Raw genomic sequence first — 105,094 nt, 5'->3', positions numbered from 1 at the left:
GGTTTTCACGAGGAGGCTCGGGCGTTCGTCCGCGGAAAGGGAATGGTCTGTGCTCCTGGAGGCAAGAAAAAAAGCTTGTAGAAAAACACGAGGTTTCTCTACAAGCTGAGAAGGGCAATACATCAGTATTGCCCTTCTTTTTAATCCATTAAGGAAGCATAACGCCCCCCTTCAAAATTGCTGATCTGTTGCCCTTTGGCAGAATAAATTTCCTGCCAAAAAACCAGCAATCCAAGTAACCGCTCCTTGAACTGCTGGTTGGTGTGTTCCGAACGTAAACCAATACTTCTTATAATGGCGACTACTCGTTTTCCGGTTTCGCAATATTCACTCCGAGAATCCCTCCAAATAGGGCTGCTAGCAAATAGCCACCGTGATGGAGAGTCTGCTCCATGGTGAAGCCTTGGCTGAATCCTAAATATTGTACGAGAAACGTGAAAAGCGTGAAGCCTGCCCCTGTAATACCTCCGATGATCCATCCTTTTTCCTTTCCTTTCACACCAGCGGCCAACCCCCCTAAAAATAGAGATAAAAGTCCGATGATCAAGGTTACCCATGTCAGTGATGGTTCATTAAAAGTGGTGAATCTTAATAGCAGTGCAATCAGAACACTTGCAACAAGGATTAGACCGAAAATAACAATCCATCCATACAGCAAAGCGGTAAATTGTTTACCCAAGCAAATCCCTCCTTTGTCCACCTGTTCTGATTTTATTCCACGGATGTGGAAAATAGACGAAAATAATGTTTGTCCCTTTCGCATATATATTATTGGTATGTATTTTCAAGGATGGAAGGGATGAGGGAATGGACATTGTTTTTGCAGCGGTTATCTTCCTTGTCAGTTATGTTTTCATTATGAGTGATAAGGTGAATCGCGCAGTAGTAGCACTTGCTGGAGGAGTCCTTCTGCTTCTGACTGGGATATATACGGCCGAAGAAATGTTTATCAGCCATATCGATTGGAATACGGTTGCCCTGTTATTTTCCATGATGGTATTGATTTCCATTACAGATAAAACGGGCTTGTTCAGTTATATCGCCATCCGTTTTGCACAGCATGTCAGAGGCTCACCTGTGCCGCTGCTGGTAGGTGCAAGTATACTGACAGCAGTCGGATCAGCGCTGCTGGATAATGTAACTACCGTATTGATTTTTGTGCCTATTATGCTGAGAGTCACAAGGATGCTGAAGCTTCCGGCCTTCCCGTATCTGCTCGCAATTATATTCAGCTCAAATATCGGTGGATCTGCTACTTTAATCGGTGATCCACCTAATATAATGATTGGACAGGCGGTAGAACACCTCACATTTCTATCATTCATCCAGCATTTGGCTCCCTTGGCTCTTGTCTTATTCTTTGTCATGTTGATCTTTCTCCAGCTTCACTTCCGTGACCTGCTAAAAAATGGAGGAGGAGACACCAGTGAATTGATGAAAATCAATGCGGAAGCGTATTTGATTAAATCGCCCATGCTGTATCAGTCAATCGCCGTATTGATCATGACCTTGTCGGGGTTTCTATTGCACAGTTTCCTCCACATCGAACTGACAGTCGTTGCGATAAGTGGAGCCGTCCTTCTGCTTTTGTTGACAGAAAAAGAACTGGAAGCTGAGCACGTGTTTGAGAAAGTAGAGTGGGTAACCCTTTTCTTTTTCATTGGATTATTCATGTTAGTGGGGGGATTGGAGGAGGTAGGTTTGATTGATAAGATGGCGGAGACTATCGTCGGCTCGACAGAAGGGAATTATTCCATGACTGCACTGCTGATATTATGGGTATCCGGCTTATTGTCAGGAATTGTGGACAATATTCCTTTCGTAGCAGCGATGATTCCAGTCGTCCAGGAATTTGAACATTATGGAATGACGAATCTTGATCCCATTTGGTGGTCACTTGCACTCGGCGCTTGTCTCGGAGGGAATGCTACTCTGATCGGGGCTTCTGCTAATGTGGTGGTCGCAGGATTAGCAGAGGGCGCCAGGCAAAGGATACCCTTCCTGCAGTTCATGCGCTATGGGGTTCCCTTTGTACTATTATCTTTAGTGATCACAACCGCTTATATTTATATCCGTTATTTGCTTCCTTTAACAGGACAATAAAATGCCGCTATCCTAGGATAGCGGCATTTTTGAGTTGATTTCAACGATAAAGCAGGGATGGTTGGTGGAAAATCATGCCCACTTTTGCAAGAAGGGGATTTGCTTCAGCTCTTCTCTGGTTATGAACCGGAGAAGAATGAGAAATAGGATATAACAGCCGGATAAGGCCGTTAATAAGAGAAGAAATAATGGAATGCCAGGAATTGTCTGCGCATACATGGATTTAAGCAGGCTTCCAGTACTCCAGGTTAAAAGTACCAGTGTGGCCATCTTTCCGACATCGACCATGGGGATGGAGAATTGAACCGCTTTCCGCAAGGTAGCCAAGTGCAGGAAAGTGATAAGGATTACCCCTACCGACATGGCAATAGCCACACCCTTAATCCCGAATTCTGGATTTGAAGCCAGAAGGAATAAGATGATGAATTTAAAAACTGCACCAATTAAACTGTTCCACATGGCAGGTCTGGCTAGGTCCAGGGCTTGTAGTGCAGCCTGTAAAGGAGCTTGGACATACAGCAACAGATAAAAGGGCGCCATCAATACCAGCAGGTATCCGGCATTGCTGGTATCATACATGAAAGTGAGGATGGTGTCACTGAATAACGTAAGTACGATGGTAGCGATTGCGCCTGATGCAAAGGAGATTCTTATAGACTGATGAATCCGATAGTGAATCAACTTTGTATTTTTCTTTGCAGATGCTTCCGAAATGGATGGTACCAAAGCAATGGCCAATGAATGTGTGATGAATGTCGGCAGGAAGAGAAGCGGTAGTATATAGCCTGTCAGTTCGCCGTATTGCTTTGTTACCATCGTATTGGATATGCCTGCTATTGCCATACTCTGTGCCACAATAATCGGTTCAAGAAAGTTGGAAAAGGAACCGATCATTCGGCTGCCCGTGCTAGGAAGAGAAATGGAGAACAGTTCACGGACTGTGTCTCTGCTAGATTTCAAATAAGAGAGAAAGTTTGTCCGCAGCTTGATCAATTTCCTCCTTTTGAAGGTATGGATCATATACATCAAGGATACAAATTCTCCCAGGATGACGCTGAACATGGCCCCTGCAGCTGCAAACTCAACGCCATAAGGAAGGAGCATCTTGATAAAGAAAGCCACACAAATGATTCTGACGATTTGCTCAATGACTTGTGAATAGCTCTGAGGCTTCATATTCTGCTTTCCTTGAAAGTATCCTCTAAGAACAGAAGAAATGGCCACGATGGGAACGATTGGACTGATAGCGAGCAGGGGGTACATTGTCCGCTGGTCTGTCAGAAGATTAGACGCTACAAAAGGGGCTGCCAAAATCAAACTGACTGTAAAAAATATACTGGATATAGAGGTAATCATTAAGGAAACGAGCAGAATTTTTTTTACCTTAATCCGGTCATTCACAGCCTCTGCTTCTGCAACTCTCTTAGAAATGGCGACCGGTAGCCCGAACTGGGTCAAGGTAATGACAAGAAACAGTGTTGGCAGCGCCATCATATACAAACCTATTCCTTCTTCTCCCATCAGCCTCGCCACCACGATCCGGTTAATGAAGCCTAGAAATCTAGTGATCATGCCAGCGGCAATCAAGATTAACGCACCTTGCAAAAATGTTTGTTTGGTCATTGCATGAAGACCTGCCTTCTCAAATAATGGAATTTCAGATACAATGATATATATGCGTGAAAGTAGGCCAAGCATGACAACAAGGAGTCGATTATCCGTCATCGGGAGGAGGTAGTCTGTTTGGAAATCTTGCAAAAGGCAAGTGAATGGAAAGAGATGGTTGACCCAGCATTGGAAAGCAAGGCTGGTGAATTTCATTTGATGGGTTATGAGAAGGCTACATCAGAAGATATTTGGAATTGTCTTGTACAGAAGGTGTGGAAGGGAGATCCCGAGTTGAGATTATATGAAGTGGTGGGAGACATCTTTCATTTGGGCACCAATACATATTTAAGCTATCTGACGGTGAATGCATATAAAGACGACGATGGCTTGATGGCTTCCATCGCTGCAGTAACCGGTTCAGAATCTGATAATATTTAGTTGAATACATAGTTGTTTGTCCGAACAATCAGAGGGAGGAAATAGTCAGATGAAAAGCAGAGGCAGAATAGTTGCCTTTTTTCTAATTGTTCTTGTATTTGCAGGGACAATTGGGACGACGGTTTCAGGAATCACCAAAGATATAAATTTAGGTCTTGATCTTCAGGGCGGTTTTGAGGTTCTATATGAAATAGAGCCAATAGAAGAGGATCAGGAAGTTACGAGGAGTCTGATGGAAGGGACGGTGTCTACCCTCAATGATCGGGTCAACCGCCTGGGTATCAGTGAAGCGGTTATAAACATTGAAGGGGAGGACCGGATACGTGTCCAACTAGCCGGGGTCGACAATCAGGCCGAAGCAAGGGAAATGCTGTCGACATCTGCAAGGCTCTCCTTCCGGGATGTGAATGATAATAAATTGCTGGATGGTTCGGATATCCGCGAAGGAAGTGCGAGTCAGGATTTTGATCCTCAGACGAATGCACCGATTGTGACGTTGCAGTTGAATGATGCTTCCAAGTTTGCGGATGTGACGGAACAAATCAGCCAGATGCCTTTTCCTGATAACAGGCTGGTCATATGGATGGATTACCAAGAAGGGGATTCCTATGAAGAAGAAGTAACCAAGGAAGATCCAAAATATGTATCAGCTCCCACCGTCAATGAAGTGATCAATTCCACCAGTGTGCAGATCAACGGCGATTTTACGGTAGAATCGGCGCAACAGATGGCTGATATCATCAATTCTGGCTCACTGCCAGTCAATATGAATGAAATATATTCCACATCTGTTGGTGCGCAGTTCGGGGAACAGGCATTAAATAAGACGGTATTCGCAGCGTTTGTGGGTATTGGCCTGATCTTCCTATTTATCATTGGCGTATACCGTTTCCCGGGGTTGATGGCAGCAATCAACCTAAGCATCTATATCTATCTGGTGCTTCTGTTGTTCAACCTCTTGAATGGCGTGCTTACCTTGCCGGGGATTGCCGCGCTTATCCTTGGTGTTGGTATGGCCGTGGACGCGAATGTCATTACCTTTGAACGTATAAAGGAAGAATTGAGAGCAGGCAAGTCGGTAATGGCATCCTTTAAAGCAGGGACCAAAAATTCGCTATCAACAATAGTTGATGCCAACATCACCACATTATTGGCTGCAGCTATTTTGTTCATCTTCGGTACCAGTTCGGTCAAGGGTTTTGCCACGATGCTGATTATCAGTATTGTCCTGAGTTTCCTCACATCCGTCTTCGGTACAAGACTCTTATTAGGGTTGTGGGTAAAAACCCGCTTCTTGAAAAATAAGAAGACCTGGTTCGGAGTAAAAGAAAAAGACATCAAGGATCTTGCAGATGTCAACGAACAAGAGCCAGTTTTCCTCGGCAGGGAAAGGAATGTCGTACAGCATCGGAAGAAATTCTTCCTGGTTTCCATAGGCATGATTGTTCTCGGAACCCTATCATTCCTGATGTTCCAATTGAACCCGGGAGTTGACTTCACCAGTGGATCCCGGGTGGAAGTAGTAGCGGAAGAAAGATTGACGACAGAAGAAGTAGAGGAAGGTCTCCAAGAGCTAGGCATGGAAGCACAGTCGATTGTCTTGTCAGGAGAAAATAATGAAATTGCTGTCACCCGTTTCGATACGGTACTGAGCGAGCAAGAGGTGGCAGAAGTTCAACAGTACTTTGAAGGGGAATATGGTGTACAGCCAAGTGTCAGTGTTGTCTCTCCGATTGTAGGACAGGAACTTGTGAAAAATGCCATTTATGCAGTAGCGATTGCTTCTGTAGGCATGATCATCTATGTTGCCATCCGATTTGAGCTGATTTTTGCCATTACGGCCATTTTGACTTTGCTCCACAATGTATTTTTCATGCTTGCGGTGTTCAGTTTTACACGGCTGGAATTCGATGTGACCATTGTTGCTGCCGTATTGACCATCGTCGGTTATTCGATCAATGACACGATTGTCATCTTTGACCGAATAAGAGAGAATCTGCGTAACGAGCAGAAAGTTACATCGTTTAAGAAACTTGCAACTCTAGTGAATAGGAGTTTGGTTCAGTCGTTTACTCGTAGCATCAACACGACTATTACAACCATGATAGCGATTCTGGCATTCTTGTTCCTAGGGGCTCAGCCGATTACCGGGTTTGCAATTGCTCTGGCAGTCGGATTATTTGCAGGTTCTTATTCTTCTCTGTTTATTGCCGCCCAGTTATGGCTTGTGTGGCGGGGAAGAAATATTAAAAATAAGCCAGTGGATTTTTCCAAGAAGAAGCGTGTGGAAGGCCCGCAGGTTTAACCCATCTAATTCAAGAACCCCAGCTTTTAAATAAGGCTGGGGTTTTCAAGTGTTTTTTTGGGAATATAAGGGTAGGTTAGTTTATATAGAATAATAAAAGGAGGGTGTGGATTTGAAAAGTCAAACATACGTCATTTTAGCCATTATTCTATTGATTCTGGTTGCAATATTTGCCGTCGTCAATGTTGACCCAGTAGAAGTGAATTATATTTTTTGGAGTGGGGAATCGCCACTTGTACTGGTCATTCTCTTTTCAGTACTCATGGGAGGGGTTATTACGGCTGGTGTAGGAGCCAAGAAAATTATCCAGTTGCAAAGAGAAGTAAAAAGCCTCCGCAAACAGAATGAGAAGCAGCAGGCCCCGACAGAGACTAAGCAAGTATCCGGAGACACTGAAGTGTCCAAGGATGAAAAAAGTCAGGATGAATCGGTAAAAACTAAAAATACGCTCTAATCAAATCCGGATTGCTACCCCTGGCCGACTATGTGTATAATAGATTAGTCAGGGGTGAAATCATGTTACAGAGCAAGGCTAATTGGAAATTAATGGAGATTCAGGGCGATATGGATATGTGGATGGATGATTCAATGAAAATATCACCCGTTGTCAGAGAGCTTCTGCTGCAAAGAGGAATCACTACAGCAGAAGAAGCGGTGGATTTTCTGTCACCCAACCTTGAAAATTTACATAACCCTTTAAATTTTGATTCGATCACAGAGGCTTGCGCCAGAGTTTATAGGGCCGTGGAGAACCAGGAAAAAATACTTGTGTACGGTGATTATGATGCAGATGGAGTATGCTCGACCACGGTCATGCTTAAAGCGCTGAGAGAGTTGGGGGCCGACTGTGATTTTTATATACCAAACCGGTTTACAGAAGGTTATGGGCCGAATGAAGATGCCTTTAAAGAAGCATACAAAAATGGATTCAAACTAATTATAACGGTTGATAATGGAATTGCAGGAGTCAATGAAGCAGAAGTCTTGAAACAGCTTGGAGTAGATCTCATCATCACCGACCACCACGAAGTTCAAGCTGAATTGCCTGAAACCTATGCTATCTTGCATCCAAAGTGCTCACCCAACTATCCTTTTCAGGAATTGGCAGGAGTAGGTGTTGCCTTCAAATTTGCACAACAGCTGCTCGGTTATTTCCCCGAACATCTTCTCCCATTTACGGCCATTGGAACGATAGCAGATCTGGTTCCGTTGGTGGATGAGAATAGGATACTTGCTTACTATGGTCTCCGGCAGCTTTCAGAAACAGCTAATCCCGGGTTGAAGGCGCTCAAGAGTGTGTCAAATATTGAGGGGAACGTCACAGAGGAAGATGTCGGTTTCTTGATAGGACCGCGGATTAATGCGGTCGGAAGACTTCAAGATGCAGACCTTGCAGTTCAATTGTTGATGACGGAGGACCATGTGGAAGCCGCTGAGATTGCAGCAGAAATCGACCGGATAAATCAGGAGAGACAAAAAATAGTCAACCAAATTGCTAAAGAAGCAGAAAATATGACGAATAGGGATCATGGTGTACTCATTGTGGCAAAAGAAGGGTGGAATGAAGGGGTACTCGGAATTGTAGCCTCAAAACTTGTCAGGAAATTCGACCGCCCGGCCATTGTGCTGGCAGTAAAGCCGGAAACCGGTGAAGTCAAGGGGTCAGCTCGAAGTATCCCCTCTTTTGATTTGTTCCGTAATTGTATGAAAATCAGAGAGTATTTCACACATTTTGGTGGCCATTCCCAGGCAGCTGGGATGACCTTTCCACTGGAGAACCTTCCTATTGTCCAGGAAGAGTTGGACCGGTTGATAGCTGAACAGCTGTCGGAAGAAGATTTCAAGCAGGAAATAGAGATTAGCAGAGAACTTGCACTGGCGGAGATCGATGAAGAGCTGGTGCAAGAGATATCCAGGTTGGCTCCGTTCGGCATGAAAAACCCAAAACCGGTTTTCCAACTGAAAGAAATGCCTGCCGATGCCAGACAAATCGGGAGTGCAAAGAATCATCTGAAACTTCAGTTCGAAAGAGAAATGCATCAAGTGGAAGCAATCGGTTTCGGTATGGGAGACCGCTTCGCCCGATTATCACCGGGTTCGCCAGTAACTGTTGCAGGGGAATTGGGGATCAATGAGTGGAACGGAAAAAGAAAAGTCCAGTTGGTTATGAGAGATATGAAGGTAGACGAATGGCAATTATTCGATTATCGTGGAAAGCGCCGAAGGGAAATGGTGCCCTGTATGGATGGTAAAAATCCTCTCGTGATCGGGAACAGCGGTGGTCTTTTGTCCTCGGACATAAAAGAGATTGGGTATGAGCAGGATGTGAGTGGATTACCTAAAGCAGATGTTCTTTATATTTTTGAGCTCCCAGAGAGTCTGGGGCAGCTGGAAGACGTCATCCGGAAAGTACAACCAGAAAATATATGTGTCTGCTATCATATAGAACAGAGTTTATACCTGTCATCCTTTCCAACCCGTGAAGAATTCAAATGGTTATATGGCTTGATTCTGAAAAGGAAGATTCTGAATCAGGATCAAGATATGACGGCGATTACTCGGGCGAAAGGGTGGGACTTAAAACGCATACGATTCATGTTACAAGTGTTTTCTGAGCTTGATTTTGTTAAAATGGATAACGGGTCAATTAAAGTGAATGAAAACCCAGAGAAGAAGGACTTGAAAAACTCACCTTCATATAGATACAGAATGGAGCGCAGCAATATAGAGAAAAAATTGTACTACTCAAATTTTGATGAATTGAAAAGATGGTTCGACCAATGTATGGATGATGTGGGAAGACCTAAGGAGGAAAAGACCTATGGATTATAAAAAGTACGTCAAGATTGTAGAAGACTGGCCGAAAGAGGGAATTAAATTTAAAGATATCACTCCCTTGATGGCTGATGGAGAAGCGTTTAAATCAGCTGTAGATGAGATCGTGGAGTACTCCCGGGAAAAGGACATAGACATTGTAGTGGGACCCGAGGCACGTGGGTTTATCATCGGCTGCCCCGTATCCTATTCATTAGGGGTAGGGTTTGCACCGGTAAGGAAAGAAGGCAAGCTTCCGCGTGAAGTAATCAAAACCGATTACGGCTTGGAATATGGAAATAATGTGCTTACGATTCATAAAGATTCCATAAAGCCGGGACAAAGGGTGCTGATAACCGACGATTTGCTTGCTACTGGCGGGACCATTGAAGCAACCATTAAGCTGGTAGAGGAGCTTGGCGGTGTTGTCGCAGGTTGTGCGTTTATCATTGAACTCAGCTATTTGAACGGTATGGAAAAATTGGAAGGTTACGATGTGTTGAAGCTGATGAGCTATTAACAAAAGAATTGGAGGTCTGGCGATGCTCTCTGCATTTCCAGGCCTTTTGTCGATTCACTGTATAAATTGTAAACTTTCAGTGCTTTTTTGCCTATTTTTTGATAGTATTAGAAAGTATATACCTGATTACATTCAGACAGCGGATAAGGTGATTATATGGCAAAAGATAATATTTTGACAATAGAAGAAGTGATAAGCCGGGCTGGGGAATTCCTTGGCAAGGAGGACACTCGTCTTATTCAGCATGCCTATGATTATGCATCAGAAGCACATAAAGAACAGTACCGGAAATCAGGGGAGCCCTACATCATCCACCCTGTACAGGTTGCAGGAATTCTAGTCGACTTGGAGATGGATGCAGAGACAATTGCAGGTGGGCTTTTACATGATGTTCTGGAAGATACCAACGTCACCTTTGATATGCTGGAGAAAGAGTTTAACGAGGAAGTTGCCATGCTGGTGGACGGAGTGACCAAGCTCGGAAAGATCAAATATAAATCCCGTGAGGCCATTCAGGCGGAGAATCATCGTAAAATGTTCGTAGCGATGGCCAAGGATATCCGAGTAATATTGATCAAACTTGCGGATCGCCTCCATAATATGCGGACATTGAAACATTTGAAACCGGAAAAGCAGAGAAGGATCTCCAATGAAACACTGGAAATTTTTGCTCCGCTAGCCCATCGGTTAGGTATATCCACGATCAAATGGGAACTGGAAGACACCGCACTTAGGTATCTGAATCCACAGCAGTATTACCGGATTGTCCAATTGATGAAACAAAAAAGGGAACAGCGGGAATCTTACATCGAAGGGGTTATGAATGAAGTCGACTCCCAGCTTAAAGAACTCAACATTGAGGCGGACATGTCCGGCCGGCCGAAACATCTTTACAGTATCTATCAGAAGATGGTGAAACAAAATAAGCAGTTCAACGAGATATATGATCTTCTAGCAGTAAGAATCATTGTAGATAGTATCAAGGATTGCTATGCAGTCCTTGGAATCATCCATACATGCTGGAAACCGATGCCGGGAAGGTTCAAGGACTATATAGCTATGCCGAAGCAGAACCTCTACCAATCCCTCCATACCACGGTCATCGGACCTAAAGGGGACCCGCTGGAAGTGCAGATTCGCACCAAGGAAATGCATGAGATAGCCGAATATGGTATTGCTGCACATTGGGCATATAAGGAAGGCAGGCAGCTTGCTAACGGCAAGAAATCGTTTGAGGAAAAGCTGACTTGGTTCAGGGAAATACTCGAGTGGCAATCTGAAACAAATGATGCAGAGGAGTTCATGGAGTCGCTGAAGGTGGACCTCTTTTCCGATATGGTGTATGTATTTACACCGAAAGGAGACGTCATTGAACTTCCATCGGGCTCCATACCTCTTGATTTTGCATATAAAATTCACACGGAAATCGGCAATAAAACTATAGGGGCAAAAGTCAATGGAAAGATGGAACCTCTGGATTATAAACTTAGAAATGGGGATATAGTCGAGGTAATGACGTCCAAGCATTCTTATGGGCCTTCACAGGATTGGTTGAAAATAACGCAGACTTCCCAGGCGAAAAGCAAAATCAAGCAGTTTTTCAAAAAACAGAAGCGGGAAGAAAACATTCTCAAAGGCAAAGAAGCGGTGGAACAGGAGATTCATGAGCTATCTTTCGATCCGAAGGAAGTGTTGACTCAGGAAAATATTCATCGTGTTTGCGAGAAATTCAATTTTTCCAATGAAGATGACATGTATGCTGCTGTCGGTTATCAAGGCATCACCGCCGCAGTGATTGCCACACGTTTGACGGATAAAATCAGAGAAGCGCGTCAGAAGAAGCAGGACCTTGCTCAGACTATCGAGGAAGTCAATACGGATTTCAAGAAGAAGAAGGCTCCTAAAGGAGAGTCGGGGGTTCATGTCGAAGGTGTGGACAACCTGCTCGTGCGTTTGGCAAAATGCTGCAACCCTGTCCCAGGGGACGAAATCATCGGTTATATAACAAAAGGCAGAGGTGTATCTGTCCATCGTGCCGACTGTCCCAATGTCCAGACGGAAGAAGCCAAGCAAAGATATATGCATGTTCAGTGGGAAGGGACCCATACGGACAAGAAACAATATCATGTTGACTTGGAAATATCCGGTTATGACCGGCGTGGTTTATTGAACGAGGTGTTGCAGGGAGTAAATGAAACGAAGACGAATATAACCCATGTAAACGGAAGGTCCGATCGTAATAAGATGGCCATCATTCAGATAACCCTCTTGATCCACAATACCGGTCATCTGAGAAAAATTGTAGAACGCATTAAGCAGATTAAAGATGTATATACCGTAACTAGAACTATTCATTAAACGCATGATGAGGCAAAGGAGCAGCAATATGAAAGCAGTTATACAACGAACAGCCAATGCTAATGTTACCGTCGACAATCAGAAGGTGGGAGAGATTGAAGAAGGGCTGGTGGTCCTCCTTGGTGTCACTCATGAGGATGGCTTGGAGGATGCTGAATATCTGGCCAAAAAAATCACCAATTTAAGGATTTTCGAAGACGACTCAGGGAAGATGAATCGGAGCTTAAAAGATGTCGATGGCAGCTTGTTGTCCATCTCCCAGTTCACTCTCTATGGTGACACAAGAAAAGGGAGGCGGCCTAATTTCATGCAGGCTGCCGGGCCAGAAGCTGCAGAGGAACTGTATGAACAGTTCAATGATTTTGTCCGTAAAGAGAACGTTCCAGTCGAAACAGGAAAATTTGGAGCAATGATGGATGTTCAACTGACAAATAACGGACCGGTGACACTGATCTTGGAGAGTAGGGAGTAGAAGGCTCTTTGATCAAGCGGGACATGCATCCTGGCCATATACCCTAGCTCTTGGGATGTCCTCCATCATTCAATTATTTCTTATTTACCATTTGTCGGATTAAATATTGGGTGTAAGGCAAAGATAATAGAAATGATAATGGAGGGATTCCTATGAGGATGAATGAAAAACATGGGATAACCATCAATGCCACGGATGTAACGGGAATCAACTTTCATCGGTTTATGGAATTGGAAAGCCATGCAACTCATATGGAAATCGCTGAGGAGCTTGGCATATCGCTGGGTGAGGTTCAGCGCCTTAAGAAAAAAGTAAATCGTGCTTGACATTCAAATGTCTACAGATTAACATAATAATCATTCGAAGATTCGTTCAAACTTACCAAAAATGAAGCCGATGATGGAAAGAGTAATCAATCACCCCTGTCAAAGAGAGGAAATGCCAAAGGCTGGAAGCATTTCTGCAACGGGCTTGATGAAAGACATTCCGGAGGACCCATATTGAATCACGAGTAAATATGGGCGTCTTGCAGGCGTTAACTGTGAACGAGCGGATGCTGTTAACAAGGCATCAACTAGGGTGGCAACGCGGGCAAACTCCCGTCCCTTTTATTGAAGGGACGGGAGTTTTTTATATTTACAAGAGGAAGCAGGAGGTAGGAATCATGGCAATGAAAGCACCACGAGGTACCGTGGATATATTACCGGAAAACGCTAAAAAATGGCAGTTTGTTGAGTCGAAAATAAAAGAAGTCTGTGACAGGTACCATTTCAAAGAAATTCGAACACCACTTTTTGAACATACAGAGGTATTCCAACGGGGCGTTGGAGATACTACTGATATTGTCCAAAAGGAAATGTACACGTTTGAAGACAGAGGCGGCAGGAGTCTAACGTTAAGGCCGGAAGGAACAGCTTCGGTTGTCCGTGCTTTTGTTGAAAATAAAATGTTCGGGAACCCGAATCAACCCGTCAAGCTTTATTACTTTGCACAAATGTTTCGGTATGAACGGCCGCAAAAAGGCCGGATGCGCCAACTTAATCAATTCGGGGTAGAGGTGCTGGGAAGTGATAACCCTGCAACGGATGCCGAGGTCATCGATTTGGCGATGACTTGCTATCGAAGCCTTGGTCTGAAATCTCTTAAGCTGGTGATCAATTCACTAGGTGATCAGGAGAGTCGAGAAAATCATCGGAAGGCACTTGTAGATCATTTCAAACCCCATGAACATGAACTTTGCAGGGATTGCCAAAGCAGGCTGGAGAAGAATCCATTGAGAGTACTCGACTGTAAAAAGGACCGTGATCACCCAGCAATGGGAACGGCGCCTTCCATCCTTGAGTATCTGAATGAGGAATCGGAAAACTATTTCAACCAGGTCAAATCGTACTTGACAGCAATGGGGATTGATTATGAAGTAGATAAAAACCTTGTACGCGGCTTGGATTATTATAACCATACAGCATTCGAGATTATGAGCGAAGCAGACGGTTTCGGCGCAATTACCACCCTAGCTGGAGGCGGAAGGTATAATGGACTGGTTGAAGAATTGGATGGACCGGCCACCCCGGGAATCGGATTTGGAATGGGGCTGGAACGTTTACTGATGGCATTGGATGCTGAAAATATCGAAGTTCCTCTCGATGATCAATTGGACTGCTTCTTAATCGCGGTTGGTGAGGAAGCAGAATATGAATCAGTACGTATCCTGCATGATCTGCGAAATAACGGTATTCAAGTAGATAAAGATTACCAGGGAAGAAAAATGAAGGCACAATTTAAAGCAGCAGACCGAAATCAAGCAAAATTCGTTCTGGTGCTCGGAGAAGATGAGCTTCAGAAGCAAATGATCAACATCAAATCGATGGAGACTGGTGACCAAGCGGAAATACCATTAACTGATTTGACGGAGCGTCTTCAACAGATACTTAAAGGGGGAAATATCAGTGAATAATCGTGTTATGGCCGGAACACTCCGGCAGTCACATATTGATCAACATGTTCTACTGAAAGGATGGGTTCAGACACGCAGAGATTTAGGCGGTTTGATTTTCATCGATTTGAGGGACAGGTCGGGGATTGTGCAGGTAGTTTTTAATCCGGACAGCTCCCTGGAGGCTCTTGAAGTTGCCGAGACAGTAAGGACCGAGTATGTCCTGGAAATTGAAGGGAAGGTGGTGCAGCGGGATGAAGCTACTGTCAATCCTGCGATCGAAACGGGAAATATTGAAGTAGTCGTAACAGGTATCGAAGTATTGAACACCTCTAAAACACCACCATTTCCTATCAAAGATGATACGGATGTTGCGGAAGACCTGCGTTTGAAGTACCGCTATATCGATTTGCGACGCAAAGAGTTACAGGAAACATTCAAGCTTCGTCACCGAACAACCCAAGCTATCAGGGATTATCTCAACCAGGACGGTTTTCTGGAGATGGAGACACCCATCCTCACGAAAAGCACACCAGAGGGTGCTCGGGACTATCTAGTTCCGAGCAGAGTCCACCAAGGGGAATTTTATGCACTTCCTCAATCTCCTCAGCTGTTCAAACAGTTGATCATGATGGGCGGATTTGAGAAATATTACCAGATTGCGCGCTGTTTCCGGGACGAAGATTTACGTGCAGACCGCCAGCCTGAGTTTACACAAGTTGATATAGAAACCTCCTTCTTGACGAGCGATGAAATTATGGAAATGACAGAGAAAATGATGAAATATGTCATGAAAGAAGTCAAAGGCATCGATATATCCCTTCCGTTGAAAAGGATGCCATATGATGAAGCAATGGAGCGTTTCGGTTCCGATAAACCGGATACCAGGTTTGGAATGGAATTGATCCATGTGTCTGATATTGTTGCTTCTTCCGATTTCAAAGTATTCAAAGGAGCAGTTGAGTCTGGAGGGAAAGTAGCGTTGCTTAATGTACAAGGACAGGCAGATCACTATTCCCGTAAAGATGTCGATAAGTTGGAAGAGTTTGCTGCTGTATATGGAGCCAAAGGCCTTGCTTGGCTGAAGGTTGATGGGGAGGATGTTAAAGGGCCTATTGCCAAGTTTCTTTCTGATGAGGAAAAATCAAGCATACTATCCAGAGCAGAAGCCCATAGCGGCGATCTACTGTTGTTTGTGGCCGATAAATCCCAAGTAGTCTATGACAGCCTTGGTGCTCTCCGCCTTAAGCTTGGCAAGGAAATGGAACTCATTGATGAAGAAGCCTTTCATTTCCTTTGGGTAACAGATTGGCCATTGCTGGAATATGACGAAGAAGTTGGAAGATATTTTGCCGCCCACCATCCATTCACTTCACCAATGGAAGAGGATATGGAAAAGTTGGCTGACAATCCTGCTGATGTAAGGGCTAATGCCTATGATCTTGTTCTGAACGGGTATGAATTAGGCGGTGGTTCCGTCCGTATCCATCACAAAGAATTGCAGGAACAAATGTTTGAAGCGTTAGGATTCGAGGAAGAAGAAGCAAAGGAACAATTCGGTTTTCTGATGGAGGCTCTCGAACATGGAGCACCCCCTCATGGTGGAGTGGCATTAGGATTGGATCGTATCATCATGCTGTTGGCTGGGCGGAACAATCTTCGAGATACCATTCTCTTCCCGAAAACAGCATCAGCGTCCGACCCGCTTACCGATGCGCCTGGGGAAGTATCTGAGGCTCAATTGGACGAGTTGAATATTCAGCTGAAACAAAAGGCGGAAAAGCAATAAGATCATGCCTGAAAATTCTTTCTATTTTTCGTACCTTCCTTGTTGAACTTCGAAAAATGATGTGTTAATATATATTTACAATCTTAATAATACCAATCAATCCTGATGTGTTCGTCTATGAAAAGTATTTTGACCGAACAACCTTTAACTAGGGAGCTCAATTGGTTTTTGTGTTGCGTGCATGCCTCATACTTACATTTGAGGAAGCACAATATGCACAAAACAGAGCACCCACCTGCCTGGAGCGGGATCAAAACTTCAGATAGACGGCACGATCGGGATTGATGGTGTACATAATGAAAAAATGCCCTGGCCACTCTAAGAGAGTGGCCAGGGCATTTTTCTATACGGCTGGCTAGCTGGAAGTTCCATTGGCCAGTTGCTCAAGATTTCCATTTTTATCCATTCGGAATGCAGGGGAGGAGATCGAACCCTGATCATCCAAAACGGCCATCTTTCTAGCTCTATCCATAATTTGAATAAAGGCCTGATAGTCCTCTTGGATTGTAGTCAACTGCTTTTCTGTCTGTATCAATTGTTTTTCCAGAACAGCAATTTTATCCTTTAACTCTGTATTTTCACTTTCAAGATGTGCTACCGCCGATTTTGATTGATTGGAAGCATCATAGTCTTTTTTTAAGTCTTTCAAAAAATTGATGACCTTATCCATTGTAATTGTCTGTTCTTCAATACTTGGCGTGCTTTCTCCACTCTGGATGTCGGCGCTGGCCGCAATAGCCACTGCCTTTTTGTCTGGTGTGGTCTTCCTGGCAGCCATCGCCCGTTTCTTCTCTTTTCGCTGTCTTTTAGCAAGATCTATAGCATTCTCATATTTCATCCGCACTTCCGCATTCCACCGGAAGCCGCACGCGGCTGAAGTACGGTTCAGTTTATCTCCTACTTCATCGAATGCGTTCAGTTGAGTGCTGCCTTCCCTTATATGCCGCAACACCGTTTCTGCCAATAAAAGGTCGTCTTCATGCGACCAAGCATCCTGTCTCACTTTCACCATCATCTTTCACTCCTTCTCCGTTATAGGCAAATAGATAGATTTCCATGTTTGATTCTATTGTTGCCTCGGTAGGAGGGAATTATACATTTTATTGTTTTTCATTCTGGATCTTATCATAAACTTGTTTCATAGCTTTCTCGAACTTGCCCGTTTCTTTCGGTTGATAATAGTGTCTGTTTTTTATAGAATCAGGCAAGTACTGCTGTGCCGTCCATGCTCCTTCATAATTATGAGGATACTTATATTCCAAACCTCTGCCTAAGGAAGAAGCACCTTTGTAATGGGTATCTTTCAAATGGGCTGGAATTTCGCCGCTTTTGCCGTTGCGAATATCTGCAAGCGCGGCATCCAGTGCTTTGTAGGCTGTATTGGATTTGGGTGATAAGGCAAGTTCCACAATCGCTGTCGCTAACGGTATTCTCGCTTCGGGAAAGCCGAGCCTCTCAGCAGCTTCCACTGCAGCTAGCACACGCGGGCCTGCCTGTGGGTTTGCCAGACCGATATCTTCATAGGCTGTCACTACCAGACGCCGTGCGATACTGTCCAGGTCTCCTGCTTCTATCAAACGTCCCAAGTAATGGAGGGAAGCATCGACATCACTTCCTCGTATGGATTTCTGAAAGGCAGAGAGGACGTCATAATGGGCATCTCCATCTTTATCATGGCTGAAGCTTTTCTTCTGCATACATTCTTCAGCTATTTCGAGCGTCACAACGATTTGGCCTTTCTCATCTTTCGGTGTCGAAGCAGCTGCCAATTCCAAACCGTTCAATGCTCCACGCAGGTCACCGTTGGAGCTTTCTGCAAAATGCTGTAGTGCTTCATCTGTTATTACCAAGTCTTGTTTCCCGTATCCCTTTGTCTCATCGGCAATTGCACGCGTCAGTGCCAGTTTCACATCTTCATGTGTGAGGGGGTGCAATTCAAATAGATGGCATCTGCTCCTTATCGCCGGGTTGATGGAATGATAGGGATTACTGGTTGTACAACCAATCAATGTAATTAGATTACTTTCCAGATGGGGAAGCAAAAAATCCTGTTTTCCTTTGTCAAGCCTATGGACCTCGTCTAGGACAAGCACCATCTGTCCCTGCATCTTTGCTTCTTCCACAGCAATCTCCATATCTTTTTTCTTGTCTGTGACGGCATTTAAATTTTTCACAGGAAGCTGCAGGGTTTTTCCAAGAGCCGTTGCCATGGATGTTTTTCCTGTGCCAGGCGGGCCAAACAGAATCATGGAGGCAAGCCGCCCGGCGCGTACCATCCGATGGAGGATCTTCCCTTTTCCAACGAGATGTTCTTGTCCGATTATTTCATCCATATGCGAAGGTCTCATTCGAAAAGCGAGGGGTTTTTGGTTCATTTTTATCTTCCTTTATAATATAATGTTTATTTGTTCATTTTAACGTTAAAAGTTATATCGATAAAATGCAAGAACCTTGCCATTCATGCTATAATATCATGGATTGCAGTAGATAGTTAAAAAATTAACCATAATATAAGTAAGACTGATGAATAATAGAGGTGTATAGGATGAAAATTTCAACAAAAGGAAGATATGGTTTGACGATTATGATCGTGCTTGCCAAAAACTTCGGGAAAGGCCCGACTTCTCTCAAATCGATTGCCCGGGATAATGATCTGTCAGAACATTATTTGGAGCAGCTGGCTTCTCCTTTGAGAAATGCAGGACTTATCAAAAGTATCCGTGGCGCTTATGGCGGTTATGTATTAGCGAAAGAACCGAAAGAGATAACTGCCGGTGATATCATACGAGTGCTTGAGGGCCCAATCACTCCAGTGGAAGGCATCGAAGAGGAAGAACCTGCAAAACAGGCACTGTGGATGCGTGTTCGAGACGCTGTAAAGGATGTATTGGATACTACCACCTTGGAAGACCTGGCAACCCATAATAATGATGAGCCGCAGGAATCTTACATGTTTTACATTTAACCAACAGAAAGCGGGAAGGAAAGATTTTGATGGAACATATATACTTGGATCATGCTGCAACTGCACCCATGCACAAAGACGTACTGAAGGCTATGTACCCTGTGTATGAGGAAGTTTTCGGCAATCCGTCCAGTGTCCATGCTTTCGGCAGGAAAGCGAGGCAGATGCTGGATCAATCTAGACGGGTACTGGCGGAAAGCGTCCATGCGAATGAGAAGGAGATCATCTTTACAAGTGGTGGAACGGAATCCGATAATATGGCTTTGATTGGTGCTGCCGCCGAAAGAAAGCCTCTAGGCAATCATATTATCACTACGGCCCAGGAACATCACGCGGTTCTTCATGCTGCAGAACATTTAGAAAAGCAGGGGTTCGAGGTTACGTATCTTCCTGTATATGAAGATGGCCGTATCTCGATGGAGGATTTAAAACAATCTCTCACAGAAGATACAATCCTTGTATCGGTAATGTTTGCAAATAATGAGACAGGGGTCATACAGCCGGTGGAGGAAATAGGTAATCTTCTAGCGGGACATCAAGCTTATTTCCATACAGATGCCGTACAAGCATACGGGCTAATCGATATTTCGGTGAAGGATTTGGGTATAGATATGCTGACGGTTTCGTCCCATAAAATAAATGGGCCGAAAGGGATAGGGTTTCTCTATGTCAAAGAAGGAGTGAAGCTGGAAGCACTTCAGTTCGGAGGCGAGCAAGAGCGGAAACGCCGGCCGGGGACTGAAAATGTGCCTGGTGCTGTGGGTTTCAGCAAAGCCGCACAAATTGGGATGGAGCAGAGGGATGATAGAAACCAGCTCTATAAAGGGTATAAAGAATTCTTTTTAAGTGTGCTGGAAGAACACGGCATAGCCTTTGAAGTGAACGGCGATGTTCAGGGGTCTATCGCTTCCATTGTCAATGTGAGCTTCCCTGGTATGAATGTGGAAACCTTGCTGACCAATTTTGACTTGGAAGGTATTGCTGCTTCCAGTGGAAGCGCCTGTACAGCAGGGTCTGTAGAGCCTTCCCATGTTCTTTCCGCGATGTATGGAAAGAACAATGAATGTACGACAAACTCTATCCGATTCAGTTTCGGGTTATTCAATACAGAAAAAAATGTTAAGGAAGCAGCTGCAAGAGTGGCGAAGATCATCAAACGTCTAACTTGACCATAAAGGAAAGTGATATAAATGAAAAATAAAGAAGACACACGTGTGGTTGTCGGTATGAGTGGTGGTGTCGATTCTTCTGTAGCCGCTCTCCTGCTTAAAGAGCAGGGGTATGATGTCGTCGGCATTTTTATGAAGAACTGGGATGATACCGATGAATTTGGTGTATGTACAGCCACAGAGGATTTTGACGATGTTGTACGTGTATGCAATCAATTGGATATTCCCTACTATGCAGTGAATTTTGAGAAACAGTACTGGGATAAAGTGTTTACTTACTTTCTGGATGAATACAAGGCCGGGAGGACACCTAACCCCGATGTCATGTGTAATAAAGAAATAAAGTTCAAAGCATTTCTTGAACATGCACTTTCTCTGGGTGCCGACTACCTGGCTACAGGGCATTATGCGCAGGTGAGGGAAGTGGATGGTCGTGTGGAAATGCTCAGGGGTGTTGATGACAATAAAGACCAAACTTATTTCCTTAATCAACTGTCGGAAGAAGTTCTTTCCAAGGTCATGTTCCCACTAGGGCATCTTCCTAAGTCAGAGGTCAGGGAGATTGCTAAGAAACATGGACTTGCAACTGCTACTAAGAAAGATAGCACTGGAATTTGCTTCATCGGAGAAAGAAACTTCAAAGAATTTCTGAGTGAATATCTTCCAGCACAGCCTGGAGAGATGCAGACCTTGGATGGTGCAGTGAAAGGGCGGCATGATGGGCTCATGTACTACACCCTGGGCCAACGGCAGGGGTTGGGAATTGGTGGTGCAGGCGACCCGTGGTTTGTAGTAGGGAAAAATCTAAAAGATAATATTCTCTATGTGGAACAGGGATTCAGCAATGATAAATTATATTCAGAAGGTTTGATTGCCACTGATATCAACTGGATCAACCCAGATAAAATCACCAACAATTTCAACTGTACAGCAAAATTCCGTTACCGTCAGCACGACAGTGATGTAACTGTTGAACTAATGGTTGATAATAAAGTCCATGTCAGGTTTGCTGAGGACCAACGTGCCATTACACCAGGCCAAGCGGTGGTTTTTTATGATGGAGAGGTATGTTTGGGCGGTGGTACCATCGACCAAGTCATCAAAAACGACCAGGCTATGAATTATGTAGGGTAAGGGGTATTTCAATGGATAAAAATGCACAAGCGATCCAATATATGAAAGAAAATGAATATGAGAAAGCAGCGGAACTGTTTAACGAATTGATTGAAGAGAATCCAGGAGATCCCATCGGCTTTGTGAACTTCGGCAATCTCCTGCTTCATATGAATGATTATCACAGGGCGGAACGGTTCTTTGATAAAGCGCTGGAGCTTGATAATACTACCGCTACCGCCTATTACGGCCTGGGAAACCTTTATTATGAACAGGAAGTGTTTGATCAGGCAGAAAAAAACTATCAAAGGGCAATTGAACTGGGACTTGAGGAAAGTGATGCCTATTTTATGTTGGGGATGATTTTTCAGCAGAATGAACAATTCAAACTAGCAATCCCATACTTTTTGAGAGCAGTCGAACTGTCCCCTGAAGATCATGAAGTTCTGTTCCAATACGGACTCTCCCTTGCGCAGGCAGATTATATCGAAGAAGCAGAAAAAGCCTTCCATAATGTATTGACGCTCGAACAAGAACATAGTGATGCCCATTATAACCTCGGAGTGATATCTCTATACCATGAAGACGCTGAAACTGCTCTCCATCATTTTAAGGAGTCGCTCCGGATTCAGCCTGACCACGTACTTGCTGCAAACGGTAAAAACAGTGTAGAAGAATTGTTGAAGCAGGAATAGAAGAGCAGGGGTTGTTCTTGATGGAAAAAGATAGACAATCAGTTGAAGAGAAAGGCTATATAAAAGGAGAGCTCCTGACTACCATTTTCCATAATGATCAGGAGCGTTTCTCCATTGTAAAAATCCGTGTACAGGAGACCAATGAAGATTTTAAAGAAACTGAGATAGTGGCCAAAGGTTATTTTTCCGGTTTGCAAGAACAGACCGCCTATATTTTTTATGGCCAATTAGAGCGGCACCCTAAGTTCGGAGTGCAGTACCAAGTGAATACTTATCAGACCTTCATTCCCGAGACGAAAGACGGCGTTATAGCCTATCTTTGCAGTGATCTTTTTTATGGAGTCGGCCGGAAGACAGCTGAAAGAATTGTCGAGCACCTTGGGGAACGTGCAATTTCCCGAATATTGGACAACCCTGAGATTCTGGAAGAAGTACCTCAAATGAAAAAAGAAACAAGGGAACAATTGGCCAAGAGCCTTCAAGAAAATCAAGGGTTCGAACATATCGTCGTATATCTTTCCAAATATGGCATAGGGTTGAAGATGGCTCAGAAAATCTATCAGCAATATAAGGAAGATGCTATAGAAGTCCTCAATGAGGACCCCTATAGATATGTATTTGATATAGAAGGTTTCGGTTTCCAGACAGCTGATGATATTGCTAGACAAAATGGACTATCCTTGACACACCCAAACCGGATTGGTGCTGGGTGTATTTATGTTCTGCAGAAAAATGTTCAAAACGGCCATGTATATCTGCCGCTTGATAAATGTATGGAAGAGATGCTGTCCCTGTTGTCCCATGAGTCACTATCTGTCTCGACGATCACCGATCGTCTCGATGAACTGAATACCGACAAAACAATTATCTTGCGGGAGGGGAAGGTATATCTCCCTTCCTTGTATTACGCAGAAGATGGTTTTGCCTCCAATTTAAAACGGTTGATGGACAGTCCTGTGGAACACGAGACGACCGAGGCAGAATTGATGAAAATCATTGGGGATATAGAAGAGGAAGAAACTTTAAGTTACGGCAAGGAGCAGTTTGAAGCCATCAACCAAGCTCTTCATTCCAAGCTGATGATATTGACAGGTGGGCCGGGAACAGGAAAAACGACGGTAGTGAAGGGAATCATCAAGTCCTATGGAGCTGTTCACCAATTATCACTGGATCCGGATGACTATGATAGCCAAGATGAATATCCGTTTATTCTTACAGCCCCGACAGGCAGGGCTGCCAAGCGCCTCAATGAATCGACAGGTCTTCCTGCTCTTACGATTCACCGGTTGCTGGGCTGGGATGGAAACAAAGGCTTCAATAAAGACCAACATGAACAGCTGTCAGGAAAGTTTCTGATTGTCGATGAATTCTCCATGGTCGATACTTGGCTGGCCAACCATCTCTTTAAAGCAATTCCGGATGATATGCAGGTTCTGCTAGTAGGGGATGAGGATCAACTTCCATCTGTAGGACCGGGACAGGTGCTTGCCGACTTACTGGCCAGTGGGCATCTTCCGTCGGTCAGCCTGCATGAGGTCTACCGCCAGAAAGAAGGCTCCAAAATCATACAATTAGCCCATGAGATCAAGAATGGTACGGTTCCATCATTGGATAATGATAAGGATTTCAGCTTTATTCGCTGTCATGAGCCACAAATGCTGGAAGCCGTCACAAAAATATTCGACAGTGCCAAGAACAAAGGGTTGGATCTCCGCGACATCCAAGTGCTTGCTCCAATGTACCGTTCGCAAGCAGGGATAACTGCAATCAACAAGGAATTACAGCGGTTGATTAATCCTAAAACTCCCCGAAAGCGGGAGGTGAAAACCAAGGAAGCAGTTTTCCGTGTGGGCGACAAAGTGCTCCAGCTCGTGAATCAACCAGAAAATGGTGTGTATAATGGTGATATTGGCGAAGTGGTGGCCATCTTCAGAGAAGAAGAGAACACAGAAAATGTGGAACAGCTGGTTATTGAATTTGAGGACAAAGAAGTGGTATATGAACGAAAGGACTATGTGAATATCATGCATGCATATTGTATATCCATTCATAAGTCACAGGGCAGTGAATTTCCAATTGTCATACTTCCCGTCGTATCCGCATACCATCGTATGCTTCGTAAAAATCTGCTTTATACAGCAATAACCAGAAGCAAGGAGTCTTTGATCATTTGTGGGGAGGATGAAGCATTTCTCCGTGGTATCCGGACCGAAGACACCAATCAACGGTATACAACATTGAAGGAGCAGCTGGAATCAAGGATGAACGGGCAAGCCGTTCCTGATCCAGAAGAAATGGATGAGGATGAAGAACTGTCTCCGTATGATTTTATGTAGGAATGTATAAATTTTTCTGTTTCGGGCAAGAATGCCATTATAACTAATCTTCCAGAGGTGAGATTGTGATGCGATGCCCGAATTGTAATGGAAAGGATTTAGGTAGAATCGGCACCCAGCAGTACTACTGTTGGACGTGTTTTATTGAAATGGCAGTAGAAAAAAATAGATTGAGTGTTCATCAAGTCGAATCAGATGGCTCATTAAGCTCTCTTGACGACCTCTTTTCCGAAGAGCAAAGGAAAATATAATATTTTGCCCGGCAGCAATGTATATACGTACTGGCGCGAAAGGCAATGTTTCTTTATGCAGGGGGAGAGAGATAGATATGTTTCGTAATAGAAAGGCCTTGAGCTTTCTGTACTGGCTGATCATCGGCATACTTGTCTTTTTATTTATTTTTCTGCTCTTTCAGCTGTTCCCTTTTTATGCGGCTGTTTTTTCTTTTGTCATCAAACTGCTGGCTCCTTTCCTCGTTTCTTGCTTATTGGCGTACCTGCTCTATCCAATTGTACAAAAACTGCATCAATGGGAGATCCCCAGGAGTGCAGCAATCCTGCTCATTTATATTTTATTCTTTGGCGGGACTTCCTATGCTATTTACCAGGTCTACCCGGCTGTCGTTCATCAACTGCAAGATTTGAATAGACAGCTTCCTGTCTTTATTGATATGTATCAGGAACTTGTTTATCAGTTGTATGAATATACGTCTTTTTTGCCTGAGACTGTCCATGATAAAATGGATCAATGGGTTGCTAGGGTGGAAACAGGAGTGGAAAACCTGCTGGACAAGCTGGTTGGCGGGTTTGCCAAGATTTTTGAGATGGTTGTTTTTTTGACGGTCATCCCCGTCCTGGTCTTTTATTTTTTGAAAGATTACCGGACAATTTCGGGTTTTTTCATCAAGTTGCTTCCTAAGAAATATCGACCTCAAATCAGTCGTATGGCACATGCAATTGATGAGAGTTTAGGCAATTATATACGCGGACAGCTGCTGGTCTGCCTGTTTGTTGGTCTGGCATCATGGATTGCCTTTCAATTCCTTGGGCTGAAATATGCTCTGCTGTTGGCAATCTTCATGGGCATTACCAATATCATCCCTTATTTTGGCCCGATTATTGGTGCGGTTCCGGCAGTGGCTATTGCTTTGACCATGTCGAGCCATCTGGTTATCTTTGTTTTGCTCGCTGTTTTCATTGTACAGGTGATAGAAGGAAATCTCCTTTCCCCTTATATAGTCGGCAAGAGTATTGATATCCACCCGGTGGCCATCATTTTCATCCTGCTGCTTGGTGGACAGTTATTCGGAATTGCCGGGATGATTATTGCGGTGCCTGCACTGACAATCGGAAAGGTTGTCATTCGGCATTTGATAGCACTTCGGGCTTATGATTGACATCGGCTGCAAAGTTTTCTATAATATCGCTTAGATTAGCACTTTCATATGATCAACACGCTGAAGGTTATGAGTACATGGTTAACGATTGATAAGAGAGGGATTTTCGAGGCTGAAAAAAATCCTGGATGCTGGGCCATGGAAAGCTGGACCGGAGTACGGTTAATACCCGTCGGTTTCATACCGTTAACATGTTACAAGTGATGAACAGATTTGTATTCTGTTCATAATTAGGGTGGTACCGCGATAGAATCTCGTCCCTGCAACAGTATGCAGAGAGGAGATTTTTTTATTTACATAAAAGAAGGAGGATTTTACATGAAGACATTATCATCTGCCGAAGTCAGGCAAATGTTCATCGATTTTTTTAAAGAGAAAGGCCATCGGGTGGAGCCGAGCGCGTCCCTTGTCCCGAAAGATGATCCGACACTGCTCTGGATCAATAGCGGAGTTGCCACACTGAAAAAGTATTTTGACGGGCGTGTCATCCCGGACAACCCAAGATTGGTTAACGCCCAAAAATCTATCCGTACCAATGATATCGAAAACGTCGGGTTCACAGCGAGACACCATACGTTTTTCGAGATGCTCGGAAACTTTTCCATTGGTGACTATTTTAAAAAAGAGGCAATTGCTTGGGCATGGGAGTTTCTTACAAGTGAAAAATGGATAGGATTTGATGAGGAACTGCTTTCTGTCACTGTCCATCCCGAGGATGATGAAGCGTATGAATTCTGGCTCCATGATATAGGACTTCCGAAAGAACGTATTATTCGTCTGGAAGAAAATTTCTGGGATATCGGAGAGGGACCAAGTGGCCCCAATACAGAGATATTCTATGACCGTGGGGAAAAATACGGTAATGATCCAAACGACCCCGAGTTGTATCCTGGTGGTGAAAATGAACGCTATCTGGAAATCTGGAATTTAGTATTTTCCCAGTTCAACCACAATCCAGATGATACCTATACACCACTGCCAAAGAAAAATATTGATACTGGTATGGGTCTTGAACGGATGGTTTCCGTTATCCAGGATGTACCAACCAACTTTGAGACAGACCTATTTATGCCCATCATACGGAAAACAGAGGAACTAGCCACCACTTCTTATGGCAATAGCAAAGAGGGCGATACAGCGTTCAAAGTAATTGCCGATCATATCAGAACAGTAAGTTTTGCAGTCGGTGATGGAGCGGTACCATCCAATGAAGGCAGAGGCTATGTATTAAGGAGACTTCTCCGGCGTGCCGTACGTTTTGCTAAGGAAGTCGGAATTGAAAAGCCGTTCATGTATGAATTGGTCGAAACAGTAGGGGACATTATGAAGGACTTCTACCCGCAAGTCCTAGATAAGCAGGAATTCATTGAAAATATTGTGAAGGTAGAGGAAGAGAGGTTCCATGAGACCTTGAACGATGGCCTTCAGATCCTTACGACTATCATGGAAGAAGAAAAAGCGAAGGAAAGCACGCTTTTCCCTGGTGAGGAAGTATTTCGTCTTTATGACACCTATGGATTTCCAAAGGAATTGACAGAAGAGTATGTACAGGATCAGGGATTCACGATCGATGAAGAGGGTTTCCGTCGGGAAATGGAGAAACAGCGGGAACGTGCCAGAAACGCGCGTCAGAAAGTGGATTCCATGCAGGTACAAGACGGAGCTCTGAGTGACATAGATGTCGCAAGTGACTTTGTAGGTTACGGCAGTTTGGAGACACATACAGAAATTTCCGCCATCGTCGAGGGTAAAGAGACTGCTGAACAGGCAGCTGCAGGAGCGGAGGTATATCTGTTCTTAAAAGAGACGCCTTTTTACGCTGAAAGCGGCGGCCAGATAGCTGATAATGGCTGGATATATACTGATAATGCTTCAGCCTACGTTAAGGATGTTCAAAAGTCGCCGAAAGGACAGCATGTGCACAGGGTAGAGATCAAAGAAGGTACATTCCAGACGGGAGACAAAGTAAGAGCGATGGTGGATAGTAAGTTCCGATCTTCCATCATTAAAAATCATACAGCTACCCACCTGCTGCACCAGGCTCTTAAGGACGTGTTGGGTACTCATGTAAATCAAGCAGGTTCTCTGGTGACACCAGACCGTCTACGCTTTGATTTTTCCCATTTCAGCAGTGTTTCCAACGAGGAGCTCCAACAGATAGAGCAGATGGTAAATGAGAAAGTTTGGAATTCCTTGCCACTCCATATTGACAACAAGCGTCTGGAAGAAGCGAAAGAAATGGGGGCTATGGCACTGTTCGGCGAAAAGTATGGAGATGTTGTAAGGGTCGTTCAAATTGGGGATTACAGCATTGAATTATGCGGTGGCTGCCACGTCAGGAATACATCCGAAATCGGGATCTTCAAAATTGTGGCCGAAAGCGGGATAGGTGCAGGAACAAGAAGGATTGAAGCTGTCACTAGCAGACAGGCTTACGAGTTTCTGAATGATAAGCTTGCACTCTTGCAGAGCTCCGCCAATCTAGTCAAATCTTCGGAGGACCATCTGCCGGAACGAATTGAAGGGCTATTTACAGAAATCCAGTCCTTGAAGAAAGAAAATGAGTCGTTAAATGCGAAAATGTCGAATCTGGAAGCGGCATCCATACTCGATCAGGTAGAAACAATTGAGGGCGTGCCTCTATTGGCAAAGAAGGTCAATGTAAAGGATATGAACCAACTTAGGAACATGGTGGATGATTTGAAACAGAAATTGGAATCGGGAATCATCCTGCTGGCAGCCGAAAATAACGAAAAGGTGCAGCTTGCTGCCGGTGTGTCCAAAGATCTTGTTGGGAAAGGATTCCATGCCGGCAACCTGATCAAGCAGGCAGCAACGATTTGCGGCGGTGGCGGCGGCGGCCGTCCCGATATGGCCCAAGCGGGAGGAAAAGATCCCGAAAAAATCGAGGATGCTCTTCATGCTGCCAAAGATCATATTAAAGGTAATAGCATGTAAGCTGAATGATAAGATCTATGGAAAAACATATAATAAATATTCGAAACATGTTAAACTAGGGGAAGGAAAATTCTGCCTGGCCTCCCAAGGACCGGTTGGAACCGGAAAGACATTTTATTGTTGCAGATGTCAAGTTATACCAAAAAGAGGTGTCGATATGAGTTCCATGGATAGGACAATGAAGTTTAATTTTTCCGATGAACCATTTGAACGGGATATCAAAGAAATCCTGTTTACAGTTCATGAGTCATTGCAGGAAAAAGGTTACAACCCGATCAATCAGATTGTCGGTTATTTGTTATCGGGGGACCCAGCGTATATCCCAAGGCATAATGATGCCCGTAACTTGATCCGGAAAATTGAACGGGACGAAGTAATTGAAGAACTTGTTAAGTATTATCTCGAGCATCAGAAGGAGCATCGATGAAAATAATAGGACTTGATGTGGGTTCCAAAACAATCGGAGTCGCTGTGAGTGATGCATTTGGATGGACTGCGCAGGGACTTACCACCATTAAATGGGATGAGGACCATTTGGAATCTGCAGATGAAGAATTGAAAAACATCATAGAAGAGCACGGTATCGGGAAGGCTATTATTGGACTCCCCAAAAATATGAATGGTACGATCGGTGAAAGAGGAGAAGCATCCCAAAGGTATGCAGAACATGTAGAGAAAGTACATGGTATCCCTGCAGTGCTTTGGGATGAGCGTCTCACCACAGTAGCTGCAGAACGCGTGCTTTTAGAAGCGGATATGAGCAGGAAAAAGAGGAAAAAAGTTATTGATAAAATGGCGGCTGTCATGATTCTTCAGGGATATCTTGACCAAAAATAAAAGGAGGTATGGACATGGCGTTGGAAGAAAGGGAAAGAATAGTCATTCCGGATGAAAACGGGGAAGAACATTTATTTGAGGTGCTGTTTACTTTCGATGTGGACAAGACGGGACACTCATACATCGCAGTAGCACCTGCTGAACAAGCAGAAGAGGAAGAAGTAGAAGTATATGCCTTCCGTTACGAAGAGAAAAATGAAAATGAGGATGATCTTTCCCTTTTCCCTATAGAGTCTGATGATGAATGGGAAATGGTCGAGGAAATGCTGAATACGTTGGCAGACGAAGAAAACGACGCATAACAAAATTTCCAAGGGCTGATGCTGGATCGTGGCATCAGCCTTTTCCTTTGTCTTCGAATTTGCGGATAATCTCAAGTTCTGTTTCCTAATGGAATATCATGGCGATTTTTAGTATAATATACCGGATAGGAGGGAGCAGGTGAATGTACAGGAATAAACGGAAAAAGAAATACCGGGAAAACCTCAAAGAACAGACGGAAGAGGCAAAACGGGTGCGTAAAATCGTGTTTATCATTGCAATGACAGTTGCTGTCTTCCTGATAATAGGTGCTGTCTCTCTGTTTCTATATGTCCATTCGGCTATGAAGCCTGTTGATCCGGACAGTGAGGAAGAGGTGACGATTGAGGTGCCGATTGGTTCTTCTTCATCCACAATAGCTTCAATACTGGAAGAGAATGGCCTTATCCGAAATGAGCTGGTTTTTCGGATGTATGTAAAATTCAATAATGAAACTGATTTCCAGGCGGGGGAATATACATTTTCACCTTCTATGGAAATCCAAGAATTGGTAGAATCATTGAAAAATGGAATAGTTATGGCTGAGCCAGTACATACGATCACGATACCAGAAGGACTTACAATTGATCAGATTGCTGAAATATATGGCGAGAACCTTCACTTCAGCAAAGAGGATTTTCTTGAAAAAGTCAACGATCGAGCATATATAGAAGAATTGATGCAGCATTTTCCTGGGGTATTGTCAGATGATATTTTGGATGAGGAGATACGAACTCCTTTGGAAGGTTATCTATTTGCCTCTACCTATGACTTTTATGAAGAGAAGCCAAAAATAGAAAATATTGTCGAGAAGATGTTGACGGAAACAGAAAAGCTTGTCAATCAATATAAAGCGGAGATTGACGAGATGGGCTGGAATGTGCATGAGGCAGTCACCTTTGCTTCCTTGGTGGAAAAGGAAGCAGGGAAGATAGAACAACGAAACAAGATCGCCGGGGTATTTTATAACCGGATGGAAGAGGAAATGCCTCTCCAGACAGATCCGACAGTGTTGTATGCTTTAGGAGAACACAAGGACCAGGTTCTCTATGAAGATCTGGAAATCGAATCACCATACAATACGTATGTGGTAGAGGCGTTGCCGATTGGTCCGATTTCAAATTTCGCAGAGAATTCTCTTGAGGCGGTTGCGAATCCGGACCAGTCTGACTATCTATACTTTCTGCATGATTCAGATGGGCAAATACATTATGCAGAAACTTACGAAGAACACCTTCAAAACAGAGAAGAGCATATGGAAGAATAAAAAGGAAATGTGGTTCCCTTCACAGCTCCCTTTTATAATGAACGTGAAAATGGGGTATTTTTAATGGAACATTCAAAATCTGATTATTTATTGGGTATACTACCGGAAAAAGAAGAATGGGTTCAGCAGATGGAAACGTATGCTAAAGAGCATCGGGTTCCTATCATGGATTCTGTGAGCATGAATTTCGTCATGCAGTTGATACGCTTGAAGAAGCCGGCAAGGATTCTGGAGATAGGAACAGCTATTGGTTATTCGGCATTGATGATGGCCGAGGCAGCTCCCTTAGCAGAAATTGTATCCATCGAAAGAGATGAAGAGAGATACCGTCAAGCAGAAAATCATATTACTGGTCAGGGTAGACAGGATCAGATTCGTGTCATCCTTGGAGATGCACTCGATGAATTGGACACACTCAGGGAATCTGGAGAGCTGTTCGATTGGGTGTTCATTGATGCAGCGAAAGGCCAGTACAGAAAATTTTTTGAACTGGCTGAACCAATTTTGTCGGACAGCGGAGTCATCATTTCAGATAATGTTCTGTTCAGAGGCTTAGTGGCTAATCCAGAAAAAGCACACCAAAGACACAGGAAAATGGTAGAGAAAATCAGCAGTTATAACCGCTGGATATGCTCGCATTCCGGTTTTGACACCTCCATCGTACCGATTGGTGATGGAGTAGCCATAAGTGTGAAGAAAGGAAGAGGTTAAGATGAGTGAAAAACCGGTCGTCATCGGGGTTGCGGGAGGAAGCGGAAGTGGTAAAACATCTGTCACCCGATCCATCTCCCAGCGTTTTTCCAATCAAACAATCCAGGTGATTGAACAAGATTATTATTATAAGGATCAAAGTCATCTCCCATTGGAAGAGAGACTGAATACAAACTATGATCATCCTTTTGCGTTTGACAACGATTTATTGATTGAACATATCCATGAGCTGATCAGGAGGAATCCGATCGAGAAGCCAGTTTATGATTATAAAATCCACACACGTTCTGAGGAAGTCATCAAGGTGGAACCGAGGGATGTTATTATACTGGAGGGTATTCTCATCTTGGATGATCCACGTTTAGTCGATTTGATGGACATCAAGGTATTCGTCGATACAGATGCTGATCTACGGATCATCCGAAGACTGTTGAGGGATATAAAAGAACGTGGCAGAACATTGGACTCTGTCATCGACCAGTATATCAATAATGTGCGGCCGTCACACCTTCAATTCATCGAGCCGACGAAACGCTATGCGGATATTATCATCCCTGAAGGTGGTCAGAATGAGGTGGCTATTGATATAATGGCTTCTAAAATAGAATCCATTTTGTCTAAAAAACACGAAAGATAATCAGTTGAAAAGTATTGAAAACTAGAATGGATTCTGCCATAGTATTGATTAGTATATTTCCGGTCATGCGGAAAAGGGGATGGAACGCCCCTCACATGTGGTGATTAAAAAAGGAGTGTAAATTGTCATGGCAACAGAGAAAAGTTATTATATGACTCAAGAGGGGAAAGAGAAGTTAGAAGAGGAATTGCGTTATTTGAAAACGGATCGTCGACAGGAAGTTGTCGAGCGAATCAAAATAGCCAGGGATTTCGGTGACCTTTCCGAGAATTCGGAGTATGATGCTGCAAAAGATGAACAGGCATTTGTAGAATCAAGAATATCCCAGGTGGAGACAATGATCCGTAATGCAGTCATCATTGAAAATGACAACGAGGATCCAAATGTTGTGGCACTTGGCAAATCTGTAACGTTTCAGGAAACGCCAGATGGGGAGGAAGAAACATACACTATAGTGGGTAGTGCAGAAGCTGATCCCTTCGAAGGTAAAATTTCAAACGATTCTCCGATGGCTAAAAGCCTGCTGGGTAAGGAAGTCGGCAGTGAGGTCACCGTTGCTACCCCTGGCGGAGATATGCATGTGAAAATCCTGAAAGTTGACTAATAATCTGAATAGAACTACTTAAAAAGCGGAGTTGCTCCGCTTTTTTTTGCACGTAATGATGTATAGTTTGCGCCAAACTTGAATTAACAATATAATTCAGATATACGTGAAATTCGATTATTTTACAGATAACACAATGAAAACAGGGAGGATACGGAGGGACAAGCTAATGAGTAGCACAGAAACAGAAAGTGGTACACGTGTGAACAAATTCGAGAAGCGGAGGAAAAATACGAAAGCAATTTCCATTTTATTAATTCTCGGTGGCATTCTTCTGCTTGTATTACTGAGTATATGGATTTTCGGAGGAAATGGTGATCAAGCCGCTCAGGATACAAATGAACAGCAATCCTCTGACTCTGGCTTCATTATCAATGACGATGAGGCTGATAAAGAAACAGCTGATGATGGCGAGGGCAGCAGTGAAAGCCAACAAGAAGATGAAGACCAGCAATCACAGGACAATGCTTCAGAAAATGAATCGGCAGAAGATAATGAAGATGAAAAAGAAAGCGATGAACTGGAAAAAGAACCGGCAGACGCTTCTGATGGTAATGTGAAGGAAGCATATACAGCTGATTGGGAACCAATTGGTACGGAACAGGAAGGCGAGCATACAACTGTCTATGAGGAAGGTTCACAGGACCGGAAAGAGATTGCCCAAGCAGCTGCCATGGCTACAGGGTTGAATGCACAAGAAATGAAAACGGTATGGGTTGGGAATAACAATCATCCACAAAAAGTCCGTACCACTGTGGCAACTAGTGATTACTCGGAAATATACCGGGTTTTCCTCACGTGGGTCGATGGCGAAGGATGGAAGCCAACGAAAGTGGAGGAGCTTTATGAGCCAGCCAAATAAACGAAAGAGTACAGGAGGATCAAAGTGACGATAGGTATAATCGGAGCAATGGATGAAGAAATTGCAAAGTTGATGGAAAACATGACAGACATTAAAGAAACGACCGTCGCAAATTGCCTATTTGCAGAGGGGGAATTGCATGGCAAAGATATAGTACTGCTTAAATCTGGCATAGGGAAGGTGAATGCTGCCATGGCAGCAACCATCATGCATGAGCGTTATCGTCCTTCACATGTCATCAATACAGGTTCCGCCGGTGGATTTGCATCCGATATGGAGGTGGGTGACATTGTCATCTCCAGCAGGGTTGTCCATCACGATGTGGATGTGACAGCTTTTGGCTATGCCTTTGGACAGGTTCCTGGTATGCCAAGTATGTTTGATGCCGACACGGAACTGATCTCCGAAGCCATCAAAGCTGCAGAGGGAATGGATATCCGATATACAGAGGGGTTAATAGCCACAGGAGATACATTTATGGAAGATCCTGCCAAGGTTCAAGAAGTATATAAAAAGTTCCCGACAATGCTAGCAATGGAAATGGAAGCCGCGTCCATCGCTCAAGTCTGTGCCCAATATCAAGTGCCGTTTGTCATTATTCGTGCTCTATCGGACATTGCCGGGAAAGAGTCCTCGGTTTCTTTTGATGCTTTTCTGGAGAAGGCGGCGGATAATGCAGCTGGATTGATTATGGGAATTGTACAAGAAATGTAGCAGCAGCAACCACCACATGAGCGCAAAGTCAAAATTGATGCGCTCATGTTTTTTAATGCTCTTTTTCCTGACGATAATACTCATGGAAAACTTTCATCAATGCTCTTTTTTCTATGCGTGAGACATAACTTCTGGAAATCGTCAGTTTTTCTGCTATTTCCCTTTGGGTCAACTCTTTATGTCCATTCAAACCATAACGGTAGACAATCACTTCTCTTTCACGGTCATCCAATACAGAAAAGTAATCTTGCAGTTTGGCGATCTCCATATTCAATTGAATGTATTCAATGATATTCTCGTTTTCAGCCTCAAGGATATCGATCAGGCTTATTTCATTCCCCTCTTTATCCTGGCCGATCGGATCATGCAGTGATACATCTTTCTTTACTTTCTTCAGAGCCCGAAGATGCATGAGAATTTCGTTTTCAATACATCTGGCTGCATACGTAGCAAGTTTGGTACCTTTATCAGCAGAAAAACTTTCTACACCCTTTATCAGGCCAATGGTACCAATGGAAATCAGGTCTTCCAAATCCTCTCCAGTGTTCTCAAACTTCTTGACGATGTGGGCGACTAGGCGTAAGTTATGCTCAATCAGTTTATTTCTGGCTTCTTCGTTCCCATCCTCCATTTCCCTTATATATTTTGCTTCTTGTTCCGGCGGCAGTGGCTGTGGGAATGCATGGTTTTTAACATACGATACAAAGAATAGGGCTTCCTTGATTAAAAGCGCCATCATGCTCAATATTCCGGAAATCTGAACCACCTCCCATTGGGCTGAAGCCTATACTACAACTGTATGTTGCGATGGCATGTTTCGTGTCTGTCCAAACAAAAAAACAACCGGCAGAAATGCCAGCTGTTTTTTGTTTGATTCCTTCATGCTAATGGTTATTCAATTTTTTCCGTTCGATTGCCTCCTGGTAGGCATCGCTCCGTTTTCTCAGTATTGGTTTGATACCCGCTGCATGAGCTGCTCTACCAAGCATATGGGCACCGACTGGCGCAGTCAGCAGGATGAATACAATTCCAACAAGCAGTTTGCCGCTGACAATAGACTCGTGAAAGTAGAGGAAAAGGAATGCACCAATCAGGATAGAAGCAACACCTAAGGTAGCAGCCTTGGTGGCAGCATGAAGTCTTGTATATAAATCTGGGAAGCGGACAACCCCTATTGCTGCAGAGACGGTGAAAAACGTCCCAAGCAGCAGAGAAATGATGGTAATGATGTTGATGATAATGTTACTCCATGTCTCGATCAATAATAACACCCTTTTCCATATATTTTGCGATCGCCAGCGTTCCCAGGAAAGCAAGTACACCGATTAAGAGGACGACATCATTCAATCTGGAGGTTACTAGATGGATTGCCGTCAGGCCTGCCAGGCCCATCAGATTGATTCCCATGGCATCCAGGGCAGCCGCACGGTCTGCCTGGGTGGGGCCAGCTACAATCCGATACAAGAGTAGGGCAAGTGCAACAGCTATTCCGGCGAAACTGAGGAAAACTGTTATATCAAGCAGTACATTGGTGACTTCCAAAAATTCATTCATCTTGTCACCTCCATGATCGCTTTTTCAAAGGAACTTTTAATTGATTGGACTTCATCTTCTACATTGTCAATATTCATCGCATGAATATACAATTTGGTATTGTCGTTGGAGACAGCTACTGTCAATGTACCAGGTGTGAGGGAAATGAAGTTTGCTAGCATGTTTATTTCCCAATCAGTAGTTACATCGAGCGGAAGCTCAAAGATTCCTGGCTCATTGTCTAATTTGGGTGAGTAAATGTACTTGATCATTTCGATGTTGGAAAGGACCAGCTCTTTCAAGAAGAGCAACAGCAACTTGAAGATGCTGACCACCCGCCTAAGATAGAACCTCCCAGGCAGATATCTCCTCAACAGCCATAGCAGCAGTGCGCCGAACAGGTAACCGGCGATGAAACTAGGGCCTGTATATGATTCACTGAGAAACATCCATAAGGTGGCGACAATAAGATTGATTACAATTTGAAAGGCCATATTTCCACTACTCCTTTAATACTGAATCGATATAAATTTGCGGATCAACCAATTCTGCTGCAATCCCTTCTACTAATGGGTAGAAGAGTTCAGCCCCCACACCGAGGAGAACGGATAGAGCAAGGAGGAAGGCGACAGGAACAAGCAGTCCTTTTGTCGATTTCCCTGCTGTATGAGCCATCGGTTCTTTATCTCCCCAGAATCCGCGAATAAATATCTTCACAATAGAGTACAAAATCAGCAGACTGGTCAGTAATCCGACAAGCAAGATAACTATTTCATTTGCTTCTACCGCTCCTTGAAGAAGGAGAAGCTTGCCTATGAATCCGCTGAAGGGCGGGATTCCTGCCAACACAAGACCTGAGAGAAACAGAAGCCATCCGAGCAGGGGATAGTGATGGATCAAACCGCCCATTTTTTTCAAGTCAGAAGTTCCGGCAACATATGCGATGATACCCACCAGTAGAAATAGAGCAGTTTTAATGATCATATCGTGTACAAGGTAATAAACAGAACCACTTATACCATCTTGGTTTAATACGGCAATTCCCAACAAGACGAAGCCGATAGCCGGGATGATGTTATACGCAATGATCAATTTAATATTGTTGGTGGAGAGAGCGCCAATCACACCAAAAACCATGGATAAACCTGCAATCCAGATGAAAAGCTCATGGGTCAGTTCTACCTGGTGAACGAATATCAACGTGAATACCCGAAGAATTGAATAGATTCCTACTTTTGTCAAAAGGGCACCAAATAGTGCGGAAACTACAACATTAGGCTGAATATAGGAATGTGGCAGCCAGTAGTACAACGGGAATACTGCTGCCTTGGTGGCAAACACGAAGAACAGCAGTATCGCGATGGTTGTCAGAATTCCCTGTTGTTCCACTTCCTGCACACGCTGTGCGATATGGGCCATGTTCAGTGTTCCTACTACTCCATAGAGCATTGCCACGGCTGTTACAAATAACATAGACGAAAACAAGTTGATCAAAAGGTACTTTAAGGATTCTCTTAGCTGGGTCTTTCCGCCTCCGAGCGTGATCAGCGCGTAGGAAGCCATCAGCAATACTTCAAAGAATACGAACAGGTTGAACAAATCACCCGTGATGAATGCACCAGAGACACCAGTAATCAGGAAAAAGAAGAATGAGTAGAAGTAGAATCTTTCTTTTTCCCCAAGTCCAGCGTGTGGTGCATAGAAAGCACATGCGACTGCCACGATATTTGTGGTGAAAACAAGAAGAGCTGCCAATCCATCCATGACTAGGATGATGCCATATGGGGCAGCCCAATCCCCTGTTTCTAATACAACTGTTCCATTTTCAGCTACATACCATAGTATGTAACCGGATATCCCCAGGCTGATGATGGAAAACAGCCTGGTCAACCCGCGTGATATTTGGACATTTGAATTGGAAAATATCAGAATCACAGCGGAAATCAACGGTATGATGATCGGTAATACAGCTAAATTACTCATTTGATTTTCCCCTTAGTTGTTCCATATTGTCGGTATTGTTCTCTTGCGCAGTCCTATAGGAAAGAACCAGCAACAGGCTGGTGACACCGAAACTGATAACGATGGAAGTCAAAATCAACGCCTGTGGCAGTGGGTCTGTATACTCCGTTACCCCTTCTGTCAGAACAGGAGGCTGGCCAGTCTTCAATTTTCCCATCGTGAAAATGAATATATGTGCCCCGTGTGTCAGCAGCACTGTTCCTATAATGATCCTAAGCAACTGCTTCTGTAATAGGTTATAGACGGCAGTGGCGAATAATATTCCTGCCAGGACGGAAGTTAGAATCTCCATTATTCGGCCTCCTTCCCTTTGTTTAGTTTAATGAGGCTGTAGATCGCAAGTGCTGCAATACCTAAGACGGCAACTTCGAATAAGGTATCGAGTCCCCTCATATCCACCAAAATCACGTTCACGACATTGTCACCGCCACCTAGCTTATAAGAGGTTTCCAAGAAGTAATCGGAAATCACATCGAAAGCGTTGCTGCTAGTTGCTGAGATGGCAATCAATGTCATCATCAATCCGAAACCTATGGAAATAATGGACTTGATGACCTTGCCGCTGACAGATTCCGACCTTTTTCGCATCTTTGGCAAATGGTAGAAGCAGAGGAGGAACAGCGCAACAGTCACGGTCTCAACCAAGAACTGCGTAAGTGCAATATCAGGAGCTCCGTAAAGGACAAACAGCATGGCCACACCATAACCGACGACACCAACAACAATGATTGCAGCTAAATTGTTTTTCGTAAAAATGGTGGAGATTGCTGCAATGCTCATGATGACAACGACGGCAGTCTCAATAACGGTGATCTCCGCCAAACCATCGGTGCTCATGGTGAAACCATCAGTTATAAACATGAAAGCCATGGTAACTACCAATGTTGCCGCTAATATTATAGCCATATATGTTTTCAATGAGCCGGTCATATAGGCTGTTGTAACTTTAGTAGAAAAAATGTCGATTTTCTCCATGATATAATCATAAACTCTGTTGAAACTGAGTGTGCCGGGCAGTACTTGATATACTGATGACCATTTACTCTTGGTCAGGTATAAAGCAGCCCCCGCTCCGACCACGACTAATGACATGATCATCGGTGGGTAGTTCAAACCATGCCAGAAATAGACTTTATGAAACTCCACATCACTGTTGACTGCCTGTGCCGCGTGTACAAGGAATGGCGCATTCACCATGTTGGGAAACAGGCCGATCAATATGACACCCAGGACGAGCACAGCAGGGGAAATCAGCATGCCTATCGGAGCTTCATGCGGTTTTTTTGGCAGCTGATCCAGTTTCTTCGGTCCAGTAAAAACCCCAAAGAAGAAATACATAGAATATACAAATGTGAAGATACTTCCCAACACTGCCAAGTAAGGTATGGCCTGACTCAATATATTGGCGTTTTCCAGACCCAACGTGGAATCGAAGAACAATTCTTTACTGTAGAAACCATTAAGGAATGGTAACGGTAGTCCTGCCATTGAAAAGGCGGCAAAGACGGCCAATGTGGCTGATATGGGCATTAAAGTCATGAACCCGCCTAGCTTCCGGATATCCCTGGTTCCGGACTCATGGTCAATAATCCCTGCAATCATGAACAAGCTCCCTTTAAAAGTTGCATGGTTGAGGATGTGGAACACAGCTGCAAACACTGCTGCCTCTGTTCCAAAACCTAACATGGCCATAATCATACCAAGTTGGCTGATGGTTGAGAATGCCAATATAGCCTTCAAATCTGTTTGTCTGACGGCCATATAAGAACCCCAGCATAGAGTAACGATTCCAATCAGACTGACAGTTATAAAGAACCATTCATACAGGCTGAGAATCGGGGAAAAACGGGCAATCAAATAGATTCCAGCTTTAACCATGGTAGCGGAGTGCAGGTAAGCACTGACAGGTGTCGGAGCCTCCATAGCATCGGGCAGCCAGATATGGAATGGGAACTGTGCAGACTTGGTGAACGCACCAAGGAGCAGCAGAACAAGAACGAGCGGAAGGTAATTGCTTGCAAGGATTGTATCTGCCTGTGCGATCATTCCTTGGATACTAGCGGTGCCGCTGATAACGTAGAGAATAATGAAGGCCCCCAGCATGCTTAACCCGCCGAAGATGGTGATCATCATGGATTTAAGTGCTCCGTACCTGGATCGTTCTTTGAAATGCCAGTATCCAATCAGCAGAAACGAGGAAATGGAGGTCAGTTCCCAGAAAGTATAAAGAACAAATACATTATCAGAGAGCACAACACCAAGCATTGCTGTCATGAACATTAAGAGATAAACATAGAAATGCCCCAAATTCTCTGCTTTGTCTAGGTAGAAGATGGAATAAAGCACAACCAGCGAACCTATACCACTGATCAGCAGGACAAACAATAAGCTTAAACCATCAAGAGTAAAATCAAGATTTACACCAAGTGAGGGCATCCAGTTGGTTGATTGAGTGAGGGATGTAAAGTCACTCCCTACAAACTGGACGAAGTAAAGGAATATAAGAAAGGGAACAAAAAATACAAAGTATCCTGTATGCAGCTTATGCTTCATTTTACTTAGAAAAGGAATGAAGCAAGCCACAAGAAGCGGAGCTAATACTGCAAATATCATCGGGTGGAATTCCTCCTTATTGTCATTAACTATTTGGCTCAAGACTGATACTCACTATCCGCAAATTCCTGCTGCGGTCTGGCCGTTATTGATTATAGCCATTGTCATTCCCATTTAACGGCAGATGTATGTATACAGGCATCTATCCAAGGGATAGTTTACCACAAGTATAGGTGGAGAAAAATAAAAAACCTCTATGATAAAGGCTATCATAGAGGGTGGTTTCCGTTCCTTCCTATTAACTAGGTCGAATAAAAAAATTAATTTGTTGTTGAAACACATTCTTCCAGTTTGTACCATAAATCACGCTTTTGAATTTCTTCTTCCATCAATAACAGAAAATCAGGGCTTAGATTTAATTCATTTGCTTTATAGTAAGATTCAAGTAATAGTTCGTCCGACAAATGTTTCATAATTGGCGCCCTCCCAAATTTCTTCAGTTCGTTCAGAAGTATTTATAACTTACCATGATTCCCAAGACCGGACAAGGCACAGGTTATCTACACATAATTGTAGATAACCTGTGCACAAAAGGAGTGAGCTGCATCTCTAGTCGGAATCATAGCCTGTGATTTTGTGTATAAAGTTATCCACAGGAAGGTTTATGTGGGAATTTGTCGAACGATTTATGCATAAATCAACCTTGTGTTCCATATGCCACATTGTGTCCTACCATACAAAAATGGAAGTTTTTCACCTAGAAGAGGGGATGCCTAAGGTAGTTTCGCTTTATTAATAAGAAAAGTTATTATAGGATTGGATTAGGATTTATAAGTAAAATATGGATATGGATGTTATTGGGGTGTTAATGAAGTGTTAAGTCTATTTCTGCCAAACGAACATGTAAAAAGTATATTTGATATTCATCCTGCAACGCTTAAGGAAAAAGGGATAAGGGGAGTCATAACAGACCTGGACAACACGTTGGTTGCCTGGGATGTCAAAGATGCAACTCCTGAGGTGATCCAGTGGTTCAAATTGATGAAAGAACATGATATAAAAGTGACCATCATCTCCAATAATAAGCAGGAGAGGGTGAAGATCTTTTCAGAACCACTGGAAACCCCCTTCGTGTTCAGTGCCAGAAAGCCATTAAGCCGTGCGTTCAAGACAGTTGCGAAACGCATGGAGCTAAAAGAAGACGAAGTCGTCGTGATCGGCGACCAAGTGCTGACAGATGTGTTAGGGGGAAACTATGCAGGTTTTTATACAATACTGGTCGTCCCTATTGTACAGACAGATGGGAAATTGACTAGGATCAATCGCAAAATAGAGCGCCGAATTTTAAGTTACATGCGCAAAAAAGGTAAGATCAGCTGGGAGGAATAGAAATGGAGGAAATTTTTTGTCAGGGCTGTGGAGCGAAAATCCAGACCACTGACCCAGAGGAGGCCGGCTATACCCCGGCATCTTCTTTGGAAAGAGAAGAAGTTTTATGCAAACGGTGTTTTCGGTTGAAGCACTATAATGAAATTCAAGACGTCTCCATAACAGATGATGATTTTCTTAAAATGGTCAGCAGCATAAGGGAGACGGAAGGGTTGGTCGTGCATCTGATTGATATCTTTGATGTGGAAGGAAGTCTTCTCAAGAGCCTGCCTCGTCTTGTGGGAAACAATCCAATTATATTGGTAGGGAATAAAGTCGATCTGCTGCCAAAATCAGCGAATAAGCGCAGACTGTCACAGTGGTTGAGGAGACAGGCTAAAGAGGCTGGACTGAGGGTGAAAGATGTGTATCTGATTTCATCAACAAAAGGCCACGGTTTGGATTCCCTGGCTGAGGGATTGGAGCACTACAGAGGTGGAGAAGATATCTATATTGTCGGCGCCACCAACGTCGGAAAATCGACTTTCATCAACCGTTTGATCAGACAGACGAGCGGGCTGGATGACGTGATCACCACTTCCTACTTTCCCGGTACGACACTCGGTTTCATTGAGATTCCGCTGGATGACGAAAGCGCCTTGATTGATACACCCGGAATCGTAAACAAACAGCAGATGGCTCATTATGTATCTGCAGGCGATTTGAAACTGATTACCCCTAATAAAGAGGTGAAACCTCGTGTTTATCAGCTTAATGAACAGCAGACACTGTTCTTTGGAGGGTTGGCAAGGCTCGACTTTATCAAGGGGGAGAGAGAGTCATTTGTCTGTTATTTCTCCAATAGACTGCCAATTCACCGGACGAAGCTAGAAAATGCAGATGAACTGTATGCTAACCATCTTGGTGAGCTCCTTGCGCCTCCAGATGAAGAGACGATGGAGCGCCTCCCAGCTTTAAAGCAGCATACGTTCCGGATTACAGAAGAAAAGATGGATATCGTCTTTCCCGGATTGGGATGGGTCAGCATTACGGGCAAGGATCTGTCCGTAGCCGCTTACATTCCGGAAGGGTCGGCTGTTTCCATCAGGAAATCATGGGTCTAGGAGGTTTATGAATGGATTTGAAGCTTGCTTTGATTGGCACACCGATCCAGCATTCCCTTTCCCCCTGGATTCATCAGCAATTTCTCGAAAAAGCTGGGATGAATGGAGAATACCAGTTGTTTGAAATCCTACCAGAGGAATCATTCGAGGACAGAGTCATGGAATTGAAAGGGATGGGAGTTGATGGCTTTAATGTCACGGTGCCATATAAACAAAAGATCTTCCCGTTTCTCGATGAAGTAGACAAAAATGCGGTGAAAGCAGGGGCTGTAAACACGGTTGTACGACGCAATGGAAAATGGATCGGATATAATACAGACGGTACCGGGTTTCTGCGTTCATTGAAAACATACTATCCCTCGGTCAACCCCTCGATGCAGATTCTGCTCATTGGTGGGGGCGGTGCCACAAGAGGGATATATTATGCGATGGCGGCTGCAGGCTATGAGAATATTGATATTGCCAACCGCACAACAAAAAAAGCGGAGGAAATAGCAGAACTGAGTGAGGGTGCCGTTCATACAACTGTCCTTGACTTGGATAATGCACAGGAACAACTAAAAAAGTATGATGTCATCATTCAAACTACGTCCGTTGGCATGAAGCCGTATACCGACCATTCGATCATGCCGTTGGACGGACTCAAGCAGGGCGCGATTGTAAGTGACATAGTCTATCAACCGCTGAAAACGGCATTTCTCCTTCAGGCTGATGAACTGGGGGCCGACACCCATCTTGGCCATACGATGCTTCTGTATCAAGCTCAACATGCATTTGAAATCTGGACAGGGAAGAATGTAGATGTCGAAGAAATGGATAATAAACTAATGAAGATTTTGGAAGGATGATACGATGCTGACAGGCAAACAAAAAAGATACTTAAGGGCACAGGCAAATCCGCTTAAGCCAATATTTCAAGTTGGCAAGACAGGTGTGAATGAAAATATGGTAGAACAAATTGGAGAAGCATTGGAAAAGAGGGAATTACTCAAGGTCAGTATACTGCAAAACTGTATGGAGGATAAGGATGTAGTTGCCGAACAACTTGCTGAAGGGACCGGGGCGCAGATTGTCCAGATTATCGGCAACAATATCGTATTATACCGGGAATCGGAAGAAAATAAGCAGATTGAATTACCGTAAGGAGAGATGTATGAAACGTGTAGGTATTTTAGGAGGCACCTTTGATCCTCCTCATATAGGACACCTGATTATTGCCGAAGAGGTACGTATCTCGCTGGGGCTTGAAGAGGTTTGGTTCATTCCCTCCTATACTCCGCCACATAAAAATGAGGCTAAATCAAGTCCGGAACATCGGAAAAATATGCTTTCAAGGGCTATCTCGGGCAATAATTCATTTAAAATGGAGACATTGGAAATTGAAAGATCCGGCAAGTCATACACTATCGATACGATGCAGGAACTGGGCAGGAGATACCCACAAACTGAATTCTTTTTCATCATTGGAGCGGATATGGTGGAATATCTGCCGAATTGGCACCGTATCGATGAGTTGATTCATATGGTCACCTTTGCTGGAACAAAGAGAAAAGGGTATAGGTTGGACAGCCCTTATCCGGTCAAGGAAGTGGAAGTGCCAATCATCGATGTCTCTTCCACCTTTATAAGGGAACGGATTAAGGAAGGAAAAACAGTCAACTATTTCATTCCTGAATCAGTCTATGCTTATATTAAGGAGAAGGAACTCTATGAGAATAAGTGAAGCTAAAGAACAAGTCAGACCACTTCTGACGAAGGATAGATATGATCATTCCTTGCGAGTTGCAGAGACGGCTGTGGTCCTTGCAGAACGCTATGGGGTACCTGCGGATAAAGCAGAGTTGGCTGCAGTATGGCATGACCATGCGAAATACCGTCCGAAAGAAGAACTGAAACATTTTATTGCCAACAGCAGCCTGCCACAGGATCTGCTGGAATACCATCATGAATTATGGCATGGACCCGTAGGAGCTCTGCTGCTGGAAGATGAGTATGGATTAAAGGACCGCGATATACAAAATGCGGTTCATTATCATACCACTGGCAGAGCAAACATGACCAAGATGGAGATGGTTATTTTCCTTGCTGATTATATCGAGCCGGGGAGAGCTTTTCCGGGTGTCCAAGAAGTAAGGGAAGCAGCTGGTACAGATTTGGTCAGGGCTTGCTGGATGGCAGCAAAAAATACCATCCATTTTCTTACAAACAAGCAAGCGCTTGTTTACCCTGACACATTCCATGCATATAATGACTTAACTAGAAAATTAACTGGAGGGCTTTAATTAATGAAAAATGAAGAAATTATCCAACTGATTGCTGAGGCCTGTGACGATAAAAGGGCAGAGGATATTGTTGCTCTGGATATGAACGAGGTCTCACTGGTTGCAGATTACTTCATGATTTGTCATGGAAGCAATGAACGACAAGTTCAGGCAATTGCTAGAGCAATTAAAGAAACAATGGATGAACATGATATAAGCGTGACAAGGGTCGAGGGGCTGGAACAGGCTCGCTGGGTACTCGTCGACATTGGAGACATCGTATGTCATGTTTTTCATAAAGATGAACGCCATTATTACAATCTGGAACGCTTGTGGGGAGATGCAGCACCTGTACCCCTGCATGTCAGTCAGGAAGGGTAATTATGGCTTATCAGCAAATGGCCTATCTGTATGATCGGCTGATGGAGCATGCTCCCTATGATCAATGGCTGGATTTTACAGAAAAAGTGTTCAGGCTGTCGGAGAAAGAGATAAATAAGGTTGCCGACCTAGGTTGCGGAACCGGCGAAATCACCATGCGTCTTGCTGGAAAAGGCTATGACATGACCGGTGTGGATTACTCGGAAGATATGCTCACCTATGCTGAACATAAAACGTCTCGGAGCAATCCGATACACTGGGTATGCCAAGACCTAAGGGATCTGGAAGGCCATGGGGACTATGATGCAGCAGTCAGTTATTGCGATGTGATCAATTATATTACAGATCCACAAGATCTCAGAGAAGCATTCGGTAACATTGCTGCCATGCTTGCTGATGGTGGCCTCTTTCTATTTGATGTTCATTCGTTATCTTATGTTGAGAACGTGTTGGTCGATAACACATTCGCTGATGTAATGGAGGATGCTTCTTATATTTGGTTTTGCTCAGAGGGCGACCATCCCGGAGAGATGCATCATGACCTTACATTCTTTGCTGCCGCTGACGGAAGCAACTATGAACGGTTCGATGAATATCATCATCAACGTACCTTTTCCATTGAATTTTTTAAAAAACTTTTGGCAGACAGTGGATTTGAAAATATAAAAGTTCAAGGGGATTTTCTAGAAAAATACGGGAATGACTTGGAAGAAGCAGATAGAATTTTCTTTATAGCAGAAAAAAGGCCGGGATAATGTGAAAATCCCGGCTCTTTTACTGTAGCAGGATTCCTTGGGAGGAGTGTCGAAAAAGATAGCAATAAACACTACAGTTTTCCCATACTCATTCAAAGGAAGTGTACCCCGTATGTTAAGCCACTTGAAAAAAGGTTCCCTCTTTCTGATTTTCCCCATTTTTCTATTAGTTTTCTTCCTAATCATGAATCAACCTTCTGATGAGCCGATTGCAGAGGAAGTTCAAACGGCGGAACACATAGCACTGGAACAGGACGAGGACGTGAGGGAAGGGTCTGGCATTGTCATCGTGGATGTGAAAGGGGAGGTCGCTGATCCAGGAGTCTATGAAATATCCACTGATGCAAGGCTGAATGATGTTATCCAAATGGCGGGAGGTTTTACGGAGGGGGCCGACCAGTCACAAGTGAATCTGGCACAGAAAGTAACAGATGAAATGATGGTCCTGATTCCTGAAAAAATGGATCCTCTGCAGAATGATGGGGCGTCTGAGGGAGCACCGGAAAAGCTGAGGATCAATTATGCTACCACAGAGGAAATCCAAGGACTCAGCGGCATTGGCCCGTCCAAGGCGGAGGCTATTGTGCAATACAGGGAGGAGCAAGGTTTGTTTCAGTCTGCTGAGGACCTTCTTCAAATTTCCGGGATAGGAGAGAAGACACTGGAGGGGTTGCTTGATCATATCCAAGTCCCTTGAAGCCCCGATTGACCTTTAATTAAAACACCGTGTAAACTATGAGTATGTATTCGCATATAGCGGTGTCCGTCCATAGTTAAACTCCCTGGAGATGTCGCCTGTGGTATACACGAATGGTAAACAGCAACGGATTGTAAGAAAGTCTAGAAAAGAAGGAGACTACATATGGAACGTATTTCATGGAATCAATACTTCATGGCACAAAGCCACCTTTTATCTTTAAGGAGTACATGTACGAGGCTGATGGTAGGTGCTACGATTGTCCGAGACAAACGGATCATTGCTGGAGGTTATAACGGCAGCGTCACCGGCAGTGTACATTGTGTGGATGAAGGGTGTTATGTGATAGACGGCCACTGTGTCCGAACTGTACATGCCGAAGCTAATGCCCTTCTACAATGTGCTAAATTCGGTGTGCCTACAGATGATGCTGACATCTATGTTACGCACTTTCCTTGTCTTCAATGCTGCAAGCAGCTGATACAAAGCGGAATCAAAACAGTATATTACGCAGAGGATTACCACAACCATCCATATGCAATTGAGTTGTTTGAAGAGGCAGGCATAGAAACAGTTAAAGTAGAGCTGAACTATTTGGCAGTGGATACCAATTATACAGAGAAGAAGGAATTGGTAAGCTCGTTATTAAATAAGTTGTCTGATAGGGGGGACGCCGAGTCAGCGGCATTAATTCGAGAAGCAGAAGAGATGTTTCAGTTAAAATGATGAACCTGACAGGACAGTCCGAGAAATGAGAGGTTACTGGTATATTGCTGCTGGCGCTGGGCTGGCTGCAATTCTTGCGACTGTACAGGGAAATTACTGGATGCCTGCTGTATATATCCTATGGATGGGTTATTTATATCTTACAGGACGTGTGCATAGGCTTCCCATTGTCCTTGCACTGATTTCTCTGGCTTTTTTCCTCATTTTTTTGCCATCTGGCAATCCATCTCCATCGCTTTCTTCTCCTCTGAACCCCCCCTATACTGGCAATATAGTCAGTAGTGTATCTGTCACAGATGTCAAAAGTGAATTCCTGTTCAGACATCAGGAAACGTCTTCTCTTATCAATGTCGTTATGTTTACGGAGTCTGAACCGGCAGGTCTTATAAAGGAGGCTAAATATGGTGCGAATTGCACAATAGAAGGAGTGGTGGAGGCCCCCTCAGGTTCTTCCAATCCTGGCCAGTTTGATTTTGCCGATTACTTGTATGGTCAAGGCATCTCCTATCAGATCATTCTCGATTCAAAAGAAGCTATAGATTGTGGTGGTTCCCATCCAATTTCTATCCTCTTCAGCGTCCGCCCTGCCTTATTGAAGGTGGTGAATGACAAGCTTGGAAGTGAAATGGCTGTGTGGACAAGTGCTTTGGTGTTTGGAGATGATTCACTGATACCAGATGCGACCATTGAACTGTTCCAGAGATGGAGTCTTTCCCATGTGCTTGCCATTTCAGGCTTGCATGTCGGTCTTCTTGCGGGTTTCATTTACATGTTTCTTGTAAAATTCACTGTCACGACCAAAGAAAAAGCAGAGTGGTTTCTCCTGATATTTTTCCCCTTATATGCTCTCATCGCAGGAGCAGAGCCATCGGTATTAAGAGCATGTATGATGATTTGTATACTTGTCATCTTAAAAAAGCTCAAATGGAAACTCTATACAGCAGATATACTGAGTATTGCTTTTCTCTTTTTGATGTTATGGGATAGGTTTGTCATTTATCATATTGGCTTCCAGTTGTCTTTTACCGTCACGTTTGCCCTGATTCTCTCTGCAAGTTGGTTATCCAATTCCTCTTCCCGTTATTTCCAACTTCTGAAAATCGGACTTGTTGCCCAACTGATGATATTACCTTTACTGTATAATTCTTTCAATTATTTCCAACCTTTATCCATCCTCTTGAATTCCCTCATCGTCCCATATTTTTCCCTGATCGTCATTCCTCTTTGCTTTTTTTCATTACTCCTTATTCTTTTACCTGGTGCTGTTATAGAAAAATTGGATCTATGTTTCAATTGGTTGCATACGAATGTCATCCACCTAATTGAATGGATGGACACTTATTTCTCCTTCCCCTTGGTGTCAGGGCCTTGGCCGTTGTGGGTTACCGGGGCATATTACATTTGCTTTCTTCTATTCATGACCAGGTTGGAGCAAGAAAAGAAAGAAGCGGTGGTATATAGCTGCTGCCTTGTTGCCATCGTTTTATACCAGCCGCTCCAGCCATATTTCTCACCTGAAGGTAGAGTAACGATGCTTGATGTCGGCCAGGCAGAAGCTATTGTAATCGAGCTTCCGTACAGGCGGGGGGTATTCATGGTAGATGCAGGCTCCCATTTTTCTTATACCGACCATAAACCGGATGGACGCATATTCAAGCAGGTTATAAAGCCCTATCTTTATTCCCGTGGAATCAGCAAACTTGATGCATTGATCTTAACCCATGAAGATACCGATCATAATGGCTCCCTGGAATTCATAATGGAGGAGATAAAATTGGACTCGGTCATCACTAGTCCTTTTTATGAAGAAGATAGCAGAATGCTCACTTCTTGGCTGCATCAAGGCATCACCCATATAAACGTGCAGGCTGGCGACGTCGTCCAGATTGGTGACCAATCGCTTTATTTTTGGGGGCCAGAAGATAATAGTGAGAGCGCTAATCAAAACTCACTTGTTTTTTATACAGAATTAGGAGGAAAATCTTGGCTATTTACTGGGGATATTACAGCAAAAGAAGAAAGGGAGCTTGTTGAAAAATACCCTCTTTTTGAAGTGGAGGTCCTAAAAGTGGCTCATCATGGCAGCAGTACATCAACCAGTCATGAGTTTGTAGATGCGCTGGCACTGGAATATGCTTTGATATCTGTGGGCAAAGAAAATCGCTATGGACACCCAACACAGGATGTAATCGACACTCTTTCAGAAGCGACTGTACTAAGGACTGATGAGGATGGGGCGGTACAGTTTCGTTTTACTGAAACCCAGGGAACTTTTTTTCACTATTTACCATAGTCTAAAGTAGCCCGGGTATAGAAAAAGAGACTGCTGCCAGTCTCTTTCGGATAAAACAATTAGATAATTACTGTTGATGCATTGATTGCGAGCGCTTAGCGTCCTACCACACTGATGACTACACCGATTGTAAAAATCAGGGAAAAGAAAATAAATGAGGTAGCAAAGCCCATTATGGAATCAGATACATCATGATTTTGCGATTGCGGATTTTTTTCGAATTCGTTCACTTTAACCCCTCCTATGTCACCCCTAGTATAAAATAAATCGGTAAAAAAATCTACTGCACACGTTTATTTGTGTCTGGAATCATGGGTAAGTGCACTTCTCCCAGTTGTTCCATTTCTAGAAAGAGTTGTCAACTATACTTTCGCATGGAGGGGGAAATATATAAGTAAGAAAACATCGTTTTCGGTGATGTTTCTAGAGCTTCACGGAAAGCGTTCATATAGATTGCATAGGGGGAACAGGTGCACCTTCCCCCTTCCTTTAACGCTTGCCAATCCACTTCCGACCATTTACCATTAATACTATATCTAAATGAGGTGAAGCGGATGTCATACATGGAAACAGTAACCAAAGTAAAAAAAGGGCAGCTCTCACCTGTATATTTACTATACGGTACAGAGAATTATTTTATACATAATTTGGAGAAGTTGATCAGCAGTAAGGTGCTGGGGGAAGAAAAGGAAAATCTTGCAGTATATGACTTAGAAGAAATCCCAATCCAAGAAGTACTTGGAGATGTGGAGACTTATCCTTTCTTTGGTGAAAAGAAACTGGTCTTTGCCCATAATCCTGCTTTTTTAAAGGCAAAACCAGAACGGATGGCGGTTGAGCACGATTTACACGCACTAGAACGTTACCTGGAAAATCCGGTTGATTACAGTGTTCTAGTGTTGATTGCGCCATATGAAAAGTTTGATGAACGGAAAAAGATCTCCAAACTTCTGAAAAAGAGTGCGGAGGTGGCTGTGTGCAATCCCGTCAAAGAATATGAGGTCCCTAAGTGGATCAATGAGTTATCAAAGCAGTTCAACATTACGATTGCTGAAGACGCTTATGAGATTTTTGAGACCGAACTCTCTTCCAATTTACAATTGCTGGAAAGTGAATTGAGTAAACTTGCACTTTACGTAGGGGAGAATGGGAAGGTGACAAGAGATATAGCAGAGAACCTTGTGTCACATACGACGGATGCGTCTTCCTTACGGTTGGTTGATGCAGTGATTGAGAAGGATTTGGCTAAAGCCATCAGCATTTATAAAGATCTGGAGAAAATGAAAGAAGAGCCAATTGCATTGATTGGGTTGCTGTCTTTTCAGTTCCGCACCATTTTTCGAGTCAAACTGTTGAAGATGAAAGGGTACAGCCAAGCTCAAATGCAAAAACAACTTAGTGTCCATCCCTATGTCGTCAAAATAGCAGCAAACAGGGAGAAGCAATTCAGCATCGAAAGGCTGAAATTGATTATGGACGAGTTGGCAATTGCAGATGAACGGATGAAGCAGGGAGGAATGGAAAAAGGACTTGCATTTGAAATGTTGCTATACCAGCTTATTTCTCCGATAAAAAAGGCATAATAAAAAAACGATCCAGTAGTGGATCGTTTTTTTATTATGCAGTGATACTGTTGACCTTTTGAGCCAGACGGGATTTCTGACGATTACCGTTGTTTTGATGGACAAGCCCTTTTTGAACTGCCTTGTCAATTTGTTTGACTGCTGTGTTCAGTTGAGCTTTTGCGTTTTCAACATCCTTAGCCTCTACTAATTTTTCGAGACGTTTAATTTGAGAGCGCATTTCTGACTTGATTTTTTGGTTATGAGCACGCTTCTTGTTATTAACATCAACACGTTTAATTGCAGATTTGATATTTGCCATGGTTTCACCTCCCAAAGAGCTGATTATAAAGCTAACATTTTATTCTCCAACGAGCAATAAAAAAGCATATCACAGCTTGTCTGTGGACAAAAGATATTTTACCAGAGGAAGGCAGGCTTTTCAATAACTTTATGATCCTGCTGTTCAATTTGTATGTTTTTCCTCTCTTTGCAGACTCTAACTATATACTCAAATATCATTTAAAGGGTGATTTGGTTATGGAAGAGAAGGATCAAGTATATCAAGTGAGAACCGACCTTGCTGTAGAAGCAAAGGATATGTACGTTGAATCGGAGAGCAGCCAACAGGATAGTCAGTTAAAAGGGGTAACCATCAAGGAACGTGAAGTGAATGATATCAAAATTTCCTATGTCGATATCGATAAGGAAGGGGAGAAGCTTTTAGGCAAAAAAGCGGGTTCCTATGTCACTATCTATGCAGATGGGGTGAAAAAGCAGGATACGAAACGACAGGAGGATGCTGCTAAAGTACTCGCAAAAGAATTGGAGGAGTTGATTTCCAAAAACGGTATCCCCATGGATGGGACCGGCTTGATCGTAGGGTTGGGAAATTGGAATGTGACTCCAGACGCACTGGGACCAATGGCCGTTGAAAAAGTTCTGGTGACTAGTCATTTGTTCAAAATGGAACATGAGACCGTATCTGAAGGATACCGCCCTGTTGCAGCTGTTACACCAGGGGTGATGGGGGTAACGGGAATGGAAACGAGTGATATCATATTTGGCATTGTAGAAAAATTCAAGCCGGATTTCATAATTGCTATCGATGCCCTGGCTTCCCGTTCAATTGAACGAGTCAACGAGACTATCCAGCTCTCTGATTCTGGAATACATCCTGGTTCGGGAGTGGGGAACAAGAGGAAAGAGCTGAGTGAAGAAACCCTTGGAATTCCTACCCTGGCCATTGGTGTTCCAACTGTTGTAGATGCTGTCACCATCACCAGTGACACTATTGATTTCTTGCTGAAACACTTTGGGCGTGAGTGGGCAGAAAAAGACAAGCCTTCAAAATCATTGACCCCGGCAGGGATGACTTTTGGTGAAAAAAAGTATACGGAAGAAGATCTTCCCGATGAGGAAAAAAGGAAGACCTTCCTTGGAATAGTAGGAGGGCTGTCTGAGGAAGAAAAGAGGAAACTGATATCTGAGGTATTGACGCCAATCGGGCATAATCTAATGGTAACACCCAAGGAAGTGGATGGATTCATGGTGGACATGGCAACTGTCATTGCCAATGGTCTTAATGCTGCTCTGCATGAACAGGTGGATGTCGATAATTTCGCCAACTATACAAGGTGACTCTCTTATGTGCTCTATCAAAAAGAGGAAAATGAAAGATTCGGTTCTAGTTCCTGCATTCACCTCATAGAGTTTACTAAAAGGGTGAACAAAAGGAGGGACGTTGCATGCTGATGAGAAATAGAAATTATCATGGTGGCAGGGGTTTTCTGAAAAAGAGTGCGGTATACCTTGCCTGTGTTTTTTTCTTGTTTATTACTATAGGGATACTGACAACCATTCAGCCCGCCTATCGTTTTTCCTCCAATATGGTTACGGAGTGGACGAGTGATATAGATGGATCCGTATTCTTATATTTGCTGGGAATGGAAAATAGAAGTTTCCATCAGGTGTTCCCTGAGGAACGTGTATTGCCGGAACTCCCTTCTTCCTTGCTGCAGATCGCTACGAGTATTCGTCCTAATGATCCGAGGAGTCTGCTCGGAAACGAACTCCCGGGGTTTTCCATCTTTCATAATCATATCCTTATAGCAGGGGAAGGGACAGATTATACGAACCTTCCATATGAGTCGTCTCCTCCACTGGAAGAGGTCCTTAAGGAGCGGGAAGCTGTTGTCGTTGGAGAAGAAGGGCAACAAAAAAAGGAGACAACAAATAAATCAGAAGCAACCCCGACAACTGGAGATAAGGATGTTGTATTTCTCTATAACTCGCACAACAGGGAATCATTTCTTCCGCATTTGCCGGATATTTCTGATCCAAATCTGGCGCACCATCCAGAAGTGAATATAACAAAGGTCAGTGAGCGATTTGCCGATCAGCTCGAAGCACAGGGGATTGGTACACAAGTGGATGATACCGATATCATGAGTGTTCTACAGCAAAAAGATTTGGACTATGGTTCTTCTTATACAGCGTCAAGGGAAGTAGTTCGAGAAGCGTTCTCAAACAATAAGCAAATTCAATATGTATTTGATTTGCACCGGGATTCCATATCCAGAGAAGATACGACGAAAGAAATCAACGGTGAATCCTATGCACGAATCATGATTGTCGTCGGGGCGGAATTTGAGACATATGAACAGAATCTGGAATTTGCCACGGAACTTCATTATTTAATAGAAGAAAAGTATCCAGGCCTCAGTAGAGGAGTGCTTCCGAAAAAGGGTGCCGGAACCAATGGCGTGTTCAATCAGGACTTGTCAGAGAATGCCCTCTTGCTTGAATTCGGAGGCGTGGAAAATAATATGGATGAACTGTACCGTTCTGCCGATGCGCTTGCAGAAGTTTTCAGTGAATTTTACTGGGATGCTGAAGCAGTGGACGGCAATTAATGGGGAGGAATGACGGGGAATGCGGACAATCATTGTAATCTTATTACTTGCTGTTTTTTTTATGGGCGGAATGGTTTATGGCATGGATAGATCCGGATATCCAAAGCATATATACGGAGAAGTTGCAAGCACTGTGGTGGAAAAGGAAACAATCGAGAAAGAGGAGGTTCCTGTAGAGGCCCCGAAGAGGAATACGATGGATCTGGAAGAACCCGAGCACTTCACTCATAAAGCAGCTACAATACTCGATGTAGTGGTCAGGGGATTCTATGAAGCACTGGTGGCTATTCTTTACGGGATCTCTGAACTGTTTGTATGAACGGATGATCTGTTGGCAGTTCTTACACCCGAACATCTCTTTTCATTGAATAAAGCCAGTACTATTGCTATAATCAATCCTAGTACTTATCCTTGATAAAATTGAGGCTTCCCCCTTTATGGATAGGGAGAAGAAAGGCAGGAGTGAACAGCACGGATGGTGAAGAAAAAGCGGAATGTACGCAATTTTTCAATTATAGCACATATCGATCATGGCAAATCGACCCTAGCTGATCGAATACTGGAGAACACCAAGTCATTGACCCAGCGTGAAATGAAAGAACAATTTCTTGATTCCATGGACCTGGAAAGGGAAAGAGGAATTACGATTAAGCTGAACGCCGTACAGCTTAAATATATAAATAAAGATAAGGAAGAGTTCATCTTTCATCTGATCGACACACCAGGTCACGTGGATTTTACATATGAAGTATCAAGAAGTCTTGCCGCATGCGAAGGCGCTATTCTCGTTGTGGATGCGGCTCAGGGAATCGAAGCCCAGACCTTGGCCAATTTATATCTTGCATTGGATAATGAACTGGAGATTATCCCTGTCATCAACAAGATCGACCTTCCGAGCGCAGACCCGGAGAGGGTGACGGAAGAGCTGGTTGATGTGATTGGTATCGATCCGGAAGATGTCATTCTAGCATCGGCCAAATCCAATATTGGTATTGAAGAAATACTGGAACGGGTCACTGAAACTATCCCCGCACCTGCGGGAGACCCCGAGGAACCATTGAAAGCATTGATCTTTGACTCTCTCTATGATTCCTACCGGGGGGTTATTGCCTATATCTGTGTCAAAGAGGGGTCAATTAAAGTTGGGGATAAGATCAGGATGATGGCTACCGGAAAAGAGTTTGAGGTGAACGATATAGGTGTCTTCACTCCTCAGCGAGTGAACAAGGATGAACTGACGGTTGGTGATGTCGGGTACCTGACAGCCTCCATCAAAAATGTAGGAGATTCCCGGGTGGGTGATACCATCACTCATGTAGAGAATCCTGCACCAGAACCATTGCCGGGATACCGCAGATTGAATCCAATGGTGTTCTGTGGCTTATATCCAGTCGACTCAAATGATTATAATTCTTTAAGAGATGCCTTGGAGAGGCTGGAACTTAATGATTCATCCCTTCAATATGAAGCGGAAACTTCCCAGGCCCTAGGTTTTGGATTCCGTTGTGGATTTCTGGGTCTGCTCCATATGGAAATCATCCAGGAAAGGATCGAGCGGGAGTTCGATATCTCTTTGATCACTACAGCTCCAAGTGTGATATATGAAGTGGAAAAAACAGACGGAGAAGTGGTCCATGTAGACAATCCGTCAGAAATGCCAGATCCACAGGTGATCAATGAAGTGCGCGAACCATTTGTGAAGGCGACTATTATGGTGCCGAATGATTATGTCGGCTCCGTCATGGAGCTGTCCCAAAAAAAACGCGGGCAGTTTGTAGATATGGAGTATTTAGATGATATACGAGTAAACGTCATCTATCATATACCTTTGGGAGAAATCGTTTATGATTTCTTTGATCAGCTGAAATCGCATACCAAGGGATATGCCTCCTTTGATTATGAAATGATCGGTCACCAGCCATCAAATCTGGTGAAAATGGATATCCTCCTCAATGGTGATACGATTGACGCTCTGTCCTTTATCGTTCATCGCGATTTTGCTTATGAACGGGGGAAACAAATTGCTGAAAAATTAAAGAGTCTCATACCTAGACAGCAGTTTGAAGTACCGGTCCAGGCCGCAATCGGCAATAAAATTGTTGCCAGGTCCACCATTAAAGCAATGCGGAAGGATGTTACCGCAAAACTGTATGGTGGCGACGTTTCGCGTAAGCGCAAATTGCTCGAGAAACAGAAAGAAGGTAAGAAAAGAATGAAGATGGTGGGCTCCGTAGAAGTTCCCCAGGAAGCATTTATGGCTGTGCTGCAAATGGATGATGAAGATTAATATAAAAGGGAAGGGGAGAACCTGGATGCTTGTATTGCCGCCAGGTTTTCCTTTTTGCTTTGCCCAGAAAATAAATGTTTGTAAAGATACCACCATATTCGGTGACAGGGGGGAGCAAGTATTGGACCAAGTAAAATCCGCGTATATTCATATACCATTTTGTTCACAGATATGTTACTACTGTGATTTTGTGAAGTTCATGTACAAAGAAAACCGTGCTACTGAATACTTGGAAGCTCTGGAAAAGGAAATGGACCATTACCTTCCAGGAGATCAGCATGAACTGGAAACGATATTCATCGGAGGAGGAACTCCTACAGCTCTCAATCGTGAGCAGCTTGGGGCATTGTTTCGTTTGATCCACCGAAAGTTCAATGTACCCAATCTCAAAGAGTTTTCTATTGAAGTCAATCCCGGAGACTTGGATGACGAGAAGGCCAGAATTCTGAGAGAGAATGGAGTTGACAGAATTTCCTTCGGAGTACAAGTAATGGATGATGATTTTCTGAAGCAATTGGGCAGACTGCATAGGGTAAAGGATGTCTATGACACCGTTGACATACTGACGAGGAATAGGCTTACCAATATAAGTCTCGATTTGATATACGGCTTGCCCAATCAGTCGGTTGATCACTTCAGACGGTCATTGAATGAAGCCTTGGCATTCGATCTTCCGCATTATTCCACCTATGCCTTGCAGGTGGAGCCTAAAACGGTCTTTTATCAGCGGCGTAAAAAAGGACAGCTCACTTTACCGGCAGAGGAAGAAGAAGTGAGAATGTATCAGCTGCTGAGGAAGACTATGCAAAAACATGGTAAACAGCAATATGAGATCAGCAATTTTGCCCAACCGGGATATGAAAGCAAGCATAATCTGACTTATTGGAAGAATGAACATTATTTTGGTTTCGGTGCAGGAGCACATGGATACCTTCCTGGCGAGAGAACCGCCAATCTCGGCGCCCTTCCCGCCTATATCAAACAATCCAAGCAGGACGGAAACCCGGTAGTTCAGAGGGAAGAGATTGGGTTGAGAGAGAGAATAGAAGAGGAAATGTTTTTAGGGTTGCGCAAGGCAGATGGGATTGACAAAGCCGACTTTGCGCGTAAATTCGGTTTTCCTTTGGAAGAATTATATGGGCAAGCCATCAAGAGAATGGCAAATAAAGGACTCATGGCAGAAACACAAAATGGGTTGCAGTTGACAGATGATGGTCTTCTGCTTGCAAACCGAGTTTTTGAAGAATTCATGCTCAGCCCGACTGATTTGGAGCTTGTTAATTGACAATAAAAAAAGGATTTGATAATTTATTATTAGATTTAGCACTCAATCAATTCGAGTGCTAACAGAGGTGATTATCATGCTAACAGAAAGGCAGTTGTTAATCCTACAGGTTATTATTGATGATTTTATTGAATCGGCGCATCCCGTCGGGTCTCGTGCAATTTCAAAAAAAGAGGATATACCATACAGTGCAGCGACCATCCGGAACGAAATGGCGGATTTAGAAGATATGGGCTATTTGGAAAAGACCCACTCCTCTTCTGGCAGGGTTCCGTCTGAAAAAGGGTACCGCTATTATGTGGATCATTTAGTCAAACCCGCTTCCGTGGACGAAGGTATCAAAGTTATTCGGAATTTCATAGAAGATGGTTTCTTCGAACTTGAGCAGCTGGTACAGATGTCTGCGGAAGTTCTGTCTGATTTGACGAATTATACATCCATCATACTGGGGCCGGAACTGGTGGAAACCAAATTGAAGCAATTGCAGATTGTCACCTTGACGAATCATTCGGCGGTTGCTATTTTGATCACGAATACCGGCCATGTGGAACACCGCGCGTTTTCCGTTCCAGCTGAAATAAATCCGGCTGATTTGGAAAAGATGGTTAATATTCTAAATGATCGGCTGCACGGAGTACCACTGATTCATTTGCCTGAGCTCTTTCATACAGAGATCCATCAGCTGATGAAGAAATATTTACAGGAGTATGAAAGGTCCCATGAATATTTACGGGCTATATTCCTTCACGACCAGCCGGTCAAACTGTATATTGGCGGGAAATCAAACATATTGATGCAGCCCGAGTTCAATGATGTCGAGAAAATCAGGGCTTTCTATTCCCTCATGGAACAGGAAGAAGAAATTGCCACCCTTCTTAAGAACAAGACAGACGGATTACATGTATCCATTGGCAGGGAAAATCCAGTGGATGCAATCAAAGATCTCAGTCTGATCACCTCGGCCTATCATTTGGGAGAGGGGCAGATGGGCACAATAGCTTTGCTCGGTCCCACTCGTATGGAGTACAGAAAGGTCATAACTTTAATGAACGTGCTCTCTAATGAAATGACCGATGCACTATACCATTGGCATCGGAAAAATGACTGACACAGGACTCAGGGGGCGGGGCGACTGGGGTGTCCCGTTTCACGACATCATATTAATTGAAAACCATGAGTGATTTATTCTATGATGGTCACTGTAAATTGGAGGTGGAACGTTTGGCAGAACAAGAGAAGAGTGAACAACTGGAAGAGGAACAAAATCAGGAAGAACAACAGACCGGCCAGGCATCTGAGGACGTTGAAGTAATCGACAGCGATGAATCCTCAGAGAAGTCGGAAGACAGCGAAACTGATGCGTTACAAGAGCAAATCGACCAGCTGAAGAAAGAAAAACAAGAGGCCGAGGACCGTGTGCTCCGTATTCAAGCTGAGTTCGACAATTATAAAAAACGTACACAGAAGGAAAAAGAAGCAGCTCGTAAATATAAATCGGAAGACTTGGTGACTGAACTGCTTCCTGCCCTTGATAATTTTGAACGAGCGCTTCAAGTAGAAGTTAACGAGGCTACTTCCAGCCTGGTGGATGGGATCACCATGGTATATAACCAGCTGAAGGCTGCCCTTGCATCACAAGGAGTCGAAGAGATCGAGACAGAGGGCAAGGAATTCGATCCCACTCTTCATCATGCTGTTATGCAGGCGGAGGATGAAAACTTCGATTCGAACATAATAGTGGAAGAGCTTCAAAAAGGATACATCCTGAAAGACAAAGTTATCAGACCGTCAATGGTGAAAGTGAATAAATAATCTGTTGAGTTGCTAAGGAGGAAATAAGCTATGAGTAAAATTATCGGAATTGACCTAGGTACCACAAATTCATGTGTAGCTGTTATGGAAGGCGGGGAATCCACCGTAATCCCTAACCCTGAAGGTAATCGTACCACTCCTTCAGTTGTAGCATTTAAAAATGGCGAAAGACAGGTAGGGGAAGTGGCGAAGCGCCAGGCCATCACTAACCCAAATACCATTCAGTCCGTGAAACGTCATATGGGTACTGACTATAAAGTCAAAGTTGAGGACAAGGAATATACACCACAGGAAATTTCTGCGATCATTCTGCAGCATATCAAATCCTACGCGGAAGATTATTTGGGCGAAAAAGTCGAAAAAGCTGTTATCACTGTTCCAGCTTATTTCAATGATGCAGAACGACAAGCAACAAAAGATGCAGGGAAGATTGCAGGTCTAGAAGTAGAGCGTATCATCAATGAACCTACAGCAGCTGCCCTTGCATATGGTATTGATAAAGAAGATCAGGATCAGACAATCCTCGTATATGACTTGGGCGGAGGTACCTTCGACGTCTCTATTCTTGATATCGGGGATGGAACGTTTGAAGTAGTTTCCACTGCAGGTGACAACCGTCTCGGTGGGGATGACTTTGATGAAGTTATCATTGATCATATGGTAGCCGAATTCAAAAAAGAAAATGGTATCGACCTTTCTCAGGATAAAATGGCAGCCCAGCGCTTGAAAGATGCAGCAGAAAAAGCGAAGAAGGACCTATCCGGTGTGGCACAGACTCAGATCTCCTTGCCATTCATTACAGCTGGCGAAGCTGGACCGCTTCACTTAGAGATGAATCTGACCCGTGCAAAATTTGAAGAACTTTCCTCCCACTTGGTTGAACGGACCATGGTACCGACTAGAAAGGCTCTATCCGATGCAGATCTTTCTGCAAATGAGATCGACAAGGTCATCCTGGTAGGTGGTTCTACTCGAATTCCAGCCGTACAGGAAGCCATCAAGAAAGAAACAGGACAGGATCCTTCCAAAGGGGTGAACCCTGATGAAGTAGTTGCACTTGGTGCTGCTATCCAGGGCGGTGTACTGCAAGGAGATGTAAAAGATGTAGTGCTTCTTGACGTCACCCCACTTTCATTAGGAATCGAAACAATGGGTGGAGTTACTACCAAATTAATTGAGCGTAATACTACCATTCCTACGAGTCATTCCCAGGTATTTTCAACTGCTGCTGATAATCAGACCGCTGTTGATATCCATGTACTCCAGGGAGAACGTGAAATGGCTGCAGACAACAAAACATTGGGCCGCTTCCAACTGACTGATATTCCGCCAGCACCACGTGGGGTGCCTCAGATCGAAGTTTCTTTCGATATTGACGCAAATGGCATTGTGAATGTTCGTGCGAAAGACATGGGTACAAATAAAGAGCAATCTATTACCATCAAGTCTTCTTCCGGCCTATCTGATGAAGAAGTAGAAAAAATGGTTCAGGAAGCCGAAGAAAATGCCGAAGCGGATAAAAAGCGCCGCGAAGAAATAGAGCTCCGTAATGAAGCAGATCAACTAGTATTCACAACGGACAAAACGATTAAAGATCTTGGCGACAAGGTATCCGATGAGGAGAAACAGCAAGCTGAAAATGCAAAAGAAGAGCTGAAGAAAGCCATCGAATCCGACGACGTCGACCAAATTAAAGAGAAAAAGGAAGCGCTGGAAGAACAAGTACAACAGCTTTCCGTCAAACTCTATGAACAAATGCAGCAGCAACAGGCGCAAGAGCAAGGCCAAGGTACAGGCGAAAATGAAGATGACGTGGTCGACGCTGATTATAAAGAAGTAGATGATGAAGATAAAAAATAAAGATTAATCTGATGAAAAAGTCAAAGTCAGGATTTCCTTGGCTTTGGCTTTTTTACTAAACACATTTGCTATCCATAAAGGAATGATGATAAGATAAAATTTATGCATAAGTGTAGTGGGAGAGTGATTCACAAGTGAGCAAACGCGATTACTACGAAGTGCTTGGTGTTGAAAAAGGCGCTTCTAAAGATGAAATTAAAAAAGCTTACCGTAAGCTTGCAAGAAAATATCACCCGGACGTTAATAATGAAGCAGATGCTGCAGATAAATTCAAAGAGGCTAAAGAGGCCTATGAGGTATTGAGTAATGAACAAAAACGTGCCCAGTATGACCAATTCGGCCATGCAGGTGCCCAGGGACAAGGGTTCGGAGGCTTCGGCGGGGGTGCTGAAGACTTTGGCGGATTCGGCGATATATTCGATATGTTCTTTGGTGGCGGCGGCCGCAGAAGGGACCCGAATGCCCCGAGACAAGGTGCAGACCTGCAATACACTATGACTCTTGATTTCGAAGAAGCCATCTTTGGTAAAGAGACGGATATCAACATTCCAAAAGAAGAGAATTGTGATACATGTCACGGTTCTGGTGCGAAACCAGGCACCAAACCAAAAACTTGTTCACACTGCAACGGCTCTGGTCAGATGAATATGGAGCAGAATACTCCATTTGGTAAAGTGGTCAACCGTCGGGTATGCCAGCATTGTAATGGTTCCGGTAAAATCGTGGAAGATAAGTGTACGACTTGCCGTGGTGCTGGAAAAGTGAAGACCCAGAAGACTATCCACATAAACATCCCTGCTGGAATTGATGAAGGTCAACAAATCAGAGTAGCCGGCAAGGGGGATTCCGGGGTGAATGGAGGCCCACCAGGGGATCTTTTTGTCGTTATCCAGGTAAAACCCCATGATTTCTTTGAAAGAGACGGCGATCACATCTACTGTGAACTGCCTTTGAATTACGCTCAAGCTGCGTTAGGTGATGAGGTGGAAGTACCTACTGTACATGGTAAAGTGCAGTTGAAAATCCCAGCAGGCACGCAGACAGGCAAAACTTTCCGTTTGAAAGGAAAAGGAGCTCCGAATGTAAGAGGGTATGGCCATGGTGACCAACATATCATCGTCAAAGTAGTAACTCCTACAAAATTAACGGACCGTCAGAAAGAACTGCTTCGTGAATTCAACGAGATAGGCGGAAATGATTCAACCAACGAGCAGGACAGCTCTCTGTTCCAAAAATTCAAGAATGCTTTCAAATAAAAAGAGACGATGCTGGACTGCCAGCATCGTCCTACATATAAGTTCCCAAAAAGGATGGATGCCGGAATGAAGTGGTCGGAAATCTGTATTCATACCACAAATGAAGCGATTGAACCAATTTCCAACATATTACATGAAACTGGTGCCAGCGGTCTTGTAATCGAAGATCCGCTTGACCTGGAGAAAGAGAGGGACACTTTTTTCGGAGAAGTATATGAATTGGACCCGGAGGAGTATCCGGAAGAAGGCGTGTATGTGAAAGCATATTTGCCGGTCAACAGTTTCCTGGGGGAAACCGTTGAAGAGATCAAGCAGGCCATCAATAATCTGATCATTTATGACATAGATATCGGCAAAAATGATATAACACTGAGTGAGATAAACGAGGAAGAGTGGGCAACAGCATGGAAGAAGTATTATAAGCCTGTGAAGATTTCCGAGAAAATCACCATCATCCCGACGTGGGAAGAATATACACCCGCAGACAGCGATGAGGTCATTATAGAAATGGATCCCGGGATGGCGTTCGGTACTGGAACACACCCGACGACTGTTCTCAGTATCCAGGCGCTGGAGAATTATCTCCAAGAAGGAGATAAAGTCATTGATGTCGGTTCTGGTTCAGGGGTGCTGAGTATTGCATCGGTATTGCTGGGGGCTACAGAAGCACATGCGTTTGACTTGGATGATGTGGCCGTAAAGAGTACAAAACTAAATGCTAAGCTCAATAAATTGGAACATAAAATCACCGCCAGACAGAACAACCTGCTGAATCATGTCGATATCAAAGCGGATGTCATTGTTTCCAACATACTGGCGGAGATAATCGTTCGCTTCATCGGGGATGCGTGGAATAATCTTGCCGAAGAAGGTTTATTCATAACCTCTGGTATTATACAAAATAAGAAACAGATGGTGCTCGATCAGATGCAGGAACACGGTTTCGAAATCATTGAAGTGAATGAAATGGAAGAATGGGTTTCTCTCATCGCAAAAAAAGCAGGTAATTAATCTGCTGCCAAAGTAGGTGTCTGTTATGCAACGTTATTTCGTTCCTCAGGAAAACTGGAAAAGTGAACAAGTTTTTATCACCAATGATGATTTTCATCATATAACCAGGGTCATGAGGTTTAAAGAAGATGACAGTCTGATATGCAATCATCCGGATGGACGGGCTTACATCTGTGAGATCAGCGGGATCGAAAAAAACCAAGTGGTTGCTGTGATACGGGAAAAGTTGGAAGGATCTGCAGAACTGCCAGTGGGAGTGACCATTGCCCAAGGACTGCCCAAAGGCGATAAAATGGAGCTGATCATACAAAAAGGGACCGAATTGGGAGCTGCTTCCTTCATTCCATTTCAAGCTGACAGATCTATCGTTGTTTGGAATGGAAAGAAAATGGAGAAAAAGTTGGAACGCTATTCCAAAATCACTAAAGAAGCCAGTGAGCAGAGTCATCGTAACAAAATACCTAACATACATCAGACCATGTCCCTTTCAGAGCTTCTCGAGGAAAGTGCTCCATACGATGTGAAAATCTTTCCATATGAAGAAGAAGCCAAAGGAAGTCAGCGTCCCTCCTTTGGGAAAGTTTTAAAGGATATCCATCCTGGTCAGCATATTTTCGCATGTATCGGGCCAGAGGGAGGTTTCTCTCCCAAGGAGGCTGAACAGCTGATAAGTCATGGCTTTCATCCAGTGAGGCTGGGTCCAAGAATACTGAGGACGGAAACGGCTGCGCTATACGTACTTGCCAGCATTTCCTATCATTTTGAAGAATTGAGGTGTCAATAATGCCTACCGTAGCATTTCATACATTGGGGTGTAAGGTTAACCATTATGAAACAGAGGGTATCTGGAGAATGTTCAAAGACCATGGATATGAGCGGGTGGAGTTTGACCATGATTCCGATGTCTATGTCATCAATACATGTACTGTAACGAACACGGGCGATAAGAAAAGCCGCCAGACCATTCGACGGGCAGTACGGAAGAATCCTGATGCCGTAGTTTGTGTAACCGGCTGTTATGCCCAGACTTCTCCAGGTGAGATTATGGAAATTCCTGGGGTGGACATTGTTGTTGGTACACAAGACCGCAAACAGATGATTCAATACATCGAAGAACATAAACATACGAAGGAGCCGATCAACGGAGTCTCCAATATCATGAAAAACCGGGTATTTGAGGAAATGGACGTTCCTGAATTCACCGACCGCACCCGTGCGTCCCTGAAGATCCAGGAAGGATGTAATAACTTCTGTACGTTCTGTATTATTCCTTGGTCAAGAGGTTTACTCCGTTCCAGAGATCCGGAAAACGTAGTATCCCAGGCGAGAAAACTGGTCGAGGCCGGATACAAAGAGATTGTGCTTACGGGCATTCATACAGCCGGATATGGTGAAGATATGGCTGATTACAATTTCGCAATGCTGCTGAATGACCTGGAGACCAAAGTGGATGGTCTGAAAAGAATCCGCATATCATCGATTGAAGCCAGCCAGATTACGGACGAAGTCATTGAAGCATTGAATAAGTCGGAAAAAATTGTAAGGCACTTGCATATCCCTCTGCAATCTGGGTCAGATACCGTACTTGCTAGAATGCGGAGAAAATATTCAACAGAGTATTACAAGGAGAAGGTAGAAAAGATCCGCCAGGCATTGCCTGATTTAGCCATCACCTCAGATGTCATTGTCGGTTTCCCTGGAGAAACGGAAGAGGAGTTCATGGAGACATATCAATTCATAGAGGAGATCGGTTATTCCGAATTGCATGTGTTTCCATTTTCCAGACGTACAGGGACACCTGCAGCCATGATGAAAGACCAGGTAGATGAGGAAGTTAAGAATGAACGTGTTCAGCGCACAATTGAGCTGTCGAACCGGCTTGCGAAGAATTACGCATCCAGGTATAAAAACGAGGTGCTTGAAGTCATTCCAGAAGAAAAAGTGGAAGGCAGCGATTCCCAGCTCGTAGGCTACACGGACAATTATTTGAAGGTGCGCTTTGATGGATCACCGGACATGATAGGTAAAATTGTACGGGTTAAAATCACCGATTCCGGCTATCCATATAATGAAGGCACTTTTGTGCGGGTAATGGACAATACCACTGACGTGAAAGTTACTGCCAATTAAACTGAAAAACAGTCACCGGCCGGTGATTTCAGGCTGTCGATAAAGTGCTCGACAGCCTGATTTTTTATTTTCATATGCATAGGGTTCTGTTTGTTGGTAACATATGAATACAAAAGCTGATAGTACATAATCTAGCTGCCATCATAGCATTTTCTCGCTTATCATGCTATTATTGGTAGAGGTACGTACATCTAAAATTGGAGGTATTACAATGAACAATGAACTAGCTAAATATATCGACCATACACAATTGAAGCCTGATACAACACAAGAAAAAATAGAACAAGTGGTAAAGGAAGCCAAGGAGTACAGTTTTGCATCAGTCTGTGTGAATCCTTATTGGGTCTCTTACTGCTCCGAGCAACTGAAGGATACTTCTGTAGAAGTTTGTACGGTGGTAGGTTTCCCTCTTGGAGCCACTTCTACAGCAACTAAAAAATTTGAAACAGAACAAGCCATAAGGGATGGAGCAACTGAAATTGATATGGTTATCAACGTTGGAGAGTTGAAGTCACGCAACGACAACGCTGTAAAAGCCGATATCGAAGCAGTTGTCGGGGCTGCCAAAGACCAAGCCCTGACAAAAGTCATCATTGAAACCTCCTTATTGTCTGAAGAGGAAAAAGTCCGTGCATGCAGGTTAGCAAAGGATGCTGGAGCTGACTTTGTGAAAACTTCCACTGGTTTTTCCGGTGGAGGAGCAACGGTGGAGGACATTAAACTGATGCGTGAAACGGTCGGAAAAGAAATGGGAGTGAAAGCTTCCGGTGGTGTCAGGGATTACCAGGCAACAAGGGCAATGATTGATGCCGGAGCTACTAGAATCGGTGCCAGTGCAGGGATCGATATCATTAACGGTGGTCAAGGTTCTTCGGACTACTAGAGAACAGGAATGAATTTCCACAAAAATAAATAGTATGGAATCTTTGGTTGACCAGGTGTGCTTTTTATATTATAATTTACGAAGGCATATGATAGTTTACATATGCTTTCATAATTCTGTTTTGTGCTTCGGAGGGAGGGAAATTAGCATGTCAAATACAACTCGCGTTCGTAAAAACGAGTCTCTTGAAGATGCTCTTCGTCGCTTTAAGCGTAGTGTGTCCAAAAGTGGTACACTATCTGAATATCGTAAGCGTGAATATTACGAAAAACCTAGCGTTCGTCGTAAAAAGAAATCTGAAGCTGCTAGAAAGCGTAAATAGTGAAGAAGGGGCAGGAGCATGACGTTACTTGATCAGCTGAATCAGGATATGAAGCAGGCGATGAAGAACAAAGAGAAAGATAAACTCAAAGTAATTCGCATGGTCAAAGCTTCAATACAAAATGAATCAATAAAACTTGGTAATGATACTCTCTCCAAGGATGAGGAACTAACCGTTCTGTCCAGAGAGTTGAAACAACGGAAAGATTCCCTCCAAGAATTTAAAGAAGCTGGACGCGATGATCTTGTTCAAGATCTTGAGACTGAAGTAGATATTTTACAAAAATATATGCCTGATCAGCTCACAGATGAAGAGCTGGAAGAGATTGTTCAGCAGGTGATTCAGGAAGTAAATGCCACTTCCAAAAAAGATATGGGTAAAGTCATGAGTGCAGTAATGCCTAGAATCAAAGGTAGAGCAGACGGCTCTCAAGTGAACAAACTCGTACTGAAAAACTTAGGTTGATATTAAAAAAGGGTCCTTGTCATATACTGTGGCATGGGCCTTTTATAATGGAACCTCCCCAAAGTTTGGAGCGTAAATACAATGAATGTCCTTCCTTGAGGAAACATTGTTTATTGTTTATTAAAGTATCATTGTATAAGCACTTTGTGATAAGATTTAGAAGAACTTCACAAAAAAAGGAACCATTTATCCGTCTGACCGTATAGATATTATAGTCGCTAAGGAGGTGGATCCATTTGCCGGTGAGCGGATTTAAAAAATACATATTCTTTCTATGTGCCCTCACCATCATGTGGATTGGTACTAGTGGGGGAGCCGATCCCGTGAAAGGGGAAAATGGTGCTGGTAACCTGGTATACATTGTACCTATTGAAAACGAGGTGGAGCGCGGCCTGCAGGCATTCTTGGAGCGGGCTACGGAAGAAGCAGTTGATGCAAATGCCGATCATATCATCTTTGAGATAGATACACCGGGGGGCCGTGTAGATGCTGCCGGGCAGATTGCCAGCATGATGCAAAATCTTGAAATCCCGACAACTTCCTTCATCATCAACCAAGCATTGTCTGCAGGGTCTTATCTGGCCTTGAATACGGATCATATCTACATGCGCCCACAAGCGACAATGGGCGCAAGCGGTGTGATCACACAGGATGGAAATGCGGCGGATGAAAAAGCACAATCTGCTTGGTTGGCAGCAATGAGGAGTGCAGCTGAATCGAAAGGAAGAGATCCCCAGTATGCCGCAGCGATGGCGGATCCGGCTATTGATATGCCTGAATATGGGGCAGCGGAGGGCGAATACCTTACGCTCGGACCCACCGAAGCTGTCGAGGTCGGGTATGCAGAAGGAATAGTGAATCATCGGGAAGCATTATTGAAGGAACTGGGGTTGTCCAATGCGACCATCGTAGAGACGGAGACCAGCCTGGCTGAAGAGGCGGCAAGGTTTCTGACCAATCCGGTGGTCATACCGATCCTACTCTCTGTTGCCAGCCTGGGCTTAGTGGTGGAGTTGTATTCCCCAGGGTTCGGGATTGCCGGGACGATGGGCGTTATAGCCTTAATATTGTTTTTCTACGGGCATATCATTGCAGGACTTGCGGGCATGGAAGCGATTATCCTGCTCTTAATAGGGATCGCTTTGATTGTTACGGAATTCTTTGTAGCCGGCGGAATTCTCGGTTTGCTTGGAGTTGGAGCGGTAATTGGTTCCTTGTTCATGTCAGGGTATGATTTAGGACATATGTCCATGAGTATTGGGATTGCCTTTCTGATCGCTTTAATTGCGGCGGTCATTCTGTTCCGCAGGATTGGAGCCGATAAAGGTGTCTTCCGCCACGTTATTCTAAAGGATAGTACGGCTACAGAGCAGGGATATGTTTCCTCTGCAAATCGATTGGAACTTGTCGGTCTTGCAGGAGTAGCAGAAACCCCATTGAGGCCTGCTGGAACCGGGGTCTTTGAAGGAGAACGTCTTGATATTGTTTCAGAGGGAAATTTCATCGAAGAAGGATCGAATATCAAGATAGTAAAAGTCGAAGGTTCCAGAATTGTAGTAAGAAAACTTTGACAGCAAAATTAAAAATTAGGAGGAAATTACATGGGATTATCTGAACTGATGCCGTTGATCATCATCGCGGTCATTTTGATTGCCTTGGCAATTCTATTCACCTTTATACCGGTAGCCCTATGGATCAGCGCGCTTGCTGCAGGTGTAAAGGTAAGCATTTTCACCCTCATCGGTATGCGTCTGCGCCGGGTAGTACCAAACAGAGTCATCAATCCACTGATTAAGGCACATAAGGCCGGTCTAGGAGTTCGTATCAACCAGCTGGAGAGCCATTACCTTGCAGGTGGTAACGTAGACAGGGTGGTAAATGCCCTGATAGCTGCCCACCGAGCAAATATTGACCTTCCTTTTGAGCGGGGAGCCGCCATCGATCTGGCAGGAAGGGACGTTCTTGAAGCTGTCCAGATGAGTGTCAATCCTGAAGTGATCGAGACTCCGTTTATCGCGGGTATTGCAATGGATGGAATTGAAGTGAAGGCGAAAGCAAGGATTACCGTAAGAGCCAATATTGACCGCCTCGTCGGTGGTGCCGGGGAAGAAACGATCATTGCCCGTGTAGGGGAAGGGGTTGTGAGTACGATTGGTAGTTCCACTGCCCATACACAAGTACTGGAGAACCCTGATTCAATTTCACAAACTGTATTGAGCAAAGGGTTGGATTCCGGCACAGCATTTGAGATTCTCTCCATTGATATTGCTGATGTGGATATCGGCAAAAACATTGGAGCAATTCTGCAGACAGATCAGGCAGAAGCAGACAAAAACATTGCACAAGCGAAAGCAGAAGAACGTCGTGCTATGGCAGTTGCCCAAGAACAGGAAATGGTAGCACGTACACAGGAAATGCGCGCCAAAGTTGTGGAAGCAGAGGCAGATGTCCCGCTTGCATTGGCTGAAGCATTGCGCTCCGGAAATTTGGGTGTTATGGACTATATGAATTACCGCAACATTGACGCAGATACTGATATGCGCGACTCCATCGGAAAGCTCTCCGACGAAAATGATGATGAAAATAATGAGAAGTAATTTCACAGACCCGGCGAAGAAGGAGAGATTTGATGGGAAACCTGATAGAATTCATTTTCAGTAACTTCTTCATCGTGATTATGATGATCGCCGGTTTGATGGGATTCTTCCGCAATAGCAAGCAGGAAGAACAACATCCGGAACGTCCCATCCCCCGGCCGGCTCCTGCCTCTCCGCCCCAGCAGACGCAATCCGGGCGGCAAAGGAAGGAGGAGACTATCGTCTCCTCAGAGTCCATAAAGGAGCAGCAGAATAAACAAATTGACCGTTTGGCAAAACACCTGCATACGGCAAAGACAACAGGAGATACAGATTCTCGCTTGACTGATACGTTGGAGAGTCCGCTCCGTGAACCTGGCAAAGGATTAACCAAGCAGCAGGAAGAGACGAGAAGCAGCATAAAGAGAAACTTAAATAGAAAAGGCCTGGTGAACGGTATTGTCATGTCGGAAGTATTAGGTCCCCCTCGTGCCAAAAGACCTTACCGGTCTGTGTTGAGCCAACGGAAATACTGAACCTTCACTGCCATCGGCACAAGCTATCGCTTGTTGTCGGTGGTTTTTTATTGTTCTTATACCCCCTTTCCCTTCATACATATTATAGGAGAGAGAGGGGGCTGCATGAATGAGTTCAATACATCAGCGAATGAGGCCGTGGCTGACCAAATACCTTTCCCTGCCATCTGATGTCGTTCTGGAGTTGCCTCGCATTACAATGATTGGACAGTTGCATGTGTATATAGAAAATCACCAAGGATTGGACACTTACTCTGATACAGAACTGCGCCTGAAAACCAATAATGGATTTATTGTAATAACCGGATCATCCTTTGTCATCAAAATGATGGTACAGGAAGAAATGCTGCTTGAGGGAAAAATCAATGACGTCACTTTCATTTCTGAATAAAGACTGAGGGGAGGGGGAACCAATGAAGCATAACCAAGGCAAATCGATGTCAGGGTTTATTACTATTGAAGTGCAAGGGGAGAGGCCGGAGGCATTCTTCCAATTATGCAGTCAATCGGGTGTTCAAGCATGGGATATTCGTAAACCACAAGCAGATATATGTGAAGGGTCCATCAAGTTAAAGGATGTACAGAGAATCAAACCGATCAAAAGAGGGACAGGATATAAAGTAAGGTTCAAGGAGAGGAAGGGGCTTCCCTTCCTGTTTAAACACTTTCTTGGCAGAAAAACCCTTGTTACAGGGTTATTGGCTGGGCTGCTTTTCCTCCTCTTCCTTTCTAATATATTATGGGATGTCGAGATAAGCGGGCTTCCCAAAGATGTAGAAGAAAAGGTCAACAAACAACTGGATGAATATGGTATTCAGCAGGGAGCTTGGATTTTCAAGCTTGAATCTCCTAACCAGATTCAGCAACAGCTGATCAAGGATGTTCCTGAATTGCTTTGGGTCGGTGTGGATCAGCGGGGGACAACCTTTCACTTGGAAGGTGTTGAAAAAATAGTTGTCAAGGAAGAGGAAAAGCCTGGCCCACAAAATCTTGTAGCCGCCAAAAAAGGTGTCATCACAGATATGTATGTTGCTAAGGGAAGACCCCTTGTGCATGTGAGTGATTATGTGGATGCTGGAGATGTTCTAGTTTCGGGAAGAATTGACAGCAGTGCAGAAGAAGAAGAGGAGCAAGAAAAGGAAAGAAAGGCCGAACTGGTTGCCGCGCAAGGAGAGGTGACAGCAGCAACTTGGTATGAGGTGTCTGTCACCGTTCCACTGGAACTGTTATCAGAACAATTGACGGGAAACCGGAAAAAAAAGTATCATCTTAAAGCTGGACAGACTATGTTGCCTGTCTGGGGATTTGGCAGTCATGAATTTGACGAAGTATATCGGGAAGTGGAAGAAAGAAGCTTATATTTTCTGAAGTGGGAGCTGCCTGTGAAATTTGTCGAAACAACCCTAAGTGAGAAGCAGTCCATACAAGAAGAACGAACAAAAGACGAAGCAGTAGAAGCAGGTGTCCTGCAGGCCAAGAAAGACCTGCAGTTGCATTTGGGGCCGGATGCCACCATTGTTTCTGAAAAAATTTTGCAAGAAACCATGGACAATGGTAAAGTAAAAATAAACTTATTTTTGAGTGTTGAAGAAAATATAGCAGAAGCAGAGCCAATCAAAACAACCGGTCAGACGGAGTGATTGGAAGCCAGTGATTACACTAACCAAGGAGATTGATTATGTCCGAAAATCTTAAAACAATTGAATTGGAATTAACCAATCCTAATGAAGCCTTGAATTTATTTGGCACAAACGATAAATTCTTGAAGCAGATTGAATCGAAAATGAACGTTTCCATCGTCACAAGGGGGGAGCAGGTCGGCGTATCTGGGTCAGATGAAGATATTTCCCTTGTCCAAGAAATATTGCTGGCCATGCTTTCTGTTATCAGACGGGGGCTGACTATATCCGAACGGGACGTCGTGTACGCTGTCGATCTAGCAAAAGCTGGGAAAATTAGCCAGTTTGAAACTTTATTTGAAGATGAAATCACCAAAAATGTAAAAGGGAAATCGATTCGTGTTAAAACACTAGGCCAAAAAGTCTATGTCAATGCAATGAAAAAAAATGACCTTGTATTCGGCATTGGGCCTGCAGGGACTGGAAAAACATATCTTGCTGTAGTAATGGCGGTCAATGCTCTGAAGAACGGGGAGGTAAAGCGAATTATCTTGACCCGGCCTGCTGTAGAAGCTGGAGAGAGCCTTGGCTTTTTGCCGGGAGATTTGAAGGAGAAGGTGGATCCATATCTCCGCCCCCTGTATGATGCACTTCATGATGTGTTGGGGGCTGAACATACCTTGAGATTGATTGAGAGAGAAACCATTGAAATTGCTCCCCTGGCATATATGAGGGGGCGCACCTTGGATGACGCATTCGTCATCTTGGATGAGGCGCAAAATACTACGCCTGAACAGATGAAAATGTTCCTAACCAGATTAGGTTTTGGTTCAAAAATGGTGATTACAGGCGATGTCACACAAATCGATTTGCCGAAGGGTATGAAGTCTGGTCTGCAGGTTGCCAAGCAGCTTCTCCAGTCCGTCAAAGGCATTTCGTTCATAGATTTGGATCCGAGTGATGTCGTCCGGCACCCATTGGTTCAGCGAATCATAGAAGCCTATGATATCCATAAATGAACAGGTTGATGCAAAGGCCCGGTTGACGGGTCTTATTTCTGTTTTAGGAGATGATAAATATGGGGAGCCCCTCATATTTTAAAGGACGGAAATTGTTTTGGTTTAAGATCGGCTGAAAAGGGAATCAACTATAAACAATAGTTAACATCAGAATGTAGTCACATACAGGTTTTCCATGGAATAGTTATATTTGCAGGGTACGGATAACCATGGTATAAGGAGGCAAACAGATGCATATTGACTTTCATGATACAACCAATACAGTAGAACCTGATCATATCGACCTACTGCAAAAATTACTTGATTATACAGCAAAGACGGAAAACATCCCACAGGAAGCGGAGATATCTGTCAATTTCACTGATAATGATGAGATTCAAGAATTGAACCGTAATTACCGGCAGAAAGATAAACCTACAGACGTCATATCATTCGCACTTCAGGAAACAGTCGAAGGTGAGCCTGAAATCTCCGGTGACGATGGACCGTTGATTCTAGGAGATATTGTCATCTCTATTGACAAAGCAAAAGAACAGGCAGAAGAGTATGGTCATTCCATTGAAAGAGAATTGGGATTTTTGGCTGTCCATGGTTTGTTGCATCTTCTGGGTTATGATCATATGGAGAAAGAAGACGAAAAAAAGATGTTCTCCAGACAGGAAGATATTCTGGGTGAGTTCGGTGTGGAACGCTAATAAAAAGGGAATCGGCTTTTCTCATGCATGGGCAGGGATTCGGCACACGGTGAAAACGGAAATGAATTTCCGGTTTCACTTAGTTGCAACGGCATCTGTCATAGCTGCCGGCTTTTTCCTTCAAATCTCCCGGCTGGAATGGGCAGTGATTGTATTAGCGGTTGGTTTTGTGCTGGCCGCTGAAGTAGCCAATACTGCCGTGGAAAAACTGGTGGATTATCTAAAACCTGATATACACCCATCAGCCAAAGCTATCAAGGATATGGCCGCCGGCATGGTTTTGCTCTCGGCCATCAGCGCATTGGTCATCGGCTTGCTGATCTTCCTTCCCAAGCTTTATGTACTGTTCCGATGAGCCCTGTTGACATGTTGACAGGGTTTTATTCATATGTCCATAAGCATAAGATGTTGTGATTTCTACCTGAAATAGAGCATTTTTTTAAAGGTTTTGTCGTATTTGTGAAATAAGGAATTATTTGTAGTAAGATTGAGATAAAAGAGGACGTCATGGAGGAAATAATATGGAAACCAACTTCAAATCAGGATTCATTTCAATTATCGGCAGACCGAATGTCGGAAAGTCCACCTTCATGAACAAGGTGATCGGACAAAAAATAGCCATTATGAGTGATAAACCACAGACAACGAGAAATAAGATACAAGGCGTCCTGACTGAAAAAGACGCCCAAATGGTTTTTATCGATACGCCGGGCATCCATAAACCAAAACATCGGCTCGGGGATTTCATGGTGAAAGTGGCAGAAGATACGTTGAATGAAGTGGATGCAATTCTGTTTATGATCAATGCACAAGAGGGTTACGGTCGTGGAGATCAGTACATCATCGACCGCCTCCAACAGGTCAACCGTCCTGTTTTCCTTGTGATTAATAAGATTGATCTCATTCATCCAGATGATTTATTTGCCATGATTGCTGAGTATAAAGAAAGATATGACTTTAAGGAAATCATCCCAATCTCCGCACTCGAAGGAAATAATGTTGATCGCCTGCTTGAAGTGGTCAAGGGTTATTTACCAGAAGGGCCACAATATTATCCAGAAGATCAGGTTACAGACCATCCTGAGAGATTTGTCATTTCCGAGCTTATCAGAGAAAAAGTCCTTCATTTGACAAAAGAAGAAATACCTCATTCGATAGCGGTAGTTATCGAAAACATCGAGGAGAGAGAGTCTGAGAAAGTGCTGATTCAGGCAACAGTGGTAACTGAAAGAAAATCACAGAAAGGCATCCTGATAGGAAAGCAGGGTAGTATGCTGAAGAAAATCGGCCAGGATGCAAGAAAAGATATTGAGGCATTGCTCGGATCCAAAGTCTACTTAGAGCTATGGGTAAAGGTGAAGAAAGATTGGAGGAACAGGCAAAACCAGCTGCATGAGTATGGTTTTAGAAGTGATGAATATTAACCCTGGTAAATTTTAATATTCATTGTTTCAAGCTCTGGGGGAAATCTATAGGTGCGTAACATTTTCAAACAAAATTGAAAGGTGGGGTTTCTTGTGATTGATACATGGAAATTTTTCAGTCAAACGGGAAACATTGAAACCTATTTGCTGATGAAGGAACTGGAGAACACCTCTTCATCCGATGATTGGCAGCAAAGTGAAAATGAAGAAGCGACCACAGAGGAAACAAACGTATAACCATGCGCTGGCCTCTTTCGGGGAAGGTTCAGCCAACCGAAATGGCTGGAAAGGAAGGGAACCATAGTGCTTGAAAAAATCGACGGGATCATCATTAAAACTGCAGATTATGGGGAGACACATAAAATAGTCACCATAATGAGTAAGAAACTAGGCAAGTTCTCGGCCATTGCGAAGGGGGCAAAAAAGCCCAAAAGCAGAATGGCGGCAGTGACACAGCCATTCATCCTTGGTCAATTTTTCGTGTACCTCAGCAAGGGGCTGAGCACTCTTCAACAGGGGGAAGTCATTCATTCTTTCCGTCCCATCCGAGAAGATATTATAAAAACTGCGTATGCAGCATATATTTCAGAAATGACGGAGAAGCTGGTTGATTCGCAAACACCGGATCCATCTTTGTTCGATCAACTCCATCAAACTTTGGAATGGATTGAGCAACAAGAGGATGCAGAAGTTCCCGTCATGATGTATGAATTAAAACTTTTTGCAAGAGGGGGATTCGCCCCGTCCGTCGACAGATGTGCGCTGTGCGGAGGGAACGAGCCTCCTTTTTCCTTTTCTGTTGCAGAGGGGGGGCTTCTATGCAGGAAGTGCAGAAGTCTGGATCCAGAAGCGATTTCATTAACAGACCCGGCTGCCAAACTGCTTTACATCTTTGCACATGTTGGCCTGGAACGTGTTGGCAGGATTTCAGTCAAACCAGAGAATAAACGGCTGATCCGACAACTTCTGGATGTCTATTATGAACAGTATGGCGGGTATTATCTGAAAACGAAAAAGTTCCTTGCACAACTGGACAAGTTGAAATAGTATACTGTTGACATCTTTTCAGCAGATAGAGTAAGATAATGTACATATGAGAAATGAAAGTGTTGCTATGAAAGAGATTAGTACCTGTTGTAACCCATTCAGAGCGAGTCCGGGATAGTGTAAGCCGGGTGGTGGGACGGCTGGGAAGGCACTCTTGAGCAATTTAGATGAAAGTGGTTCTTCCACGGGAAGGGCAAATAGGGTGGAACCGCGGGTAGAACCCGTCCCTATGTCTGTAAAGATACAGACATAGGGACGGGTTTTATTATTACCAAAATAATGGAGGTTGGAACATATGAACATTCAGAACATGATCTTAACATTGCAGAATCATTGGTCGGAACAAAATTGCATTCTTATGCAAGCCTATGATGTAGAAAAAGGGGCAGGCACCATGTCTCCGATGACTCTTTTGAGGAGCCTTGGTCCTGAACCATGGAATGTAGCATATGTGGAACCGTCCCGTAGGCCTGCGGACGGTCGCTATGGGGATAACCCTAACCGACTTTATCAGCATCACCAGTTCCAGGTGATCATGAAGCCATCTCCCGAGAATATCCAGGAACTCTATTTGAAATCCTTGGAAAAGCTGGGAATTGACCCATTGAAGCATGATATTCGGTTTGTGGAGGATAATTGGGAAAATCCTACCCTGGGAGCTGCTGGACTTGGATGGGAAGTATGGCTTGATGGAATGGAAATAACTCAATTCACCTATTTTCAACAGATCGGCGGTTTGGAAGCGGACCCTGTTTCTGTTGAAATCACATATGGGATCGAACGTCTTGCTTCTTATATTCAAGACGAAGAAAATGTCTTTGATCTTGAATGGACAGACGGTGTCACTGTCAGCGATATTTTCTATCAGCCGGAATATGAGCATTCCAAGTATACGTTTGAAGAATCTGATACAGACATGCTATTCCAGCTCTTTTCCATGTATGAAAACGAGGCACGGAGAACCATGGAAAAAGGTCTTGTTTTCCCCGGGTATGATTACGTATTAAAATGCTCCCATACCTTTAATCTACTGGATGCAAAAGGTGTTATATCGGTGACAGAACGTACCGGCTATATATCCAGAATTCGAAACCTGGCCAGAAATATTGCCAAAGCATATGTTGCTGAAAGAGAAAGACTAGGGTTTCCTATGCTGAAAGATAAAAAGGAGGAGATGTAGATGGGAAAAGATGTCTTATTGGAAATCGGTCTGGAGGAACTGCCGGCTCGGTTTGTAGATGACGCGGAAGAGCAGCTAGCCGTAAAAACAGAAAAATGGCTGGACGAATTGCGAATCGAGCATGGTTCGGTCACCTCTTTTTCTACTCCAAGGCGTCTGGCAGTTTTAGTAAAGGACGTGGCTGAAGAGCAAACATCCATAAGGGAAGAAGCAAGAGGCCCAGCCAAAAAAATTGCCATAGATGAAGATGGCAATTGGACAAAGGCAGCTATAGGGTTTACGAAAGGTCAAGGGAAGACAGTAGAGGATATATATACGAAGGAAATTAAAGGGACAACCTATATATTCGTGGAAAAACATATTGAAGGTTCCGAAACAAGGGAGCTTCTACCGGAATTGCGAGACATTATCACTTCTATACAGTTTGGCAAAAATATGCGTTGGGCAGATGAAACATTAAAATATGCCAGGCCGATCCGGTGGATTGCAGCATTATATGGGCAAGAGGTTATTCCCTTTGCATTGACAGGTGTCCAAACAGGGAACAAGACATTCGGCCATCGATTCCTAGGGCAAGAGATAACGATTGAAAAACCAGACAGCTATGTCGATGCTCTAAGAGAACAGTACGTTATCGTTGATTCTGAAGAAAGAGAGCGCCTGATACGCGATGGGATCAGCGACATAGAAGAACAGAAAAGTTTCCAAATCCCTATAGATGAAGATCTGATGAAAGAAGTTCGGAATCTGGTAGAATACCCGACCGTGTTCACCGGGGCTTTCGAAAGCCAGTTTTTGGAACTGCCACCGGAAGTGTTGATAACTTCCATGAAGGAACACCAGCGCTATTTCCCTGTGAAAACGGAGGAAGGACAGCTACTTCCTTATTTTATCGGAGTCAGGAATGGCGATGACCGCTATTTGGACACCGTTGCCAAAGGGAATGAAAAAGTGCTTCGTGCCAGATTATCCGACGCCCGGTTCTTTTTCGAAGAAGACCAGAAAAATTCCATTAACTTTTATCTTAAGAAGCTTCAACGAGTGGTTTTCCAAGAGAAATTAGGAACCTATCATGACAAAGTCGAGCGGATAACCAAAATCACTAGGAAGCTGACAGAATTACTTGGGTTGGGTAAGGCTGATGCTCAAACCGCTGTAAGGGCGGCTGAAATATGTAAATTTGACCTGATGACGAACATGGTTAATGAATTCACCGAATTACAAGGAACCATAGGAGAAAAGTATGCTCGGAGCAAGGGCGAGGAAGAGGCAGTTGCGCAGGCGGTCGGTGAACACTACATGCCAAAGCAAGCGCACGGTGACCTTCCGACTACGGTTCCTGGTTCAGTGGTCAGTCTTGCAGATAAATTGGATACCATTGTCGGATGTATCTATGTAGGCCTTGTACCGAGCGGGAGTCAAGACCCATATGGGCTGAGGCGCCAGGCAGCAGGAATATTGCGTATTCTGCAACAAAACCAGTGGGATATTTCTGTGGAGAGTTTATTGGGACTGACTCAGGAGCTGTATCAAACACTGGATCTCGACCTGGAAAATGCTGATAATGGGGCAGATGAGCTGCAGGAGTTTTTCAAATTGCGTGCATCCTTCCTGATGAAGGAAATGGGTGTCGAGCAGGACATTGTGCAATCTGTCATTCATAAGGAAATCGGTGTGATTGATTATACCTTTGCGAAGGCTGCAATACTTTCCGAAAAACGCACGGATGAATCATTTAAAGTAGTCCAGGAAGCATTGACACGTGTTTTGAATCTCGCTGGCAAAACAGCAGAGACACATGTGAATCCAGATTACTTTGCTAGCAATTCTGAACATGCATTGTATAAAAAGTTGCAGGAGATCGTTGATCCTTTTTGGAGAGCAAACGAGGGGAAAGATGGGGAAAAAGCAATAGATCTTCTGGCTGAACTGGCAGAACCCATTCACTCCTTCTTTGACCACAATATGGTCATGGCGGAGGATCAACAGGTTAAGAACAACCGTCTAGCTTTAGTAAATTCCATTGCTGTATTGGTGAATGAGTATGCAGATCTTAGGACCATCGAATGGAAACAGAGCTTTTAACAATGATTCCTTTCCTTTTCACTATTATATAAGATATAATAATGGTCAATAAGTATGTCATATTTGATCGTTGGGTGGTGAAAAGGTGGAACTATCGAACAGGCAGGAACAGATAATCGAGATAGTAAAAGAAAATGGACCCATAACTGGTGAAAAGATAGCTGACCAACTCAGTCTAACCAGAGCGACATTGAGACCTGACCTGGCTATTCTTACGATGGCCGGTTTCCTTGATGCCAGGCCCCGCGTGGGTTACTTCTATACGGGGAAAACAGGATCCGAACTGCTGACGGAAAAGATAAAGAAATATAAGGTTCATGAGTTTCAGCATGTACCAGTCGTAGTTAAGGAAGATGTATCGGTCTATGATGCAATTTCCACCATGTTCCTGGAAGACGTGGGCACTATTTTTGTCGTGGATGAGCATTCCTGTATTACGGGTGTTCTGTCGCGAAAAGATTTATTAAGGGCGAGTATAGGGCAACAAGATTTAAGTGCGATTCCTGTCCATATCATTATGACCAGGATGCCGAATATAACTGTATGCAGGAAAGGAGACCTTCTGATTGATGTCGCCAATCAGCTGATAAATAAGCAGATTGATGGTATACCAGTGGTTAAAGATACAGAAAATGGCATGGAGGTTGTAGGGCGTATTACAAAGACGACAATCACAAAAGTTTTTGTCGAGTTGGTGATGGATGATCAGGTTTAAAGGGGGAGATGATATGGTGACAGAAAAACCGGTAGTTTATGTACTTTCAGACTCGGTTGGAGAAACGGCAGAGCTGGTGATAAAAGCTGGTTTAAGCCAATTTAACAGTGGTGACTTCAAAATCAACCGTATTCCTTATGTCGAGGATAAAGGGACAATAGATGAGGCCGTTCAATTGGCAGCGGAGCAAAATGGTGTGATAGGGTTCACACTTGTAGACCCCGAGCTGCGGAACTATTTGAATGAACAAGCTCGAGCCAAAGACATAGAAGTAATCGATATTATGGGACCGACATTGGATGCAATGGAAAGAGTGTTCCAAAAGCAGCCAAGACTGGAAGCAGGTTTAGTTCATAAGCTGGATGAAGATTATTTCAAACGCGTGGAAGCTATCGAGTTTGCTGTAAAATATGATGATGGAAGAGATTCCCGGGGAATTGCACGGGCTGATATCGTTCTGATTGGTGTTTCACGGACCTCGAAGACACCCTTGTCTCAATACCTGGCCCATAAGCGGCTGAAGGTGGCGAATGTGCCAATCGTTCCGGAAGTGGATCCTCCAGAGGAACTGTTTGATGTAAATCCTGAAAAGTGTATCGGCCTCCGTATCAGTCCTGAAAAGTTGAATGAGATCCGTAAAGAGAGACTGAAGGCATTGGGACTTGGAGACCAAGCGACCTATGCCAATATTAAAAGGATTGAACAAGAGATAAATTATTTTAATGAAGTAGTAAAAAGAATTGGTTGTGAAGTCATCGATGTATCCAACAAGGCAGTAGAAGAGACTGCAAATATCATAATGCAGACGATCCATAAGTAATTTGCTTTTTTCAACAACAGCCACAATACTTTATAAGAGGGTAAAGTTGTAGCTGGCGTACTCATTGGAAGATATGTCAAACACTTTCTTAATTATTTCGTGAAAAGACGCAGAAAATATCCCGGAAACGGTGGAATATTTTCTGCGTTTATTATTTTTTTATTTTAATGGCATTTTTACCTCTGTTGTATTATAATATGAATTTGTGCAAAGATATTAAGGGCAATCATAAGGTCTGATTTCAGGCTGGTATTCTGAAAAGTAAAACATTCTGCAGTAAGAAGGGATTTCATCGTTTCATGTAGAATTAAGGTGTGTCAGGATTTTTGCAGGTCCTTAAACCTTTCTCTTTTGAAATGAGATAAATTGGGCAAGACTGCAAATTGATAGGAACTTTTTATGTAGAGGGGTCACTAAAAGTTTTGTGCACCAAAGAAGAAAATTGTCGAATAAAGAAGGATTTTCTTCAATTATCTTGAATAATAGTATAGTGGTGGTTAATATGGCCAATCAAGTACCTGAGGAAGTTATTGAAGAGGTTCGAAAGGCGAACGACATTGTCGATGTCATTGGTGAGTATGTTCAATTGAAGAAGCAGGGAAGGAATTACTTTGGTTTATGCCCTTTCCACGGAGAAAAGACTCCCTCTTTCTCAGTAACCCAGGAGAAGCAGATTTTCCACTGTTTTGGCTGCGGAAAAGGCGGCAATGCAGTCACCTTTCTGATGGAAATGGAAAGTTACTCTTTTTATGAAGCCATAAAATTTCTGGCAGATCGAAGCGGTGTGCAGTTGCCTGAGTCGGGGATCCGGAAGGAAACGTCCCTATCCAAGGAGAATCAGAGCATCCTTTCAGCCTATGAATGGCTGACAAAGCTTTATCATCATCTGCTCCGTCATACGAAAGACGGCAAAGAAGGCTATACTTATCTGAAAGAAAGGGGCCTCGATGATGATACCATTGACACCTTTCAGTTGGGGTTCGCTCCGAATATAAAGGACTTCACCACGGAATTTCTTGAAAAAAAGGGCTTCCATCAGCAATTAATGGTGAAAGCAGGTTTACTATCCCAGAAAGATGATAATAGTGTAAGTGACCGTTTCAGTGGGCGGGTCATTTTTCCTATACGCAATCATTTGGGAAAGACCATTGCTTTTAATGGGCGGGCCATCAATGAGCAGGGTCCCAAGTATCTGCACAGCGCAGAAAGTGAACTCTTCCAAAAAGGAAGAATCCTGTTTAATTTTGACTTGGCCAAAAAACATATCCGGAAAGAAAGCGAAGCAGTTTTATTCGAAGGATCCATGGATGTCATCACTGCATATCAGGCTGGAGTGAAAAATGGAATCGCCACATTGGGTACATCACTTACAGAAAGCCAGGCCAAACTCCTGAAACGTTATGTCGATACGGTCATACTGTGTTATGACGGGGACAGGGCCGGTATGGATGCCACATACAAAGCTGCAGTGCTCTTGCAGAAGGTCGGGTGCTATGTAAAAGTTGCCCCGATGTCCGATGATATGGATCCCGATAGTTTCGTCCGGAAGTATGGCGGGGAAACCTTTAAAGAACAGGTGATCAAACCGAGCACTACCTTCATGGGTTTTTATATGCGCTATATGAAAAGGAATTTCAACCTAAGCCTGGAAGGTGACCGGATCAAATATATTGAAACAGTGCTTAAACAGGCAGCGTTGATTGAGAGTCCTGTCGAACGGGAATATTATTTAAAAGAACTCAGCAACGAATATAATATCTCTATGGACACATTGACGGAGGAAATCCGCCAATTTCGGCAGAAAAGCGGTACACCGGAGGATAAGAGAGAGCAGGATCGTCATACTAATAGAAAAGCTGACGCCTTCCGCAAAAGGAAACGATTACTTCCGGCTTACCAAAATGCTGAAAGGCAGCTTATTTCGCATATGCTCCAGAACCCTTATATTGCAGATAAGGTGCGCGAGGAAATAGGTGCCGCTTTTAATCTGGACGTCCATAAGATTATTGCAACACATCTTTATGCTTTTTATGAAGAGGGGAACACTGCAGACCCCGGATTGTTCATGGAAAGGTTGGATGATGACGATGCAAGGAAAATTGTTGCTGAAATGGTAATGTTGCCTCTCAAAGAGGATATCAGTGACAAGGAAGTCAATGATTATATACGTACAATCCTCTCCGAATCCGGTGACAGGGTGAGCATCAAAGCACTGAAGGAACAGCAAAAACTGGCAGAGCAGCAGAACGATCCGCTGAAAGCGGCTCAAATAGCTATGCAAATCATTGAAATCCAAAAACAGTTGAAGAATACCAACTGATTTATAAAGTAGTCTGGAAGGAGGGGAACTCATGGCCGAGAATAAATCTTCGCAAGTAAAACAAAATGAAACCGAGTTGACACTCGACCAAGCAAAGGAACAATTGCTTGAAATGGGTAAGAAACGCGGTGTTTTGGCGTATGAAGAAGTGGCAGACCGCTTATCCAGTTTTGAATTGGAACCCGATCAGATGGATGAGTTTTATGAGTACCTGGGAGAGCAAGGTGTTGAAATTATAGGTGAATCGGAAGAAGATCCGAATATGCAGCAGATTGCAAAGGAAGAGGAATTCAACCTCAATGATCTAAGTGTTCCACTGGGAATAAAAATCAATGATCCGGTTAGGATGTACCTCAAAGAAATCGGCCGTGTCGATTTGCTGTCGGCTGCAGAAGAAATCGATTTGGCTACCAGGATTGAAAAGGGAGATGAAGAGGCGAAACGACGGTTGGCAGAGGCAAACCTTCGTTTGGTGGTAAGCATCGCCAAACGGTATGTCGGCCGTGGAATGCTCTTCCTTGATTTGATCCAAGAAGGGAATATGGGTTTAATCAAAGCGGTAGAGAAGTTTGATTACAGAAAAGGATTCAAATTCAGTACGTATGCTACATGGTGGATCCGCCAGGCAATAACCCGGGCAATCGCTGATCAGGCTAGAACCATACGTATTCCTGTCCACATGGTGGAAACGATCAACAAACTAATCCGAGTGCAGAGGCAGCTGCTACAGGACTTAGGTCGAGAACCGACTCCGGAAGAGATCGGGGAAGAGATGGAACTTTCTCCGGATAAAGTCAGGGATATCCTGAAAATTGCCCAGGAACCTGTTTCCTTGGAAACCCCTATAGGTGAGGAAGACGACTCCCATTTGGGTGACTTCATTGAGGATCAAGAAGCCGTATCTCCTTCTGATCATGCTTCCTATGAACTTCTTAAAGAACAGCTTGAAGATGTACTGGATACTTTAACTGACCGAGAGGAAAATGTACTCCGTCTTCGTTTCGGTCTTGATGATGGCCGCACACGCACGCTGGAAGAAGTTGGGAAAGTGTTTGGAGTTACCAGGGAACGGATCCGGCAGATAGAAGCCAAAGCCTTGCGTAAACTTCGTCACCCGAGCCGCAGTAAGCGACTAAAAGATTTTCTTGACTAATCGGAGAGTCATTGCACACCTGTGGGGTGTTCAATGGCTCTTTTTATCTGTATGCTGCCGAAATTGGCGTTTCAGTTCACTCAACATTAAACTCATTCTGTTACCGTTTTCATCTTTCTGTCTTTATTTTACTTAATCTCTTCGCATTTTGCAAACTCCCTATGAAGATGTTGTTGAACTTGTATTAAGTGTCGGGCGGATCACCAAAGTAACAGAATGGCAATCCAACAGGATTTGACAGGATTTGAGAGTTTTTCCTGTCTTTTTTCTTTAAACTCTTGAGGTTTTCGAGTAAAATATATATAGTCTTATATTGAAATACAAAATTGGGGAAGTACATAAGGAGGAATTATTATGAAAAATCCAGTGATCCCTTATGCAATCATTGCCATTGCTGGGATTCTCACCGTCATCGTTTTTTCCTTGGTGGGTGTGAACCAGCGTGAAGCAATTCAGGAAGAGCAAAACGGGGAACAGACAGAAGAATCAGGCGAGAGTTCTGAAGAGTCAGGTGAAGGGGAAACCACGGCTGATCCTGCGCAAATCTTTGAGTCAAACTGTGCAAGCTGCCATGGTGCAGACTTGTCCGGTGGAGCAGGCCCTGATTTGACCACAGTAGGCAGCCGGTTATCCCAGGAAGAGATTCAGGATATCATCATTAATGGTCAGGGGAGCATGCCTGCTGGAATGGCCACTGAACCAGAAGCTGAAGTACTCTCCCAGTGGCTGGCGGAAGAGCATCAATAAAATAGTTCATATACTGGAACCGGTATAACCGGAATGCAGTGGAGTATTTTAGTCTCGCTCGTTTGACGGAGTTGAGGGTGAATTTCTAATCAGCCATCTGCAAAAGAAAAGCTTTCTGCATAAACAGAAAGCTTTTCTTTTTCTGCTGTACCCACCTGTAATGACCTCATAGTTGTCACCGATGCGAGAACACATATACTTGAAAATGGAGATTAATTATGACTAATACAATACGATTATCAGACAGATTAAAAGTAACAGCATCCTATTTACCTGAAGAAGCACTTTTTGCAGATATAGGCTCCGACCATGCATACTTGCCCTGCTATGTCTGCCAGAACGATGGGCATGCCAAGGCCATTGCAGGTGAAGTTAGAAAAGGGCCTTATGAAAGTGCCCTCTCTACGGTAAGACAGTATGGACTTTCGCATGCTGTGGAGGTCCGCTTGGGGGATGGCCTGCAGGTTCTGGAACCGGCAGAAGTAAATCAGGTAGTCATTGCTGGTATGGGAGGGTCTCTGATTCAGTCGATCCTACAGGAAGGAAAAGATAAGTTAAGCTCTGTCGAGAGGATTATTGCTCAGCCGAATATCGATGCCAGAAACGTACGTAGATGGTTCAGTGAAAATGGTTATACGATTATCGATGAACAAATTCTCAAGGAGAATGGACACATTTATGAAGTTATCGTAGCTGACAAGAGTGCTGATAGCTTATATGGGGAAAATGATGCAGAGAAGCAGCTTTTATTCGGTCCGGTTCTCCTGGAGAATAAAACACCTGCCTTTTACCAAAAATGGGAACAGGAACTGAGCAATATAGAACGGATTATCAGACAGATGAAACAAGCCCGTGAACAAGACCTGGATAAAATAAAACGGTTTGAAATGGAAGCGGATTGGATAAAGGAGGTACTTGGACAATGACGAAAGAATGCCGTGAAATTTTTCAGCTGATTGAGGAGTGGAGTCCCAAAGATCTTGCTTATGATTGGGACAATGTCGGTTTACAATTGGGCTCTCCTCGAAAAAAAGTGAAAAAGGTCATGGTCACTTTGGATGTACTGGAATCGGTAGTGGATGAAGCAGTAGATAAAGGGGCTGACTTGATCATCGCTCATCACCCCATCCTGTTTAAACCATTGAGTGAAATTGATATGGAAACCCCTAAAGGAAAAGCAATCAAGAAACTGATCCAACATGACATTTCTGTCTATGCTGCCCACACAAACTTGGATGTTGCAAGTGGCGGGGTTAATGATTTGCTATGTGAAGCCCTCCATATCCATCCTGAGGAAGTATTGGTTGAAACTGGAAAAGAGAGACTCATGAAGGTTGCAGTTTATGTGCCGAAAGCTCAGTTGGAGGACATTCGTAAAGCTTTCCATCAAGCAGGCGCGGGGCATATTGGTGATTATAGCCATTGCTCTTTCCAGACGGATGGCGAGGGAACGTTCAAGCCATTGGAAGGAACGAATCCCTATATTGGTTCAGAGAATAAGCTTGAAGTCGTCCATGAAGTAAGGGTGGATACAATTGTTCCTGAAGGAAAAGTGAAGGAAGTTATTCACAACGTTATAGAAGCTCATCCATATGAAGAACCGGCCTATGATATTTATCCGCTTGAAAACCCAGGGAAAAGTATCGGTATTGGCAGGGTTGGCCACTTTGAAAGAGAAATGAGCCTTCGGGAACTTAGTGAAAAAGTAAAACATGCTTTCGGGTTGGAGAAACTTCGAGTAACAGGTGATCTGGATGCAAAAGTGAAAAAAGCGGCTGTTCTAGGAGGCAGCGGAGAGAAATATATCCATGCTGCAAAAGTGAAAGGTGCAGATGTTTATATAACCGGAGATATGTCATTCCACATGGCCCAAGATGCTATGGAAATGGGGCTTTCGGTTATTGACCCCGGTCACTATATAGAGAGTGTAATGAAAGAAGCAATGAAACATTATCTGGATAAAGGACTGAACAAAGAGAATATAGACATCTTTGTTTCCCAAGTGGATACAGATCCGTTTCAATTCATCTGATTGACTAATCATTCATCAGCATTAAAAAGGAGCATAATCAATGTCAGAGAAAAATTTCAAAGACTTCTCATTCCAGCCCATCATGAATGAGGTCGTTAAAGGCCTTCAATTTAAAAAACCTACGGAGATCCAGAAAGAAATCATTCCAGCTATTTTAGATGGAGAAAGCGTGATTGGGCACTCGAGAACAGGATCTGGAAAAACCCATGCATACTTGCTTCCGCTTTTTAACCAATTGAATGAGGAAGAAAGCGAAGTCCAATTTGTCATTACGGCACCAACACGTGAATTGGCCACACAGATATATGAAGAGGCAAGGAAAATCATTCGTATATCAGGGAAAGAACAGACCTGGACGGCTAAACTCTTGGTGGGAGGGACAGATAAACAGAAAATGGCTGAGAAATTAAAAAAGCCTCCACATATTATTGTGGGAACTCCTGGAAGGATATTAGACCTGGTAAAAGAAGGAGCGGTTTCGATTTATACAGCCCGTTCGTTTGTTATAGATGAAGCGGACCTGATGCTCGATCTCGGTTTTATTCAAGATGTGGATCAGCTGTTGGTTCGCTCCCGCCCTGATGTTCAACTGCTTGTTTTCTCTGCAACCATCCCACAGAGATTGGAACATTTCTTCAGAAAATACTTGGAAAACCCGTATTATGTGAAAGTGGACGACCATTTTTCCCCTGAGACCATGGAACATCGCTTAATTGATGTCAGGCATCGTGATGCCGCCGATATAATAGTGGAACTCTCCAAGGTGATCCACCCATACTTGGCTATCATCTTTACGAATGGTAAGGAAGCTGCCAATCAACTGGCCGATTCTCTTTTGCAAAGAGGACTCCAGCCTGGTCTCATTCACGGAGGTTTGTCGCCACGAGAGCGAAAGCGTGTCCTGAAAGATATACAGAATCTTAAATTCCAATACGTGGTAGCAACTGATTTAGCAGCAAGAGGTATTGACATTAAAGGTGTCAGCCATGTGATCAATGCGCAGCTGCCAAAAGAAGAAGACTTCTATATCCACCGGGTGGGCCGTACTGCTCGAGCGGGAATGGAAGGAACTGCAGTCAGTCTGTACGAGGAAAAAGATGTGAAGCTAATTGAAAAGCTTGAGGATAAAGGGCTAAACTTTATTTATACGGATGTCAAAGATGGAGAATGGCGTGAAGCTAAACCATGGAATGAACGAAATCTTCGAACCAAGACAGCTACTGATATAGATAAAGAGGCTTGGAAACACGTGAAGAAAAAGAAGCAGGTCAAGCCTGGATATAAGAAGAAAATGAAGAGGCAGAAAGAGTCGATCAAGAAACAGTTGGTTAAAAAGAATAGGCGTCGTAAATAGATTAAGGAGAGGTGTACGGTTTGTTAAAGATAGGATCACATGTGTCAATGAATGGAAAGAAAATGCTGCTCGGCTCCAGTGAGCTAGCTGCATCCTATGGGGCAAATACCTTTATGATTTATACAGGCGCTCCTCAGAATACTAGAAGGAAGCCGATTGAAGAACTGAACATCATGGAAGGCCGACAGCATATGGAAGCAAATGGGATTGACGATATAGTGGTGCATGCCCCCTATATCATCAATATAGGCAATACAGTCAAACCGGAGACATTCCAGTTGGGTATAGACTTTCTGCGCAGTGAGATGGATCGTACAGTTGCGTTGGGTTCCAAACAGATTGTCCTCCATCCAGGTTCACATGTTGGCGCGGGAACAGACGCCGGCATTCAGAAAATAACGGAGGGATTAAATGAAGTCCTCGAAAAGGACCGGGATGTACAGATAGCTCTGGAAACAATGGCTGGCAAGGGTTCTGAAGTAGGACGCACCTTTGACGAGTTGGCTAAAATTATCGATGGCGTAACTGAAAATGATAAGTTGTCCATTTGTCTTGATACTTGCCATATTCATGATGCTGGGTATGATGTGGCTCATGACTTCGATGGGGTATTGAACGAATTTGATAAAATAATCGGGTTGGATCGGCTGAAGGTCATCCATGTCAATGATAGTAAGAACGAACGCGGTGCACATAAAGATCGGCATGAAAACATCGGTTTCGGCCATATTGGTTTTGAGGCACTGCATTATGTCGTTCATCACCCACAATTGGCAAGCCTTCCGAAAATTTTGGAGACCCCTTTTGTAGGTGAAGACAAAAAGAATAAAAAAGCTCCATATAAGTTTGAAATCGATATGCTCCGTGAAGGATCATTCGATAGCGATTTGAAAGAAAAAATTACTCAGGCATAAATTAGTCCACTCATGAAGATATTGTGTCGACCCTAAAGACATCACAAAAATATGATAAAGGGTATATGAGTTCCTGTGGGAATTCGCATACCCTTTTTTCCTGCTTGAATGTTGTTGTATTATCGATCACCGATCGAACAAATGCTCCACCCCATAAGAACGAATCAATTCCTGAAACAGTCGTTGTGCTTTTTGGGCGGTAGCATCATCCGTAATCCTTGCCAGTTCCTTCCACATCCTTTGGCGGTCCTTTGACTGGAGAGGATCATACGTCTGATTTCTTAAATAATCCGCAATCTGTTGGGCTTGAACGGTGTCTACAGGAAATCCATATTGCCTTCCATAATGTTCTATTTCTCGAGCGGTAAGCTGTCTTAATTTGCTTCGGATCAGCTGAGCAAGGAATTGGGACATATATACATACTCCTTTTATAATAAATTCCCTTCCACTATATGCAGACATCTGCAAAAGTTTCCCTTCCGGTGGATTCCAAAAAGTACCACCATTAGAATGCTGCAAAAGTCCATAAGCTAAAGACGCACCTCAATAAGTAAGAAAAGGAGGTACAATCGATGGATCCAAGAGATACAAGGAATGGAGTAGAGACTCCTCCCGAGCATGGCGAAAATCATGGGGAAACTCGAAAGAACCAAGATTTTATTGGTATTGAGCCGGATAGTTCCCGCAACGAGGAATATGCTCAAGAGTTTACTGCAGATAATATGTTGGATGATAACCGCGATCAGGCAGAAGATGAGGTCAACAGTACCTATGGATGGATAGGGATTGCACTTTCAGTCATTTCCTTTTTTATCTGGCCGGTCATACTGGGCGGTGCAGGAATTGTGTTGGGTTTTGTTTCCAGAAGCCGTGGAGCAGATTCACTGGGGAACATCGCAATCGCTGCTGGTGCGATCTCCATTTTAATCACTCTTTTCATTTTGCCGTTCGTATAGAAGAAGGAGGCTGATCAAGAATCAGCCTCCTTTTCCATTTTACTTGTATCGTGGAAAATAATAATAATTAGAGGGAACCAATTCATGTGGGTTGCTCGTTGGATTGATGGTCCTCCAATCCTTTATAATCTGATCTATATCCAAAGAATCGGCTTGTGAGCTATTGAGCTTCTCAACAACTGACAATACGGTATCACCTGGTTGAGCTTTTATCTGAATGGCTTCATATTCTTTCCATTCATCCGTATAAGGAGCTTTTTCGACTAGAGGACGATAAGATTTACCTGAAAACAAATCCTGATATATACTTAGACAAAGAAGCATAGCAATGATATATAGGAAGCTCTTTTTAAGAAAGCTCATACATTTTGCTCCTTTTTGAAACTTATTTTTTATAAAATCGTATGTATTTGCGGGGAGGAGAAATGCAATGGAATTATTTGATGTCTCTTGGATAGGGATGGTGATAACTGCCCTGGGAACTTTGTTCTTGATCGGAGAAGTTCTTGTGAACGCCCGTGGCCTTTTTGCTCTATTGGGGCTGGGTTTTATTACCGTCTATTTTTCAGCATATGTGGAAACAAGTTCATTTATCCTTATGCTTGTCATTTATTTTGTAGGATTGTTGCTCATCGTCGTTGACGGTAAAGTAGTCAATGATGGGACATTGGCCACACTGGGGCTTGCAGCGATGGTGTTATCGGTAGCCTTGGCTGCACCTGATTTTATTACAGGCCTTTATGCTGTACTGGGAGTCCTACTTGGAGCCGGTGGATCCCTCTTATTTTTGAAGGTTTTTAAAACAAGAGAAATGTGGACGAAGATAGCTCTGACAGATCAATTAACAGATGAGGCGGGCTATAGTTCCATGAATAAACAGTACAAGAGTCTGGTGGGCATGACAGGCGTCACCTTGAATAGTTTGCGCCCTTCTGGAACGATCCGCATCGAAAATAAAGACTATAGTGCTGTATCCAATGGCCAGTGGATAGAGAAGGGCGTGCCGGTGAAAGTAATTCATGTCGATGGCACGAAAATCATGGTGGAAATGATAAACGAATAGTTGGTTTGACCCCTGCTTCCATGAAATTCAGGCAGGGGTCTTTTTATGGATATATCACCGAGAACAGAGGAACTATAAAGTATTGGAGCAATAGGAAAAGACAGCTATTGAAGAAAGAATGTAAATTTAATGTGAAGTTTCTACGTATACCTTTACAAAACCTTAACGTTCATTTAATAATAGTAGGGGTATATGACAAACTTCGACATTGAAGGGCAGGTTTAAATTTTGGATATTGATGTGCAAACGCTGATTTTCGAATTCATTGGAGGACTGGGTATTTTCCTTCTGGGAATCAAGTATATGGGAGACGGACTGCAGAAAACAGCAGGTGACCGGCTGCGGGACCTCCTTGACAAGTTCACCAGCAATCCTTTCATGGGAGTCCTTGCCGGTATTGTCGTCACCATTTTGATTCAGTCCAGTACTGGTACGACAGTCCTGACAATCGGGCTGGTGAATGCCGGGTTCATGTCCTTTAGACAGGCAATCGGCGTGATTATGGGGGCAAACATAGGTACAACGGTTACAGCATTCATTATCGGTATTGATATTGGTGAATATGCTCTGCCAATTGCAGCAGTGGGTTCATTTCTTCTTTTCTTCTTTAAAAATCCTAAAGTCAATCATATCGGACAAACCATCTTCGGCTTTGGTGCTTTATTCTTAGGACTGGAATTTATGAGCAGTGGCATGTCTCCATTACGTGAATTGCAGGCTTTCCAAGACTTGACGGTCAGTATGAGTTCTAACCCAATCCTTGGTGTGGTAATAGGTACGGTGTTCACTGTAATAGTTCAAAGTTCTTCTGCAACCATTGGTGTGCTCCAGGGTCTGTTCTCACAAGGGGCAATCTCATTGGATGCCGCATTGCCGGTATTGTTCGGAGATAATATTGGGACAACAATCACAGCTGTACTAGCCTCATTAGGAGCTTCTGTAGCTGCTAAGAGAGCAGCATTGACCCATGTCACTTTCAACTTGGTCGGTACAGTTATAGTTCTGCTCTTGCTTGGTTTCTACACACAGTTCATCGGCTTTCTGCAGGCCCAGTTGGAACTCACTCCTGAGATGACGATCGCTTTTGCGCATGGTAGCTTCAATCTTGCCAATGTGATTGTGCAATTTCCATTCATCGGAGCATTGGCGTGGATGGCTACTAAACTGGTGCCAGGTGAAGATGTCATGGTTGAATATAAGCCGAAGCATTTGGATCCTATTTTTATCCAGCAGTCTTCCACACTTGCGTTGGATCAGGCGAAGGAAGAAGTTGTCCACATGGGTGACTATGCTGCCAAAGGCCTTGAAGAAACGAATCTTTATTTGACAACAAGCTTGCAGAAGCATTCGGAAATGGCCATGCAGATAGAAGGGGCTTTGAATAACCTGGATAAAGAAATCACGGACTACTTGGTTAACATTTCTGCTGAATCCCTGTCAGAAGCGGATAGTGCCAAGCATACAGCGCTCATGGACTCTGTCCGGGATATTGAACGGATTGGCGACCACTTTGAGAATATCATCGAGCTGGTCGACTATAAGCGGGCGCATAAAGTCCATCTGACCGAACAGGCCATGCAGGATCTCAACAATATGTTTGATCTGACCATTTTGACCGTCAAACAGGCTGTAAAAGCTCTCGAAGGGATGAACAGAGAAGAGGCGCTTGCCGTGGTGCAAAAAGAGGATCAGATTGATGATATGGAAAGAGATTACCGCAAAAAACATATCATCCGTATGAATGAAGGATTGTGTACAGGAACAGCTGGGATTGTCTTTGTTGATATGATCAGCAACCTGGAACGAATTGGCGATCATGCGGTGAATATCGCAGAAGATGTCCTAGGCGGATAAAAGGTCTGAGGGAGGGGACGAAAAAATGTTCCTTTCCTCGGTTTTTTTGAAATATACCTTGCAAATATATCCATCAGATGGTATATTAAATATTGTCGTTTTCGACGAGTGCATACATATTTTTTAAAAAGATTTAAATTAGATATTGACATATTTTGTCGAATGTGATAAATTAATTCTTGTGCTGTTAATCACACATTTTAATTTCTTATTGATCCACAGTAGCTCAGTGGTAGAGCTATCGGCTGTTAACCGATCGGTCGCAGGTTCGAATCCTGCCTGTGGAGCCATGTGGCGGTGTAGCTCAGCTGGCGAGAGCGTACGGTTCATACCCGTGAGGTCGGGGGTTCGATCCCCTCCGCCGCTACCAATTATCATTTGTATGTAATATGGCGGTCGTGGCGAAGTGGTTAACGCACCGGATTGTGGCTCCGGCATTCGTGGGTTCGATTCCCACCGGTCGCCCCATTACTTGAAGGACCCTTAGCTCAGTTGGTCAGAGCTATCGGCTCATAACCGATCGGTCGCAGGTTCGAGTCCTGCAGGGTCCACCATATTGTTTCGGAGGAATACCCAAGTCTGGCTGAAGGGATCGGTCTTGAAAACCGACAGGGGTGTCAAAGCCCGCGGGGGTTCGAATCCCTCTTCCTCCTCCACTACATAATCGGCTCGGTAGCTCAGTCGGTAGAGCAACGGACTGAAAATCCGTGTGTCGGCGGTTCGATTCCGTCCCGAGCCATCATTTTAAAAGAAAGCAGATGCTTTCTTTTTTTGTGCTTTGCTGACAGGTTTAGATAAAACATGCATATGATTTGCATCCGTCATGCACCTCTGATAATCTTTAAATTAAAGGGTGAATTTTCAATCCTTTATAAATCGATTAGAGGAGGAACTTATTATGGCACAATTCGAATTACCGGAACTACCGTATGCATATGATGCATTGGAACCAACAATTGACAAAGAAACCATGAATATTCACCACACAAAGCATCATAATACTTATGTGACTAAGTTAAATGCTGCTTTGGAAGGACATTCCGACCTGCAGGAAAAATCTCTGGAAGATCTGCTGAGCAACTTGGATGCAGTGCCTGAGAGTGCTCGTACAGCTGTCCGCAATAACGGCGGCGGACATGCTAACCACAGCCTGTTCTGGAAAGTTCTATCCCCGAACGGCGGCGGCGAGCCATCCGGTGAGCTAGCTGAGAAAATAAACTCCAAATTTGGCAGCTTCGACAAATTCAAAGAAGAATTCGGTAATGCAGCAGCAGGCCGCTTCGGTTCCGGCTGGGCATGGCTGGTCGTAAATAACGGGGAGTTGGAAGTTACAAGTACTCCAAACCAAGATACCCCGGTAATGGAAGGAAAAACTCCAATCCTAGGTTTGGATGTATGGGAGCATGCATACTACCTCAAATACCAAAACAAGCGTCCTGAATACATTTCAGCTTTCTGGAATGTTGTAAACTGGGAACAAGTGGAAAAGAATTATAACGAAGCAAAATAATGATAAACACGGGCATATGCCCGTGTTTTTGTTTGTCTAAATAGCTTTTGCATATCTGATACTCATTTGCCAACACTATTAGTAACAAAAAGGAGTATTCAGCCATGCAAAAGAAACTTAATTTCCTTCACGAAAAAATGGATATCACTAGAGATCTGCTGCTTCTCCTATTAATTGGCGGTCTTTACTCGCTCGGGATTTTTCTGTCGAACACTTTTGTCAATATTTATCTTTGGAAGCAATCTGGTGATTATATCACCATCGCTATGTATAATCTCGGTATTGTTTTGTTCCAGCCTGCTACGTTCATCCTTGCAGGAAAAATGGCGAAGAAGGTGGACAGAGTAATTGTCCTCCGGCTGGGAGTTATATTTTTATCTCTGTTTTTCTTAAGTGTTCTTATTATAGGAGAGAATGCTTCCACATTTAATTTTATGCTGGGTAGTTTGCTTGGAATCGGCTATGGCTTCTACTGGCTTGCATTTAATGTGCTCACCTTCGAGATTACCGAGCCTGAAACAAGAGATTTCTTCAATGGATTCCTTGGCGTCCTGCAATCTTTTGGAGGGATGATCGGTCCGATTTTGGCTGGGACCATCATAGCTAAACTGCCCGAGAATCTGGGCTATACGACCATTTTCGCAATTTCATTCGCCTTGTTCATCCTTGCTGTTGCGTCCAGTTTCTTTTTGGCCCGCAGAAGAGCAGAGGGCAGCTTCCACTTCCGCCGGATCCTTGAAGAAAGGAAGCATAATAAGAATTGGAAGCGAATTTTGCATGCACATATTGCCCAAGGACTCAGGGAAGGGATCTTTCTCTTTGTGATTTCCATTTGGGTGTATGTGGTCACACAGAGTGAATTTGCATTAGGTACCTTCAATCTCTTTTTATCCGGGCTGTCATTGGTTTTTTATTTTGTAGCCACCAAATTCATCAAACCCCATCTGAGAAAGAAAGCAATATTGACTGGGGCTGTCATTCTGTACTTTTCCATCTTCATCATTCTGTTCCATATCAACTATCTCCTTCTCCTGCTATACGCCGTGTTTATCGGGATTGCCTACCCCATCATCAATGTTCCTTATGCTTCCATGACGTATGATGTCATTGGAAAGGGATGGAAGGCCAAGGAGCTTCGAGTGGAATATATTGTTGTCCGCGAATTATTCATGAATTTGGGGAGGGTAATTTCCATCGTTGTTTTTCTGATCAGTGTCTCTCTTTTTACTGCGGATCAAGTAATCCCTGTCTTATTGATCATTTTCGGTACAGGACATCTCTTTGTTTATCTGTTCGTAAAAGATATTTATTTGACCACTCCTAATAAAAAAGAGGTCCCGGTCAAAGACCAGATGACAGATGAAAAAAATCGCTGACCATATTAAAAATGATGCTGTACATGGTATAATGTTAGATGGAGCATCATGAATTTTCGTATGGGGGAGGAATTATGGTCAGAGAGAAAAAGAGGAAAAAATCACAGCTTCCCGTCCGATTGAATATACTGTTTTTTATTGTGTTTTTGTTGTTCTCGGTACTGATACTTCAGCTCGGTGTTGTACAGATATTGAATGGGGAAGAGTTCCAGGAGGAGATTGACCGGACCATCCAGGATACAACGAAGATACCCGTTCCCCGGGGGAAAATTTTTGACCGTAATCAGAATGTGGTGGTCGACAATGAACCCGTCTATTCAATCACTTATACACCTCCCAAAGGTACACAGGCGGATGAACGCCTCGAGGTTGCGGAATCACTTGCAGAGTTGATCAGTATGGACACCGGATTATTGACGGAGCGAAATAAAAAAGAGTATTGGTATTTGAAACATAAGGAAGAAGCAGAAAGCCGAGTATCGGATGAAGAAGCAGTAGACATGAGCAATGCAGAGTACTACAATGCGGTTTTAGAAGAAATCACAGAAGAAGAGATCAGCAATTTCTCCAAACAGGAGAAAGAAGTAATAGCCATAAAGAAAGAGCTGGATAAAGCCTATTCTCTGACACCGCAGATTGTAAAAAATAAAGATGTTACTGCAGAAGAATATGCGAAGGTAGCCGAGAATCTGGACAAGCTTCCAGGAATCAATGCTACGACTGATTGGGACAGAGAATATCCATATGGAGATACTTTTCAGTCACTGCTTGGGTCGATCACCACCCAACAGCAGGGTATCCCGGCAGAAGATGAAGAATATTATATGACACGGGGCTACAGCAGAAACGACCGGGTTGGCAGAAGCGGTTTGGAGGAGCAGTATGAAGATGTGCTCCGTGGCCGCAAGGAACAGATACAATATACGACCGATAAAAGCGGACGGTTGATCGATACGGAAACGGTGGTAGAGGGGCAACGAGGCAAAGACCTAGTCCTTACGATCGATATGGAATTCCAAAAAGAAGTAGATAAAATCCTCCAGGAGGAATTGCTCACCGCTATTCAAAAACATCCAACAGCCAATCGTCATATGGAGGATGCCTTGGCGGTCGTAATCGATCCCCAAACAGGTGAATTGCTTGCTGTATCTGGGCAGTCATATGACAGGGAGGATAATGAATTTGTAAATACAGCACATAAGACTTTGTATGACTCCCATGTTCCCGGTTCTGTTGTCAAAGGTGCCACTGTGCTAGCTGGATTGGATTCAGGGGTGATCAGTCCCGGGGAATATATCCATGATTCTCCCATCAAAATAGGAACTGGTGCTCCGAAAGGGTCGTGGTCCAATAATCTAGGAACACTCGACGATATCGGAGCACTTCGCAGGTCTTCCAATGTGTATATGTTTTATATTGCCCTCCGAATGGGCGGCGAGTACCGCTATCCATTCCCGAATGGTTCAGGGGCTTCATTTGACCTCAATGCTTGGCAAGAAATAAGGAATTACTTCCGACAGTTCGGCCTGGGAACAGAAACCGGTGTAGATTACCCATATGAATCGACAGGGCTCAAAGGGGAAAACACCAGCAGACCTGGTATTTTTATGGACAATGCCATCGGACAGTATGATACTTATACAACCATGCAGCTGGCACAATATGTTTCTACCATAGCAAATGATGGTTACCGTGTTAGACCTCATTTTGCCAAGGAAGTTCGGGAACCGATTCCTTCTATGGAGGAAGTGGGTCCGCTGTATAAAAGCATCAATACAGAGGTGCTCAACCGGATAGAAATGAATGATAGTTACATCGACCGAGTACAGGAAGGGTTCCGTCAAGTATTTCAGTCTCCTGGAGGGACTGGATATAGCTATTTTGCTGATAAGAGTTATCAGCCGGCTGGGAAAACTGGAACAGCTGAATATGAATTTTACGAAGATGGTAAACAAATCTACACGGAAAATCTGAGTTTGGTTGGATATGCACCTTATGATGAGCCAGAAGTGGCTTTTGCGGTGGTTGTACCGAAAACCGGCGACACTAGTAATCAGCATCCGATCAACCATATGATAGGAGAGCGTATTTTAGATACGTATTTTGACTTGAAAGAGAAAAGGGATGAGGAAGCAGGGGAATAATTGCTGCTTCGCATGAATAAAGCCCTCCGGCGGTCGCGGAGGGCTTTGTTCATTGCGTTATTTTAACAGCAATTTCATAGAAACTCATATTGCTCGACACTTCAACGTCTCCAATTTGGATATAAGGGCTGAAGTCATGCTTGTTCAGGTATGTATTGAATTCCTTGGAATCTTCTACAATTCCTTCTTTTTCAAGCATGAAACTGACATCGGAAGAAGCCATCCCTGGTTCAATGGCCAGTGTAATCGGTTCTCCTGTATTTTTGTCATCTTTCTCCGGTTCCGAGGATTCTTCTGTTTTATCATTGGTATCCGGCTGATCTGTTGATCCATCATTCTTCCCCGGTTCGCTCTGATTGTCAGTAGCTTCAGCGCTTTGTCCGTGTGCATCTTTTTGTACTGAATAGGTTATGTATTCGGATTCGGTGAGTACATGATACCCTTCATCTTCCACTATTTTAATCAATTCCTCAATGGAGGCTGAATTGACAGTGTCCTGAGGCGCAGGATATACATAATTTCCTGCCAGCATCAAGACTCCTGCCACAAATAAACCGATGGCAAATGCTTGTATTGGCTGTTTCATGTTCATCTCCCTGTCTTTGAACTTATGATGGTTTTTTATCCTGTGATTCGTTGCCTAAGTCCTGGGTAAGCAATTCTCCCTCCAGTATCTTCACTTTTTTCTTTAACTGGTAATTATCCTGCATGGTGGTGAGAGTGAGCTGCTCCAGTTGGCTTTCCATTTCCTTGAAACGGTCATTCAAGAAAAAAGACAGCACGAATAGAACCACGGCAACTGCAATGATCGCGATGGCTGCATATAACATCGTATTCCTCCTATCATTCTCTATGATGTTTTAGTTTTGTACATTACTAGTTATATCATAGAAGGTACCGAGAGGAAACACCAACTTTTTACACGAACACCTTGATAGTTGTCCAAACATCTGATATTATAATTAAGTCTGAAATGAAAAATTCGCTCATTAGGAAGCAATTTTTTAAAGTCGGGAGGGAAAACCATGCGCGTAAACATTACACTAGCTTGTACCGAAACAGGAGACCGCAATTACATTACGACGAAAAATAAACGTACGAATCCTGGGCGTATTGAGCTTATGAAATATTGTCCACGTTTGAAAAAACACACTTTGCATCGTGAAACTAAATAAAGTGACACAATAAAACTCTTATCATTTAATTGATGAGAGTTTTATTTTTACATGGAGACCACGGAAGGTGGTGATGTAATGAATAAACATATCTTGCGGCAGGAAGCAGTGGACATGCTGAAAAAAGTCTCTGACGAACAAAAGAAATATACGGAGCAGAAGTTGGCAGAATGGCTCATTAATTCTTCTTTCTGGAGGAAGGCTGCTACTGTCGGCATAACTGTCTCCAGTGGATTTGAATGGAATACTAGGCCGATTATTGAATCGGCATGGGAAGCTGGAAAGATAGTCGGGGTTCCTAAATGTATACCTGCCAAGCGGTCGATGGAATTTTTGCGCTTGGATTATTATCATCAATTGGAGCGGGGAGCTCATGGGTTGCTTGAGCCCAACCCCGAGGAAACAGAGAAATTGGAAAAGGAGTTTCTTGAATTATTGGTCGTTCCTGGACTGCTATTCGATAGAAATGGTTATCGAATCGGTTTTGGTGGGGGTTATTATGATCGATTCTTGAATGGTTTTCCTAACTTGACCATCTCCATTCTGAATGCTGAGCAATTGGTCGATCATCTGCCTAATGAACCCTATGACATTCCTGTTCAATATCTTGTCACAGAGAATGGAATCATTTCGACTGGTTGAACTGTTGATCTGTGGGTATATTTTATAATGGTCCGCGAAAAATAAGGATATGATCGAGCAGAAAAGGGTGTTTACTTATGAGGGTCATTATCTTTATTATTAGCACAGCAGCAGCCTTGACAATGTTATTCAGGTGGCGTTACCGTATATTGAACACCATTCTTGCGGTAGGTATTTTGCGTAAGGTGGCTGTTTCCCTATCAATGAATATTCCCGGCTTGAAGGAAAAAATGATTTCCGGGCTGTTTCGCCCCAATTAAAAGTAAGTAGTATGACTAGAGGAGCTGTGGATAGCAGCTTCTTTTTTTAAGCTCCAATAATCCTGTAGATGGTTTATTTGGTATGATAATAAGAGGGGAGGGATGCCGTGTTGCTGGACGAAAGATATTACATGTATCGTACGGCATATCATCTGCTTACAAAGAAACAGTATGATGTTTTGTATATGGATGGAGAGAGAGAAGAGGTATGGATGGAAAAGTCAGCAGACGGGACATCCAATATAATACGTTTGAGTCTTAAAGGTTTCGGCTGGAAAAATCAACTGATGAAAGACATGGAAGAAACGGCCGGCCAAATGATTCAAATGAAACGAACCTTCCCAGGAAAACACGTAAAAATACATCATGTCTATATCAGTACATATTCTCCGGTTGATGACTGGGAAGAAATGAATCGTCCTGTAATGCTCAAGGGCAGGCGGCGTTTGTTGGATATGTTTGCTTACAATATAAACCCGGCAGGAGGGGGAGAAGAGGAGTCCAGGTTGCAGAGAGCCATTGGTGTAAAGTCTATAAGTGATGACGAGCCATTTTCTTTGAGGGAGAAAGAATCCAGATCTCAATTTTATCTACATTTCTTGATGAAAGAGTTGGATAGAAATCGAAGGAAAGTGGATGAATTATTTTCGTATGGCACACCGATATTCACCTACCTATTATTACTCCTAAATATTTCCTGCTTTTTGGTGGTAGAATTTTATGGTGACAGCACGTCCATCAATGATTTAATAAAATACGGAGCAAAATATAATCCAGCTGTCATAGATGGAGAGTGGTGGAGAATCCTCACTTCCATGTTCCTGCATATCGGTTTTCTTCATCTATTCATGAATATGTTGGCCATGTATTACATTGGATCATTGACGGAGAGAATTTACGGCAACAGTCGTTTTTTGGCTATTTATATGCTGGCCGGTATTGGTGGCGGTTTGGCGAGCTTTGCCTTTACAGTAAATGTTTCAGCAGGGGCTTCTGGGGCGCTTTTCGGCTTATTTGGAGCATTATTGTTCTTTGGAGTACCTCATAAAAAGGTTTTTTTTCAGACAATAGGCATGAATATTGTCATTCTGGTCGGAATAAATATTGTCTTTGGTTTGGCCGTGCCTCAGATAGACAATGGTGCTCATATGGGTGGGTTGATTGCCGGTTTTATCGCTGCAGCAATTGTCTACTTGCCAAAAGAAAGAAAAATGCTTATTCAAGTCCTTGCAATGTCTACTTACCTCTTCATGGCTGTCGGCTTAGGCATCTACGGGACAGAACATAACCTGGAAAGCCAGTCATACCATCTATTAAAATTAGAGGAGGCATTGGCTGCAAATGATTATGAAACCGTTATTGAAGCGGCAACCAATGCATTGGAACTGGATGGGGAACTTGATCATCTTCTTTTGTTTCAACGTTCATACGCTTATATGGAGAAAGGAAAGATTGATCTGGCGAAGAAGGATTTGGAGGAGAGTATCGAAGCCGAAGAGCCTGTGCCTGAAGCATTCTATAACCTGGCGCTGATCTACGTGAAAGAGGGAAGAATGGAAGAGGCAGAGAAGTTGGCAGAGGAAGCGTATGACCAACGCCCTGAAAACGAAGATTTCGCCAAATTGTACAATCGTCTTACAGGGGATAGGGATGAGGAGTAAAGAGAGTGTGGGGGACAGGTAAGAAGTGCATAAATAACTGCAAGCAGGCTCAAACTAATTCCATAACTTTTAAAGAGTGACGGGTGAGTATATGGAGAAGGAAACACAAGAACTTTTCGGTTCTTTCCACAAAAATGTAAATTATATGAAAGAGCGCTTGGCAGTAGACAAAAGCTTCGATATTATTCAGCTGGATCTTGAATATGCCGGCAGAAAAATGGCTTTATTTGTCATAGATGGATTTGCCAAGGATGATATTCTGCATCTTTTGATGAAATTTCTGGCTCAACTGGAACCTGAAGAGATTGACCCTGATCCATTGACCAAGCTTTTAAGGACATATCTTCCTTATATAGAAATAGATCAAAGCGACGATTTAAATCAAGCAGCGGATCTTGTTCTTGGGGGTCCTGCGGCTCTTGTCATTGAAGGTTTGGACAAAGTCATTATGATTGATGCCCGTACCTATCCGGTACGGTCGGTGGCCGAGCCCGATTTAGAAAGAGTCGTCAGAGGATCGAGAGATGGTTTTGTAGAGACTATCGTCTTCAATACATCCCTGGTAAGGCGCAGGGTTCGGGACCGTTCCCTCCGCATGGAATACATGCAAATCGGGCGGAGGTCCTTGACCGATATCTGTATATGCTACCTGTCTGATATCGCAGACGAACAACGGGTAGAAGAGCTTAAAGATACACTTAAGCAAATTGATACAGACGGGTTGCCGATGGCTGAGAAAACGATTGAAGAGTATATCAGCGGACGCCACTGGAATCCTTATCCAACTGTGCGTTATACGGAAAGGCCGGATACAGCGTCTGCACACTTATACGAGGGCCATGTGTTGGTTATGATTGATGGTTCTCCCAGTGTGATGATTACTCCGGCAACTTATTGGCATCATCTACAGCATGCGGAGGAATACCGGCAGAAGCCGCTTGTCGGTGCCTATTTGCGTTTTGTCCGTTTCTTTGCTGTGTTGGCAGCAATATTCATTCTGCCTCTCTATTATTTATTTTCTGTGAACCCCACTCTTCTACCATCAGGAATGGAATTTATTGGTCCAAATGAAATGGGCGTCATCCCTTTGCTTTTGCAGTTTCTGATAGCCGAAATAGGTATTGATATGCTGAGGATGGCTGCGATCCATACGCCATCTTCATTGGCCACAGCACTTGGATTGGTGGCAGCTATCATGATTGGACAGATTTCGGTGGAAGTCGGCTGGTTCTCCAATGAAGTTGTCCTGTACCTAGCATTGGCTGCGATAGGATCCTACGCAACCCCTAGTTATGAGATGAGCCTCGCTAACCGGTTGGTGCGTATTTTCCTTCTGCTCGCAGCTGCAGCTTTCGGCCTGGTAGGCTATGTGGCAGCTATAACATTTTGGATTCTATATATTACCCGTATGGAGACATTTCGTGTTGCCTATTTTTGGCCGTTCCTGCCATTTTCTTACAGAGCATTCAGGGATATTTTCGTAAGAACTCCAATTCCGTTACAGAGCAAGAGGCCAGATTTCTTAAACCCAAAAGATCCAGACCGTTAATGGACGGTCTGGATTTTTAATGCTATAATATTTTATTCCTTATTTGATTTTAATTTGATATAATGGGGTTTGGTGCAGAAGTGGAAACAATCCTGGAAGTACAAAAGCTATTACGAAAATATGGAGCATTCATTTACACAGGCAATCGATTGGGAGATCTTCAACTGATGGAGATGGAACTGGATGAACTGCACCATTGGCTGTTTATTTCAAACATGGAGTATTTGCAGGCGAAACTGATAATCAAGCGAGAAATAACATC

The 105,094-nt window shown here is 43.6% G+C and carries 106 protein-coding genes, 6 tRNA genes, 1 other RNA gene and 3 other annotated features (1 of these 116 cut by a window edge); of the genes, 95 read left to right on the top strand and 18 right to left on the bottom strand.

The window, feature by feature from the left end; genetic code table 11:
• Window positions 1-301 precede the first annotated feature (301 nt).
• A complete protein-coding gene (locus tag ACFOGI_RS02750) occupies window positions 302-679 on the bottom strand; it encodes a TIGR04086 family membrane protein (RefSeq protein ID WP_390268038.1) in 378 nt (125 codons plus the stop codon).
• Between the two features lie 128 nt (window positions 680-807).
• Between ACFOGI_RS02750 and ACFOGI_RS02745 the strand changes: the two genes are divergently transcribed.
• Complete coding sequence (locus tag ACFOGI_RS02745; RefSeq protein ID WP_390268035.1) at window positions 808-2,103, top strand: ArsB/NhaD family transporter; 1,296 nt, start codon at window positions 808-810, stop codon at window positions 2,101-2,103.
• A 72-nt stretch (window positions 2,104-2,175) separates the two neighbouring features.
• Here the strand turns inward: ACFOGI_RS02745 and spoVB are convergent, their stop codons facing one another.
• The gene (gene spoVB, locus ACFOGI_RS02740; RefSeq protein WP_390268032.1) at window positions 2,176-3,726 is read right to left on the bottom strand and encodes a stage V sporulation protein B; all 1,551 of its coding nucleotides are present in this window, start codon (window positions 3,724-3,726) and stop codon (window positions 2,176-2,178) included.
• Between the two features lie 120 nt (window positions 3,727-3,846).
• On the opposite strand from spoVB, the gene ACFOGI_RS02735 reads away from it, so the two are divergent.
• From ACFOGI_RS02735 to ssrS, 11 genes are all read left to right on the top strand, one after another.
• Complete coding sequence (locus ACFOGI_RS02735; protein WP_390268029.1) at window positions 3,847-4,149, top strand: post-transcriptional regulator; 303 nt, start codon at window positions 3,847-3,849, stop codon at window positions 4,147-4,149.
• Between the two features lie 49 nt (window positions 4,150-4,198).
• On the top strand, window positions 4,199-6,454 hold the full coding sequence (gene secDF / locus ACFOGI_RS02730) for a protein translocase subunit SecDF (protein WP_390268025.1): 2,256 nt from the start codon (window positions 4,199-4,201) through the stop codon (window positions 6,452-6,454).
• Window positions 6,455-6,566: 112 nt separating this feature from the next.
• Window positions 6,567-6,908, top strand: coding sequence for a LapA family protein (locus tag ACFOGI_RS02725; RefSeq protein WP_390268023.1), 342 nt, complete (start codon window positions 6,567-6,569; stop codon window positions 6,906-6,908).
• Window positions 6,909-6,970: 62 nt separating this feature from the next.
• Window positions 6,971-9,286: a single-stranded-DNA-specific exonuclease RecJ gene (gene recJ, locus ACFOGI_RS02720; protein WP_390268020.1), complete on the top strand. Its 2,316-nt coding sequence runs from the start codon at window positions 6,971-6,973 to the stop codon at window positions 9,284-9,286.
• Window positions 9,276-9,788: an adenine phosphoribosyltransferase gene (locus ACFOGI_RS02715; protein ID WP_390268017.1), complete on the top strand. Its 513-nt coding sequence runs from the start codon at window positions 9,276-9,278 to the stop codon at window positions 9,786-9,788. The genes recJ and ACFOGI_RS02715 overlap by 11 nt, the downstream gene beginning before the upstream one ends.
• 156 nt (window positions 9,789-9,944) lie before the next feature.
• The gene (locus ACFOGI_RS02710; RefSeq protein ID WP_390268014.1) at window positions 9,945-12,146 is read left to right on the top strand and encodes a RelA/SpoT family protein; all 2,202 of its coding nucleotides are present in this window, start codon (window positions 9,945-9,947) and stop codon (window positions 12,144-12,146) included.
• Between the two features lie 28 nt (window positions 12,147-12,174).
• The gene (gene dtd, locus ACFOGI_RS02705; protein ID WP_390268011.1) at window positions 12,175-12,618 is read left to right on the top strand and encodes a D-aminoacyl-tRNA deacylase; all 444 of its coding nucleotides are present in this window, start codon (window positions 12,175-12,177) and stop codon (window positions 12,616-12,618) included.
• A gap of 152 nt (window positions 12,619-12,770) precedes the next feature.
• Window positions 12,771-12,944 (top strand): hypothetical protein, encoded by a 174-nt coding sequence (locus ACFOGI_RS02700; protein ID WP_390268008.1) that lies wholly within the window; start codon window positions 12,771-12,773, stop codon window positions 12,942-12,944.
• A gap of 61 nt (window positions 12,945-13,005) precedes the next feature.
• Window positions 13,006-13,228, top strand: a binding site (T-box leader).
• A gap of 54 nt (window positions 13,229-13,282) precedes the next feature.
• Window positions 13,283-14,572 carry a histidine--tRNA ligase gene (gene hisS / locus ACFOGI_RS02695; RefSeq protein ID WP_390268005.1) on the top strand — a complete coding sequence of 430 codons (1,290 nt, stop codon included), beginning with the start codon at window positions 13,283-13,285 and terminating at the stop codon, window positions 14,570-14,572.
• Window positions 14,565-16,340, top strand: a complete 1,776-nt coding sequence (aspS, locus tag ACFOGI_RS02690; RefSeq protein ID WP_390268002.1) for an aspartate--tRNA ligase — start codon at window positions 14,565-14,567, stop codon at window positions 16,338-16,340. Before hisS ends, aspS begins: the two co-directional genes overlap by 8 nt.
• A gap of 96 nt (window positions 16,341-16,436) precedes the next feature.
• Window positions 16,437-16,626: non-coding RNA, 6S RNA (gene ssrS / locus ACFOGI_RS02685), on the top strand.
• A 69-nt stretch (window positions 16,627-16,695) separates the two neighbouring features.
• Here ssrS and ACFOGI_RS02680 read toward each other — a convergent pair.
• Window positions 16,696-17,352: an RsfA family transcriptional regulator gene (locus ACFOGI_RS02680; protein WP_390268000.1), complete on the bottom strand. Its 657-nt coding sequence runs from the start codon at window positions 17,350-17,352 to the stop codon at window positions 16,696-16,698.
• Between the two features lie 88 nt (window positions 17,353-17,440).
• Window positions 17,441-18,715, bottom strand: a complete 1,275-nt coding sequence (locus ACFOGI_RS02675) for a replication-associated recombination protein A (RefSeq protein WP_390267997.1) — start codon at window positions 18,713-18,715, stop codon at window positions 17,441-17,443.
• A gap of 170 nt (window positions 18,716-18,885) precedes the next feature.
• Here ACFOGI_RS02675 and cymR point away from each other — a divergent pair, with 170 nt between their 5' ends.
• The 17 genes from cymR (at window position 18,886) to mtnN (ending at window position 34,904) form a co-directional block, all read left to right on the top strand.
• Window positions 18,886-19,305: a cysteine metabolism transcriptional regulator CymR gene (gene cymR, locus ACFOGI_RS02670; protein ID WP_390267994.1), complete on the top strand. Its 420-nt coding sequence runs from the start codon at window positions 18,886-18,888 to the stop codon at window positions 19,303-19,305.
• A gap of 29 nt (window positions 19,306-19,334) precedes the next feature.
• Window positions 19,335-20,474 (top strand): cysteine desulfurase family protein, encoded by a 1,140-nt coding sequence (locus ACFOGI_RS02665; protein ID WP_390267991.1) that lies wholly within the window; start codon window positions 19,335-19,337, stop codon window positions 20,472-20,474.
• Window positions 20,475-20,495: 21 nt separating this feature from the next.
• Entirely contained in the window at window positions 20,496-21,608 is a 1,113-nt protein-coding gene (gene mnmA / locus ACFOGI_RS02660; RefSeq protein ID WP_390267988.1) for a tRNA 2-thiouridine(34) synthase MnmA, read from the top strand.
• A gap of 11 nt (window positions 21,609-21,619) precedes the next feature.
• Window positions 21,620-22,282, top strand: a complete 663-nt coding sequence (locus ACFOGI_RS02655) for a tetratricopeptide repeat protein (protein WP_390267985.1) — start codon at window positions 21,620-21,622, stop codon at window positions 22,280-22,282.
• A gap of 20 nt (window positions 22,283-22,302) precedes the next feature.
• Entirely contained in the window at window positions 22,303-24,618 is a 2,316-nt protein-coding gene (recD2, locus tag ACFOGI_RS02650; protein ID WP_390267982.1) for an SF1B family DNA helicase RecD2, read from the top strand.
• Window positions 24,619-24,686: 68 nt separating this feature from the next.
• Complete coding sequence (locus ACFOGI_RS02645; RefSeq protein WP_390267979.1) at window positions 24,687-24,869, top strand: hypothetical protein; 183 nt, start codon at window positions 24,687-24,689, stop codon at window positions 24,867-24,869.
• 77 nt (window positions 24,870-24,946) lie between these two features.
• A complete protein-coding gene (locus tag ACFOGI_RS02640) occupies window positions 24,947-26,014 on the top strand; it encodes an AI-2E family transporter (protein ID WP_390267976.1) in 1,068 nt (355 codons plus the stop codon).
• A gap of 51 nt (window positions 26,015-26,065) precedes the next feature.
• Window positions 26,066-26,279: a binding site (T-box leader), on the top strand.
• Between the two features lie 53 nt (window positions 26,280-26,332).
• Entirely contained in the window at window positions 26,333-28,972 is a 2,640-nt protein-coding gene (gene alaS, locus ACFOGI_RS02635; RefSeq protein ID WP_390267973.1) for an alanine--tRNA ligase, read from the top strand.
• Between the two features lie 157 nt (window positions 28,973-29,129).
• Window positions 29,130-29,399 carry an IreB family regulatory phosphoprotein gene (locus ACFOGI_RS02630; protein ID WP_390267970.1) on the top strand — a complete coding sequence of 90 codons (270 nt, stop codon included), beginning with the start codon at window positions 29,130-29,132 and terminating at the stop codon, window positions 29,397-29,399.
• Window positions 29,396-29,809, top strand: a complete 414-nt coding sequence (gene ruvX / locus ACFOGI_RS02625; protein ID WP_390267967.1) for a Holliday junction resolvase RuvX — start codon at window positions 29,396-29,398, stop codon at window positions 29,807-29,809. The genes ACFOGI_RS02630 and ruvX overlap by 4 nt, the downstream gene beginning before the upstream one ends.
• Before the next feature lie 14 nt (window positions 29,810-29,823).
• Window positions 29,824-30,111: a DUF1292 domain-containing protein gene (locus tag ACFOGI_RS02620; protein ID WP_390267964.1), complete on the top strand. Its 288-nt coding sequence runs from the start codon at window positions 29,824-29,826 to the stop codon at window positions 30,109-30,111.
• A gap of 143 nt (window positions 30,112-30,254) precedes the next feature.
• Window positions 30,255-31,376, top strand: a complete 1,122-nt coding sequence (gene mltG, locus ACFOGI_RS02615; protein ID WP_390267960.1) for an endolytic transglycosylase MltG — start codon at window positions 30,255-30,257, stop codon at window positions 31,374-31,376.
• 63 nt (window positions 31,377-31,439) lie between these two features.
• A complete protein-coding gene (locus ACFOGI_RS02610) occupies window positions 31,440-32,087 on the top strand; it encodes an O-methyltransferase (RefSeq protein ID WP_390267957.1) in 648 nt (215 codons plus the stop codon).
• 1 nt (window position 32,088) lies between these two features.
• On the top strand, window positions 32,089-32,724 hold the full coding sequence (gene udk / locus ACFOGI_RS02605) for a uridine kinase (RefSeq protein WP_390267954.1): 636 nt from the start codon (window positions 32,089-32,091) through the stop codon (window positions 32,722-32,724).
• Between the two features lie 127 nt (window positions 32,725-32,851).
• Entirely contained in the window at window positions 32,852-33,328 is a 477-nt protein-coding gene (gene greA / locus ACFOGI_RS02600) for a transcription elongation factor GreA (protein WP_390267951.1), read from the top strand.
• 169 nt (window positions 33,329-33,497) lie between these two features.
• Window positions 33,498-34,190 (top strand): YrrS family protein, encoded by a 693-nt coding sequence (locus tag ACFOGI_RS02595; protein ID WP_390267949.1) that lies wholly within the window; start codon window positions 33,498-33,500, stop codon window positions 34,188-34,190.
• 24 nt (window positions 34,191-34,214) lie between these two features.
• On the top strand, window positions 34,215-34,904 hold the full coding sequence (gene mtnN / locus ACFOGI_RS02590; RefSeq protein ID WP_390267946.1) for a 5'-methylthioadenosine/S-adenosylhomocysteine nucleosidase: 690 nt from the start codon (window positions 34,215-34,217) through the stop codon (window positions 34,902-34,904).
• A 52-nt stretch (window positions 34,905-34,956) separates the two neighbouring features.
• Here the strand turns inward: mtnN and sigK are convergent, their stop codons facing one another.
• From sigK to sda, 8 genes are all read right to left on the bottom strand, one after another.
• Complete coding sequence (sigK, locus tag ACFOGI_RS02585; protein WP_390268070.1) at window positions 34,957-35,661, bottom strand: RNA polymerase sporulation sigma factor SigK; 705 nt, start codon at window positions 35,659-35,661, stop codon at window positions 34,957-34,959.
• A gap of 127 nt (window positions 35,662-35,788) precedes the next feature.
• On the bottom strand, window positions 35,789-36,166 hold the full coding sequence (gene mnhG, locus ACFOGI_RS02580; protein ID WP_390267943.1) for a monovalent cation/H(+) antiporter subunit G: 378 nt from the start codon (window positions 36,164-36,166) through the stop codon (window positions 35,789-35,791).
• The gene (locus ACFOGI_RS02575) at window positions 36,147-36,458 is read right to left on the bottom strand and encodes a monovalent cation/H+ antiporter complex subunit F (protein ID WP_390267940.1); all 312 of its coding nucleotides are present in this window, start codon (window positions 36,456-36,458) and stop codon (window positions 36,147-36,149) included. The genes mnhG and ACFOGI_RS02575 overlap by 20 nt, the downstream gene beginning before the upstream one ends.
• Complete coding sequence (locus ACFOGI_RS02570; protein WP_390267937.1) at window positions 36,455-36,931, bottom strand: Na+/H+ antiporter subunit E; 477 nt, start codon at window positions 36,929-36,931, stop codon at window positions 36,455-36,457. Before ACFOGI_RS02570 ends, ACFOGI_RS02575 begins: the two co-directional genes overlap by 4 nt.
• 7 nt (window positions 36,932-36,938) lie before the next feature.
• Window positions 36,939-38,420: a Na+/H+ antiporter subunit D gene (locus ACFOGI_RS02565; protein ID WP_390267934.1), complete on the bottom strand. Its 1,482-nt coding sequence runs from the start codon at window positions 38,418-38,420 to the stop codon at window positions 36,939-36,941.
• A complete protein-coding gene (locus ACFOGI_RS02560) occupies window positions 38,413-38,751 on the bottom strand; it encodes a Na(+)/H(+) antiporter subunit C (RefSeq protein ID WP_390267932.1) in 339 nt (112 codons plus the stop codon). Before ACFOGI_RS02560 ends, ACFOGI_RS02565 begins: the two co-directional genes overlap by 8 nt.
• Entirely contained in the window at window positions 38,751-41,072 is a 2,322-nt protein-coding gene (locus ACFOGI_RS02555) for a Na+/H+ antiporter subunit A (RefSeq protein ID WP_390267930.1), read from the bottom strand. Before ACFOGI_RS02555 ends, ACFOGI_RS02560 begins: the two co-directional genes overlap by 1 nt.
• Before the next feature lie 260 nt (window positions 41,073-41,332).
• The gene (gene sda, locus ACFOGI_RS02550; protein ID WP_390267928.1) at window positions 41,333-41,485 is read right to left on the bottom strand and encodes a sporulation histidine kinase inhibitor Sda; all 153 of its coding nucleotides are present in this window, start codon (window positions 41,483-41,485) and stop codon (window positions 41,333-41,335) included.
• 400 nt (window positions 41,486-41,885) lie between these two features.
• Between sda and ACFOGI_RS02545 the strand changes: the two genes are divergently transcribed.
• The 11 genes from ACFOGI_RS02545 to ACFOGI_RS02495 all read left to right on the top strand — a co-directional run bounded on the left by ACFOGI_RS02545 (window position 41,886) and on the right by ACFOGI_RS02495 (window position 50,617).
• Window positions 41,886-42,401, top strand: coding sequence for a YqeG family HAD IIIA-type phosphatase (locus ACFOGI_RS02545; protein ID WP_390267925.1), 516 nt, complete (start codon window positions 41,886-41,888; stop codon window positions 42,399-42,401).
• Window positions 42,402-42,403: 2 nt separating this feature from the next.
• A complete protein-coding gene (yqeH, locus tag ACFOGI_RS02540; RefSeq protein ID WP_390267922.1) occupies window positions 42,404-43,504 on the top strand; it encodes a ribosome biogenesis GTPase YqeH in 1,101 nt (366 codons plus the stop codon).
• A gap of 11 nt (window positions 43,505-43,515) precedes the next feature.
• Window positions 43,516-44,352, top strand: coding sequence for a shikimate dehydrogenase (aroE, locus tag ACFOGI_RS02535; protein ID WP_390267919.1), 837 nt, complete (start codon window positions 43,516-43,518; stop codon window positions 44,350-44,352).
• 4 nt (window positions 44,353-44,356) lie between these two features.
• Window positions 44,357-44,647 (top strand): ribosome assembly RNA-binding protein YhbY, encoded by a 291-nt coding sequence (yhbY, locus tag ACFOGI_RS02530; protein WP_390267916.1) that lies wholly within the window; start codon window positions 44,357-44,359, stop codon window positions 44,645-44,647.
• A gap of 10 nt (window positions 44,648-44,657) precedes the next feature.
• Window positions 44,658-45,227, top strand: coding sequence for a nicotinate-nucleotide adenylyltransferase (locus ACFOGI_RS02525; RefSeq protein WP_390267913.1), 570 nt, complete (start codon window positions 44,658-44,660; stop codon window positions 45,225-45,227).
• Entirely contained in the window at window positions 45,214-45,786 is a 573-nt protein-coding gene (gene yqeK, locus ACFOGI_RS02520; protein WP_390267910.1) for a bis(5'-nucleosyl)-tetraphosphatase (symmetrical) YqeK, read from the top strand. The genes ACFOGI_RS02525 and yqeK overlap by 14 nt, the downstream gene beginning before the upstream one ends.
• 3 nt (window positions 45,787-45,789) lie before the next feature.
• Window positions 45,790-46,146 (top strand): ribosome silencing factor, encoded by a 357-nt coding sequence (rsfS, locus tag ACFOGI_RS02515; RefSeq protein WP_390267907.1) that lies wholly within the window; start codon window positions 45,790-45,792, stop codon window positions 46,144-46,146.
• Window positions 46,147-46,148: 2 nt separating this feature from the next.
• Window positions 46,149-46,901: a class I SAM-dependent DNA methyltransferase gene (locus ACFOGI_RS02510; protein WP_390267904.1), complete on the top strand. Its 753-nt coding sequence runs from the start codon at window positions 46,149-46,151 to the stop codon at window positions 46,899-46,901.
• Window positions 46,902-47,013: 112 nt separating this feature from the next.
• On the top strand, window positions 47,014-47,598 hold the full coding sequence (locus ACFOGI_RS02505) for a helix-hairpin-helix domain-containing protein (protein WP_390267902.1): 585 nt from the start codon (window positions 47,014-47,016) through the stop codon (window positions 47,596-47,598).
• A 165-nt stretch (window positions 47,599-47,763) separates the two neighbouring features.
• The gene (locus tag ACFOGI_RS02500) at window positions 47,764-48,324 is read left to right on the top strand and encodes a ComE operon protein 2 (protein ID WP_390267899.1); all 561 of its coding nucleotides are present in this window, start codon (window positions 47,764-47,766) and stop codon (window positions 48,322-48,324) included.
• A 25-nt stretch (window positions 48,325-48,349) separates the two neighbouring features.
• Window positions 48,350-50,617, top strand: coding sequence for a DNA internalization-related competence protein ComEC/Rec2 (locus ACFOGI_RS02495; protein WP_390267896.1), 2,268 nt, complete (start codon window positions 48,350-48,352; stop codon window positions 50,615-50,617).
• A 95-nt stretch (window positions 50,618-50,712) separates the two neighbouring features.
• Here ACFOGI_RS02495 and ACFOGI_RS02490 read toward each other — a convergent pair whose 3' ends face one another.
• Window positions 50,713-50,847 carry a YqzM family protein gene (locus tag ACFOGI_RS02490; RefSeq protein ID WP_390267893.1) on the bottom strand — a complete coding sequence of 45 codons (135 nt, stop codon included), beginning with the start codon at window positions 50,845-50,847 and terminating at the stop codon, window positions 50,713-50,715.
• Between the two features lie 324 nt (window positions 50,848-51,171).
• Between ACFOGI_RS02490 and holA the strand changes: the two genes are divergently transcribed.
• Entirely contained in the window at window positions 51,172-52,200 is a 1,029-nt protein-coding gene (gene holA, locus ACFOGI_RS02485; RefSeq protein WP_390267890.1) for a DNA polymerase III subunit delta, read from the top strand.
• 34 nt (window positions 52,201-52,234) lie between these two features.
• Here the strand turns inward: holA and rpsT are convergent, their stop codons facing one another.
• The gene (rpsT, locus tag ACFOGI_RS02480) at window positions 52,235-52,501 is read right to left on the bottom strand and encodes a 30S ribosomal protein S20 (RefSeq protein ID WP_390267887.1); all 267 of its coding nucleotides are present in this window, start codon (window positions 52,499-52,501) and stop codon (window positions 52,235-52,237) included.
• A gap of 218 nt (window positions 52,502-52,719) precedes the next feature.
• Here rpsT and gpr point away from each other — a divergent pair, with 218 nt between their 5' ends.
• The 37 genes from gpr (at window position 52,720) to ACFOGI_RS02295 (ending at window position 90,641) form a co-directional block, all read left to right on the top strand.
• A complete protein-coding gene (gene gpr, locus ACFOGI_RS02475) occupies window positions 52,720-53,820 on the top strand; it encodes a GPR endopeptidase (RefSeq protein ID WP_390267884.1) in 1,101 nt (366 codons plus the stop codon).
• Window positions 53,821-53,927: 107 nt separating this feature from the next.
• Window positions 53,928-55,094 carry a stage II sporulation protein P gene (spoIIP, locus tag ACFOGI_RS02470; RefSeq protein WP_390267881.1) on the top strand — a complete coding sequence of 389 codons (1,167 nt, stop codon included), beginning with the start codon at window positions 53,928-53,930 and terminating at the stop codon, window positions 55,092-55,094.
• Between the two features lie 19 nt (window positions 55,095-55,113).
• Window positions 55,114-55,413, top strand: a complete 300-nt coding sequence (locus tag ACFOGI_RS02465; RefSeq protein ID WP_390267878.1) for a hypothetical protein — start codon at window positions 55,114-55,116, stop codon at window positions 55,411-55,413.
• 156 nt (window positions 55,414-55,569) lie between these two features.
• A complete protein-coding gene (gene lepA / locus ACFOGI_RS02460; RefSeq protein ID WP_390267875.1) occupies window positions 55,570-57,381 on the top strand; it encodes a translation elongation factor 4 in 1,812 nt (603 codons plus the stop codon).
• A 121-nt stretch (window positions 57,382-57,502) separates the two neighbouring features.
• Window positions 57,503-58,666: a radical SAM family heme chaperone HemW gene (gene hemW, locus ACFOGI_RS02455; RefSeq protein ID WP_390267872.1), complete on the top strand. Its 1,164-nt coding sequence runs from the start codon at window positions 57,503-57,505 to the stop codon at window positions 58,664-58,666.
• Between the two features lie 76 nt (window positions 58,667-58,742).
• A complete protein-coding gene (gene hrcA / locus ACFOGI_RS02450; RefSeq protein WP_390267869.1) occupies window positions 58,743-59,774 on the top strand; it encodes a heat-inducible transcriptional repressor HrcA in 1,032 nt (343 codons plus the stop codon).
• A 113-nt stretch (window positions 59,775-59,887) separates the two neighbouring features.
• On the top strand, window positions 59,888-60,478 hold the full coding sequence (gene grpE, locus ACFOGI_RS02445) for a nucleotide exchange factor GrpE (RefSeq protein ID WP_390267866.1): 591 nt from the start codon (window positions 59,888-59,890) through the stop codon (window positions 60,476-60,478).
• 30 nt (window positions 60,479-60,508) lie between these two features.
• Entirely contained in the window at window positions 60,509-62,338 is a 1,830-nt protein-coding gene (gene dnaK / locus ACFOGI_RS02440; RefSeq protein ID WP_390267863.1) for a molecular chaperone DnaK, read from the top strand.
• A 134-nt stretch (window positions 62,339-62,472) separates the two neighbouring features.
• Complete coding sequence (dnaJ, locus tag ACFOGI_RS02435; RefSeq protein ID WP_390267860.1) at window positions 62,473-63,594, top strand: molecular chaperone DnaJ; 1,122 nt, start codon at window positions 62,473-62,475, stop codon at window positions 63,592-63,594.
• 66 nt (window positions 63,595-63,660) lie between these two features.
• Window positions 63,661-64,605: a 50S ribosomal protein L11 methyltransferase gene (prmA, locus tag ACFOGI_RS02430; RefSeq protein ID WP_390267857.1), complete on the top strand. Its 945-nt coding sequence runs from the start codon at window positions 63,661-63,663 to the stop codon at window positions 64,603-64,605.
• 25 nt (window positions 64,606-64,630) lie between these two features.
• Window positions 64,631-65,389 (top strand): 16S rRNA (uracil(1498)-N(3))-methyltransferase, encoded by a 759-nt coding sequence (locus tag ACFOGI_RS02425; RefSeq protein ID WP_390267854.1) that lies wholly within the window; start codon window positions 64,631-64,633, stop codon window positions 65,387-65,389.
• Window positions 65,389-66,735 (top strand): tRNA (N(6)-L-threonylcarbamoyladenosine(37)-C(2))-methylthiotransferase MtaB, encoded by a 1,347-nt coding sequence (gene mtaB / locus ACFOGI_RS02420; protein ID WP_390267851.1) that lies wholly within the window; start codon window positions 65,389-65,391, stop codon window positions 66,733-66,735. The genes ACFOGI_RS02425 and mtaB overlap by 1 nt, the downstream gene beginning before the upstream one ends.
• Window positions 66,736-66,946: 211 nt before the next feature.
• Complete coding sequence (deoC, locus tag ACFOGI_RS02415) at window positions 66,947-67,618, top strand: deoxyribose-phosphate aldolase (RefSeq protein WP_390267848.1); 672 nt, start codon at window positions 66,947-66,949, stop codon at window positions 67,616-67,618.
• A 148-nt stretch (window positions 67,619-67,766) separates the two neighbouring features.
• Complete coding sequence (gene rpsU / locus ACFOGI_RS02410; RefSeq protein WP_163970042.1) at window positions 67,767-67,940, top strand: 30S ribosomal protein S21; 174 nt, start codon at window positions 67,767-67,769, stop codon at window positions 67,938-67,940.
• 18 nt (window positions 67,941-67,958) lie between these two features.
• Window positions 67,959-68,405: a GatB/YqeY domain-containing protein gene (locus ACFOGI_RS02405; RefSeq protein WP_390267844.1), complete on the top strand. Its 447-nt coding sequence runs from the start codon at window positions 67,959-67,961 to the stop codon at window positions 68,403-68,405.
• Window positions 68,406-68,695: 290 nt separating this feature from the next.
• A complete protein-coding gene (locus tag ACFOGI_RS02400; RefSeq protein WP_390268067.1) occupies window positions 68,696-69,976 on the top strand; it encodes an NfeD family protein in 1,281 nt (426 codons plus the stop codon).
• A 30-nt stretch (window positions 69,977-70,006) separates the two neighbouring features.
• Window positions 70,007-71,002 carry a flotillin-like protein FloA gene (gene floA / locus ACFOGI_RS02395; RefSeq protein WP_390267841.1) on the top strand — a complete coding sequence of 332 codons (996 nt, stop codon included), beginning with the start codon at window positions 70,007-70,009 and terminating at the stop codon, window positions 71,000-71,002.
• A 32-nt stretch (window positions 71,003-71,034) separates the two neighbouring features.
• Complete coding sequence (locus ACFOGI_RS02390; RefSeq protein ID WP_390267838.1) at window positions 71,035-71,517, top strand: hypothetical protein; 483 nt, start codon at window positions 71,035-71,037, stop codon at window positions 71,515-71,517.
• A gap of 109 nt (window positions 71,518-71,626) precedes the next feature.
• Window positions 71,627-71,908: a sporulation protein YqfC gene (gene yqfC, locus ACFOGI_RS02385; protein WP_390267835.1), complete on the top strand. Its 282-nt coding sequence runs from the start codon at window positions 71,627-71,629 to the stop codon at window positions 71,906-71,908.
• 22 nt (window positions 71,909-71,930) lie between these two features.
• Entirely contained in the window at window positions 71,931-73,157 is a 1,227-nt protein-coding gene (gene yqfD / locus ACFOGI_RS02380; protein ID WP_390267832.1) for a sporulation protein YqfD, read from the top strand.
• 38 nt (window positions 73,158-73,195) lie between these two features.
• The gene (locus ACFOGI_RS02375; RefSeq protein WP_390267830.1) at window positions 73,196-74,155 is read left to right on the top strand and encodes a PhoH family protein; all 960 of its coding nucleotides are present in this window, start codon (window positions 73,196-73,198) and stop codon (window positions 74,153-74,155) included.
• A 230-nt stretch (window positions 74,156-74,385) separates the two neighbouring features.
• Entirely contained in the window at window positions 74,386-74,850 is a 465-nt protein-coding gene (ybeY, locus tag ACFOGI_RS02370) for an rRNA maturation RNase YbeY (protein WP_390267827.1), read from the top strand.
• Window positions 74,828-75,205, top strand: coding sequence for a diacylglycerol kinase family protein (locus ACFOGI_RS02365; protein ID WP_390267824.1), 378 nt, complete (start codon window positions 74,828-74,830; stop codon window positions 75,203-75,205). The genes ybeY and ACFOGI_RS02365 overlap by 23 nt, the downstream gene beginning before the upstream one ends.
• 166 nt (window positions 75,206-75,371) lie before the next feature.
• Window positions 75,372-76,274 (top strand): GTPase Era, encoded by a 903-nt coding sequence (era, locus tag ACFOGI_RS02360; protein ID WP_390267821.1) that lies wholly within the window; start codon window positions 75,372-75,374, stop codon window positions 76,272-76,274.
• Between the two features lie 93 nt (window positions 76,275-76,367).
• The gene (locus tag ACFOGI_RS02355) at window positions 76,368-76,511 is read left to right on the top strand and encodes a YqzL family protein (RefSeq protein ID WP_390267818.1); all 144 of its coding nucleotides are present in this window, start codon (window positions 76,368-76,370) and stop codon (window positions 76,509-76,511) included.
• Between the two features lie 66 nt (window positions 76,512-76,577).
• Window positions 76,578-77,321, top strand: a complete 744-nt coding sequence (gene recO / locus ACFOGI_RS02350; RefSeq protein WP_390267815.1) for a DNA repair protein RecO — start codon at window positions 76,578-76,580, stop codon at window positions 77,319-77,321.
• A gap of 58 nt (window positions 77,322-77,379) precedes the next feature.
• Window positions 77,380-77,553: a binding site (T-box leader), on the top strand.
• A 63-nt stretch (window positions 77,554-77,616) separates the two neighbouring features.
• Window positions 77,617-78,501, top strand: a complete 885-nt coding sequence (gene glyQ, locus ACFOGI_RS02345) for a glycine--tRNA ligase subunit alpha (protein WP_390267812.1) — start codon at window positions 77,617-77,619, stop codon at window positions 78,499-78,501.
• Window positions 78,502-80,586 carry a glycine--tRNA ligase subunit beta gene (glyS, locus tag ACFOGI_RS02340; protein WP_390267809.1) on the top strand — a complete coding sequence of 695 codons (2,085 nt, stop codon included), beginning with the start codon at window positions 78,502-78,504 and terminating at the stop codon, window positions 80,584-80,586.
• 85 nt (window positions 80,587-80,671) lie between these two features.
• On the top strand, window positions 80,672-81,301 hold the full coding sequence (locus ACFOGI_RS02335) for a helix-turn-helix transcriptional regulator (RefSeq protein ID WP_390267806.1): 630 nt from the start codon (window positions 80,672-80,674) through the stop codon (window positions 81,299-81,301).
• A 13-nt stretch (window positions 81,302-81,314) separates the two neighbouring features.
• Window positions 81,315-82,121: a pyruvate, water dikinase regulatory protein gene (locus ACFOGI_RS02330; RefSeq protein ID WP_390267803.1), complete on the top strand. Its 807-nt coding sequence runs from the start codon at window positions 81,315-81,317 to the stop codon at window positions 82,119-82,121.
• Window positions 82,122-82,623: 502 nt separating this feature from the next.
• On the top strand, window positions 82,624-84,441 hold the full coding sequence (gene dnaG, locus ACFOGI_RS02325; protein WP_390267800.1) for a DNA primase: 1,818 nt from the start codon (window positions 82,624-82,626) through the stop codon (window positions 84,439-84,441).
• 31 nt (window positions 84,442-84,472) lie between these two features.
• Window positions 84,473-85,594: an RNA polymerase sigma factor RpoD gene (gene rpoD / locus ACFOGI_RS02320; RefSeq protein ID WP_390267797.1), complete on the top strand. Its 1,122-nt coding sequence runs from the start codon at window positions 84,473-84,475 to the stop codon at window positions 85,592-85,594.
• Between the two features lie 354 nt (window positions 85,595-85,948).
• Window positions 85,949-86,341 (top strand): cytochrome c550, encoded by a 393-nt coding sequence (gene cccA / locus ACFOGI_RS02315; RefSeq protein ID WP_390267794.1) that lies wholly within the window; start codon window positions 85,949-85,951, stop codon window positions 86,339-86,341.
• Between the two features lie 218 nt (window positions 86,342-86,559).
• The gene (locus ACFOGI_RS02310; RefSeq protein ID WP_390267791.1) at window positions 86,560-87,267 is read left to right on the top strand and encodes a tRNA (adenine(22)-N(1))-methyltransferase; all 708 of its coding nucleotides are present in this window, start codon (window positions 86,560-86,562) and stop codon (window positions 87,265-87,267) included.
• Entirely contained in the window at window positions 87,264-88,373 is a 1,110-nt protein-coding gene (locus ACFOGI_RS02305) for a Nif3-like dinuclear metal center hexameric protein (RefSeq protein ID WP_390267788.1), read from the top strand. Before ACFOGI_RS02310 ends, ACFOGI_RS02305 begins: the two co-directional genes overlap by 4 nt.
• A gap of 40 nt (window positions 88,374-88,413) precedes the next feature.
• Window positions 88,414-89,727 carry a DEAD/DEAH box helicase gene (locus ACFOGI_RS02300; RefSeq protein ID WP_390267785.1) on the top strand — a complete coding sequence of 438 codons (1,314 nt, stop codon included), beginning with the start codon at window positions 88,414-88,416 and terminating at the stop codon, window positions 89,725-89,727.
• A 20-nt stretch (window positions 89,728-89,747) separates the two neighbouring features.
• Window positions 89,748-90,641, top strand: a complete 894-nt coding sequence (locus ACFOGI_RS02295; protein ID WP_390267782.1) for a deoxyribonuclease IV — start codon at window positions 89,748-89,750, stop codon at window positions 90,639-90,641.
• 126 nt (window positions 90,642-90,767) lie between these two features.
• On the opposite strand, the gene ACFOGI_RS02290 is transcribed toward ACFOGI_RS02295, so the two are convergent.
• Window positions 90,768-91,055, bottom strand: coding sequence for a DUF2624 family protein (locus tag ACFOGI_RS02290; RefSeq protein ID WP_390267778.1), 288 nt, complete (start codon window positions 91,053-91,055; stop codon window positions 90,768-90,770).
• A gap of 159 nt (window positions 91,056-91,214) precedes the next feature.
• Between ACFOGI_RS02290 and ACFOGI_RS02285 the strand changes: the two genes are divergently transcribed.
• Window positions 91,215-91,598 carry a hypothetical protein gene (locus ACFOGI_RS02285; RefSeq protein WP_390267775.1) on the top strand — a complete coding sequence of 128 codons (384 nt, stop codon included), beginning with the start codon at window positions 91,215-91,217 and terminating at the stop codon, window positions 91,596-91,598.
• Window positions 91,599-91,637: 39 nt separating this feature from the next.
• Here ACFOGI_RS02285 and ACFOGI_RS02280 read toward each other — a convergent pair whose 3' ends face one another.
• Window positions 91,638-91,961, bottom strand: a complete 324-nt coding sequence (locus ACFOGI_RS02280) for a hypothetical protein (RefSeq protein WP_390267772.1) — start codon at window positions 91,959-91,961, stop codon at window positions 91,638-91,640.
• A 67-nt stretch (window positions 91,962-92,028) separates the two neighbouring features.
• Here ACFOGI_RS02280 and ACFOGI_RS02275 point away from each other — a divergent pair, with 67 nt between their 5' ends.
• From ACFOGI_RS02275 to ACFOGI_RS02225, 11 genes are all read left to right on the top strand, one after another.
• Window positions 92,029-92,661: an NfeD family protein gene (locus tag ACFOGI_RS02275; protein ID WP_390267769.1), complete on the top strand. Its 633-nt coding sequence runs from the start codon at window positions 92,029-92,031 to the stop codon at window positions 92,659-92,661.
• Window positions 92,662-92,889: 228 nt separating this feature from the next.
• Window positions 92,890-94,515 carry a Na/Pi cotransporter family protein gene (locus ACFOGI_RS02270; protein WP_390267766.1) on the top strand — a complete coding sequence of 542 codons (1,626 nt, stop codon included), beginning with the start codon at window positions 92,890-92,892 and terminating at the stop codon, window positions 94,513-94,515.
• A gap of 215 nt (window positions 94,516-94,730) precedes the next feature.
• Window positions 94,731-94,805 (top strand) — tRNA-Asn (locus ACFOGI_RS02265).
• Window positions 94,806-94,808: 3 nt separating this feature from the next.
• Window positions 94,809-94,885, top strand: a tRNA-Met gene (locus ACFOGI_RS02260).
• A gap of 22 nt (window positions 94,886-94,907) precedes the next feature.
• Window positions 94,908-94,983: transfer RNA gene (locus tag ACFOGI_RS02255), tRNA-His, on the top strand.
• Between the two features lie 9 nt (window positions 94,984-94,992).
• Window positions 94,993-95,069 (top strand) — tRNA-Ile (locus tag ACFOGI_RS02250).
• A gap of 9 nt (window positions 95,070-95,078) precedes the next feature.
• Window positions 95,079-95,171: transfer RNA gene (locus ACFOGI_RS02245), tRNA-Ser, on the top strand.
• Window positions 95,172-95,181: 10 nt separating this feature from the next.
• Window positions 95,182-95,254: transfer RNA gene (locus tag ACFOGI_RS02240), tRNA-Phe, on the top strand.
• 159 nt (window positions 95,255-95,413) lie between these two features.
• The gene (locus tag ACFOGI_RS02235) at window positions 95,414-96,025 is read left to right on the top strand and encodes a superoxide dismutase (protein WP_390267763.1); all 612 of its coding nucleotides are present in this window, start codon (window positions 95,414-95,416) and stop codon (window positions 96,023-96,025) included.
• 104 nt (window positions 96,026-96,129) lie between these two features.
• Window positions 96,130-97,401: an MFS transporter gene (locus tag ACFOGI_RS02230; protein ID WP_390267760.1), complete on the top strand. Its 1,272-nt coding sequence runs from the start codon at window positions 96,130-96,132 to the stop codon at window positions 97,399-97,401.
• A gap of 74 nt (window positions 97,402-97,475) precedes the next feature.
• The gene (locus ACFOGI_RS02225; protein WP_390267757.1) at window positions 97,476-99,545 is read left to right on the top strand and encodes a peptidoglycan D,D-transpeptidase FtsI family protein; all 2,070 of its coding nucleotides are present in this window, start codon (window positions 97,476-97,478) and stop codon (window positions 99,543-99,545) included.
• Between the two features lie 49 nt (window positions 99,546-99,594).
• On the opposite strand, the gene ACFOGI_RS02220 is transcribed toward ACFOGI_RS02225, so the two are convergent.
• Together ACFOGI_RS02220 and ACFOGI_RS02215 are read right to left on the bottom strand one after the other, a co-directional pair.
• Window positions 99,595-100,131, bottom strand: a complete 537-nt coding sequence (locus ACFOGI_RS02220; RefSeq protein ID WP_390267754.1) for a hypothetical protein — start codon at window positions 100,129-100,131, stop codon at window positions 99,595-99,597.
• 22 nt (window positions 100,132-100,153) lie between these two features.
• Window positions 100,154-100,375 (bottom strand): hypothetical protein, encoded by a 222-nt coding sequence (locus ACFOGI_RS02215; protein WP_390267751.1) that lies wholly within the window; start codon window positions 100,373-100,375, stop codon window positions 100,154-100,156.
• A gap of 195 nt (window positions 100,376-100,570) precedes the next feature.
• Between ACFOGI_RS02215 and rpmG the strand changes: the two genes are divergently transcribed.
• The 5 genes from rpmG to ACFOGI_RS02190 form a co-directional block, all read left to right on the top strand.
• Entirely contained in the window at window positions 100,571-100,720 is a 150-nt protein-coding gene (gene rpmG, locus ACFOGI_RS02210; protein ID WP_390267748.1) for a 50S ribosomal protein L33, read from the top strand.
• Between the two features lie 78 nt (window positions 100,721-100,798).
• Window positions 100,799-101,362, top strand: a complete 564-nt coding sequence (locus ACFOGI_RS02205) for a 5-formyltetrahydrofolate cyclo-ligase (RefSeq protein ID WP_390267745.1) — start codon at window positions 100,799-100,801, stop codon at window positions 101,360-101,362.
• A 370-nt stretch (window positions 101,363-101,732) separates the two neighbouring features.
• Window positions 101,733-103,283, top strand: a complete 1,551-nt coding sequence (locus ACFOGI_RS02200) for a rhomboid family intramembrane serine protease (protein ID WP_390267742.1) — start codon at window positions 101,733-101,735, stop codon at window positions 103,281-103,283.
• Window positions 103,284-103,374: 91 nt separating this feature from the next.
• The gene (locus ACFOGI_RS02195; protein ID WP_390267739.1) at window positions 103,375-104,832 is read left to right on the top strand and encodes a spore germination protein; all 1,458 of its coding nucleotides are present in this window, start codon (window positions 103,375-103,377) and stop codon (window positions 104,830-104,832) included.
• 80 nt (window positions 104,833-104,912) lie between these two features.
• A protein-coding gene (locus ACFOGI_RS02190; protein ID WP_390267736.1) for a YqgQ family protein crosses the window boundary here: on the top strand, window positions 104,913-105,094 show its 5' portion. 40 nt of this gene lie beyond the right edge of the window; only the first 182 of its 222 coding nucleotides appear in the window; its start codon is at window positions 104,913-104,915; its stop codon lies beyond the right edge, outside the window.

The organism is Virgibacillus xinjiangensis, from assembly GCF_042643145.1.
GTDB classification, from domain to species: domain Bacteria; phylum Bacillota; class Bacilli; order Bacillales; family Amphibacillaceae; genus Virgibacillus_O; species Virgibacillus_O xinjiangensis.
The sequence above is the reverse complement of the archived record's forward strand: the minus strand, read 5'-3'. Positions and strand labels throughout refer to the sequence as shown.

What these genes read in the sequence shown, in the direction of transcription:
- cccA (WP_390267794.1), top strand. Translation starts at nt 85,949, where the DNA reads ATGAAAAATCCAGTGATCCCTTATGCAATCATTGCCATTGCTGGGATT.
- lepA (WP_390267875.1), top strand. Translation starts at nt 55,570, where the DNA reads ATGGTGAAGAAAAAGCGGAATGTACGCAATTTTTCAATTATAGCACAT.
- cymR (WP_390267994.1), top strand. Translation starts at nt 18,886, where the DNA reads ATGAAAATTTCAACAAAAGGAAGATATGGTTTGACGATTATGATCGTG.
- ACFOGI_RS02390 (WP_390267838.1), top strand. Translation starts at nt 71,035, where the DNA reads ATGGGAAACCTGATAGAATTCATTTTCAGTAACTTCTTCATCGTGATT.
- ybeY (WP_390267827.1), top strand. Translation starts at nt 74,386, where the DNA reads ATGCATATTGACTTTCATGATACAACCAATACAGTAGAACCTGATCAT.
- recD2 (WP_390267982.1), top strand. Translation starts at nt 22,303, where the DNA reads ATGGAAAAAGATAGACAATCAGTTGAAGAGAAAGGCTATATAAAAGGA.
- mnmA (WP_390267988.1), top strand. Translation starts at nt 20,496, where the DNA reads ATGAAAAATAAAGAAGACACACGTGTGGTTGTCGGTATGAGTGGTGGT.
- ACFOGI_RS02560 (WP_390267932.1), bottom strand. Translation starts at nt 38,751, where the DNA reads ATGGAGATTCTAACTTCCGTCCTGGCAGGAATATTATTCGCCACTGCC.
- ACFOGI_RS02310 (WP_390267791.1), top strand. Translation starts at nt 86,560, where the DNA reads ATGACTAATACAATACGATTATCAGACAGATTAAAAGTAACAGCATCC.
- recJ (WP_390268020.1), top strand. Translation starts at nt 6,971, where the DNA reads ATGTTACAGAGCAAGGCTAATTGGAAATTAATGGAGATTCAGGGCGAT.
- ACFOGI_RS02640 (WP_390267976.1), top strand. Translation starts at nt 24,947, where the DNA reads ATGTTTCGTAATAGAAAGGCCTTGAGCTTTCTGTACTGGCTGATCATC.
- ACFOGI_RS02675 (WP_390267997.1), bottom strand. Translation starts at nt 18,715, where the DNA reads ATGAACCAAAAACCCCTCGCTTTTCGAATGAGACCTTCGCATATGGAT.
- aroE (WP_390267919.1), top strand. Translation starts at nt 43,516, where the DNA reads ATGGATTTGAAGCTTGCTTTGATTGGCACACCGATCCAGCATTCCCTT.
- dnaG (WP_390267800.1), top strand. Translation starts at nt 82,624, where the DNA reads ATGGCCAATCAAGTACCTGAGGAAGTTATTGAAGAGGTTCGAAAGGCG.
- ACFOGI_RS02555 (WP_390267930.1), bottom strand. Translation starts at nt 41,072, where the DNA reads ATGATATTTGCAGTATTAGCTCCGCTTCTTGTGGCTTGCTTCATTCCT.
- yqfD (WP_390267832.1), top strand. Translation starts at nt 71,931, where the DNA reads ATGAAGCATAACCAAGGCAAATCGATGTCAGGGTTTATTACTATTGAA.
- ACFOGI_RS02510 (WP_390267904.1), top strand. Translation starts at nt 46,149, where the DNA reads ATGGCTTATCAGCAAATGGCCTATCTGTATGATCGGCTGATGGAGCAT.
- ACFOGI_RS02400 (WP_390268067.1), top strand. Translation starts at nt 68,696, where the DNA reads ATGTGGATTGGTACTAGTGGGGGAGCCGATCCCGTGAAAGGGGAAAAT.
- hisS (WP_390268005.1), top strand. Translation starts at nt 13,283, where the DNA reads ATGGCAATGAAAGCACCACGAGGTACCGTGGATATATTACCGGAAAAC.
- ACFOGI_RS02220 (WP_390267754.1), bottom strand. Translation starts at nt 100,131, where the DNA reads ATGAAACAGCCAATACAAGCATTTGCCATCGGTTTATTTGTGGCAGGA.
- rpoD (WP_390267797.1), top strand. Translation starts at nt 84,473, where the DNA reads ATGGCCGAGAATAAATCTTCGCAAGTAAAACAAAATGAAACCGAGTTG.
- ACFOGI_RS02405 (WP_390267844.1), top strand. Translation starts at nt 67,959, where the DNA reads ATGACGTTACTTGATCAGCTGAATCAGGATATGAAGCAGGCGATGAAG.
- floA (WP_390267841.1), top strand. Translation starts at nt 70,007, where the DNA reads ATGGGATTATCTGAACTGATGCCGTTGATCATCATCGCGGTCATTTTG.
- ACFOGI_RS02700 (WP_390268008.1), top strand. Translation starts at nt 12,771, where the DNA reads ATGAGGATGAATGAAAAACATGGGATAACCATCAATGCCACGGATGTA.
- ACFOGI_RS02290 (WP_390267778.1), bottom strand. Translation starts at nt 91,055, where the DNA reads ATGTCCCAATTCCTTGCTCAGCTGATCCGAAGCAAATTAAGACAGCTT.
- gpr (WP_390267884.1), top strand. Translation starts at nt 52,720, where the DNA reads ATGGAAGAGAAGGATCAAGTATATCAAGTGAGAACCGACCTTGCTGTA.
- rpsU (WP_163970042.1), top strand. Translation starts at nt 67,767, where the DNA reads ATGTCAAATACAACTCGCGTTCGTAAAAACGAGTCTCTTGAAGATGCT.
- ruvX (WP_390267967.1), top strand. Translation starts at nt 29,396, where the DNA reads ATGAAAATAATAGGACTTGATGTGGGTTCCAAAACAATCGGAGTCGCT.
- secDF (WP_390268025.1), top strand. Translation starts at nt 4,199, where the DNA reads ATGAAAAGCAGAGGCAGAATAGTTGCCTTTTTTCTAATTGTTCTTGTA.
- ACFOGI_RS02285 (WP_390267775.1), top strand. Translation starts at nt 91,215, where the DNA reads ATGGATCCAAGAGATACAAGGAATGGAGTAGAGACTCCTCCCGAGCAT.
- mtaB (WP_390267851.1), top strand. Translation starts at nt 65,389, where the DNA reads ATGCCTACCGTAGCATTTCATACATTGGGGTGTAAGGTTAACCATTAT.
- deoC (WP_390267848.1), top strand. Translation starts at nt 66,947, where the DNA reads ATGAACAATGAACTAGCTAAATATATCGACCATACACAATTGAAGCCT.
- dnaK (WP_390267863.1), top strand. Translation starts at nt 60,509, where the DNA reads ATGAGTAAAATTATCGGAATTGACCTAGGTACCACAAATTCATGTGTA.
- ACFOGI_RS02235 (WP_390267763.1), top strand. Translation starts at nt 95,414, where the DNA reads ATGGCACAATTCGAATTACCGGAACTACCGTATGCATATGATGCATTG.
- glyS (WP_390267809.1), top strand. Translation starts at nt 78,502, where the DNA reads ATGGGAAAAGATGTCTTATTGGAAATCGGTCTGGAGGAACTGCCGGCT.
- ACFOGI_RS02375 (WP_390267830.1), top strand. Translation starts at nt 73,196, where the DNA reads ATGTCCGAAAATCTTAAAACAATTGAATTGGAATTAACCAATCCTAAT.
- ACFOGI_RS02655 (WP_390267985.1), top strand. Translation starts at nt 21,620, where the DNA reads ATGGATAAAAATGCACAAGCGATCCAATATATGAAAGAAAATGAATAT.
- ACFOGI_RS02565 (WP_390267934.1), bottom strand. Translation starts at nt 38,420, where the DNA reads ATGAGTAATTTAGCTGTATTACCGATCATCATACCGTTGATTTCCGCT.
- ACFOGI_RS02465 (WP_390267878.1), top strand. Translation starts at nt 55,114, where the DNA reads ATGCGGACAATCATTGTAATCTTATTACTTGCTGTTTTTTTTATGGGC.
- ACFOGI_RS02630 (WP_390267970.1), top strand. Translation starts at nt 29,130, where the DNA reads ATGAGTTCCATGGATAGGACAATGAAGTTTAATTTTTCCGATGAACCA.
- ACFOGI_RS02225 (WP_390267757.1), top strand. Translation starts at nt 97,476, where the DNA reads ATGGTCAGAGAGAAAAAGAGGAAAAAATCACAGCTTCCCGTCCGATTG.
- ACFOGI_RS02710 (WP_390268014.1), top strand. Translation starts at nt 9,945, where the DNA reads ATGGCAAAAGATAATATTTTGACAATAGAAGAAGTGATAAGCCGGGCT.
- ACFOGI_RS02280 (WP_390267772.1), bottom strand. Translation starts at nt 91,961, where the DNA reads ATGAGCTTTCTTAAAAAGAGCTTCCTATATATCATTGCTATGCTTCTT.
- ACFOGI_RS02620 (WP_390267964.1), top strand. Translation starts at nt 29,824, where the DNA reads ATGGCGTTGGAAGAAAGGGAAAGAATAGTCATTCCGGATGAAAACGGG.
- hrcA (WP_390267869.1), top strand. Translation starts at nt 58,743, where the DNA reads ATGCTAACAGAAAGGCAGTTGTTAATCCTACAGGTTATTATTGATGAT.
- alaS (WP_390267973.1), top strand. Translation starts at nt 26,333, where the DNA reads ATGAAGACATTATCATCTGCCGAAGTCAGGCAAATGTTCATCGATTTT.
- rsfS (WP_390267907.1), top strand. Translation starts at nt 45,790, where the DNA reads ATGAAAAATGAAGAAATTATCCAACTGATTGCTGAGGCCTGTGACGAT.
- ACFOGI_RS02495 (WP_390267896.1), top strand. Translation starts at nt 48,350, where the DNA reads ATGAGAGGTTACTGGTATATTGCTGCTGGCGCTGGGCTGGCTGCAATT.
- ACFOGI_RS02570 (WP_390267937.1), bottom strand. Translation starts at nt 36,931, where the DNA reads ATGGCCTTTCAAATTGTAATCAATCTTATTGTCGCCACCTTATGGATG.
- ACFOGI_RS02525 (WP_390267913.1), top strand. Translation starts at nt 44,658, where the DNA reads ATGAAACGTGTAGGTATTTTAGGAGGCACCTTTGATCCTCCTCATATA.
- era (WP_390267821.1), top strand. Translation starts at nt 75,372, where the DNA reads ATGGAAACCAACTTCAAATCAGGATTCATTTCAATTATCGGCAGACCG.
- ACFOGI_RS02425 (WP_390267854.1), top strand. Translation starts at nt 64,631, where the DNA reads ATGCAACGTTATTTCGTTCCTCAGGAAAACTGGAAAAGTGAACAAGTT.
- prmA (WP_390267857.1), top strand. Translation starts at nt 63,661, where the DNA reads ATGAAGTGGTCGGAAATCTGTATTCATACCACAAATGAAGCGATTGAA.
- holA (WP_390267890.1), top strand. Translation starts at nt 51,172, where the DNA reads ATGTCATACATGGAAACAGTAACCAAAGTAAAAAAAGGGCAGCTCTCA.
- spoIIP (WP_390267881.1), top strand. Translation starts at nt 53,928, where the DNA reads ATGCTGATGAGAAATAGAAATTATCATGGTGGCAGGGGTTTTCTGAAA.
- ACFOGI_RS02230 (WP_390267760.1), top strand. Translation starts at nt 96,130, where the DNA reads ATGCAAAAGAAACTTAATTTCCTTCACGAAAAAATGGATATCACTAGA.
- spoVB (WP_390268032.1), bottom strand. Translation starts at nt 3,726, where the DNA reads ATGACCAAACAAACATTTTTGCAAGGTGCGTTAATCTTGATTGCCGCT.
- rpmG (WP_390267748.1), top strand. Translation starts at nt 100,571, where the DNA reads ATGCGCGTAAACATTACACTAGCTTGTACCGAAACAGGAGACCGCAAT.
- ACFOGI_RS02610 (WP_390267957.1), top strand. Translation starts at nt 31,440, where the DNA reads ATGGAACATTCAAAATCTGATTATTTATTGGGTATACTACCGGAAAAA.
- ACFOGI_RS02205 (WP_390267745.1), top strand. Translation starts at nt 100,799, where the DNA reads ATGAATAAACATATCTTGCGGCAGGAAGCAGTGGACATGCTGAAAAAA.
- greA (WP_390267951.1), top strand. Translation starts at nt 32,852, where the DNA reads ATGGCAACAGAGAAAAGTTATTATATGACTCAAGAGGGGAAAGAGAAG.
- ACFOGI_RS02665 (WP_390267991.1), top strand. Translation starts at nt 19,335, where the DNA reads ATGGAACATATATACTTGGATCATGCTGCAACTGCACCCATGCACAAA.
- ACFOGI_RS02680 (WP_390268000.1), bottom strand. Translation starts at nt 17,352, where the DNA reads ATGGTGAAAGTGAGACAGGATGCTTGGTCGCATGAAGACGACCTTTTA.
- ACFOGI_RS02305 (WP_390267788.1), top strand. Translation starts at nt 87,264, where the DNA reads ATGACGAAAGAATGCCGTGAAATTTTTCAGCTGATTGAGGAGTGGAGT.
- ACFOGI_RS02575 (WP_390267940.1), bottom strand. Translation starts at nt 36,458, where the DNA reads ATGAATGAATTTTTGGAAGTCACCAATGTACTGCTTGATATAACAGTT.
- mltG (WP_390267960.1), top strand. Translation starts at nt 30,255, where the DNA reads ATGTACAGGAATAAACGGAAAAAGAAATACCGGGAAAACCTCAAAGAA.
- ACFOGI_RS02715 (WP_390268017.1), top strand. Translation starts at nt 9,276, where the DNA reads ATGGATTATAAAAAGTACGTCAAGATTGTAGAAGACTGGCCGAAAGAG.
- ACFOGI_RS02595 (WP_390267949.1), top strand. Translation starts at nt 33,498, where the DNA reads ATGAGTAGCACAGAAACAGAAAGTGGTACACGTGTGAACAAATTCGAG.
- ACFOGI_RS02745 (WP_390268035.1), top strand. Translation starts at nt 808, where the DNA reads ATGGACATTGTTTTTGCAGCGGTTATCTTCCTTGTCAGTTATGTTTTC.
- sda (WP_390267928.1), bottom strand. Translation starts at nt 41,485, where the DNA reads ATGAAACATTTGTCGGACGAACTATTACTTGAATCTTACTATAAAGCA.
- ACFOGI_RS02505 (WP_390267902.1), top strand. Translation starts at nt 47,014, where the DNA reads ATGTTAAGCCACTTGAAAAAAGGTTCCCTCTTTCTGATTTTCCCCATT.
- ACFOGI_RS02195 (WP_390267739.1), top strand. Translation starts at nt 103,375, where the DNA reads ATGGAGAAGGAAACACAAGAACTTTTCGGTTCTTTCCACAAAAATGTA.
- ACFOGI_RS02275 (WP_390267769.1), top strand. Translation starts at nt 92,029, where the DNA reads ATGGAATTATTTGATGTCTCTTGGATAGGGATGGTGATAACTGCCCTG.
- ACFOGI_RS02215 (WP_390267751.1), bottom strand. Translation starts at nt 100,375, where the DNA reads ATGTTATATGCAGCCATCGCGATCATTGCAGTTGCCGTGGTTCTATTC.
- udk (WP_390267954.1), top strand. Translation starts at nt 32,089, where the DNA reads ATGAGTGAAAAACCGGTCGTCATCGGGGTTGCGGGAGGAAGCGGAAGT.
- ACFOGI_RS02300 (WP_390267785.1), top strand. Translation starts at nt 88,414, where the DNA reads ATGTCAGAGAAAAATTTCAAAGACTTCTCATTCCAGCCCATCATGAAT.
- ACFOGI_RS02645 (WP_390267979.1), top strand. Translation starts at nt 24,687, where the DNA reads ATGCGATGCCCGAATTGTAATGGAAAGGATTTAGGTAGAATCGGCACC.
- ACFOGI_RS02330 (WP_390267803.1), top strand. Translation starts at nt 81,315, where the DNA reads ATGGTGACAGAAAAACCGGTAGTTTATGTACTTTCAGACTCGGTTGGA.
- yqfC (WP_390267835.1), top strand. Translation starts at nt 71,627, where the DNA reads ATGAGTTCAATACATCAGCGAATGAGGCCGTGGCTGACCAAATACCTT.
- ACFOGI_RS02500 (WP_390267899.1), top strand. Translation starts at nt 47,764, where the DNA reads ATGGAACGTATTTCATGGAATCAATACTTCATGGCACAAAGCCACCTT.
- yqeK (WP_390267910.1), top strand. Translation starts at nt 45,214, where the DNA reads ATGAGAATAAGTGAAGCTAAAGAACAAGTCAGACCACTTCTGACGAAG.
- dtd (WP_390268011.1), top strand. Translation starts at nt 12,175, where the DNA reads ATGAAAGCAGTTATACAACGAACAGCCAATGCTAATGTTACCGTCGAC.
- glyQ (WP_390267812.1), top strand. Translation starts at nt 77,617, where the DNA reads ATGAACATTCAGAACATGATCTTAACATTGCAGAATCATTGGTCGGAA.
- yhbY (WP_390267916.1), top strand. Translation starts at nt 44,357, where the DNA reads ATGCTGACAGGCAAACAAAAAAGATACTTAAGGGCACAGGCAAATCCG.
- yqeH (WP_390267922.1), top strand. Translation starts at nt 42,404, where the DNA reads ATGGAGGAAATTTTTTGTCAGGGCTGTGGAGCGAAAATCCAGACCACT.
- rpsT (WP_390267887.1), bottom strand. Translation starts at nt 52,501, where the DNA reads ATGGCAAATATCAAATCTGCAATTAAACGTGTTGATGTTAATAACAAG.